The sequence below is a fragment of the Mycobacterium sp. E787 genome, from assembly GCF_001668725.1.
GTDB lineage: Bacteria > Actinomycetota > Actinomycetes > Mycobacteriales > Mycobacteriaceae > Mycobacterium.
Window position 1 is genome coordinate 113,479 of the sequence record NZ_LZKL01000016.1, and the last position, 110,614, is coordinate 224,092.

The 110,614-nt window shown below is 67.6% G+C and carries 121 protein-coding genes, 1 pseudogene and 1 riboswitch (2 of these 123 running past the window's edge); of the genes and pseudogenes, 60 read left to right on the forward strand and 62 right to left on the reverse strand.

Translation table 11 applies throughout. The features are described 5' to 3' along the window. Both A5705_RS02690 and A5705_RS02695 read right to left on the reverse strand, forming a co-directional pair. Positions 1-232, reverse strand: the 5' portion of a protein-coding gene (locus tag A5705_RS02690) for a hypothetical protein (protein ID WP_082956255.1). 107 nt of this gene lie to the left of the window's left edge; only the first 232 of its 339 coding nucleotides appear in the window; it begins with the start codon at positions 230-232; its stop codon lies off the left edge, out of view. A gap of 29 nt (positions 233-261) precedes the next feature. Then, a complete protein-coding gene (locus tag A5705_RS02695) occupies positions 262-1,494 on the reverse strand; it encodes a condensation domain-containing protein (RefSeq protein ID WP_231982348.1) in 1,233 nt (410 codons plus the stop codon). Positions 1,495-1,642: 148 nt separating this feature from the next. Between A5705_RS02695 and A5705_RS29105 the strand changes: the two genes are divergently transcribed. Further along, positions 1,643-2,011, forward strand: a complete 369-nt coding sequence (locus tag A5705_RS29105; RefSeq protein WP_067874152.1) for a ClpX C4-type zinc finger protein — start codon at positions 1,643-1,645, stop codon at positions 2,009-2,011. A gap of 3 nt (positions 2,012-2,014) precedes the next feature. On the opposite strand, the gene A5705_RS02705 is transcribed toward A5705_RS29105, so the two are convergent. From A5705_RS02705 to A5705_RS26890, 5 genes are all read right to left on the reverse strand, one after another. Beyond that, positions 2,015-2,671 (reverse strand): enoyl-CoA hydratase-related protein, encoded by a 657-nt coding sequence (locus A5705_RS02705; protein WP_067874150.1) that lies wholly within the window; start codon positions 2,669-2,671, stop codon positions 2,015-2,017. After that, positions 2,668-3,300 carry a TetR/AcrR family transcriptional regulator gene (locus tag A5705_RS02710; RefSeq protein WP_067874147.1) on the reverse strand — a complete coding sequence of 211 codons (633 nt, stop codon included), beginning with the start codon at positions 3,298-3,300 and terminating at the stop codon, positions 2,668-2,670. Before A5705_RS02710 ends, A5705_RS02705 begins: the two co-directional genes overlap by 4 nt. Positions 3,301-3,481: 181 nt before the next feature. After that, positions 3,482-4,276 carry a DUF3060 domain-containing protein gene (locus A5705_RS02715; RefSeq protein WP_156763009.1) on the reverse strand — a complete coding sequence of 265 codons (795 nt, stop codon included), beginning with the start codon at positions 4,274-4,276 and terminating at the stop codon, positions 3,482-3,484. A 126-nt stretch (positions 4,277-4,402) separates the two neighbouring features. Then, positions 4,403-5,641 carry a lipase family protein gene (locus tag A5705_RS02720; protein WP_082956257.1) on the reverse strand — a complete coding sequence of 413 codons (1,239 nt, stop codon included), beginning with the start codon at positions 5,639-5,641 and terminating at the stop codon, positions 4,403-4,405. 9 nt (positions 5,642-5,650) lie between these two features. Next, on the reverse strand, positions 5,651-6,592 hold the full coding sequence (locus tag A5705_RS26890; protein ID WP_082956258.1) for a 2-oxo acid dehydrogenase subunit E2: 942 nt from the start codon (positions 6,590-6,592) through the stop codon (positions 5,651-5,653). Positions 6,593-6,810: 218 nt separating this feature from the next. On the opposite strand from A5705_RS26890, the gene A5705_RS02725 reads away from it, so the two are divergent. Further along, on the forward strand, positions 6,811-8,082 hold the full coding sequence (locus A5705_RS02725; RefSeq protein WP_231982349.1) for a hypothetical protein: 1,272 nt from the start codon (positions 6,811-6,813) through the stop codon (positions 8,080-8,082). A gap of 114 nt (positions 8,083-8,196) precedes the next feature. Here A5705_RS02725 and A5705_RS02730 read toward each other — a convergent pair whose 3' ends face one another. Beyond that, positions 8,197-8,541, reverse strand: a complete 345-nt coding sequence (locus A5705_RS02730; RefSeq protein WP_068275153.1) for a helix-turn-helix domain-containing protein — start codon at positions 8,539-8,541, stop codon at positions 8,197-8,199. Continuing rightward, positions 8,484-8,756, reverse strand: coding sequence for a type II toxin-antitoxin system RelE/ParE family toxin (locus tag A5705_RS29110; RefSeq protein WP_156763010.1), 273 nt, complete (start codon positions 8,754-8,756; stop codon positions 8,484-8,486). Before A5705_RS29110 ends, A5705_RS02730 begins: the two co-directional genes overlap by 58 nt. Positions 8,757-9,112: 356 nt before the next feature. Between A5705_RS29110 and A5705_RS02735 the strand changes: the two genes are divergently transcribed. From A5705_RS02735 to A5705_RS02745, 4 genes are read left to right on the forward strand one after another with little or no spacing between them, the layout of a single operon-like run. Continuing rightward, positions 9,113-9,811 (forward strand): crotonase/enoyl-CoA hydratase family protein, encoded by a 699-nt coding sequence (locus A5705_RS02735; RefSeq protein WP_068275156.1) that lies wholly within the window; start codon positions 9,113-9,115, stop codon positions 9,809-9,811. A 7-nt stretch (positions 9,812-9,818) separates the two neighbouring features. Then, the gene (locus tag A5705_RS02740) at positions 9,819-10,409 is read left to right on the forward strand and encodes a TetR/AcrR family transcriptional regulator (protein WP_068275159.1); all 591 of its coding nucleotides are present in this window, start codon (positions 9,819-9,821) and stop codon (positions 10,407-10,409) included. Between the two features lie 43 nt (positions 10,410-10,452). After that, positions 10,453-10,725: a type II toxin-antitoxin system Phd/YefM family antitoxin gene (locus tag A5705_RS26900; RefSeq protein ID WP_082956259.1), complete on the forward strand. Its 273-nt coding sequence runs from the start codon at positions 10,453-10,455 to the stop codon at positions 10,723-10,725. Next, positions 10,725-11,123, forward strand: a complete 399-nt coding sequence (locus tag A5705_RS02745) for a type II toxin-antitoxin system VapC family toxin (protein WP_068275162.1) — start codon at positions 10,725-10,727, stop codon at positions 11,121-11,123. Before A5705_RS26900 ends, A5705_RS02745 begins: the two co-directional genes overlap by 1 nt. Before the next feature lie 303 nt (positions 11,124-11,426). Here the strand turns inward: A5705_RS02745 and A5705_RS02750 are convergent, their stop codons facing one another. Further along, a complete protein-coding gene (locus A5705_RS02750) occupies positions 11,427-12,350 on the reverse strand; it encodes an NADP-dependent oxidoreductase (RefSeq protein WP_068275422.1) in 924 nt (307 codons plus the stop codon). A 151-nt stretch (positions 12,351-12,501) separates the two neighbouring features. On the opposite strand from A5705_RS02750, the gene A5705_RS02755 reads away from it, so the two are divergent. Both A5705_RS02755 and A5705_RS02760 read left to right on the forward strand, forming a co-directional pair. Beyond that, complete coding sequence (locus tag A5705_RS02755; protein ID WP_068275165.1) at positions 12,502-13,257, forward strand: triacylglycerol lipase; 756 nt, start codon at positions 12,502-12,504, stop codon at positions 13,255-13,257. 148 nt (positions 13,258-13,405) lie between these two features. Beyond that, positions 13,406-14,251, forward strand: coding sequence for an SDR family NAD(P)-dependent oxidoreductase (locus tag A5705_RS02760; protein ID WP_068275168.1), 846 nt, complete (start codon positions 13,406-13,408; stop codon positions 14,249-14,251). Here A5705_RS02760 and A5705_RS02765 read toward each other — a convergent pair. Next, on the reverse strand, positions 14,248-15,177 hold the full coding sequence (locus A5705_RS02765; RefSeq protein WP_068275171.1) for an SMP-30/gluconolactonase/LRE family protein: 930 nt from the start codon (positions 15,175-15,177) through the stop codon (positions 14,248-14,250). The genes A5705_RS02760 and A5705_RS02765 overlap by 4 nt on opposite strands. Before the next feature lie 95 nt (positions 15,178-15,272). Here A5705_RS02765 and A5705_RS28375 point away from each other — a divergent pair. Further along, positions 15,273-15,729 (forward strand): annotated as a pseudogene (locus A5705_RS28375) (FIST N-terminal domain-containing protein); the annotation flags it as partial. 142 nt (positions 15,730-15,871) lie between these two features. On the opposite strand, the gene A5705_RS02775 reads toward A5705_RS28375, so the two are convergent. The 3 genes from A5705_RS02775 to A5705_RS27645 all read right to left on the reverse strand — a co-directional run bounded on the left by A5705_RS02775 (position 15,872) and on the right by A5705_RS27645 (position 17,528). Continuing rightward, positions 15,872-16,477, reverse strand: coding sequence for a hypothetical protein (locus A5705_RS02775; protein WP_068275176.1), 606 nt, complete (start codon positions 16,475-16,477; stop codon positions 15,872-15,874). Between the two features lie 56 nt (positions 16,478-16,533). Continuing rightward, the gene (locus A5705_RS02780) at positions 16,534-17,247 is read right to left on the reverse strand and encodes a hypothetical protein (protein WP_068275178.1); all 714 of its coding nucleotides are present in this window, start codon (positions 17,245-17,247) and stop codon (positions 16,534-16,536) included. Positions 17,248-17,390: 143 nt separating this feature from the next. Beyond that, on the reverse strand, positions 17,391-17,528 hold the full coding sequence (locus A5705_RS27645; RefSeq protein ID WP_156763012.1) for a hypothetical protein: 138 nt from the start codon (positions 17,526-17,528) through the stop codon (positions 17,391-17,393). Between the two features lie 604 nt (positions 17,529-18,132). Between A5705_RS27645 and A5705_RS02785 the strand changes: the two genes are divergently transcribed. From A5705_RS02785 to A5705_RS02795, 3 genes are all read left to right on the forward strand, one after another. Then, positions 18,133-18,441, forward strand: a complete 309-nt coding sequence (locus A5705_RS02785) for a hypothetical protein (RefSeq protein WP_156763013.1) — start codon at positions 18,133-18,135, stop codon at positions 18,439-18,441. 48 nt (positions 18,442-18,489) lie between these two features. Further along, positions 18,490-18,870 carry a ribonuclease H-like domain-containing protein gene (locus tag A5705_RS02790; protein ID WP_068275185.1) on the forward strand — a complete coding sequence of 127 codons (381 nt, stop codon included), beginning with the start codon at positions 18,490-18,492 and terminating at the stop codon, positions 18,868-18,870. A 586-nt stretch (positions 18,871-19,456) separates the two neighbouring features. Then, positions 19,457-19,567: riboswitch (SAM riboswitch) on the reverse strand. A 150-nt stretch (positions 19,568-19,717) separates the two neighbouring features. Further along, entirely contained in the window at positions 19,718-19,927 is a 210-nt protein-coding gene (locus tag A5705_RS02795) for a hypothetical protein (protein WP_068275187.1), read from the forward strand. Between the two features lie 14 nt (positions 19,928-19,941). On the opposite strand, the gene A5705_RS02800 is transcribed toward A5705_RS02795, so the two are convergent. Beyond that, positions 19,942-20,277 (reverse strand): HTH domain-containing protein, encoded by a 336-nt coding sequence (locus tag A5705_RS02800; RefSeq protein WP_082956262.1) that lies wholly within the window; start codon positions 20,275-20,277, stop codon positions 19,942-19,944. 615 nt (positions 20,278-20,892) lie between these two features. Here A5705_RS02800 and A5705_RS02805 point away from each other — a divergent pair. Both A5705_RS02805 and A5705_RS02810 read left to right on the forward strand, forming a co-directional pair. Next, on the forward strand, positions 20,893-22,179 hold the full coding sequence (locus A5705_RS02805; RefSeq protein WP_068275195.1) for a DNA cytosine methyltransferase: 1,287 nt from the start codon (positions 20,893-20,895) through the stop codon (positions 22,177-22,179). A 204-nt stretch (positions 22,180-22,383) separates the two neighbouring features. After that, positions 22,384-23,016 (forward strand): hypothetical protein, encoded by a 633-nt coding sequence (locus tag A5705_RS02810; protein WP_197521231.1) that lies wholly within the window; start codon positions 22,384-22,386, stop codon positions 23,014-23,016. Here A5705_RS02810 and A5705_RS26905 read toward each other — a convergent pair. The 3 genes from A5705_RS26905 to A5705_RS02820 form a co-directional block, all read right to left on the reverse strand. Next, positions 22,976-23,437 (reverse strand): very short patch repair endonuclease, encoded by a 462-nt coding sequence (locus tag A5705_RS26905; RefSeq protein ID WP_082956264.1) that lies wholly within the window; start codon positions 23,435-23,437, stop codon positions 22,976-22,978. The two genes, A5705_RS02810 and A5705_RS26905, sit on opposite strands and share 41 nt — an antisense overlap. Positions 23,438-23,521: 84 nt before the next feature. Then, positions 23,522-23,734 carry a KTSC domain-containing protein gene (locus A5705_RS02815; RefSeq protein WP_068275203.1) on the reverse strand — a complete coding sequence of 71 codons (213 nt, stop codon included), beginning with the start codon at positions 23,732-23,734 and terminating at the stop codon, positions 23,522-23,524. A gap of 313 nt (positions 23,735-24,047) precedes the next feature. Beyond that, positions 24,048-24,500: a VOC family protein gene (locus A5705_RS02820; protein WP_068275209.1), complete on the reverse strand. Its 453-nt coding sequence runs from the start codon at positions 24,498-24,500 to the stop codon at positions 24,048-24,050. 86 nt (positions 24,501-24,586) lie between these two features. Between A5705_RS02820 and A5705_RS02825 the strand changes: the two genes are divergently transcribed. Next, positions 24,587-25,840, forward strand: a complete 1,254-nt coding sequence (locus tag A5705_RS02825; protein ID WP_068275212.1) for a cytochrome P450 — start codon at positions 24,587-24,589, stop codon at positions 25,838-25,840. Beyond that, positions 25,841-27,034, forward strand: coding sequence for a S9 family peptidase (locus tag A5705_RS02830; RefSeq protein ID WP_068275217.1), 1,194 nt, complete (start codon positions 25,841-25,843; stop codon positions 27,032-27,034). 1 nt (position 27,035) lies between these two features. On the opposite strand, the gene A5705_RS02835 is transcribed toward A5705_RS02830, so the two are convergent. Next, entirely contained in the window at positions 27,036-28,202 is a 1,167-nt protein-coding gene (locus A5705_RS02835) for a serine/threonine-protein kinase (RefSeq protein ID WP_068275221.1), read from the reverse strand. A gap of 304 nt (positions 28,203-28,506) precedes the next feature. On the opposite strand from A5705_RS02835, the gene A5705_RS02840 reads away from it, so the two are divergent. From A5705_RS02840 to A5705_RS26910, 3 genes are read left to right on the forward strand one after another with little or no spacing between them, the layout of a single operon-like run. Then, positions 28,507-29,211: a hypothetical protein gene (locus A5705_RS02840; protein ID WP_068275224.1), complete on the forward strand. Its 705-nt coding sequence runs from the start codon at positions 28,507-28,509 to the stop codon at positions 29,209-29,211. A gap of 33 nt (positions 29,212-29,244) precedes the next feature. Continuing rightward, a complete protein-coding gene (locus A5705_RS02845) occupies positions 29,245-30,234 on the forward strand; it encodes a DUF4268 domain-containing protein (RefSeq protein ID WP_068275227.1) in 990 nt (329 codons plus the stop codon). Further along, positions 30,224-30,739 carry a hypothetical protein gene (locus tag A5705_RS26910; protein WP_231982351.1) on the forward strand — a complete coding sequence of 172 codons (516 nt, stop codon included), beginning with the start codon at positions 30,224-30,226 and terminating at the stop codon, positions 30,737-30,739. The genes A5705_RS02845 and A5705_RS26910 overlap by 11 nt, the downstream gene beginning before the upstream one ends. Positions 30,740-30,763: 24 nt before the next feature. On the opposite strand, the gene A5705_RS02850 is transcribed toward A5705_RS26910, so the two are convergent. Beyond that, complete coding sequence (locus A5705_RS02850; RefSeq protein ID WP_068275231.1) at positions 30,764-32,161, reverse strand: CehA/McbA family metallohydrolase; 1,398 nt, start codon at positions 32,159-32,161, stop codon at positions 30,764-30,766. 125 nt (positions 32,162-32,286) lie between these two features. On the opposite strand from A5705_RS02850, the gene A5705_RS02855 reads away from it, so the two are divergent. Both A5705_RS02855 and A5705_RS02860 read left to right on the forward strand, forming a co-directional pair. Then, positions 32,287-33,141 carry a phytanoyl-CoA dioxygenase family protein gene (locus A5705_RS02855; protein WP_068275233.1) on the forward strand — a complete coding sequence of 285 codons (855 nt, stop codon included), beginning with the start codon at positions 32,287-32,289 and terminating at the stop codon, positions 33,139-33,141. Next, positions 33,138-34,517: an FAD-binding oxidoreductase gene (locus A5705_RS02860; RefSeq protein WP_068275236.1), complete on the forward strand. Its 1,380-nt coding sequence runs from the start codon at positions 33,138-33,140 to the stop codon at positions 34,515-34,517. The genes A5705_RS02855 and A5705_RS02860 overlap by 4 nt, the downstream gene beginning before the upstream one ends. On the opposite strand, the gene A5705_RS02865 is transcribed toward A5705_RS02860, so the two are convergent. Both A5705_RS02865 and A5705_RS02870 read right to left on the reverse strand, forming a co-directional pair. After that, the gene (locus A5705_RS02865) at positions 34,514-35,971 is read right to left on the reverse strand and encodes a serine/threonine-protein kinase (RefSeq protein WP_068275425.1); all 1,458 of its coding nucleotides are present in this window, start codon (positions 35,969-35,971) and stop codon (positions 34,514-34,516) included. The genes A5705_RS02860 and A5705_RS02865 overlap by 4 nt on opposite strands. 52 nt (positions 35,972-36,023) lie before the next feature. After that, a complete protein-coding gene (locus A5705_RS02870; RefSeq protein WP_068275240.1) occupies positions 36,024-36,668 on the reverse strand; it encodes a TIGR03085 family metal-binding protein in 645 nt (214 codons plus the stop codon). A 34-nt stretch (positions 36,669-36,702) separates the two neighbouring features. Here A5705_RS02870 and A5705_RS02875 point away from each other — a divergent pair, with 34 nt between their 5' ends. Beyond that, entirely contained in the window at positions 36,703-37,977 is a 1,275-nt protein-coding gene (locus A5705_RS02875; RefSeq protein WP_068275245.1) for an alpha/beta hydrolase, read from the forward strand. Here A5705_RS02875 and A5705_RS02880 read toward each other — a convergent pair. Then, positions 37,974-38,567 (reverse strand): TetR/AcrR family transcriptional regulator, encoded by a 594-nt coding sequence (locus A5705_RS02880; protein WP_068275248.1) that lies wholly within the window; start codon positions 38,565-38,567, stop codon positions 37,974-37,976. The two genes, A5705_RS02875 and A5705_RS02880, sit on opposite strands and share 4 nt — an antisense overlap. Positions 38,568-38,633: 66 nt before the next feature. On the opposite strand from A5705_RS02880, the gene A5705_RS02885 reads away from it, so the two are divergent. Then, entirely contained in the window at positions 38,634-39,074 is a 441-nt protein-coding gene (locus tag A5705_RS02885) for a DUF1707 domain-containing protein (protein WP_068275254.1), read from the forward strand. Between the two features lie 48 nt (positions 39,075-39,122). Here A5705_RS02885 and A5705_RS02890 read toward each other — a convergent pair whose 3' ends face one another. The 3 genes from A5705_RS02890 to A5705_RS02900 all read right to left on the reverse strand — a co-directional run bounded on the left by A5705_RS02890 (position 39,123) and on the right by A5705_RS02900 (position 41,328). Beyond that, positions 39,123-39,920 (reverse strand): lysophospholipid acyltransferase family protein, encoded by a 798-nt coding sequence (locus A5705_RS02890; RefSeq protein ID WP_067874067.1) that lies wholly within the window; start codon positions 39,918-39,920, stop codon positions 39,123-39,125. Positions 39,921-39,993: 73 nt separating this feature from the next. Continuing rightward, positions 39,994-40,428, reverse strand: a complete 435-nt coding sequence (locus A5705_RS02895) for a protease inhibitor I42 family protein (RefSeq protein WP_067874464.1) — start codon at positions 40,426-40,428, stop codon at positions 39,994-39,996. Positions 40,429-40,518: 90 nt separating this feature from the next. After that, positions 40,519-41,328 (reverse strand): SDR family oxidoreductase, encoded by an 810-nt coding sequence (locus tag A5705_RS02900; RefSeq protein ID WP_067874064.1) that lies wholly within the window; start codon positions 41,326-41,328, stop codon positions 40,519-40,521. Between the two features lie 85 nt (positions 41,329-41,413). Between A5705_RS02900 and A5705_RS02905 the strand changes: the two genes are divergently transcribed. From A5705_RS02905 to budA, 7 genes are all read left to right on the forward strand, one after another. After that, a complete protein-coding gene (locus A5705_RS02905; protein ID WP_156763014.1) occupies positions 41,414-42,865 on the forward strand; it encodes a thioredoxin family protein in 1,452 nt (483 codons plus the stop codon). A 171-nt stretch (positions 42,866-43,036) separates the two neighbouring features. Next, complete coding sequence (locus A5705_RS02910; protein ID WP_067874058.1) at positions 43,037-44,629, forward strand: Na+/H+ antiporter; 1,593 nt, start codon at positions 43,037-43,039, stop codon at positions 44,627-44,629. A gap of 9 nt (positions 44,630-44,638) precedes the next feature. After that, on the forward strand, positions 44,639-45,796 hold the full coding sequence (locus A5705_RS02915; protein ID WP_068275260.1) for an AAA family ATPase: 1,158 nt from the start codon (positions 44,639-44,641) through the stop codon (positions 45,794-45,796). Between the two features lie 55 nt (positions 45,797-45,851). Then, a complete protein-coding gene (locus A5705_RS02920) occupies positions 45,852-46,499 on the forward strand; it encodes a TetR/AcrR family transcriptional regulator (protein WP_067874054.1) in 648 nt (215 codons plus the stop codon). Then, positions 46,492-48,012: an FAD-dependent monooxygenase gene (locus A5705_RS02925; protein ID WP_067874052.1), complete on the forward strand. Its 1,521-nt coding sequence runs from the start codon at positions 46,492-46,494 to the stop codon at positions 48,010-48,012. The genes A5705_RS02920 and A5705_RS02925 overlap by 8 nt, the downstream gene beginning before the upstream one ends. 26 nt (positions 48,013-48,038) lie before the next feature. Next, entirely contained in the window at positions 48,039-49,730 is a 1,692-nt protein-coding gene (gene alsS / locus A5705_RS02930) for an acetolactate synthase AlsS (protein WP_067874049.1), read from the forward strand. Between the two features lie 10 nt (positions 49,731-49,740). Further along, positions 49,741-50,526, forward strand: a complete 786-nt coding sequence (gene budA / locus A5705_RS02935; RefSeq protein WP_067874046.1) for an acetolactate decarboxylase — start codon at positions 49,741-49,743, stop codon at positions 50,524-50,526. Positions 50,527-50,557: 31 nt separating this feature from the next. Here the strand turns inward: budA and A5705_RS02940 are convergent, their stop codons facing one another. Genes A5705_RS02940 through A5705_RS02950 form a run of 3 tightly spaced genes read right to left on the reverse strand, consistent with a single transcriptional unit; the run spans position 50,558 to position 52,624 of the window. Next, positions 50,558-50,950 carry a hypothetical protein gene (locus A5705_RS02940; protein WP_068275263.1) on the reverse strand — a complete coding sequence of 131 codons (393 nt, stop codon included), beginning with the start codon at positions 50,948-50,950 and terminating at the stop codon, positions 50,558-50,560. Between the two features lie 55 nt (positions 50,951-51,005). Beyond that, positions 51,006-51,677 (reverse strand): maleylpyruvate isomerase family mycothiol-dependent enzyme, encoded by a 672-nt coding sequence (locus A5705_RS02945; RefSeq protein ID WP_067874040.1) that lies wholly within the window; start codon positions 51,675-51,677, stop codon positions 51,006-51,008. Then, positions 51,674-52,624, reverse strand: coding sequence for an LLM class flavin-dependent oxidoreductase (locus A5705_RS02950; protein WP_067874037.1), 951 nt, complete (start codon positions 52,622-52,624; stop codon positions 51,674-51,676). The genes A5705_RS02945 and A5705_RS02950 overlap by 4 nt, the downstream gene beginning before the upstream one ends. A gap of 84 nt (positions 52,625-52,708) precedes the next feature. Here A5705_RS02950 and A5705_RS02955 point away from each other — a divergent pair, with 84 nt between their 5' ends. Both A5705_RS02955 and A5705_RS02960 read left to right on the forward strand, forming a co-directional pair. Next, positions 52,709-53,491, forward strand: a complete 783-nt coding sequence (locus A5705_RS02955) for a helix-turn-helix domain-containing protein (RefSeq protein WP_067874034.1) — start codon at positions 52,709-52,711, stop codon at positions 53,489-53,491. Positions 53,492-53,582: 91 nt separating this feature from the next. Next, positions 53,583-54,698 carry a glycosyltransferase gene (locus A5705_RS02960; protein ID WP_067874030.1) on the forward strand — a complete coding sequence of 372 codons (1,116 nt, stop codon included), beginning with the start codon at positions 53,583-53,585 and terminating at the stop codon, positions 54,696-54,698. 13 nt (positions 54,699-54,711) lie between these two features. Here A5705_RS02960 and A5705_RS02965 read toward each other — a convergent pair whose 3' ends face one another. From A5705_RS02965 to A5705_RS02980, 4 genes are all read right to left on the reverse strand, one after another. Next, on the reverse strand, positions 54,712-55,551 hold the full coding sequence (locus tag A5705_RS02965) for a class I SAM-dependent methyltransferase (RefSeq protein ID WP_068275266.1): 840 nt from the start codon (positions 55,549-55,551) through the stop codon (positions 54,712-54,714). After that, positions 55,548-56,267, reverse strand: a complete 720-nt coding sequence (locus tag A5705_RS02970) for a TetR/AcrR family transcriptional regulator (RefSeq protein ID WP_068275269.1) — start codon at positions 56,265-56,267, stop codon at positions 55,548-55,550. The genes A5705_RS02965 and A5705_RS02970 overlap by 4 nt, the downstream gene beginning before the upstream one ends. After that, positions 56,251-56,667 (reverse strand): hypothetical protein, encoded by a 417-nt coding sequence (locus tag A5705_RS02975; protein ID WP_231964226.1) that lies wholly within the window; start codon positions 56,665-56,667, stop codon positions 56,251-56,253. Before A5705_RS02975 ends, A5705_RS02970 begins: the two co-directional genes overlap by 17 nt. Positions 56,668-56,785: 118 nt before the next feature. Then, positions 56,786-57,115 carry a DUF732 domain-containing protein gene (locus A5705_RS02980; protein ID WP_068275273.1) on the reverse strand — a complete coding sequence of 110 codons (330 nt, stop codon included), beginning with the start codon at positions 57,113-57,115 and terminating at the stop codon, positions 56,786-56,788. A gap of 257 nt (positions 57,116-57,372) precedes the next feature. Between A5705_RS02980 and A5705_RS02985 the strand changes: the two genes are divergently transcribed. Next, positions 57,373-58,221 (forward strand): sulfurtransferase, encoded by an 849-nt coding sequence (locus tag A5705_RS02985; RefSeq protein WP_068275427.1) that lies wholly within the window; start codon positions 57,373-57,375, stop codon positions 58,219-58,221. 19 nt (positions 58,222-58,240) lie between these two features. On the opposite strand, the gene A5705_RS02995 is transcribed toward A5705_RS02985, so the two are convergent. Next, the gene (locus A5705_RS02995; RefSeq protein WP_231982353.1) at positions 58,241-59,143 is read right to left on the reverse strand and encodes a hypothetical protein; all 903 of its coding nucleotides are present in this window, start codon (positions 59,141-59,143) and stop codon (positions 58,241-58,243) included. A gap of 98 nt (positions 59,144-59,241) precedes the next feature. Here A5705_RS02995 and A5705_RS03000 point away from each other — a divergent pair, with 98 nt between their 5' ends. From A5705_RS03000 to A5705_RS03030, 7 genes are all read left to right on the forward strand, one after another. Continuing rightward, a complete protein-coding gene (locus A5705_RS03000; RefSeq protein ID WP_068275276.1) occupies positions 59,242-60,048 on the forward strand; it encodes an alpha/beta hydrolase in 807 nt (268 codons plus the stop codon). Beyond that, entirely contained in the window at positions 60,009-60,827 is an 819-nt protein-coding gene (locus A5705_RS03005; RefSeq protein WP_231982354.1) for an SDR family NAD(P)-dependent oxidoreductase, read from the forward strand. Before A5705_RS03000 ends, A5705_RS03005 begins: the two co-directional genes overlap by 40 nt. Then, positions 60,824-61,711 carry a TIGR03619 family F420-dependent LLM class oxidoreductase gene (locus A5705_RS03010; protein WP_068275279.1) on the forward strand — a complete coding sequence of 296 codons (888 nt, stop codon included), beginning with the start codon at positions 60,824-60,826 and terminating at the stop codon, positions 61,709-61,711. Before A5705_RS03005 ends, A5705_RS03010 begins: the two co-directional genes overlap by 4 nt. Then, on the forward strand, positions 61,708-62,178 hold the full coding sequence (locus A5705_RS03015) for a hypothetical protein (protein ID WP_068275281.1): 471 nt from the start codon (positions 61,708-61,710) through the stop codon (positions 62,176-62,178). The genes A5705_RS03010 and A5705_RS03015 overlap by 4 nt, the downstream gene beginning before the upstream one ends. Continuing rightward, entirely contained in the window at positions 62,178-62,921 is a 744-nt protein-coding gene (locus tag A5705_RS03020; RefSeq protein ID WP_068275283.1) for a hypothetical protein, read from the forward strand. The genes A5705_RS03015 and A5705_RS03020 overlap by 1 nt, the downstream gene beginning before the upstream one ends. A gap of 31 nt (positions 62,922-62,952) precedes the next feature. Then, positions 62,953-63,441, forward strand: a complete 489-nt coding sequence (locus tag A5705_RS03025) for a lipoprotein LpqH (RefSeq protein ID WP_067874003.1) — start codon at positions 62,953-62,955, stop codon at positions 63,439-63,441. 167 nt (positions 63,442-63,608) lie between these two features. Continuing rightward, complete coding sequence (locus A5705_RS03030; RefSeq protein WP_068275285.1) at positions 63,609-64,598, forward strand: alpha/beta fold hydrolase; 990 nt, start codon at positions 63,609-63,611, stop codon at positions 64,596-64,598. A gap of 9 nt (positions 64,599-64,607) precedes the next feature. Here the strand turns inward: A5705_RS03030 and A5705_RS03035 are convergent, their stop codons facing one another. After that, positions 64,608-65,804: a cytochrome P450 gene (locus tag A5705_RS03035; protein WP_067873997.1), complete on the reverse strand. Its 1,197-nt coding sequence runs from the start codon at positions 65,802-65,804 to the stop codon at positions 64,608-64,610. 8 nt (positions 65,805-65,812) lie between these two features. Next, positions 65,813-66,451 (reverse strand): TetR/AcrR family transcriptional regulator, encoded by a 639-nt coding sequence (locus A5705_RS03040; protein ID WP_068275288.1) that lies wholly within the window; start codon positions 66,449-66,451, stop codon positions 65,813-65,815. Between the two features lie 166 nt (positions 66,452-66,617). Here A5705_RS03040 and A5705_RS03045 point away from each other — a divergent pair, with 166 nt between their 5' ends. Beyond that, on the forward strand, positions 66,618-67,403 hold the full coding sequence (locus A5705_RS03045; RefSeq protein WP_068275291.1) for a spirocyclase AveC family protein: 786 nt from the start codon (positions 66,618-66,620) through the stop codon (positions 67,401-67,403). A gap of 70 nt (positions 67,404-67,473) precedes the next feature. Here A5705_RS03045 and A5705_RS03050 read toward each other — a convergent pair whose 3' ends face one another. Continuing rightward, on the reverse strand, positions 67,474-68,667 hold the full coding sequence (locus tag A5705_RS03050; protein WP_068275295.1) for a cytochrome P450: 1,194 nt from the start codon (positions 68,665-68,667) through the stop codon (positions 67,474-67,476). Beyond that, entirely contained in the window at positions 68,664-69,656 is a 993-nt protein-coding gene (locus A5705_RS03055) for an LLM class flavin-dependent oxidoreductase (protein ID WP_068275298.1), read from the reverse strand. The genes A5705_RS03050 and A5705_RS03055 overlap by 4 nt, the downstream gene beginning before the upstream one ends. Before the next feature lie 199 nt (positions 69,657-69,855). On the opposite strand from A5705_RS03055, the gene A5705_RS03060 reads away from it, so the two are divergent. After that, complete coding sequence (locus A5705_RS03060; protein ID WP_369829590.1) at positions 69,856-71,046, forward strand: MalY/PatB family protein; 1,191 nt, start codon at positions 69,856-69,858, stop codon at positions 71,044-71,046. A 52-nt stretch (positions 71,047-71,098) separates the two neighbouring features. Here the strand turns inward: A5705_RS03060 and A5705_RS03065 are convergent, their stop codons facing one another. After that, on the reverse strand, positions 71,099-71,833 hold the full coding sequence (locus A5705_RS03065; protein ID WP_068275304.1) for a DUF2652 domain-containing protein: 735 nt from the start codon (positions 71,831-71,833) through the stop codon (positions 71,099-71,101). A 109-nt stretch (positions 71,834-71,942) separates the two neighbouring features. Here A5705_RS03065 and A5705_RS03070 point away from each other — a divergent pair, with 109 nt between their 5' ends. Further along, a complete protein-coding gene (locus tag A5705_RS03070) occupies positions 71,943-72,848 on the forward strand; it encodes a haloalkane dehalogenase (protein WP_067873975.1) in 906 nt (301 codons plus the stop codon). Between the two features lie 20 nt (positions 72,849-72,868). Here A5705_RS03070 and A5705_RS26915 read toward each other — a convergent pair whose 3' ends face one another. Then, positions 72,869-73,006: a hypothetical protein gene (locus tag A5705_RS26915; protein ID WP_369803289.1), complete on the reverse strand. Its 138-nt coding sequence runs from the start codon at positions 73,004-73,006 to the stop codon at positions 72,869-72,871. A gap of 10 nt (positions 73,007-73,016) precedes the next feature. On the opposite strand from A5705_RS26915, the gene A5705_RS03075 reads away from it, so the two are divergent. Beyond that, the gene (locus A5705_RS03075; protein ID WP_067873972.1) at positions 73,017-73,463 is read left to right on the forward strand and encodes a hypothetical protein; all 447 of its coding nucleotides are present in this window, start codon (positions 73,017-73,019) and stop codon (positions 73,461-73,463) included. Between the two features lie 10 nt (positions 73,464-73,473). Here the strand turns inward: A5705_RS03075 and A5705_RS03080 are convergent, their stop codons facing one another. Continuing rightward, positions 73,474-74,220, reverse strand: coding sequence for a 3'(2'),5'-bisphosphate nucleotidase CysQ (locus tag A5705_RS03080; protein ID WP_068275431.1), 747 nt, complete (start codon positions 74,218-74,220; stop codon positions 73,474-73,476). Between the two features lie 121 nt (positions 74,221-74,341). Here A5705_RS03080 and A5705_RS03085 point away from each other — a divergent pair, with 121 nt between their 5' ends. Then, positions 74,342-74,959, forward strand: coding sequence for a hypothetical protein (locus tag A5705_RS03085; RefSeq protein WP_369803288.1), 618 nt, complete (start codon positions 74,342-74,344; stop codon positions 74,957-74,959). 124 nt (positions 74,960-75,083) lie between these two features. Here A5705_RS03085 and A5705_RS03090 read toward each other — a convergent pair whose 3' ends face one another. Continuing rightward, on the reverse strand, positions 75,084-76,259 hold the full coding sequence (locus A5705_RS03090) for a thiolase family protein (protein ID WP_067873966.1): 1,176 nt from the start codon (positions 76,257-76,259) through the stop codon (positions 75,084-75,086). A 99-nt stretch (positions 76,260-76,358) separates the two neighbouring features. Between A5705_RS03090 and A5705_RS03095 the strand changes: the two genes are divergently transcribed. Further along, positions 76,359-76,742: a hypothetical protein gene (locus A5705_RS03095; protein WP_068275307.1), complete on the forward strand. Its 384-nt coding sequence runs from the start codon at positions 76,359-76,361 to the stop codon at positions 76,740-76,742. A 203-nt stretch (positions 76,743-76,945) separates the two neighbouring features. Here A5705_RS03095 and A5705_RS03100 read toward each other — a convergent pair whose 3' ends face one another. The 3 genes from A5705_RS03100 to A5705_RS03110 all read right to left on the reverse strand — a co-directional run bounded on the left by A5705_RS03100 (position 76,946) and on the right by A5705_RS03110 (position 78,498). Then, positions 76,946-77,278, reverse strand: a complete 333-nt coding sequence (locus A5705_RS03100; RefSeq protein WP_067873960.1) for a hypothetical protein — start codon at positions 77,276-77,278, stop codon at positions 76,946-76,948. Between the two features lie 109 nt (positions 77,279-77,387). Beyond that, positions 77,388-77,975: a TIGR03086 family metal-binding protein gene (locus tag A5705_RS03105; RefSeq protein WP_067873957.1), complete on the reverse strand. Its 588-nt coding sequence runs from the start codon at positions 77,973-77,975 to the stop codon at positions 77,388-77,390. A gap of 13 nt (positions 77,976-77,988) precedes the next feature. Next, a complete protein-coding gene (locus tag A5705_RS03110; protein ID WP_156738241.1) occupies positions 77,989-78,498 on the reverse strand; it encodes a hypothetical protein in 510 nt (169 codons plus the stop codon). A 104-nt stretch (positions 78,499-78,602) separates the two neighbouring features. Between A5705_RS03110 and A5705_RS03115 the strand changes: the two genes are divergently transcribed. After that, positions 78,603-79,490, forward strand: coding sequence for a DMT family transporter (locus A5705_RS03115; protein ID WP_067873954.1), 888 nt, complete (start codon positions 78,603-78,605; stop codon positions 79,488-79,490). Here the strand turns inward: A5705_RS03115 and A5705_RS03120 are convergent. After that, positions 79,461-79,820 carry a VOC family protein gene (locus A5705_RS03120; protein WP_082956274.1) on the reverse strand — a complete coding sequence of 120 codons (360 nt, stop codon included), beginning with the start codon at positions 79,818-79,820 and terminating at the stop codon, positions 79,461-79,463. The two genes, A5705_RS03115 and A5705_RS03120, sit on opposite strands and share 30 nt — an antisense overlap. A gap of 247 nt (positions 79,821-80,067) precedes the next feature. Here A5705_RS03120 and A5705_RS03125 point away from each other — a divergent pair, with 247 nt between their 5' ends. The 4 genes from A5705_RS03125 to A5705_RS03140 all read left to right on the forward strand — a co-directional run bounded on the left by A5705_RS03125 (position 80,068) and on the right by A5705_RS03140 (position 85,560). Then, a complete protein-coding gene (locus A5705_RS03125) occupies positions 80,068-81,399 on the forward strand; it encodes a magnesium transporter MgtE N-terminal domain-containing protein (RefSeq protein WP_067873951.1) in 1,332 nt (443 codons plus the stop codon). Beyond that, positions 81,396-83,042, forward strand: a complete 1,647-nt coding sequence (locus A5705_RS03130) for an Nramp family divalent metal transporter (RefSeq protein ID WP_068275310.1) — start codon at positions 81,396-81,398, stop codon at positions 83,040-83,042. The genes A5705_RS03125 and A5705_RS03130 overlap by 4 nt, the downstream gene beginning before the upstream one ends. Before the next feature lie 197 nt (positions 83,043-83,239). Next, positions 83,240-84,547 (forward strand): PP2C family protein-serine/threonine phosphatase, encoded by a 1,308-nt coding sequence (locus A5705_RS03135; RefSeq protein WP_082956267.1) that lies wholly within the window; start codon positions 83,240-83,242, stop codon positions 84,545-84,547. After that, positions 84,544-85,560, forward strand: coding sequence for a B12-binding domain-containing protein (locus A5705_RS03140; RefSeq protein ID WP_369829589.1), 1,017 nt, complete (start codon positions 84,544-84,546; stop codon positions 85,558-85,560). Before A5705_RS03135 ends, A5705_RS03140 begins: the two co-directional genes overlap by 4 nt. 9 nt (positions 85,561-85,569) lie before the next feature. Here the strand turns inward: A5705_RS03140 and A5705_RS03145 are convergent, their stop codons facing one another. Beyond that, a complete protein-coding gene (locus A5705_RS03145; protein ID WP_068275315.1) occupies positions 85,570-86,871 on the reverse strand; it encodes an MFS transporter in 1,302 nt (433 codons plus the stop codon). A gap of 96 nt (positions 86,872-86,967) precedes the next feature. Between A5705_RS03145 and A5705_RS03150 the strand changes: the two genes are divergently transcribed. After that, a complete protein-coding gene (locus A5705_RS03150) occupies positions 86,968-87,687 on the forward strand; it encodes a GntR family transcriptional regulator (RefSeq protein ID WP_068275318.1) in 720 nt (239 codons plus the stop codon). Between the two features lie 27 nt (positions 87,688-87,714). Here the strand turns inward: A5705_RS03150 and A5705_RS03155 are convergent, their stop codons facing one another. Both A5705_RS03155 and htpG read right to left on the reverse strand, forming a co-directional pair. Next, positions 87,715-87,948: a hypothetical protein gene (locus tag A5705_RS03155; RefSeq protein WP_067873940.1), complete on the reverse strand. Its 234-nt coding sequence runs from the start codon at positions 87,946-87,948 to the stop codon at positions 87,715-87,717. Between the two features lie 89 nt (positions 87,949-88,037). Beyond that, positions 88,038-89,981 carry a molecular chaperone HtpG gene (gene htpG, locus A5705_RS03160; RefSeq protein ID WP_068275321.1) on the reverse strand — a complete coding sequence of 648 codons (1,944 nt, stop codon included), beginning with the start codon at positions 89,979-89,981 and terminating at the stop codon, positions 88,038-88,040. 92 nt (positions 89,982-90,073) lie between these two features. On the opposite strand from htpG, the gene A5705_RS03165 reads away from it, so the two are divergent. Further along, positions 90,074-90,706, forward strand: coding sequence for a TIGR03085 family metal-binding protein (locus tag A5705_RS03165; protein ID WP_068275324.1), 633 nt, complete (start codon positions 90,074-90,076; stop codon positions 90,704-90,706). A gap of 8 nt (positions 90,707-90,714) precedes the next feature. Here the strand turns inward: A5705_RS03165 and A5705_RS03170 are convergent, their stop codons facing one another. The 3 genes from A5705_RS03170 to A5705_RS03180 all read right to left on the reverse strand — a co-directional run bounded on the left by A5705_RS03170 (position 90,715) and on the right by A5705_RS03180 (position 93,902). Beyond that, on the reverse strand, positions 90,715-92,265 hold the full coding sequence (locus A5705_RS03170) for a class I adenylate-forming enzyme family protein (RefSeq protein WP_068275327.1): 1,551 nt from the start codon (positions 92,263-92,265) through the stop codon (positions 90,715-90,717). Continuing rightward, entirely contained in the window at positions 92,262-93,056 is a 795-nt protein-coding gene (locus A5705_RS03175) for a thioesterase family protein (protein ID WP_068275440.1), read from the reverse strand. Before A5705_RS03175 ends, A5705_RS03170 begins: the two co-directional genes overlap by 4 nt. Positions 93,057-93,188: 132 nt before the next feature. Beyond that, positions 93,189-93,902 (reverse strand): VIT family protein, encoded by a 714-nt coding sequence (locus A5705_RS03180; RefSeq protein ID WP_067874432.1) that lies wholly within the window; start codon positions 93,900-93,902, stop codon positions 93,189-93,191. Positions 93,903-94,111: 209 nt separating this feature from the next. Here A5705_RS03180 and A5705_RS26920 point away from each other — a divergent pair, with 209 nt between their 5' ends. Continuing rightward, a complete protein-coding gene (locus tag A5705_RS26920) occupies positions 94,112-94,732 on the forward strand; it encodes a chitin-binding protein (RefSeq protein WP_082956269.1) in 621 nt (206 codons plus the stop codon). Positions 94,733-94,798: 66 nt separating this feature from the next. Here the strand turns inward: A5705_RS26920 and A5705_RS03190 are convergent, their stop codons facing one another. After that, entirely contained in the window at positions 94,799-95,719 is a 921-nt protein-coding gene (locus tag A5705_RS03190; protein ID WP_067873927.1) for a TIGR03619 family F420-dependent LLM class oxidoreductase, read from the reverse strand. Between the two features lie 65 nt (positions 95,720-95,784). On the opposite strand from A5705_RS03190, the gene A5705_RS03195 reads away from it, so the two are divergent. Continuing rightward, positions 95,785-96,105, forward strand: coding sequence for a helix-turn-helix transcriptional regulator (locus tag A5705_RS03195; protein WP_067873924.1), 321 nt, complete (start codon positions 95,785-95,787; stop codon positions 96,103-96,105). Beyond that, on the forward strand, positions 96,053-96,592 hold the full coding sequence (locus tag A5705_RS03200) for a hypothetical protein (RefSeq protein WP_068275331.1): 540 nt from the start codon (positions 96,053-96,055) through the stop codon (positions 96,590-96,592). The genes A5705_RS03195 and A5705_RS03200 overlap by 53 nt, the downstream gene beginning before the upstream one ends. On the opposite strand, the gene A5705_RS03205 is transcribed toward A5705_RS03200, so the two are convergent. Together A5705_RS03205 and A5705_RS03210 are read right to left on the reverse strand one after the other, a co-directional pair. Continuing rightward, complete coding sequence (locus tag A5705_RS03205; RefSeq protein WP_068275334.1) at positions 96,589-97,224, reverse strand: class I SAM-dependent methyltransferase; 636 nt, start codon at positions 97,222-97,224, stop codon at positions 96,589-96,591. The genes A5705_RS03200 and A5705_RS03205 overlap by 4 nt on opposite strands. Continuing rightward, the gene (locus tag A5705_RS03210; RefSeq protein WP_068275344.1) at positions 97,221-98,153 is read right to left on the reverse strand and encodes an SAM-dependent methyltransferase; all 933 of its coding nucleotides are present in this window, start codon (positions 98,151-98,153) and stop codon (positions 97,221-97,223) included. Before A5705_RS03210 ends, A5705_RS03205 begins: the two co-directional genes overlap by 4 nt. A gap of 846 nt (positions 98,154-98,999) precedes the next feature. Here A5705_RS03210 and A5705_RS03215 point away from each other — a divergent pair. Next, positions 99,000-100,007 carry a YihY/virulence factor BrkB family protein gene (locus tag A5705_RS03215; RefSeq protein WP_068275347.1) on the forward strand — a complete coding sequence of 336 codons (1,008 nt, stop codon included), beginning with the start codon at positions 99,000-99,002 and terminating at the stop codon, positions 100,005-100,007. Here the strand turns inward: A5705_RS03215 and A5705_RS03220 are convergent. From A5705_RS03220 to A5705_RS03240, 5 genes are read right to left on the reverse strand one after another with little or no spacing between them, the layout of a single operon-like run. After that, positions 100,004-100,219, reverse strand: coding sequence for a DUF3072 domain-containing protein (locus A5705_RS03220; RefSeq protein ID WP_067873911.1), 216 nt, complete (start codon positions 100,217-100,219; stop codon positions 100,004-100,006). The genes A5705_RS03215 and A5705_RS03220 overlap by 4 nt on opposite strands. Positions 100,220-100,263: 44 nt before the next feature. Next, positions 100,264-101,340, reverse strand: a complete 1,077-nt coding sequence (locus tag A5705_RS03225) for a PDR/VanB family oxidoreductase (protein ID WP_068275353.1) — start codon at positions 101,338-101,340, stop codon at positions 100,264-100,266. After that, complete coding sequence (locus A5705_RS03230; protein WP_068275356.1) at positions 101,337-102,254, reverse strand: alpha/beta fold hydrolase; 918 nt, start codon at positions 102,252-102,254, stop codon at positions 101,337-101,339. The genes A5705_RS03225 and A5705_RS03230 overlap by 4 nt, the downstream gene beginning before the upstream one ends. A 9-nt stretch (positions 102,255-102,263) precedes the next feature. Then, positions 102,264-103,172, reverse strand: coding sequence for a metal-dependent hydrolase (locus tag A5705_RS03235; protein ID WP_068275443.1), 909 nt, complete (start codon positions 103,170-103,172; stop codon positions 102,264-102,266). A 25-nt stretch (positions 103,173-103,197) separates the two neighbouring features. After that, complete coding sequence (locus A5705_RS03240) at positions 103,198-106,443, reverse strand: thioester reductase domain-containing protein (RefSeq protein WP_068275359.1); 3,246 nt, start codon at positions 106,441-106,443, stop codon at positions 103,198-103,200. A gap of 581 nt (positions 106,444-107,024) precedes the next feature. Between A5705_RS03240 and A5705_RS03245 the strand changes: the two genes are divergently transcribed. Further along, a complete protein-coding gene (locus tag A5705_RS03245; protein ID WP_067873899.1) occupies positions 107,025-107,318 on the forward strand; it encodes a hypothetical protein in 294 nt (97 codons plus the stop codon). A 10-nt stretch (positions 107,319-107,328) separates the two neighbouring features. Here the strand turns inward: A5705_RS03245 and A5705_RS03250 are convergent, their stop codons facing one another. Then, on the reverse strand, positions 107,329-108,324 hold the full coding sequence (locus A5705_RS03250; RefSeq protein WP_068275361.1) for a diacylglycerol kinase family protein: 996 nt from the start codon (positions 108,322-108,324) through the stop codon (positions 107,329-107,331). A gap of 131 nt (positions 108,325-108,455) precedes the next feature. Between A5705_RS03250 and A5705_RS03255 the strand changes: the two genes are divergently transcribed. Together A5705_RS03255 and A5705_RS03260 are read left to right on the forward strand one after the other, a co-directional pair. Further along, positions 108,456-109,325 carry an oxidoreductase gene (locus A5705_RS03255; RefSeq protein WP_068275364.1) on the forward strand — a complete coding sequence of 290 codons (870 nt, stop codon included), beginning with the start codon at positions 108,456-108,458 and terminating at the stop codon, positions 109,323-109,325. A 134-nt stretch (positions 109,326-109,459) separates the two neighbouring features. Continuing rightward, complete coding sequence (locus tag A5705_RS03260; RefSeq protein ID WP_067873891.1) at positions 109,460-110,377, forward strand: DMT family transporter; 918 nt, start codon at positions 109,460-109,462, stop codon at positions 110,375-110,377. Positions 110,378-110,399: 22 nt separating this feature from the next. Here the strand turns inward: A5705_RS03260 and A5705_RS03265 are convergent, their stop codons facing one another. After that, on the reverse strand, positions 110,400-110,614 hold the end of the coding sequence (locus A5705_RS03265; RefSeq protein WP_067873888.1) for a PAS domain S-box protein. Its footprint extends 1,198 nt past the window's final position; 215 of the gene's 1,413 nt are visible here — the last part of the coding sequence; its start codon lies off the right edge, out of view — the gene reads right to left on this strand; its stop codon occupies positions 110,400-110,402.

Genomic DNA, 110,614 nt, shown 5'->3' on the forward strand with positions numbered 1-110,614 from the left:
GCACCCAGTTGTGCTGTTGATCGGCGCGGAAGCGGAGCGCGGCCCGATGGGCCGCACGGAGTTCGGCGCGCCGGCGCCCGTCTCGCACGATGGCCCGCACGAGGAAAAAGAGGCCCACAAGCGCCGCCGCCCCGGCGATCCACCAGATCAACTTGACGATGATCCAGATGATCAGCGCCAGCCCCAACAACCCACCCAGCCCGCCGGCCGAGCTCGCATTGGCCTTACTCATGCCAAGAAGGTAACCGGCCCCACCGACATTTACGGCTCGTCGACGGCGGCCGCCAGGGCGTCGCCGACGCTCTTCAAGAAGGTGGCCGGCACGCTGTAGCCACAAGTCACCATCCGCAGCCCACCCTCGTAGGTGGTGATCCCGGTGACGTACTCGCCGTCGATCTGGCCTTGCACGAGCGGCCCCCACACCGCCGTGGGCCGCAGCGGTCCGGCGCCGTCGAGGTTCTGCACACCTAGGTTGCTGACGAGCATGTCGAACGGGCACACCCGGCTGAAGAGGTCCTCGGCGTGGCCGGTTTCGGCGTCGACCGTGATCGCCTGCTGCACGGCGAGCGACGCCGTGCGGATCCCCCGCGCCGAGCGGGCCACCGCGAGGTGCGCGGTGATCTCGCGGGCCTGCTCCCAGAACGGCGCGCCGTCCCACGGCGCCAATCCCGTCCAGGTCGACTGGATGTAGAGCCCACAGTCCTGTCCGGCGCCGATCAGCGCGCGGAAGTTGATGGGGTTGAGCACGCGCACGAAGTCTTCGCCGCGCTCGAAGGACCGCACCCGGCACATGGCGACCACCATCGCCGAGTGCACCGTGGTGCGCTCGGCGCGGCAACGCTGAACCAACCGCTCGGTGTCGGCGGCCGCCATTTCCGTCGTGTGCACATTGGTCAGGGCGCCGTCGAAGGGCCGGATGGTGGTGGGCGTCCGCATCCTCGGGTCGTCGGGCAGCTCGGCGGGATCGAACGGCTCGGCGTCCCCCAGCGTGTGCGCGGTCAACTGCTCTTGTGAGTGCGGCACAGGCAGATTCGACAGCGTCTCGCCGTTGAGCGCGGCGAGCACGTCGCTGAGAACGAGCACCGAGGAAATCCCGTCCGCGAGGGTGTGGTCGAAGCTCAGCAACAACGCACTGCTCGACGGCCCCTGCAGCAGTGAGGCCCGCATCAGCGGCGCCCGCGAACGGTCGAAGGTTCGGCTGAGCTCCTCGGCCGCGACCGCGTCCCAGGACAATTCCGCGCTGCGGTGCACGGTCAACTCGATGCGCGCGACCGCCGGCGCGCGATAAAAACCGAGGCGGGTGCCCGGGCGGTCCTCGACGTGCACCGACAGCAAGGGGTGGCGGCGCTGGACGGCGGCCAGCGCAGGCCTGAGCCGGGCGGCGGTGAGCACTTCGTCGAACTCGGCCACCAACAAGAAGTGCGTCGGGTGGCGCTCGCTGTAGCGGTAGAAAAGTCGTTCTGCGGCGCCGAGGGGGCGAACGCTTTCGATCACCAAGTCTCCAAACGTCGTTGGGTCACTGCGACACCCTGCAGACGGGTCCCGGCGACGCTCGGTTCAGGCCGGAGAAGACAACGGGGGTTGTCGTGCCGATCCTGACGACGTACGGTTGTCAGGGAAAGCCTGACACCAAGGAATCGCGATGAGCCCTACCGCCGACAAGACCGCGCAAGTGTGGTGTTCGTTCTGCGGCAAATCCAACACCGAGGTCGACAAGCTGGTCGCCGGCCCGGGCGTGCAGATCTGCAACGAATGCATCGATTTGTCCCAGGCCATCATCGACGAGTATCGCGACAAGCCGAACGAGCTTCGCATGCCGATCTGGGAATCGTGGAGCGACGAGCAGATGCTCGACCACATCCCCCGCATCGCCGTGGTGGCCCGGCGGGTGGAGGCCGACCTGCGCGACTGGGTACGCGAACTTCGCCGGCGCGGCATCACCTGGGCGAAAATCGGCCACACCCTGGGCATTACGCGCCAGTCCGCGTGGGAGCGATTCTCCGGCGAATAGCTCTCAGGTGTTGGTCAGCGCCCGCGCCGCGGCGCGGAACATGGTCTGCTTGATCGCGCCGAGCGTGCCGGGATCCTTGCTCCCCAACGGGCGCAACGAATCAGCGGCCGCGGCGGTCACCTCGCCCTCCGCCGCGGTGGCGTCGACGATGCCGAACTCTGTCGCCTCGAGGCCGCCGAACCGCCGCCCGGTCGTCATCGACGCCACCGCTGCACGGGGGGTCAGCTTGGCCTGGATCAGCGCGGCCATGCCGTCGGTGAACGGGATGCGGATGTCGACCTCGGGGAAGCAGAAGTAGCCGCGGTCGGCGCGCATCACCCGCACGTCGTGGGCCATGGCCAGCATGGCCCCGGCGCCGAACGCGTGTCCGGTGACGGCGGCGGCGGTCGGGATCGGGAAGGTCAGCACGCGCGCCAGCAGGGCCTGCACGCGGGCGACGTAGGGCTGTCCCTGCTCGGCATGGGCGGCGAGCCAGTCCAGGTCCAGGCCGTTCGTGTAGAACTTGCCGCCCGCGGTGGTGACCAGACCCTGCGCGCCGGCCGTTTTGACGTCGTCGAGGTGGGCGTTGACGGCGTCGAGAAAGCCTGGCGAGAACCGGTTTTCGTCGTCGCCGAGGTCGACGACGGCGATCTTGTCGTCCCAGGTCAGTGTCGGTGTCATTTCGTGTTCCCTTCTCTGGTTCTGCGCCGTGGCGGGGGCGGGCCGACGGCCAGGACAGCGCGGACGGCGGCTTGGAGGCGGTTTTGGGCGTCGTGGTCGTGGATTCGGTTGCGTTGCAACAGAATCGCGGTCGGCAGATCGACGATGCACATGGTGATGACGTCGACGGCCGCCGCGTCCTTGCGGTCCCACAGGGCGCGGGCCAGTCGGATCATGGTCTCGACGAGCAGCCGGTCCAGGTCATGCATTTGGGTGGCGATCTCGGGCGGCGTTTCGGCGCCCAGGAGCTCGTCGCGGCGCACCGTCAGCAACAACTGCGACGAATGCGGATGCTCTTCGGCGAACACCGCGGGCGCCTCGGCCGCGGCCACCACCGCGGCAACGGCGTCGCCCTGGGGTGCGGCGTCGATCAATTCACCTTGCGCACTGAGGAATCGGTGCCCGGCACGCAGCCAGGCGCGGCCAACCAGGCCCGCGCGGGACCCGAACGTGTGATAGACCGCGCCGTTGGACACGCCGATCGCGTCGCTGATCGCGCGGATCGTGACGGCATTCGGCCCCGACTGCACGGCGATCCGCTCGACGGCATCCAGGATCTGGTCCTGGTCGTACAGGCGGGGGCGCGGCATGCCGACACTATAACAGAGCGATCGCTCTGTTATGTGGTAGCGCATCCGCCACCACGTTCGCGGGCCACCTCATCCCCGCAACCACCCGTCCCGGGGGCATGTGGTGGTCGCCGAACTCGGTAGCACATCCGCCACCACGTTCGCCGTTATCGAGCCGGGGGCCCCAGAGCGGCTCCCCGATTCAGCCCTGCTGAATGTTGTTGTCGTAGCCCGAATCGGTGATCTTCGGTGTGCCCGAGTGGTAGGTGACATTGTTGGAGTATCCGGAGACGGTGATGCTGTCGACGCTGTCGACGGTGACCTTGTTGTTGTAGCTGGAGATCGCGAGGCTGGCGCAGTGGCCGGTGACGCTGAATTCGATGCCGTAGCTCGACAGCTTCAGGCTGCCGTTGTTGCAGGCGTGGTCGATGACCGTGTTGCTGTAGCCGGTGGACTCGAGGGTGTCGGCGCTGTCGACGGTGACGTTGTTGTAGTAGCCGCCCGCCGTGACGCTCGCGCAGTGGCCGGTCACCACGTATTTGCTGTTGTAGCCGGCCAGGATGAGCCTGCCGTCGTTGCAGGCGACCTGCCTGGTCTCGCCGGTGCCGCTCAGTCGCAGCTCGCCGCCCTGGGGTACGGCGGTGGGACCGCTCGACGTCGTCTTGGCGCCGCCGCCCCGGGAGATCGAGGTGCTTGAACCCGACCTGACGAAGACCATCACCAGGCTGACGACGGCCGGCACCACCACCGCCAGCAGGATGAGGACGAGGAACCAGGGGTAGGGCTTTCTGCGCCGCGGTGGCGTGCCGAAGCCGTACGGCGCGCCGCCCGTGTATGTCGGACCGCTCGTGTACGTCCCACCGCCCGTGTACGGCGGGGGATTCTCGGTATACGTCGCGCCCCCGGTGTACGGGGGCGTGCTCGGCGGGGTCCGCGTGACGTCGGCAAGCTCTTGTTCCAGCTCGCGGATCCGCTTTTCGGGATCGTCGTCCTTCATTTGCCACATGGTTCCACATCCGCAGCCCGCCGCACAGCCCTCAATTTGCGGGGGATCGGCGGGCGGCGAGCAAGGCAATTTGCTTTGGCGCATCGCATTTTTGGCACGCCTGGCCGAGACGAGCCCCTACGGCAGCGGTAACGGCGGGATTGGGTTGCCCAGCAGGATCGACGAACAGTTCTGCGGCGCAGGCACATTGGCGAAGCGCTGCTTGATCCAGGCGATCGAGTTCGGCAGCCACAGCGCGAGGCTCAAGATGTGGCTGAGCGCGGCGTACTCCTCGTAGTGGACCGCCACGCCCGCCGCGCAGTAGTCGCGGGCGAGCGTGCGCACGTCGCCGGCGATCATCACGCCGTCGCCGGCGCCGATGCCCGGCTTGTTGCCCGCCGTGCCCTCGCGCTCCCCGCCGGCGCCCTGGCCGATGAACAGCGGGATCTTCGGCGTGCCGCCGGTGCCCATGATCAGCTTGTTGACCGTCTCGACGTAGATCGGGATGCTCTCGGGGGTCGGGTACTCGGGCTTGGCCAGCTGCTGCCACGTCAGGCCCGCGTACCTCAGGCCGAGGACGTCGACGATCGACGTATTCTGCAGCTCCTTGCAGATCTCGATGCCGCGGTCACTGAGATACGGCGTGAAATCGATTGCGAACGCGCGCGCGATCCCGACGAGGGCCATCGCCATGACGCCGGCCCACATCTGGCTGCCCTCGACGTAGTGCAGGTTGTGCGCCGGGTGGACGAGCACGCCGCCGATCGCCGCGCCGATCAGGTGCTGGTAGACGTCGGGTGCGTACGTCTTCGCGTATTCGGCGGCCCACTCGGTGGCGATCGCACCGCCGGAATATCCCAGCATTGCGACCTTGGCGTCGCTGTCGATGGTCGACGAGTTGAACGCGGCCCGGATCGAGTCGAGCGTGTTGATTCCGTACTCGGGACCCGCGGCGAAGTCCGCCGCCTGACCCTCGGTGTCGGGGACGATGACCGTGTACCCCTCGGCGAGGAACGGGCCGAAGACGCCCAGCTCGACGTTGGGGACGAGTCCTGCCAGCGTGGGTCGTCCGCCCGCGATCGCATACGACGGCTCGTCGTTCTGGTTGAGCGAGTCGTAGGCGGACTGATACGAGATCACCTTCGTCTTGTGTCCCAACCCCCGCGGCCGGATGACCGACGTGACATTGACGGTCGGGGTGTTCCTCTGGCCGGTCGACCGGTAGAGCAGCTGCGTGGTCTCGAGCAGCGTCGGCAAACCCACGATGTGGTACGGAACGTGGCGCGACTTCAGCACCGTTCCCGCCGTGATGTCCGGCAGCGGCTTGTCGCCGGTGTAGGAGTAGAACGGGTCATCCTTCGGATGCGGCGGGATCATGGCCTCCCCTTAAGCGTGGCGCTGCGCCTTCGACCGGCTCGGCGCGGTCGCCGGCCTCTTGCCGTTGGACCGCACGGTGGCGGGCTGCCGCTTGCGTGGCGGGATGGTCCTGGGCACCGGGTCGAAGGCGGCGGGGTCGGCCAGGTACGCGCGGAAGATGCCGGCCATCGTCGCCGCCTGGTAGCCGTCGACGAACCGGTGGTCCAGGCCGATCGACAGCGGCAGCACCGGGCGCACGACGGGTTGGCCGCCCAACGCCAACACCTTGTCCCTCACCGCGCCGATCATGATCCCGAGCGGCACATGGCAGAACGTGGGCCAGGGGGCGGCGGCCGTGTCGAGGCCGTAGGTGCCCACATTGCTCACGAGTATCGAGCCGTACGGGCGGGCTTCCAGCCCGAGGAAGGGAATGGGCAACTGCAGGCTTTCGGTGATAAAGCCCATCGCATCCATCACCGGGCGAAGGAGCAGCGGCGGCAGCCCCTTGACCATCGCCTTGCCCTTCTTGAACTGCGGATCCTCGTCGTGGCGAATGCGTGCGACGTGATCGGCGAGTTCCTTGGCGATCGCCCAGGGCGGTTTCTCGTTGATGCGGCGCACCACGGTGCCGGAGAGATCGGTGCCGGCGGCTGCGGCTCCGGATATCAGGTCCGTCCGCAGCGATACCACGAAGAAGCAGTCGACGGTCGGGGACGGCAGGAAGCCGCCCAGCACCACCCGGCCGTTAAGGCCCGGCAGCGCTTCGATGACCTTGCCGGCGGCCCGACCGACGAGGTCCATGGGGGTGACGTGCTGGCCCGTCGCCTCCCGGACCTGGCGCAGGTACTCGAGCAGCCGCGCCGCTTCGATATCCATCGTCGCCCAAATGATCGGGTCTTTCCGCGGCCGCCAGGTGGCCATGGCGACCTTCCGCCAGACGGAGAACGGGATGACGGATGGAGTGGTCCACATGATCGGAACTTCCTCTTCGAAGCAGGTACCCGAGTCTTCGCCCGGAGTCGGAATGCGGACAGAGCACAAGGTCCCCACGTCCCCGGGTGAATTCCTGCCCAACAGGCGGCGAAGCGGAAGGTTCGGCCGGAAACACGGGTGTAACGTCCGGACTCGACAGACCACCTGCTCACTCTTGGCCTGCTCGCCTGCAAGCCAACGGATTCATAGGGGATGCCGTGAGCACATCCGAGATGGCCGACGAGGTCGTCGTCTCGCGCCACGACGAGGGGTTGCTGCTCGGCGGTGACCCCGCCGCCGTCGAGTCCTACCTGGCGCGGCTGCGGGCGACCGCAGGGCAGGCGATGCGCGTCGCCGGGATCGACGGCTCCGCGCTCACGAGCGGGCTCGCCGGGCTGGCGGCGCTGCTGGCCGACTCCGGCAAGTACGTGCAGCTGCATCGCGACGGCCTCGAAGCGTTGAAGGATGGCAACCTGGTTCCCCTCAGCGACGGCATCTTTCGGTTGACGACGGGCGCCGAGGTGCTCGCGCCCCTGCAGTGGCGACCGGCGGGGCTCGGCCCGGAGGCGATGCTGTCGGCGCAGATGATCGCGGTGCAGATGGCGTTGACGTCCGCGGTGGCCCAGGTGGAGGACGCCGTGCGGCGCGTGGAGGACAAGGTCGAGTCGGTGCTCGAAGTCGCCCGCGCCCAGCGCGCCGGCGACGTGCTGGGCAATAACCTGACGCTGTCGCGGATGGTCGAGTCGCTGGAGAAGTACGGGTCGCTGCCCGAGGCGTACTGGGATTCGGTCGCGGCGCTGGGGCCTGCGCTGAATGTCACCGTCGAGCAACTGCGCAACCATGTCCGGCGCATCCTGGCGTCGTTCGATCACACCGTGGGCGTGCAGCACCGCGCCGACAAGCTGCGAAACGCGATCAACGACAACCGGCTTGGCGACACGCTGAGCCTGCTGGTAATCGCGGAAGAAGCGCTGCACAAGTGGCAGCGACTGCACCTCGCGCGCATCGAGTCGACGCAACCCGAGGAGCTGCTCCGCGCGATCGACGAAGCCCGCGAGCTCGTCGACCATCATCTCCGCGAGGACATCGACATCTACGGCAGCGCGAAGGAAGTGCTCGACCGGTTCGGGAAGCCTTCGGTTCTCGACGGCTTCCGATTCTGGGCGGTGCGGGAGCTGGCCAAACAACGCTGCGCTCTGCGCGACGAACTCGACCGTTTCGCCGAGGCCCGCCACCACCAGGTAGAGACCTGGGAGGACTTCCACATTCCGAGCGTGTTCGACGCGGCCTTCGCCACTATCGGTGCTGTCGGAGCCACCACCGGCCATGCGCTGGTTGCCGTGGGCCGCGGGCTCGTCTGGGTGGGCGGTCAGCTGGCGGGGCCGTTCCGGGACAAAGGCGCCGACGAGGGGCCGAATGTCAAGGGCGGCAAGGACTCTGAATGCCAGGCGGGCAACGCCGGGCTCGAGGAAGCCGCGTCACTGCCGTAGGCCCACATCGGGCCGCGTCGGTCACCTCCGTCCCACCAGTCACGCGGCGAAACCACTATGCGAAGTGTCCGCCTAACAGCGACTTTCAGCGACAAGCTGGTTAGTGCCGTCAGTTCAGCGCCGACTGAGCGCTTTGCGCTTGCTCGACGTAGCCCTGGTTGAGCGATCCGCGGGGCCGCCTTTGACCTTCTTTGCCGCGCGCACCGGTCGAACATCGAATGTCAGGCCGACTGGTGCGAGCATGTTGACGAGGGCATCGAGGCTGAACTTGGTGATCTTTCCGTTCAGGAGATCCGAAACTCGGGGCTGGGTCACGCGCAGACGCGCGGCGGCTTCCGTCTGCGTCCAACCTTCTTCCCTGATCCGCCGCTCGATGGCGATCATGAGGAGGCCGCGCGCGGTCAGGTTGGCGGCCTCCTCTGGGGTCTCAGCGAGGTCGTAGAACACGCTGTCAGCCATTCTCTTGCCTCCCGGTAGCGCTTCTTGGCCAGATCGATATCGGTCTTCGGTGTCCTCTGCGACTTCTTCGTGAAGACGTGAAGGACGCAGATCGTGCCGTGGAACTTCGCGACATACATAAGCCGCGCAATGCCGTCGGCGTCCTGCACTCGTATCTCGTACGCACCGGGGCCTACGGCGCTTACCGGTTTGTAGTTGTTGGGCATCAGCCCCATCTGCAGTCGAAGCTACTGCTGGCCGGACTCATACCGAATGGCCGGACGTTGCTCGCGGACGTCGTCGCGACTTGCGCCAAGCCATCTAATCGGCTTCCGAACAATGCCCACTTTATATCAGAACCAATATAGATGCCAGACGCGGAAACTCGCCCGGCACCTGACGTCGACGGCCATGACCGCATCTAAGCGCCGGACACCGACACGTAACCACGACTACGGCAGCCCGCCCGCGGCGCGGGCCGGAGGCTGCCGTGTCGGCCCAGGACGACAGACCTCGGGCTGAAATCGGCTCTTGCTTTTCGTAACGTTGTTTCGTAACGTCGATACAAATCAATGCGGCCCGAAGGAGCATCATGAGTGGACCGGTCACCTATCGTCGCGACGAGTCCATTGCGCTGATCACGATGGACGACGGGAAGGTCAACGCGCTGGGGCCGACCATGCTGCAGGCGCTCAACGAGGCGCTCGACAACGCCGATCGCGACGACGTCGGCGCGGTGGTCATCGCCGGCAACCACCGGGTGTTCAGCGGCGGCTTCGACCTGAAGGTCTTCAAAGCCGGCGAGCCACAAGCGGCGATCGACATGCTCAGGGCCGGGTTCGAGCTGTCCTACCGGCTGCTGTCCTACCCGAAGCCGGTCGTCATGGCGTGCACGGGCCCGGCCATCGCGATGGGAGCATTCCTGGTGTGCAGCGGCGATCACCGAATCGCCGCACCGGGATACAACATTCAGGCCAACGAGGTCGCCATCGGGATGGTCCTCCCCTACGCGGCCCTGGCGATCATGAAGCTGCGCCTCACGCCGTCGGCGTATCAGCAGTCGGCCGGGCTGTCCAAGGTGTTCTTCGGCGAGACCGCCCTGGCCGCGGGATTCATCGACGAGATCGACCTGCCGGAGCGGGTGCTCGGCCGCGCCCAGGAGGCCGCCCTCGAATTCACCAAGCTCGATCCCGCCGCGCATGCGGCCAGCAAGCTGCGCGCCCGCGCCGATGCCCTCAAGGAGCTGCGCGCCGGAATAGACCGCGTGCCAGCCGAACTCGGGGCCCAGTAGCAGCGGGATGCCGAGGCCCAAACAGCGCACCCCGGAGCTTCGCGACCAACTGCTGAAGGTCGCGGTCTCCACGTTGAACGAGGAGGGCCTGTCGGGGTTGACCACCCGGCGCGTGGCCGAGCAGGCCGGCACCTCGGTGCCCGCGGTGTACGAGTTGTTCCAGGACAAGCGCGGGCTGCTGCGCGCGGTGTTCTTCGAGGGATTCGCGATGCTCTCCGGCCGGCTGCTTGCCGTGCCCGAGACCGACGACGCGGTCGCCGACGTGCAGCGACTCATTCCGGTGTTTCGCCGGTTCTGTCTGGATTACCCGGCGCTGGCCCGGGTGATGTTCTCGCGGCCGTTCCAGGATTTCGACCCCGGACCCGAGGAACTCGCGGCGTCGCCGTCAATGCGAGAGATCTTCGTCGGGCGGATCAAGCGGTGCACCGATGCCGGGCTGCTCACCGGCGACCCGCTCGATATCGCACACGTATTGCTTGCTCTGGCACAGGGTTTGGCGGTGCAGGAGGGCGGCCGCTGGCTGGGCGACTCGAAGGCGTCGGTGAACCGGCGCTGGGATGTCGGGGTGACCGGGATTCTGAGGGGCTTTGCAGGCTGAAGCCTCGGCCCTCGTACTACAAATACGTAGTACAATGGCTGGCATGTCCGAAGTGCCGGTGCGTGAGCTGAACCAAAATACTGCCGGGGTGCTCGCACGGGTAAAGCGCGGAGAGCAAATCGACATCACCGAGCGCGGCGTCGTCGTGGCCCGCCTGGTCCCGGCGCAGGAAAATCCCCTAGCCGAAATGATCAGCGCGGGAAGGCTTCATCCCGCCACCCTCAGTGGACCGGCGCCACGTCTATCCGGACCGGTGAGGACTGACCATGAGGCCGGCCAACTGCTGCGCGATCTGCGAGACGACGAGCGGTATTGATGCTGTATCTCGACACATCGGCCCTGATGAAACTCATACGGCGGGAACCTGAAAGCGATGCCCTCGCTGACTGGCTTGACGCGCATACACCGGCGCCGTGGGTGTCGTCGACGCTGATCGAGGTTGAGCTCCCGCGCGCCCTGCGCCGGGTGGATCCGTTGCTGCTCGCCGATGTTCCCGCGATCGTGGCTCGAGTGGCACGCTACGAAGTCGACGAGGTGGTCCGAGCCGCGGCCGCGGCGTATCCAGACATGACGTTGCGGTCGCTTGACGCGATCCATCTCGCGACCGGGGACGCGGTGTTCGGCACCCAGTTGAGCGCGTTCGTCACCTACGACGAACGCCTCCTCACCGCCGCGGCGGCAGCCGGCCTGCCGACCGCTGCTCCGGGCCGCTGAAAGTCTGAAGTCCGAACCTTGCGGTGATTGACCTAGGTCGAGACCGGGGAGATCGGCCCGATCGCGGGCCGCAACGCGCTGCACTGATTTACCGCGTCGATGGCGCTGTTCACCGACGACGCGACATGAGCCGCGGCCTGGGCGTGGGCATCCAAAAGACGGCCAACAGAAGGGTTCAGGTACATCGGCCGTGCGGACGCACACAGTGCCGGATGACAGAGCGTCCGCGCTAGGATCCATGCGACCGAAACCTGGTGTGCCACAGCGAGCCACCGAGCACGCAACGGCTCGCGATCGGCAGCGCTACGGCCGCAGGACGATTTTGCCCCGGGTGTGGCGCCGTTCCAGGGTGCGGTAGGCGCGCTGAACGTCTTCGAGCGGAACAACTTCGGCGATCGGCACTTCCAATTCGCCGGCCGCGATCAGTGCGGCGAGCTCGGCCAGCACGGCGGCGTCGGCGGCATCCTGATTGCCGACGAACATGACCCCGAATCGCTCCAGCGCCGGAAAGTCGATGAGCGTGTCAATGCGCTGCGGTGCGATGCCCAGCTCGGTCACGGCTAAGTCGACGTAGCCGCCACCAAAGAAGTCCAACAGGGCGTCCACTCGGCCGTCAGGTGCCGCCGCCCGCAGCCTGTCCGCGAGACCATCGCCGTAATTGACGGGGATCGCGCCGTGCGCAGCCAGCCACTCATCGTTGGACGGGCCGGCGATGCCGAGCACGGTCGCGCCGGTGCGTTGGGCCAGCTGCACGGCTATCGTGCCCACCCCGCCGGCGGCGTTGGCAATGGCGACGGTGTCACCGGGCGCCAACGCGACCGAGCGGACCGCGGCGTATGCCGTGGTGCCGGCCACGAACAGGCCCCCCGCGGCTTCCCATGACACCGCCGGCGGCTTGGACGTGAGCTGACCGGCGGGCACCACCACGAATTCGGCCTGGCTGGCTCGGTCGTTCGTGAAACCCAGCACCTCGTCGCCCACGGAGAAGGCAGCGACGCCGGTGCCGACCTCGGCGACGACACCGGCGAGATCACTGCCCTGCCCGGACGGAAATGTCGCCGGGAAGATCTGCTCCATTGCACCCTGGCGAATCATCGCCTCGCCCGGGTTGATGCCGGCTGCCTTCACCTCGACCAGCACTTCACCGGCACCAGGTTGCGGGCGGGGAACCTCGCGTACATCGAGGACGTCTATACCGCCATAGCGATCGAATCGCACCGCTTTCATGCGCTGTCCGCCCTCCGCTTTTTGGGTGTTGCGCGGCACCGGTGATGATCCAGGTTGTGAGTGGGATGCTAGTCGTGACGCGCCAGTCACCGCGTGCAGTAAGGAGACACCGATGTCCGCTGCTTTTGATCGAGCGGCCGAAGCCGCTGGCGTGCCCGATGCCGTCGGCGCGACTGCTCCGGGCAACCTGCTGCGCGCCGGAGAACTGCGGGCCATTTCCGAATACCTGGTGGCGCAGCTGTCCCGTGAAGTAATTGCCCGCTGGCCCCACGGCGACGGACACCCCGTGCTGGTGATTCCCGGGTTTCTGGCCGGTGCGCGATCAACACAGTTCCTGCGCAGCGTCCTGCGCCAGCTGGGATATCACGCTCACGACTGGCGACTCGGTGTCAACCTGGGGTACCGGCCCACCATGAACGACCAGCTGCCGGCGCGTCTTCACCAGCTAAAGTCGCGCCACGGGCGGCGGGTCAGCATCATCGGCTGGAGCGCCGGCGGCATCTATGCCCGCGAGTTGGCCCGCGCATTCCCCGAGGATGTGCGGTCGGTGATCACCTTGGGTTCCCCATTCCGCGGCGACCACCGTACTAACCACGCCTGGCGCATGTGGCGGCTGCTCAACCGCGGCCCGAGCGCCACCGCGGTCGTCTCGGAAGCCGGCCGCATCAGGCGCGAGCAGCCGTTGACCGTGCCGACCACCTGCATCTACAGCAAATCCGACGGCGTCGTGGCCTGGCAATGCTGCACCAGCCTGCCCGCGCCGCGCACCGAAAACATCGAAGTCCATGGCAGCCACTGCGGATACGGGCACAGCCTCGAAACCCTCTACGTGATCGCCGACCGCCTCGCGCAACCTGAAGGCCACTGGCAACCGATGCAGCGTTCCGCCGATCAGGAGCCGCGGTAAGCCACGAGGTGGTCCGGCCCGTCCGACGCTTGCATCCAACAAGTTCCGGTAATTGACACCGGTCGAGGCTGTCTCAATACTCCACCAGTACGACCGTCGGCCAGCACCGGTCCGAGGCTGACTGGTTGGGGCGCAAGGGAGGTCGGTCGTGATCGATTTGGGACTATCCGGCAAGCGCGCCGTGGTGTCGGGTGCGGGCTACATCCCGGAGCGCGCGGGCCATGGCTGGTTCACGTCGCTGGCCCTCGCCGAGGCGGGCGCGATGGTGGCCTGTATCGACATCGACGAGCAGCGCGCGCATCGCATCGTCGACGAGATCGCCGGCCGGGGAGGCAAGGCCGTCCCGATCGTCGCCGACATGACCGACCCCGTGCAGGTCGGTCGGGCGATCGACGACGCCGTCGCGGCGCTGGGCGGGGTCGACGTGTGCGTCGACATCATCGGCGGTGCCACCTGGTCGAAGGTCGAGGAGACCAGCACCCAGTTGTGGGACGCGGCGATCCACTACAACCTGACCCAGGTGTTCTACCTGTTCCAAGCCGTCGGGAGGTACATGATCGCGCAGCGCAGCGGTGGGTCGCTGGTGGCGATCGCCTCCGTCGACGGCATCGCGGCGGCGACCTACCACGCCGCCTACGGCGCCGCCAAGGCCGGCGTCATCTCGCTCGTCAAGACCTTCGCCGACGAACTGGGACGGTACGGCATCCGCGCCAACGCCGTCGCGCCCGGCAACGTGGGCACCGGCAACGAGGACCAGCCGCCAAACGAGTACGCCGTCAACGGAATCAATCCACTGGCGGCGCCCCGCGCGCATGACATCGCCAACGCCGCGTTGTTCCTGTCCTCCGAGCTGGCCGCCCGAATCACCGGTCAGACGCTCGTCGTCGACGGCGGTGCCACCATTCGGCAACTATGGGACCTGTCCGCATCGAGGATCCCGTCCAACCCGGACGACGCTCTGCCCGACTTCATGCGGCCCGGGCCGTCGGGCTAGCGCTGGTGGATGAGCGGCAGGCCCGGCACCGAGCTCCTGCCCTTGAGCACGTACGGCGTCGCGATTGAGCCGATGTAAATGTCGCGCATGTGGTGGCCGCCCCAGGCGATGCTGGTCGGGCCGCTCAACAGCGTGCCGTCGGGGTCTTCGATCACGGTTGTCGCCCGCCCGTCCGGGCTGATCGCCACGATCCTGTTGGCGAGAACCAGTGTCACCCAGAGGTTTCCCTCGGCGTCGAACGCACAGCCGTCGGCCATCCCCCACCGGCGGCTTGTTTCTGGGTCAGCCATCAACCGGGCCTGGTCGGGACCGAACTCGTCGGGGCGCCGGCCGCCCAGCGGCGGCCCGAATCGCTCTGCCGGGCCGAGTGTTTCGCCGCGGATCGGGAACCGCACCACGTCAGCGGCTACCGTGCGGACCACATACAGGTAGTCCTCGTTACGATCCAACGCCATGCAGTTCGGGAAGTTCACGTCATCGGCGACCACATGCGCCGATCGGCGATCCGGTGCGACCCGGAAGAGAAACCCATCGGCGGTGCCGCGGGCGATGGTGTCGAGGAGGTCGTCGGCCATCGTGCTCACCGAACACCACAGCGCCCCAACGGAATCCACCAGAACAAAGTTCAACCATCGGAGCGGACGCCCATCAAGGTGTCCGCTTAATATCACTTCGATCGCGCCGGTCTGCGGGTCGAGGTCCTGCAGCACACCCAGGCCCCAGTTGGCGATCAGGAAGTGGCCGTTGCGATCGATCGCGATCCCGTTCGGCTCGCCGTCCGCGTGACCCATACGCCGAACGGTGTTCTCATCGATGATTTCTGCGACAGCCGAGGCCTTGTCGGAGGCGAACACCCGGCCGTCGCTCGCCACCAGGACGTGTTCGGGGCGATCCACGCCTCGGCCGATGGCATGCAGACCGGTCACCCCAATGTCTGTCTTCCCCTTTCCCGTCATCGACGCCTCTCGTGGACTTATCGGAGTCCGAGGTCAGGCTAGCCGAGGCGGCGCATCATGGAAGGGTGCGCATTGCAGTCGGGGTTTCCACTGCGCCCGACGAGAGGAAGGCCTCGGCGGAGGCCGCCAGCGCACGCGCGCGACGAGCTCGCCGGTGAGGCGCCGTCGCTGGCCGTGATATTCGGATCCCGAGCACACACCGACAAGGCCGTGGCGGTCCTCGACGCCGTGCAGCGGACGGTCGAGGCGCCGGCCTTGATTGGTTGCGTCGCCCGGGCGATCGTCGCCGGCCGCCAAGAGGTGGAGGACGAGCCCGCTGTAGCGGTGTGACTGGCGTCCGGCCTGTTCGCCGAGACGTTCCGGATGAACCTGATCCCCAGCGGCTCGGGTGGGCTGCTCGCGGGTTACCGATTCGACCAGGCCGCGTACGATCTGCACCTGCTGCTACCGGACCCGTACACATTCCCCTCGAAGCCGCTCATCGCGCATCTCAACACCGTGCTGCTGGGACAGGCCGCCGTTGTGGACGGCCTACTGTTGACGGTCTGCGGACGATACGGCTACCCACGATGCTCCTTCCAGCTGCTAGCCTCCCATGCACAACGAGGGTGGGCCTTGTTTGGAGAGGCCCACCCTCGCGCTTGATGAGGCGCTGCGCTGAGAACTATTCGAGTGCTCGCCCAGGATCCTCCCAAGACTCCACGTCGATAACCGTCGGGTCGTCGGGTTCGGGCGCGTGCAGGGCCTTGACGTCGGCGACCGCCTGCTCCACGCTGTCCAGCTCTTTGAGCAGCGGCTCGGCGTTTTCCTTCCAGTAGGGATCGCGGCTCAGGAATTCCCCGATAAGTCGCACCGTCTGCGCGGCCAGGTTCAGGTCCTGTTGGCCTTTCAGGATTGACGAATAGGGATCCAGGGCCCGCTCCCGTGCCGTACGCTCACGCCGTAACGTGTTCTCCCGGGTCTTCAGCTCGCGGTCCATCAGGCCCAGATTCCTCGCCGCCCGGGACTTGGCGTCGGCGGCCATCCGCTTCTTCACGCCCGCCCACACCTCGCGGTCCTCGACCAACTCCCAGGCCTTCTCGATTTTCTGCTCGGTGGTCAGGCTCTTCGCGGCCAGCGTGTCGCGGGCCCAGATGTGCACCCGCTGCACGGTGTTCTGCCCCACCCCGAACTGCGCCGCCAGCTCGGCGCGTTTGACCGGCTTGCCTTCGGTGACCAGCGCCGTCACCGCCGCCTTCAGCTCGTCGGTGACTTTGCGGGACCGGCTCATCGTGTCAGTGGGAAAAGGGCGCGGTTTCCCGCGCCCCTTCCCTTTCGCTGGGGCCATTAGCCGTTCTCGCCCGAGTTGAGCGCCGTCTGCGCCGCCTTGCTGGGCACCGCCAACGGGACCTCTTTCCTGGCCTCACCCAGGAACTTGGCCGCCTGGGCGGTCAGCTCGGCCCGAATCGCGGGCTGGCGGTTAACCACCATGTCCAGCTGGGCCTGGTAGCGCTTGGCTGCCTTGACGTACTTCGTCCCGGCCGGAGCGCAGTAGTACTTCAAGACCAAACCGTGGTTTGAGCTAGCAAAACGCACCTGAGTCTTCTTGGACTCCTTGCGGCGCACCACCGGGTTGAAAAACGGTCGCATGGTGGTTGCCTCGCACAACACCAGCTTCTCTTCCTCCAACCCGCGCTGCACGTAGCCGCTGACCGAGCCGGTCGTGTAGCCCCACAGGTCCTGCATCAGGATCAGCGCGGCGGTCTGCTCGTTGATGTCGCGGCTATCGAACTGCGGCCCGTTGGGCATCAGCTCGCCGTACAACTCGGCCATCGAGAACGCCTTGGAGGTCTCGATCTCCTCCTCGGTGTCCACCTGGTGATTGGCGACGACCGCCGTGAACACCGCTTCCTTGGCGGCCTGCGCATAGGGCTGCAGGATGCCCTGGATGCGCGTGCACCAGCCCACATTGATCAGGGCCTGGTCACAGATTTCCTTGACTTGCTCGTCGTCGGCCCCCAGCTCTTCGGCGGTGGGTTGGACGAATTCCGGAGTCGACAAAATAGCCTCCTTCAAGTTCCCCGCTCAGGTAATCCGCACTGTGGGCGGCCTGACGTAGGATCAGACCAGCCTGCCAGCGGATTTAGCTGGCGTCAACCTGACAGGTGACCAGGTATTACCTGAAGGTCGACGGCCCTTGGAGATCATCGGTACAGCCCGTCGTGGTCCTTGGTCACCAGCCAATCGCGCCCCCCGGCCACCGGATCAACCTGAGGAGCGAAGTGGTCGATCAGCATCACCCGGGCACTTTCCTCGTCGGGCCCGGAGGTTTTGGTGGCCAACCCGGCGCGGACTGTATGCGCCTGCGTCCAGTGACTGGATGTGGTCGGCGGACGGTGAGCGCGTTGACGACCGCAACATCACACTGGTTCGAGGACGCTATGCAGTGGGCTCACTACACGCGGATGCTGCAATCATGCGGCTATCACCCCGTCGACGAGCTGCTGATTGGGGCGATCATCGGAACGAACCAGGTGAGAATCGTGCCGGAAATCCCAGCGGAACTTGTGCTGGCTTAGCACTACCTTGCCGAGCCAGTCGGCTCTACGTACTCACGGCGCCGCGGCAAGGCGAAGCGTTCAGTGCTGGAACGTTACGACCACGAGAATGCATTTCGCGTAAAGGTCGCGCATGGGGACTCTTGAATCGTCGGTAGCCCTGGCGACCCACGGCCGCTAGTCACACCGATAGGACAGGCCGAGTGTTGGTCCTGCCCCTACAAGACTCCGTGTGCCGAAAAGACGAGAGAAGATCCTTCTTCGGCAATCACGGTCGGCAGGTTGGACATTCGGCAGTGGCTTACATTGCGCTCGATGGGCATCACCACGACATTAAGATCTGGCCGAGGTAAGCATCGAGGACGCAACGTTTTTCGCCGCTTACGCTGTGGAACTCACCCACCATAGCCCCGACCAGATCCGCAAACGTCTTGCCGCCGCAGTCGAACGTGCCGCAATGATTCGCGACGGGATCGAGTTCTGGCCTTCTGCTGACAGCCTGCTCAAGATTCCGACGGCAAGCGTGGAGATCGACGTGGACGTCGAGTCGGACCAGAACAACCGCGTCTATATGTGGGGAGCTCGTGTTCGTAGAGGCACCGACGACGCCACGGCCGTCTACAGTCCCGACTTCACCGTTTGGGAGCCGCTGGACCCGAAATCGGAATACGCGCTCGCCGAGCGGTTCTCGCAATAGCTACGCGAGCAGCGGGCTATCGCTGAAGCACGCGGTGCGACACTTCGGGTGTTCCACTGGTCGCACCCGGAGTGGTCGAATCTGAAGCGCAACCTCGGCTCAGATGCCGTGCGCGACCTGATCGGCGAACATGAACGAGGCGAAGAGGAAGACGCAGACGAAGGTGTGTTCATCGACCTTGAGAAGGTGTTTAAGGAACACTTCACCGCCTTGCATGGAACCAGCATCAAGAACGTTGCGCCGTTGTTCGAGTTCCACTGGCGTGTCGAGGACGCGGGGGGTGCAATCTCGCAGACTTACCTGTCGGCAATGCAAACCTCGGTCGACCCCTCCGAAGTGATCGCAAAGGCGTGGCTGCTGTCGTACAACGAGGACGACACCATCGCCATGGCCAGGATTCGCGACGGAATGCGCGGGTGGCCAACCTGATTCATGGGATGCCGTTGGCAGTCGGTGGACTATACGTGCGGGCGAGATGTCAGGTGTCCTCAACGACATTCCGCCGGCTCGGTTTGTGATCGAATCAGCTGCCTCTGCGGGGTCGATGATTCTAAGTCTCGCCGCCATGTCGTGGGCGGAATAAGCCGTTTGAGACTTGGTGGCGTCGTGCATTCTCAGCAGCTTCCGGGAGGCGGCCGCGCATGTCGTAACCTATAGCGTCGAACCAGTTGCAGCCGATGCATGCCGCCTGCGCGATCCACTGCACCGCGTCGAGAACCACGCCGGGATGTCTGGCGGCCCAGGCCGCTGGATCGTTGCCGTGGACCGATTCGTATGCGTAGCGAAGGACTCCGCGCTGGTCCCAAAGCCGGGGCGACATTCACGCCGGTCGACAACCCTTAAAGCTGATCCAAGAAGTTACCAAGCGCGGCGGAAAAAGGCCGTCCCAGTATGCTTCCCAAGCGCCTCCTCCACCGCCTGGACGAGTTGAGTGTATTAATCGTTGTCCCGAATAGCCGTTGTTGTGCTTCGCGGAGCGGTCATAGCAGGTCCCGTCGTGGGGCCTCCGCAAGAGGAGGCGCTCTTACCAGCGCGGGTAGCGCCAGCCGCTTCGTCATCCGAGCCACCCACGAGCTTGGGGTTGGCGTGTAATCCAGTCGGAGTTTGACGACGACATCTCATAAAGCAGAAGCAGGATAACGCTCCGATCCGGCCTCGACTCGCTGTCCTAAAGAGCTCATCGGAGAGATGCGCCTAGTGCCCGCGCGTCGCCAAACTCAAGCGGGGTGCAGAGATTCAGTGTTTGTCAGGTCGATGACAAGCTACATTCCCGGATGTGGGGTATCTCAGCGACCTCGACAAGCCCAACCTCACTGAGCAGCAGTTGTATGAGTACCTGCGCTACGAGGAAGATCTGCCGGTCACCCGACGCTCAATCAAGTACGCCGTGATGCGCCGCGAGATCGTTCCCAGGAGAATCGGTCGGAGCAACTATTTTTCCAAACCTGACGGACTCGACTGGGTTGCATCGCGGAAGCGGCGATAGGAGAAAGCAATTCGTCAGTCCAGGTCGTCGCCGCCCTTGCTCCCGACGCGACCTTCAAACATTGCCGTAAGCAGGTCCGCTACGGTCAGCGGCTCCTCCGGTTGTGCTTTCGCGAAATACAACCGCCGGACGCCGTTGTCCATATCGCGCAACTGGTATTCCGTCACCAGGGCTGCCTTCTTCAGCCGCTGAATCGATGACCGGATCGTCGACTCTGAGACGCCAAGATGCTGCGCCAGGTCACGAACCGATGCCAGCGACACTTCCCTCGGGTCCGATCCATCTGGCAGTTCGCTGTGTTTTGGCCAGTTCAGGTCCAACGCCTCAAGCACTCGGTAGTCGATATTCATTGATCCTCCTTAGCGGTGGTGAGGCGCACGGCGGCGCACAATGAACGGCCGTTACGGCTTACGCTCAGCTCCGCTCGCTCCCCGGCTACCGAGCAGCGGTTCATGCATAATCGGCGAACCCAGAACGAGGTCCGGTTTGGACGATCTCACCTCGGCGTCGCATGAATAGGTGGCTGCAGTTCGTGCACCGATACCAACGCGCAAACTCAACAATGCGCTCGCCCATGCCAACTAAGCGCAGATCTCCCTGGCACGCCGGGCACTGCGCGAGCAAGCGTTCAGCATGCTCGTCATCGCGCCACAGCTTTCCACACTCGGGACAGTCGAACCGCACGCCCGACCGCCACACTCGCTTCTTCGCCCCTTTGGGGTCCATTGCTCATACCACTCCTGTCCGGCTCCATAAAGGCACGCTAACAGCGGATTGACCTCACTCTACTGGCCGTTAAGGCCGCACGTCACGGTCGAGTTAGGGGGATGACCTGGTGCGTCGCCGATGAAGCCGAGCCTGTCAGAGCCGCGAGCCGCAAACCTGTTGCAATGAGCAAGAGAGCATGGCGGCGGGAGCGGCGAGTCTATCGGAGTCTGTCAGCGGTCCCGTCTATCATCCGCAAGATGCTTGCTAAGCACGCTGAACGGCCCCTCGTAGTCGATCTATTCGCCGGTGCCGGTGGTTTATCCCTTGGCCTCGAACAGGCGGGTTACGACATAGCCGCCGCCGTTGAATTGGATCCGGTCCACGCCGCCGTGCATGAGTACAACTTCCCGTACAGCTCTACCTTCTGCCGGGATGTAGGCACCGTGACCGCTCAAGAGATTAGGTCCAAGTCGGCTCTCGACTGTTCAGAGCTGCATGCGGTTGTCGGAGGTGCCCCATGCCAGGGGTTCTCTCTCATAGGCAAGCGGGCGCTGGACGACCCGCGCAACCAACTGGTAATGGAGTTTGCGCGCCTCGTTCTAGAGCTGCAGCCGCGCTACTTCGTCCTCGAAAACGTTGCTGGCCTGACCGTTGGCAACCATCGGAAGTTTCTTGACGAGGTCGTCGACCTTTTCGACGACGCCGGATACCGGGTTCTCACGCCGTATCGCGTGCTCCAAGCTGCGGAATTTGGAGTACCCCAGTCGCGGCGTCGCCTGTTTCTGATTGGCGCTAGGAGCGATGTCGACCTGCCGTCGTACCCAACTCCTACGCATACCGCTGGCAGCATGCGCGGAGTGGCGCAGCAGGGATTTCTGCCGCTATCGCCCACGGTGTGGGATGCTATCGGCGACTTGCCGGACGCCGACGAGTTTGACGAGCTCATCAACGGAGACTCAGTCATCGCCAAGTTCGGCAAGCCTTCGGCTTACGCCGCCCCTCTGCGCGGGATTGAGCGGGAACCGACCGACTTCTCACATCTCCGCGTCTTTGACGAGAAGCTGCTGACTTCGTCGATGCGCACAGAGCACACGGCACTATCACAGACACGCTTTGCAAAGACCAAACCCGGCACTGTGGAGCCGGTGAGCCGTTTTCTGCGCCTGCACCCTGAAGGCATCTCCAATACACTTCGGGCCGGCACGTCCTCGGACCGAGGTGCGTACACATCGCCGCGACCGATCCATCCCACCTTGCCAAGGGTGATCACGGTGCGTGAGGCCGCACGATTGCACGGATACCCTGACTGGTTCAGGTTCCACATGACGAAGTGGCATGGGTTCCGGCAGATTGGGAACAGCGTTCCTCCCCCATTGGCGCGGGCTGTAGCGGCGAGCTTGCTCGACGCCGACAAGGTGGTCCGAACAGTGGGAAGAATCCTCGACGAAGATCGCGATGAGAAACTGCTCTCCTACAACGCGGGCAAGGCCGAGCGCCATTTCGGCATAGAGGACCGGGTAATCCCGCAGCGAGATCGAAAGTGAACTGTCCCGATGCCTAGAAGGACGCCCCGAGAGTCGGGCACCTACGTCAGGATCATCTCGCACATCTTTGGCAACAGATATGTCGAGGGTGACGCTGAAGTCTCCTTCCCACGCCAGGACATACCCGACGCAGCGGATGCCCTCGGACTGGACCGACCGGCGAACTACGGGGACGTAATCTACACATTCAGGTACCGAGGCTCTATGCCGAACGCCATCGACGCGAAGGCGCCAGCGGGCAAGCAGTGGATCATCCGTGGAGATGGGCGCGGGCGGTATAAATTCTGCGCCGTCTCCGAAACGGTAGTGATCCCATCGCCGACTTTGGTGGTCACCAAGGTGCCCGATGCAACGCCGGAAATTATCCGCGCCAACGCTCTTGGAGACGAGCAGGCGGTTCTCGCACTCGTGCGATACAACCGGCTGATCGACACATTTCTCGGTCTGACCGCGTACTCGCTACAGAATCACCTTCGGACAACGGTGCCCTCGATGGGACAGGTGGAAGTCGACGAGATATATCTCGCGGTGGATACGCACGGCGTGCAGTACGTGCTCCCCGTCCAGGCTAAGGGCGGAAATGACGTGATCGGCCTCACCCAGATCGAGCAGGATGTCGAGGTTTGCAAGAACAAGTTCCCCGATTTGGTTGGTCGGCCCATCGCGGCGCAGTTCATGGGATCGGTGATCGCGCTATTCGAGTTGGCAGTCCAGAATGAAGAGCTGGTGGTGGTGAGGGAAGCGCACTACGAACTGGTGCAGTACGACGACATCACACCCGAGGACAGAGAACTGTTCAGGATTCAGGCGCAGCTTCCGCCGGTCGATTCGTCGTAGTATTCGACGCACGGACGACCTCCACGATCTGGGCTGCTACGTCGCCGGGGGGATCGTGCGCCCAGAATCTCAGCACTCGCCAGCCGAGATCTTCTAGACGGCTTGTTGTTTCGGCGTCCCTTGCCGAGTTAGCTTCGATCTTCGGGTTCCAGTAATCACGGTTTGACTTGGAAGGCACGTAGTGAAGCGGGCAGCCGTGCCAAAAACAACCGTCGACGAATACGGCTACCCGAGCTTTGGGGAACACGATGTCGGCAGTCCGCCGAAGCCCGACGACAGGCCGAACGTTCACGCGGTAGCGGAGTCCGGCGGCGAAGAGCAGCCGACGCACGGCTAACTCTGGTCGGGTGTCTCTGGAGCGGTTCCCTTGCATGACATTGCGTGCCCTGTCCGAAGTCGCCCAGGAGTGGCCCCTACTCATCCATCCATGGGAGCACACCTCGACGCATTCATGACGCTTCACGTTGCGCCTCGCCGCTCCCTACCGGCTTGGCCAGCGGCTAGATCATTTGGTTCTACGAGTGACAAACGAGTCGACTATGTGCTTGTGCAGGAACTTGCCGTGCGAGTCCGCCGACATGAGCTGGCGATACAACAGTTCGGGAACGTTGTCGTATTCGTAAATCCATCCGTTCCGAAACTCCACCTCAAGAATATGGCGGTGCTTGTCATAACCGATGCTGTGGATGATCTGGGACTCCACGACCTCACGACGCATGAGATGCCAACCTGCTCATTGACCTACCTTAGGGCGGCGGTCGTAGGCTATTCGCTGCAGCGGATCGCCACCCGGAGTGGTTAATCTCAGAACCTTGCCCGGTGTCGCCGGGACAAGGGCTCAGCGAGCCGGCGCCACACCCATAGGATCAGCGATGAAAGTAACGGCTGTGTCCAGGGAGCCGGTGAGTATGCAGCATGGTGAAGAGAAAGTCGCCTGTGAAGTGGGGCGGGCGGGGCTCGAACCCGAGGCCACCGGATTATGAGCCCTTTGCCAGCGGCCTGACTTTCTCCCGCCTCGAAGCAAATCCACCTTAAGGCCGAGGCGGCAATGCCGACAACCACCCATCCGAAAGCAACTCCAATAACTGCCCATCCGGATCCCGAATCATCGCCATCGCTTCCGTCACCGTCCCGTCGACCACCGCTCCCCCGAACTCCTTGACCTTCTCCAACGCGCCGGCGAGATCGGACACCGAAAACGAGATGTGCGTCAGCCCAATCTGATCCATGACGCGTTCCGATCCGACGTGAACTTGACGCTTCGAGTAGTCCATGAGTTCGAGGACAAAGCCGTCGCGCACTAGATAGGTCGCATGTACCCCGAGCGGCTCGGGAAGCTGCACCAGCTTGGCGGTGGGGCCGTCGGGTGGGTCAAGCTCCCACCAGAACTGAAATCCGAGCACGATCTCGTAGAACCGCCGCGACCGCTCGCGATCGGAGACACATAATCCGACATGGTTGAACGTCGTCCGGTGACTGCTCATCGCGGCCTTTCTCAACGAACCCACGGCGTAATATTGCAAAGATAGTGTAGAAAGCCGAGCTCCCGTCGCGGTGGAGGACTTTCCAGATGACAACGCGTCCCGACGTCACCGACGACGCCCTGGTCGACTTCGACCACCACTCCGACGACTTCAACCTCAACGAACTGGCCATCAACGCCGACCTGAGGCAACGCTGTCCGGTGGCGTGGAACGAGCACTACGACGGCTTCTGGTTCCTCAGCAGCTACGCCGCGGTAAGCCAGGCGGCAAGAGACGGCGACACGTTCGCCCACAAATACGAACCCGACGCCGAAGACGGCGTCGACTACCAGGGCGAGATGGGCGTCCCGCGCCCCGAAGGCCAGCCGGCCCTGGGCATCGGCGAGATCGACGGCCCCTACCACCTGGCCCTACGCCACGCGCTGGCTCCATTCCTCTCCCCTGGAGCCGTGCAAAAGCTGAAGCCGTTCATGGAAGAACAGGCCCACGAGTTCCTCGACCAGAAAATCGAAGACGGTTACATGGACCTGGTGCTCGACTACGCCAGCCCGGTGCCGGCGATCCTGACCATGAAGCTGATGGGTCTGCCGTACGACAACTGGCACCTCTACGCCCACCTCTTCCACTCCGTCATGGCCGTCCCGCAGGACAGCCCGGAGTACCTCGAAGCCATCGCCAAGGTCCCGGAAATGATGCAAGGCGTCCTCGACTACGCGGCCACCAGGCGAGCGAACCCGAAAGACGACCTGACCAGCTTCCTGCTCCAATTCGAATTCGACGGCCACCGCCTCACCGACGAACAGCTGCTCAACATCCTCTGGAACCTCATCGGCGGCGGCGTCGACACCACCACCTCGCAGACCGCGCTGACGCTCCAACACCTGGGCACCCACCCGCAACTGCGCCAACAACTCATCGACCACCCCGAGCTCTACCGCACCGCCACCGACGAATTTCTGCGCTACTTCTCGGTCAACCAAACCCTGAGCCGCACCGTCACGAAAGACGTCGAGCTCAACGGCCAACGCCTCCGCAAGAACGACAGAGTCGTCATCAGCTGGCTCTCCGCCAACCACGACGAAAACGAATTCGAAAAACCCGACGAGATCATCCTGGACCGAACACCCAACCGCCACCTCGCCTTTGGGCTCGGGCCGCACCGCTGCATCGGCTCGCACCTCGCGCGGCTGATGTCCGAGGTGATGGTCAAGGCGGTGCTCGACCGCATCCCCGACTACCAAGTCGACGTCGACAACGTCCACCAATACCTCGGCAACCCGAGCATGACGGGGCTGGGCAAGCTGCCGGTCACCTTCACCCCGGGAACCAAGCGGGGCTAGATGCCCGACAGCCGCAGAACCGCCAACCCCTTGGCACAAGCACTAGGACCGTTCACCCGAACCGGCGGCTTCTACGCCCGCGCCTGGGGCACCTATTTGGATCGCCAGCCCGACGAGCTACCGGTGGCCCGCCCCACCATCGCACTGGCGGCGCAGGCGTTCCGCGACGAAATCCTGCTGGCCGGCTTCAGCCTGCTACGCCACGCACCCGACGCCGATACGCTGGGCCGGATCAACGAGGAAGTCCTTGCGGCACAAGACTTCTACGAAGACAAGGGCTGGCTCGACAACCCCGAAGGGTTCTTTGCCCCGCCGCCACCGCTGACCGACGTCACGGTCAAGCGCGTCAGCAGCATGGGACGCAACTACGAGCGGCTGTCCTTCGACAGCGAGTACGAGCCACATGAAGGCGAACCGGGCCGCGAGCGGTGGTTGAGCTACAGCGGCAACAACCGGGAATACGCCCTGATGTTCCGGCACCGCCGGCCGCGGCCCTGGCTGATCTGTATCCACGGTGCGGAGATGGGCCGGGCGGCGCTCGACCCGATGCTGTTCAACGCCTGGCACCTCTACCGCGACCTCGACCTGAACGTCGTGCTTCCCGTCCTTCCCATGCACGGCCCCCGAGCCCGCGGCGCACCGAAGTTCCCCAGCGAGGACGTGCTCGACGACGTCCACGGCGCCGCGCAGTCGGTCTGGGACATCGGGCGACTCATCACCTGGATCCGTGGAGAGCGGCCGGACGCCAGGATCGGGCTCAACGGCATCTCCCTCGGCGGTCTGATCTCGTCGCTGGTCGCCAGCCTCGACGACGGCCTCACCTGCGCGATCCTCGGCGTGCCGGCCGTCGACCTGGTGAACCTGGTCGGCCGCCACGCCGGCCTCAGCGGCCACGCCGCCCTGCGCCACACGATGAACTCGGCCAAGCCCCTCGGCCGGATGATCTCGCCGCTGGCGCTGACCCCGCGCGTGCCGCAAGAGGGACGCTTCATCTACGCCGGCCTCGCCGACCGGCTGGTACACCCGCGCGACCAAGTCACCCGGCTCTGGGAACACTGGGGCAAACCCGAAATCCAGTGGTACCCGGGCGGTCACACCGGATTCTTCCGCTCGCGGCCGGTGCAGCGCTTCATCGACGACGCGCTGGTGCAGTCCGGGCTCGTCGACCCGTCCCGGATACGACGCGGACGGTAGCTCAGTCGCCCCCTGGGCCTTTGTGTTTCTTGCCCGGGGGACCCGGGTGCGGCGGCGAGGGTGGCGGCAAGGGCTCCACGATGCTGCTGGGCGTCGCGGTCAAGGTCGTCGTCGGTGACGGCAACGGCGTCGTGGTATCGGCCGGCATCGGTGGCGATGACGAGAACGACGCGTCGAGCACGAACAGCATCAGCGCGAGAACGAAGACGGCGATAATCGCCGCGATCCACAGTTTGCGCCGGGGACCGTCCGGATCCAGGCGCGCGCCGGCGGGCGTATAGGCCGGGACAGGCGCCGTCATCACCCGGGTCGGCGGGCGGACGGGGGCGGGCACGACGGGAGCGCCGACCATCGCGGCCCGCATCGCGTCGGCCTGGTCGAACCGCCATGCCGGGTCGCGCGCCATCGCGCGTTCGATCGTGTCAATTAAGCCCGGCGGCAGACCGGGGCGCAGCGCGGCAAGCGGCGGCGGTGACTCGTACAGGATCGCGTGCGCCAGCGGGCCCAAATCCTCCTGCGGGAACGGCCGCCGACCGGATAGCGCCTCATAACCCACCACGCCGACGGAATACAGGTCGTCGGCCACCGTGGCCGGCTTGGCCGTCAGCCGCTCGGGACTCATATAGGCCATGCTGCCGACGACCTCGCCGGTCCGGGTATAGGCGGCACCGGCCGTCCTGGCGATGCCAAAATCGGCGAGCTTGGGTTCGCCCGTGGCGGTGAACAAGACGTTGCCCGGCTTGACGTCGCGGTGCAGGATGCCGACGTTGTGCGCCTCGGCTAGAGCATCGAGGACGCCACAGAGGACGACCTGCACGAACCGCCACGGCAGCGGCCCGCGCGCGATGTGGTCGGCCAGCGACACTCCCGGCAGCCGCTCCATGACGATGAACGGCAGCCCGCCGTGCTCGCCGACGTCGTGCACCACGACGACGTGTCGTCCGGTGAGCTGCGCGGCCGCCCGCGCCTCCGCCTCGAACCGCGGACGGCTCTCCGCCCGGGCCGTCAACCCCGGATCGAGCAGCTTGATCGCCACCGGGCGGCTCAGCTTCAGGTCCCAGCCGTCACGCACCTCGGCCATCGCCCCGCGGCCGAGGACGCCGCGCAGTTCGTCGCGGCCGCCCACGATCACAGCGGCAGCGGGTGGCTGAGTTCCTTGGAGCTCCATGTCCCGCCTGTCGGAAAGGGTGGCCCCCTGCGGGGTCGGGATAACCAAAGGCCAGGGAATCGAAACGTAGCTGCAGCGACTCCGACAAGTCGATCGCGACCAAGACCATTGATCAGGGTCGCGTGTCGCGCGCTCACATAACGCCAACGGCTCGTCGCCATGGACCGGCCACAGGCCGCGCGCTCTCGTCGCCCTTGCGTTCGGAATCCGATCCGCAAATTTTCGAGATTGCCGCCGGCTCGTTGCGCCATACTCACGAGGGGTGCTGTACAAATTCTGCAGCGATTCCCCAGGGGGATGGATAATGTCCGAGATGGCCCTGCGCTTATGCGAACCGTTGGCCCAGCACGCGGAAGCGATTGCGGGTTGCGCCGACCGGCAGACGGTGCGCTATGTCGCTTCGACTTGGCGCTCGTGGCTTGATCTTGCCGACGTAGATGATGATGTCACCAACAATGTCTTCTCGGCGATTGGGACGGGGACCGTCACGCGTCGGCAGATCCGAAACCTAGCCAAAGACGCCGATTCGGCAGATCGGCGGCTGGCGCTGCTGATAACGGCGCTCGTGTGGGGACGCGGCACCGCGAATGGAAGGATGCGCGACCCCATAATTCGGGCGCTGACGCATCGGGACCGCGATCAGGTACTCGAGCACACGGCCGACCTGGCCAAGCGTGGTGCCGCAGCCGACGCATACGCTGCCTGGACGCTGCCTGGTCTGCGAGCCCCGTTCTTTACCAAATGGCTATGGGCTGCAAGCTCCTTCAAACCCCAGTTGTGTTGCCTCGTCCAAGATAAACGGGTATGGAACAGCCTCCGATCGCTCAACTGGGACAGCCTGCAAGCGTCGGGGCGACGCGACTGGCCTTCGCGCTATGCCGCCTATGTCGCTGATGTCCACGAATGTGCGCACCAGCTCGGGAATCGCGTCAGCGCCGAAGACATCGAGTGCACGCTGTTTCGGATCAACGGCAACCTCAACGAGCTGCGACCGGCGGCTCTGACCTGAACTAACTCAGCTCGGTTAACTAGGGGAACTTCTGTGACAAGCGCGAACCTCGGTCGACTCACTACCGTCCCGCCTCGCACCGTGTGGGTGCACGAGGCGCACGACTTCACACCTTGGCTTCTGCAAAACGTCGACGTCCTCAGCGACCTGCTCGGCATGGAACTTGAGCTGAAAGTCGCAGAACATCCAGTCGGCGACTTCTCACTGGACCTTCTGGGACACGACCTCTCTGATGAGAGCGTGGTCATCGTCGAAAACCAGCTGGCACAGTCGGACCACGTCCACCTCGGTCAGATCCTTACCTACGCGGCAGGAACAAATCCCACGACGATCGTCTGGATTACCACCGGCTTTCGGCCCGAACACCGAGCGGCGCTGGACTGGCTAAACGAACATACTGACCCCGGCACACGCTTCTTCGGCGTCGAGATCGAAGTCGTACAGATCGGGGACTCCGTCCCAGCACCAAACTTCAAGCTCGTCGCCGAGCCCAACGACTGGGAGAAGCACGTCAAAGCTGCCACGGCGGCCGGCACGATCACGGAGCGGTCAAGGCTCTATTGGGACTTTTGGGAGCAATTCCGCGTTCGAGTGGTCAACGAGCACCCTGACTGGACGAGGCGAAAGACATCAACGCGCGACTCTTGGTACGACCTCGCCACGGGCACAAGCGGGGTTGTTTACTCGAGTGCCTTCACACGCAGCGGTCTTGCCGTTCAGTTGTACTTCAACGACGCCGATCCAGCGGTCAACAGGGCTCGCTTCGAGTCACTGCTCGCAAAGAAAGGTCCGTTTGAACAGGATCTAAGGGAGCAGGCGGTCTGGGATGAGATGACCGATCGAAAGGCCGCCCGCGTCTACATCACCTCGCCGTTCGACGATGTTGCTAACGTCGAACGCTGGCCCGCAATGATCGACTGGCTGCTGGATCGGCATGCACGCCTTCGGCAAGCGGTCCAAGCGGTCGGGGGGCTGGGGTCACTTCCCACTAGCCGGGCTGGATCAGCACTTGTTGAGCCCTAACGACCCATATAGAGAGCGCATCGCCAGGACCGCGGAACTCGTTGGTCGTCTCCACGAGATCATCGCCGAGCTAGAAGAACTCCATCCGGGGCGCAAGTTTCCGTTAGATGGTCATTTGGTGGGATCGCTGGCTGAGGCCGCGGCCGAGGCCATGTTCGACATCACGCTTAAGCCTCCATCCACGCCAGGCCATGACGCCGTTGTGAACGCAGATCGACAGCCTGTGGAGATCAAGGGCACCTATGGCAACAGCGGAGTTGCGTTGCGAATGACGTCGCATGCGGCCGCCGTCTCGCTCATCGTCCTGCGGTTGTCTCGGCAGTCTGGTGAAGATCACGAAGTGGTGTACAACGGTCCGCTGATATTGGCGGCCACAGCCGCAGGCCCACCCGGATCTAACGGTCAGGCACGCATTGGGCTCAATCGACTGCGCTCGCTGAATGCCCAAGTCCCCGAGGATGATCGAGTGCCAGTGCGCCTTTCCAATGGCGACACTACGGTCTGACGATCCGGCCCGGAAAGACCTTGCTCAGGCCAGCCACACCGGATTCGTCAGCGCGACCATCGCGCCGAGCGGGCGGCGCGGCGCCTCTCGTATCTCCAGGCGCGCGAAGCGTGCCGACGCGGCGTCGACTTCCCACCGCAGCATGGTCCGCGCCGGCCCGCGCACCGTCGCCCGGCCGACGCAACCCTCCGCGGTGACCAGGGCGGCGGTCGTCCCGGCGGCCCCGGTGATCATCGCGGTGACGGTCACCGGCGCCTCGGGCGGCACCCGCAGCGTCTCACCGGGACCGGCTCCCCGACCCGCACACGATGCGGTGAATTCGACTGTGACAGAACGTGATCGCGCGATATACGAACGGCCACGGCGCAACCCGTCGACCAACGCGGGCGTCGACAGCTCCCGCGCGTACACGACCGTCTGCGGCGAACCCACCGGCTGGTCATGCGCGTGGGAGTCACTGCCCCCGACCGCCACGACGCGCCGGCCCTGACACAGCAGACGCTGCCACATGCGCAGCGACACCTCGTCGTCGAGGTTCCACCGGCCGTTCCACACCTCGAGCCCATCGACATGGTCAAAACCGAACTCCCACAACGACCCCGGCACCGGCGCGGCGGGATGGGCGGCAAAAACCAGCCCGCCGGCCGAGCGGACCTCCGAGGCGAAGCGCGGGAACACCCCGTCGCGTGGCGCGTATCGCCAATCGACCCAGCCACCCGGCGGCAGCCCGACGGCGAGCCAGTGCCCGTGCCTGGTGGTGACCTCCTCGCCGGGAATCACCAACAACCCGCCGGCGCGGCACGCCGGCCACACCCGGTTGGCCGAGTTGGTGTTGTGGTCGGTGGAGACGATGAAGTCCAGCCCGCTTTCGTGCGCGGCCGCCACCAGTTCAACCGGATGGCGCTGGCCGTCGGAGTGCACGGTGTGCAGGTGCAGGTCGCCGCGGTACCAGCCGGCTCGGCCGGCGGGCGGCGCCGGATACGCGACGAACGGGCCGCTGTCCGGGCCGGGCTGCCCGCGTTCCAGGGTGACGTGCGCCTCCCAGGCCATTCCCCACGGGCTCAGCACCACCGGACCGAGGGCCACCGCCCACAGGCCCGGCTCGATGCGCCCCGCCAGGTAACCCGGGGTGGCGTGGCCGGCGGAGATCTCAAAGCCGTCGCGGGCGCCGCCCGACCATCCCCGGAATCCGGCCGCATTGCCCAGGTCGTGACCCGCCGGCCCAAACATGCCCAGATCCAACACGTTTCGGATCGGCCCGCCCACCGCGAAGCGGTCATGCGACGTGGTGACCCGGATTCGCTGCACGCCCAACGGGACCTCGAACGGCAGGTAGGCCCACTGGTCGATCCCGAACCGGAACCGGCCCGAAAACGACAGCTGGATCGCCTGTGCGTCGCGCTGCTCGGTCGCGATGCTCACGGCCTTCCTCCCCTATCGGTACAGGCCCAGGATCCCGCACGAAGGAGTAACCACCCGTTACTGCGACACGAACTCCCGCCGTCGGGCCACTGTCATTTGGATGCTGAGTTACTTAGGGTCTGCGTATGAGCATCGACGACGAGCCCGTCACGACGCTGGACGACCTCAAAACCGATCTGGCGGGCCGGTACAAATGGACACCGAGCGGCGGCGCGTCCGTCGACCCCGCGATCGTCGACGCGGACATGGCGGCCCTCGACCGCGACGGCTACGTCATCTGGGAGAACCTGCTCGGCGCCGACGAGTGCCAACAGATCCGCGACACCGTCGGCCCGATGCTCGCCCACACCGGACGCAACTCCTTCGAGGGACGGCGCACCCAACGCATCTACAGCGTGCTGAGCAGGGCCCGCGTGTGCGACCGGCTCGTCGATCACCCGCGGGTGCTCGCGGTGCTCGACCGCCTCCTGATGCCCAACTACCTGCTTTCGGCGTTGCAGGCCATCAACATTCAGCCCGGGGAGTCCGCGCAGCTGGCCCATCACGACGACGGCTTCTACCCGATCCCGCGGCCGCGGGCTCCCCTGGCCGCCGCGACGATCTGGGCGATCGACGACTTCACCGCCGACAACGGCGCCACCGTGCTATTCCCTGGCAGTCACCACTGGGGCGCGCGCCGGCCCGGGCCCGACGACCGCGCGCTGCCCGTCGTCATGCCCGCCGGCTCGTGCGTCTTCTTCGTCGGAACCCTGTGGCACGGCGGCGGCGCCAACACGACCGCCCACGCGCGGCTGGCCGTCACGGGCCAGTACTGCCAACCGTGGCTGCGGCCGATGGAGTCATACACTCTGTCGATGCCACGCGACGTCGCCCGCACGGTCTCCGCCGACATCCAGCGCATGATCGGCTACAGCATCCACCCGCCGTTCGTCGGCAACGTCGACGGCCTGCACCCGCTGCGCCTGCTGGAGCAGCCGTGAGCGACGTGGCAGAACGGTTCGCGAGCATCGTCGGCGAGCACAACTTCCTGACCGGCGACGCGATCCCCGAGGACTATTGGCACGACGAGGTGCTGACGACGCCGCCGCAGAAGCCGGCCTACGTCGCCAAACCGGCCACCGTGGAAGAGGTTTCGCGGCTGCTCAAAGCCGCCAGCGAAAACAAGATCCCGGTGACCGCCCGCGGCTCCGGCAGCGGCCTATCGGGCGCGGCGATCCCGCGCGCCGACGGGCTGCTGATCTCCTTCGAGCGGATGAACGCGATCCTCGAGGTCGACACCACCAACCAGGTCGCCGTCGTCCAGCCCGGCGTGACGCTGACCGAGCTGGACGCCGCGACCGTCGACTCCGGGCTGAGCTACATGGTGCACCCGGGCGAGCTGTCGTCGAGCGTCGGCGGCAACGTCGGCACCAACGCCGGCGGCATGCGCGCGGTCAAGTACGGCATCGCCCGCCACAACGTGCTCGGGCTGCAGGCGGTGCTGCCGACCGGCGAGATCATCCGCACCGGCGGCAAGATCGCCAAGGTGTCCACCGGCTACGACCTGACCCAGCTCATCGTCGGCTCCGAGGGCACCCTGGCCCTGGCCACCGAGGTCATCGTCAAGCTGCACCCGCGCCTCGGCCACGCCGCGACCGTGCTCGCCCCGTTCGCCGACTTCGACCAGGTCATGGAGGCGGTGCCCCAGGTCCTGGCCAGCGGCCTGGCGCCCTACATCCTCGAATACATCGACAACATGACGATGGCCGCGCTCGTCCACACCCAGAACCTCGAACTCGGCGTCCCCGACGACGTCCGCGACAGCTGCCAGGCGTATCTCGTTGTGGCGCTTGAGAATCGCACCGCCGACCGGCTGGACGAGGACGTCGAGCGGGCCGGCGAGCTGGTGGTCGAGCTGGGCGCCGTCGACGCCTATGTGCTGGAAGGGATCTCGGCGCGCAAGCTGATCGAGGCGCGGGAGAAGGCGTTCTGGACGGCCAAGGCGATCGGCGCCGACGACATCATCGACACCGTGGTGCCGCGCTCGGCGATGCCGAAGTTCCTCGCCGGCGCGCGGAGCCTGGCAGCCGAAGCCGGTGGCGCCGCGGCGGGCTGCGGACACGCGGGCGACGGCAACGTGCACCTGGCCATCATCTGCAAAGACCCGGCGAAAAAGAAGCAGCTGATGACCGACATCCTGGCGCTGGCAATGGAGTTGGGCGGCGCGATCTCGGGCGAACACGGCCTGGGCCGCGCCAAGACCCCGTACTTCCTGCAGCTGGAAGACCCGGTCAAGGTCGACCTGATGCGCCGCATCAAGCAGAGCTTCGACCCGGCGGGCATCCTCAACCCCGACGTGCTGTTCGGCCAGCGCTAAGTGGCCGAAGCGTATTCCAGCACCGGCTCCGACGAGTCGACGTGGCCGTTGCTGATGATCCGCAGCCGGTCCGGGCGCACCTCGTAACGAACCCCGTTGTCCGGATTGGTCACATCGAAACCGTCCGACGAGCGCACCGCGTCGGTCAGCTCGATGTGGGCGCCGTCGCGGATGCGCTCGCCGCGGTAGTAGAAACTGCCGGGCGCGCTCTGGCACACCACCGCGAGCGACTGGGCGGTCCGCACCACTGCGGCGGGCGGGTTGCCCGGGTCGCATCGCGCGGTATGCCCGACGAAGCCCAGACCGTCGGCGCCCTGGACGGGCTGCGACAGCGACGGCGTCTTCGTCGTCGACGGCGCCGGGGGCGCCCCCGATGCTTCCTCATGGGGTGAACCGCCGTGGTTGCCGAACAGGATCACGAACGTCGCGATGACCGCCGCGACCACCAGCAAAATCGCCGCCGCCCCGGCGACGACGATCGGCGCCCGGCGAACAGCCGGACTCGACGGGCGTTGCGGCGCCGGCGCGGGAGGCGGATACGGGCTGTAACCGGTGTCGTCGGGGTTGGGGAAGACCGCCGAGAACGGCCGGGTGCGCGACGGCGGTTCGGGTGGCGCCGACGGCGTCTGCCCGAAGGCCGCCCTGGCCAGTTCACCCGCGGACGAGAACCGCGCGGCGGGATCCTTGGCCATGCCCCGGGCGATGACGCCGTCGAACGCCTTGTCGATCCCCCGGCGCATGATGCTCGGCCGGGGCGGCGGCGAGAACAGGTGCGCGCTGATCAGCGGCGGGATTTCGGCGGCCTCGAACGGCGGTTGACCGGTGAGGCATTCGTAGAGCACGCACGCCAGCGAGTAGACGTCGGTCTGCGGGCCCACCCAGGTGCCGTTGAATCGCTCGGGCGCCATGTAGGCGCACGACCCGATCAGCGGCCCGCCCGCCGTCAAGCTGGGATCCCCGCCGGCGTAGGCGATGCCGAAGTCGACCAGGTACGCGAACCCGTCGTCGGTGAGCAGCACATTCTCCGGCTTCACGTCGCGGTGCACCAGCCCGTCGGCATGCGCCGCGTCCAGCGCGGACGCCACCTGGGCCGTGATCGACGCCGCCTGCGCGGGTTCGAGCGCGCCGCGTTCGCGCAGCAGGTCTTTCAGGCTGCGGCCATCGACCAGGCGCATGTCGATGAAGAGCACGCCGTCGATTTCGCCGAAGTCGTGCACCGGGATGACGTGCGGTTCCTGCAGCCGCGCCGCCAGCCGCGATTCTCGCCGGAAGCGCTCCTGGAAACCCGCGTCCGCCGCCATCTCGGGACGCAACAGCTTCAGCGCGACCATCCGGCCCTTCCGCGTGTCGAAGGCCCGGTACACCTCGCCCATTCCGCCCGCACCGATCAGCGATCGCAGCTCGTAGGGCCCGAACCGGGTGCCCAGGCGCGGGCGACGGTACGTCGAAAACACGTTGACCAGGGTTCCCACATCGAGCGCGCAGATAACCCCCGACGCGGCCGCCTCACATGCCGAAGTGCGCGCGCCTCATTGCGTCGACGGCCTCGGCCGGACCGCTCACCTCGACTTTCGCCGCGCCCCGGCGCCCAAAGAGATAGAGGAGGACTTCGCCCGGCGGACCGCTGACAAGGGCCATCGGCGCACCCGGCCGCACCGCCACCCGTTCGTCGGTCCCGGCCCACTCCACCTCGAGCCCGCACCCGCGCAGCCGCCGGCTCAGAAAGCGGCCGCCGCGGCGCACGTTTCGCCACAACCCGGCGTCCATGGCCGGCGTCAGGCCGCGAACGCCGAGCCCGTTGGCCCTGCGGAGGTCTTCGTGGTGGACGAAGCACTCGTTGAGGTTTGCCATGTCGCGCACCCATCCGATGCGGAAGAACCCGACGGGCGGACCGGACCGGATCCGCGCTACCAGCCCCGCAAAGTCCGAGCGCCCGGCCAACCGAGCCCGGCGCCGCTCGGCGAACCGTTCGAAGGGCCCGGGCAGCACGAGGCACGGCCCCCCGAGGAGATCATGTTCGCGCTGCACGAGGTGGGCGGCGAGATCGTGCGCGGTCCAGCCGTCGAGCAGCGTCGGGACGGCAGGGCCGAGCTCCCCGAAACAATCGCAGAGCTCGACGCGCTCCTGGGCATCGAGCGGGACGTCACCCACGAAGCCGGAGTTTACGAGCGGTTATGGTGGCCGCATGCAGAAGGCTCGACTCATGGACAATCTCCGGCAGATCGCGTCGCTGGTGGTCACGGCGGTAACGGCGCTGTCCACCCTCAACGCCTATCGACCGCTGGCGCGCACCGGTTACCTGTCGCTGTTCTCGTGGATGTTCGGCCTGGTTGTCACAGAACTGCCGCTGCAGACGATGGCCAGCCAGCTCGGCGGGCTTGCGTTGACGTCCCGCCGCCTGACCCGGCCGGTGCGGGCGCTCGCGTGGGTCACGGCGGCGGTCTCGGCGGCGGGCCTGCTGAATTTCAGCCGTGCCGGCCACCAGGCCAACGTGCCGCTCAACAAGGCGCTGGACGACGGGCTGGGGCCCGCCCGCCGCACCGACTCGGAGGGCCTGTGGCGCCGCCCGACCGGCGCCGGCAGCGCCAAGGCGCCCGGCCTGCTGCGGATGATGCGGATCTACCGCGACTACGCTCACGACTCCAACATCAGCTACGGCGAATTCGGCAGCGCCAACCACCTGGACATCTGGCGGCGCCCCGACCTCGACCCACATGGCAAGGCGCCGGTGCTCTTCCAAATCCCCGGCGGCGCCTGGACGACGGGAAACAAACGCGGACAGGCCCATCCGTTGATGAGCCACCTCGCCGAGCGCGGCTGGATCTGCGTGGCGATCAACTACCGGCACAGTCCGCGCAACACCTGGCCCGCCCACATCGTCGACGTGAAACGGGCCCTCGCCTGGGTCAAGGCCAACATCGCCGATTACGGCGGCGACCCGAACTTCATCGCCATCACCGGCGGTTCGGCCGGCGGCCACCTGTCGGCGCTGGCGGCGCTGACGCCCAACGACCCGCAATTTCAGCCGGGTTTCGAGGACGCCGACACGAGTGTGCAAGCGGCCGTGCCGTTTTACGGGATCTACGACTTCACCCGGCTCGACGACTCGCTGCACGCGATGATGCCCGGCCTGCTGATCAAATCGATCATCAAGCAGCGGCCCTCGACGCACCTGCAGACGTTCGCCGACGCGTCGCCGATCCATCAGGTCAACGCCGACGCCCCACCGTTTTTCGTGCTGCACGGCAAGAACGACTCGCTGGCCTTCGTCGAGCAGGCGCGCGCCTTCACCACCAGGCTGCGCGAAGTCAGCAACCAACCCGTGGTCTACGCCGAATTGCCTTACACCCAGCACGCTTTCGACATCTTCGGCTCGGCCCGCGCCGCGCACGCCGCGGTCGCCGTCGAGCAGTTCCTCGCCGAGGTCTACACGGCGCAGCTGAAGGCCAACGCGGCCTAACTGAGCACCCGCTCCACCACCCCCGCGATCATCGCCTCCGGGTCCTGCTCGATCCCGACCGCGGCCAGCTCGCCGCCGATGGCAAGCGACGCGACGCCGTGCACCAGCGACCACAGCGGCGCGGCAACCGCCCGCGGATCCCGACCGTCGGCGAGCCCCGCGATCGCGTCGAGCAGGTCGCCGAACGCTCGATCAGCGGCCACCCCCAGGCCCGGATGGTCGGCCTTGGAGATCTCCGACCCGAACATCACCCGGTAGTGGTCCGGATGCGCGACGGCCCAGCGCACGTAGGCGCGGCCCAGTTCGACCACCCGGGCCCTCGGGTCGGACGCGCCGTCCGCGGCCGCGACCAGCGCAGCGTGCAGATCGTCGAATCCCTGTTCGGCGACGGTGGCCAACAGCTCGGCCTTGTCGGCGAAGTGGCGGTACGGGGCCGCGGCGCTGACGCCGGCGCGGCGCGCGGCCTCGGTCAGGGTGAAGCCCTTCGGCCCCTTCTCGGCCACCAGCGACAGCGCGGCGCTGGTCAGCGCCCGTTTGAGGTCGCCGTGGTGGTAGCTGCCCCGCCGCGACGCGGCCGTCTTCCGTGACATGTTGACGACATTAACATCGTGGTCTATGTTAATGCTATTCACATCAGTCGGAAGGAGAAAGTGACCATGACCGTCACGACCGTCCGCGTCGGCAACCGAGACCGGCAGACGACCGCCGATCGCCTGGGACAGGCGCTCGCACAGGGCTATCTGGAGTTGGACGACTACGAGCGGCGCGTGCAAAGGGTGTTCCAGACGCACACAGCCGGGGAGCTCACGGACGTGGTCGCCGACCTGCCGCTCGATCGCATCCGGCGCGCCGATCCCCGCCGCCACGCCGCCAAGGCCGCCGCCGCCCGACTCGGGGTGCGCATCCACCTCGGCGCGTACCTCGCGATGACGGCCATCGTGCTCGCCGTCTGGGCGGCGGTCGCGGTCACGAGCGGCGCGACGTACTTCTGGCCGATCTGGCCCATCCTCGGCGCGGCGATCGGCCTCGTCAGCCACGCCTTGGCCGTCCGGCCGGTCACGAAAACCGCTACACGCCAGGGAGCTTCAACCGCGTGATGCCCGGGCCGCTGTCGGCGCGCGTCGCCGGGCGGATGTGCAACCGGCCTAGCCCAGGATCGGGAAGCGGCGCTTGCGCGCCAGCTCGTCGAGGCACTTCTGCATCAGGCCGCGCACGAGGGCGTCGAGGTGTTCGACGTCGGGGGCCTCACCGAATTCGGCGGTGATGTGGATCGGCTTCAACACCTCGGTGACGATCTTGGTGGGCAGTGGCACGTTGACCGGCGCGAGCACGCTCAGGCCGAACGGCCACCCGAAAGTGATTGGCAGGATGTCGGTTCGGAAGAACTTGCGCTCGAACTTGGTGAGCCGAAGCAGCCGCGACAGCCACGTGCCGCGGCTCAGGTACAGCTGGCCCTCCTGCCCGCCGATGGAGACCGCCGGCACGATCGGCACCCCGGCCTCGATGGCCGTGGTCACGTAGCCGGTGCGACCGCCGAAGTTGATGACGTTCTCGCGCATGCTGGGCCGGTAGACGTCGAAATCCCCGCCGGGGAAGACCAAGACGACGGCGCCGGAGGCCAAGGCCTTGGCCGCGTTGTCGCGGGTCGCCCGGATCACGCCCGTGCGGTTGAGGAATTCGCCCGCGGGTCCGGCGAATATGGTGTCGAACCCCAGCGCAAAAAGCGGGCGCTCGTAGCCGAATTTGTCGTAATAGTCGACGGCGAACACCGACAGGTCGAACGAAGTGAAGCCGCCGGAATGGTTTGACACCACCAACGACGCGCCGGGCGGGATGTTGTCCAGGCCGCGGACCTCGGACCGGAAATAGCGCTTGACGATCGGCCGGGTCAGCGCGACGACGTGCTCGGTCAGGCCGCGATCCCATTTGTCGATGTCGCTCATTCACCGAGTTTCATCCGCACAAATAGCGGTCAATAGGGTATTTGGTCAGCTAGAGCTTGCGACGAACGCCTGGCTACTGCACCGTCACCCTCGCCGTGTACGTGCACGCGGGTTGGGTGTTCTTGCCGACGAAGCTCGTGTACGAGGTGGTGATCGTCGTCGTCCCCGGTTTCAGCGCCGCGAACGTCCACACCTCCGTGCCGGGCGCCCCCAGCGCGTCGGAGGTGGGTTGCACGAACTCGTGGCTGGTTTGCTTGATGACCGTCGAATCCCCGATCTTGGTGTCGATCGCCCACCGGTACGGGGTGGAATAGTTGGAGCCCAGCTTCACCGTGAGCGTGTTGCCGACGGCCAGCGTGACGTTCTGCGTGATGGCGCTCTGCTTCAGCACGTCACCCATGGGGACCTCGAGCGTCTTGCTGTTCGGCGGGTTCCTGGATCCGAAGTGACAGCCCACGGCCATCGACGCCATGAGCACGGCGACCGCCAGGAGCAGCCTGGTCTTCACGAACATTCCCCCTTCGATGCGCCTTCCAACGCCTCCGCACCCTAATATCCCAGCTTCGGCGTTGTCGCGAAGGTGCGCTGGTAGCGGGGGTCAGTGCGACCGTCTGCGGGGGCCGCGCGGCAGATATGCGCGGATGGCGTCGCGGTAGGGCAGTTGACCCGCGGCCAGCTGTTCGCGGAGGTATTGCTCGAAGGTGATGGTTCCGGCGGCGTTTTCCGGGACCAGCAAGGCCCCGGCGCGGATGCCGCCAAACACCTTGCCGGGCAATCGGATCGGGACGACGGGTCGGCGCTTACCGACAATCGCCAGGTAGCCGGCGGCCAGGTCGTCGAGCCCACGCGCCCGCGGGCCGCCGAAGTCCGGGGCGCGCCCGACCGGCTCGCCGAGCGCCAGGTGGGCCAACCGCGCGCCGACGTCGCGCACGTCGACCGGTTGGAACCTCAGGCCCGACGGCAGCGCCATGACCGGCGGTTTCGCGAGCATGCGCAGCACGAAGGCGATCAGGTCGTGGAACTGCGTCGCGCGCAGCACGGTCCAGGGCAGGCCCGACGCGGCGATCGTGCGCTCGTTGGCGAGCATCGTGCGATACAGGGCGAACGGGACACGGTCGATCCCGACGATGGAGACGTAAACCAGGTGCGGCGATCCCGCCTGTTCGGCGGCCGCGACCAGGTGCTCGGTGGGATAGACGCAGTGCACGATCGTGTCGACACCGTTCATCGCCACGTCGAGCCCTGCACCGGTTCGCACGTCGCCGACGACATGTTCGACGTCGGCGCCCTGGTGCGGCCGCCGCCCGCGGCTCAGGACCCGCACGTCTTTGCCCGCGGCGGTCAACTGTTCGACGACGACGCGGCCCACGGTGCCGGTGCCGCCGGTTACCAATACTCGATTCGCCATGGCCTAGGAACCGGGCAGGCGCGCCGGATGTGACAGCAGATCGCTCACCCTGCCAGCCTGCCACGCCGGTGCCTACGATTCGCAAGTGACGTTATTGGCGGCGCGACTGGTCCTGGCGGGAATGTTCACGGTCGCCGCGCTGGCGAAGCTGTCAGATCGCGGTGGCGCGCGGCGGGCGGTGACGGCGTTCGGGGTGCCAAGCGCGGCTGCGGGATTCGCGGGAACGGCGCTGGTCGCCGCCGAGTTCGGCGTCGCGGCGCTCCTGCTGACAGCGCCGCGGACGGGCGCGGTGGCCGCCTTGATCGCGCTCGCCGCATTCAGCGCGGCCGCGCTGGTGAGCCTCTGTCGCGGGCGGCGCCTGGAGTGCCACTGCTTCGGGCGGTTGTCGTCCGGACCGCTGGGGTGGTCCACACTGGCCCGCAATGGATGCTTCGCGGCGCCGGCCGCATTGATGGCTCTCGACGGTCACTTCGCTTGGCTCACAACGACTTTCGCGGTGGTCATGCTCGGGCTGTGGCTCGGCCCCGCGTCGCGCCGGCGGTCTACCGCCACCGGCTTGGCGCTGCCGGGCCGGGACGGCCGGATCCGGACGCTCGAGAGCCTGCAGGACGACCACCGGCCGCTCGTCCTCGTCTTCAGCCAACCCGGCTGCGGCGCGTGCGAGGCGTTGCTGCCCGAGCTGGCCGGCTGGCAACGCGACCTGGCCGGGCGCGTCACCGTCGCACTGATCAACGGCGGTCCCGCCGGCAACCGCGTGCCGACGGAGCTCGTCGACGAGTCGCGGGCGGCGTTTGCCGCCTACGGCATCACCGCCACGCCCAGCGCGGTGCTCATCGACGGCGGCCGCCGGGTGGACACGGCGCGCGGCGCCGACGCCATCGGCGAGCTCGTCCATCGCGCGGCGCAGGCTTCCGGTCGGACCGGGCTGACCCGCCGCGGACTGCTCCGGGGAGCATCGGTGGGCTTGCTTCCCGCCGTCGCGGCCACCGCGGCCGCCTGCGACGGGGGTGGCAAGAACAGCCTGCCGAGCAACATCGACGCCTTCGAGGTCGACGGCGCCTGGTTGTGCAACCAGACCTTCGCGCTCTGCACGACGGCGCCCTGTGTGCCGTCGCCGACCGACCCCGGCATCTCGGTGTGCGACTGCGTCGTCGTCAACGGCTACTCGGTCGGATTCCGCAATTGCAACGACCGGGCACAGTCGGGCAGCAAGGTGCGGTCGGCCTTCTCGACGGTCAACGTCAACGCGAATTTCGGTGTGCTGACCTGCCCGTCGGGGGTGCCGTGGGCCAACTGCCTCGACGTCGAGTGCGAGATCGATCCCAACAACCCGGCGGTGGCCAAGTGCCAATGCCTGACGGTGACGACCGGCGAGTCGCGGACCTTCGCAGGCGGCTGCCAAACCGCCACCTGCACGTCGACCATCTGGTCGGCCGCCACGCCGGACCTGCCGGCCACCGCCCAGTACCGCAAAGGCATGAGCCAGATCGGTCAGCCAGTTAACTTTCCGAAAACCTGTCCGGCGCCGCATCCCTAGGCCGGCGTTTCGGGCCCCGCGGCGCACGGGTCGGTCCGACCCCCGGCCCGACTCGCGAACTCGATAGCGCATGCGCAACCGCTTTCGAGATCCGCCTGGCACCCCGCGCACAGAGCTTGAGGCCCTGACCCACGCGCCGCGCAAACCGCGCGGGTCCGGCAGGATGGGCTGGTGTTTGGCCTCGTCCTGATCGTCGCGCTCGTCTCCACCGTCATCGTGGGGACGGTCATTGGCCGGCGCTACCGCGTGGGCCCGCCGGTGCTGCTCATCCTGCTCGGCGCGCTGCTGGGCCTGATCCCCCACTTCGCGCACATCAAGATCGACGGCGAGCTCGTGCTGCTGCTGTTCCTGCCCGCGATCCTGTACTGGGAGGGGCTGAACACCAGCTTCCGCGAGATCCGGGCGAACGCCCGCATCATCGTGTTCCTCAGCGTCGCCCTGGTGATCGCCACCGCGGCGGCCGTGTCGTGGACGGCACGATCGCTGGGCATGGACCCGCACGCGGCGGGCGTGCTCGGCGCCGTGCTCTCCCCGACCGACGCCGCCGCCGTGGCCGGCCTGGCGAAAAAGCTGCCGCGCCGGACGCTTACGGTGCTCAAGGCGGAGAGCCTCATCAACGACGGCACCGCCCTGGTGCTGTACGCCGTCAGCGTCCACATCGCGGTCGGCGGGTCCGCGATCAGCCCGCTGCAGGTAAGCGGCCGGTTCGTCCTTTCCTACCTCGGCGGCATCGCCGCCGGGCTGCTGGTCGGCGGGGCGGCGACGCTGATCCGCAAACGACTCGACGCCCCGCAAGAGGAAGGCGCCCTGAGCCTGCTCACGCCGTTCGCGGCGTTCCTGCTGGCCCAGGCATTCGACTGCAGCGGCGTGGTCGCGGTGTTGGTCTCGGCCCTGGTGCTCGCCTACGCGGGCCCGCTGGTGATCCGGGCGCGGTCCCGCCTGGAGGCCTACGCCTTCTGGGACATCGCGACGTTCCTGCTCAACGGCTCGCTGTGGGTGTTCGTCGGGGTGCAGATCCCCGGCGCGGTGCGCGGGATTTCCAACGTCGACGGCGGACTTCGCCACGCCGCCTACCTCGCCCTGGCCATCACGGGCGTCGTGATCGCCTCCCGGATCGTGTGGGGCGAAGCGACCACCGCGCTGCTTCGCCTCGTCGACCGCCGGGCGGTGCAGCGTGAGCGCCGCGTCAACTGGCGTCAACGTTTCGTCACCGCATGGTCGGGGTTCCGCGGGGCCGTGTCGCTCGCGGCGGCGGTGGCCGTGCCGACGACCACGCTCAGCGGCGCGCCGTTCCCGGACCGCAGCCTGCTGATCTTCATCGTGGTCTTCGTCATCCTGGTGACCGTCCTGGTGCAGGGCACCACGCTGCCGGCCGTGGTCCGCTGGGCCAAGATGCCCGACGACGTCGCCTACGTCCGGGAACTGGAACTGGCCCGAACCCGCGGCGTCGAAGCCGCCCTCGCCGCGCTGCCCACCGTCGCCGACGAGGTCGGCATCGGCGACGACCTGCGGCGCCGGTTGCAGAAGGAATACGAGGAGAAGGCCGCGCTCGCCCAGGCCACCGAGGACGGTTCGGCGAACAGCCGCCTGCTCAAGGGCAAGGAAAAGGTCCGGCGGGTGCGGCTCGGCGTGCTCGAACACAAGCGTCGCGAAATCACCGATCTGCGAAACCAAAACCTCATCGACGACATCGTGCTGCGCGAGTTGCAAAACGAGATGGACCTCGAGGAAGTGCAACTGCTCGACGCCGCCGACGACCGCTAGGGCGCCCTGATGTTGCAGACGGTCGCCGTCCGCGGGTACCGCTCGCTGCGCGAGGTGATCGTGCCGCTGGCCGGGCTGTCCATCGTCACCGGGGCCAACGGCGCCGGGAAGTCGTCGCTCTACCGCGCGCTGCGGCTGCTGGCCGACTGCGGGCGCGGCGAGGTGATCGGCTCGCTGGCCCGCGAGGGCGGGCTGCAGTCGGTGCTGTGGGCCGGCCCGGAACAGCTGGCCGGCGCCCGGCGCACCGGCAAGGCCCAGGCGACCGTGCGCACCCGGCCCATATCCCTCGAATTGGGCTTCGCCGCAGACGATTTCGGCTATCTCGTCGACCTCGGCATCCCGCAGATGGCGGGCATCAAATCCGCCTTCGCCCGCGATCCCGAGATCAAGCGCGAAGCGGTGTTCGCCGGCCCCGTGCTGCGGAACGCCACGACGCTGGTGCGCCGGACCCGGGATTTCGCCGAGGTGAGCGCCGAATCGGGCCGCGGCTTCGACGAGCTGAGCCGATCCCTGCCGTCGTATCGCAGCGTGCTGGCCGAGTACGCCCATCCGCACGCGCTGCCCGAATTGGCCGCCGTGCGTGAGCGATTGCGCGGGTGGCGCTTCTACGACGGCTTCCGAGTCGACCCGGGATCGCCCGCGCGGCACCCGCAGGTGGGCACGCGCACCCCGGTGCTTTCCGACGACGGCCATGACCTGGCCGCCGCGATCCAGACCATCATCGAGGCCGGCTTCGACGACCTGAGCCGCATCGTGGCCGATGCCTTCGACGGCGCCACCGTCTCGGTCGCCGTCAACGACGGGGTGTTCGATCTTCAGCTCAAACAGCGCGGCATGCTGCGCCCGCTGCGGGCCGCCGAATTATCCGATGGCACATTGCGATTCCTGCTCTGGGCCGCCGCGCTGCTCAGCCCACAGGCCCCGTCGCTGATGGTGCTCAACGAGCCCGAAACCTCCCTGCACCCCGACCTGGTGCGACCACTCGGCTCACTGATCCGCGCCGCCGCCGGCCAGACGCAGGTCGTCGTGATCACGCATTCCCGCGCGCTGTCCGAGGCCGCCGGCGAGAAGGCCGTCGAGATCGAGCTCTACAAGGAGTGGGGCGAGACGCGCATCGCCGGCCAGGACCTGCTGACGACGCCGCGCTGGGACTGGGGCAAGCGCTAGAACTTGCCCGTCAGGCAATCTTGCCCGCCGTGCAAGTTTCGCGTACGTTGGGCGCATGCCCGACCAACCGACCGGACTGCGCGAGCGCAAGAAGGCCGACACCCGGCGCGCGCTCAGCGACGCCGCGCTGAACCTCGCGTTCGAGCGCGGGCTGGAAAACGTCACGCGCGACGAAATCGCCAGCCTGGCCGGGGTGTCGCTGCGCACCTTCAACAACTACTTCAGCGGCAAGTACGAGGCGCTGGCCTACCGGCAGACCGAACGGATGCGCCGCGGCATCGCGGCGCTTCGGCAACGCCCCGCCGACGAACCGCTGTGGACGGCACTCAGGCACGCGGCGCTACAACCCCTGGAAGAGGATTTCGACGACTTCTACGGTGCCGAGAATCAAGTGCCGAGCCGCCGGGAGCTTGTCGAAGTCCGCAAGCTGCTGATGAACTCGCAGGTGCGTAACGCCTTGCCGCAGCAACTTTTTGACGAGCTGATCGAGGTCATCGCCGAACGCACCGGCACCGACCCCGAACACGACCTGTACCCGCGACTGGTGGTGGCCGTCGTGCGCGCGATCGGCGACGCGGCGGCCGAGGCCTACGTGCGCGCGGCTCCGCCGGTGGCCATCACCGACCTGGTCCGCGACGGCTTCGCCGCAGTCAGCGCCGGCCTGCCCGAGCCCACCAAACCCGAGGAGCCACAGCATGACTGAACACGCCGACATCGTCATCGCCGGCGCCGGCCCCAACGGACTGATGCTGGCCTGCGAGCTGGCAATGAGCGGCATCCGGCCCGTAGTGCTGGATCCATTGCCCGGGCCCAGCCCCGAGCCCAAGGCCAACGGCCTCATCGGACACGTGGTTCGGATGCTCGACATGCGCGGCCTGTATCAGGTGTTCACCGGCGACCCCAACCCGCCCCAGCCCGTCCACGGGTGGATCTTCGCGGCCATGACGCTGAACTTCTTTGGCATGCCGGACAACCCGATGTACGCGCTGGCGATCCAGCAGCCCCGCGTGGTGCGGCTGCTGGAGAAGCGGGCGCGCGATCTCGGGGTCGACGTGCGCTGGGGGCACGAATTCACCGGCCTGCGTCAGGGACCGAAGTCCGTTGAGCTGACGGTGTCCTCGCCGGAGGATGAGTACCGCATCGCCGCCGGGTATCTGGTGGGCGCCGACGGCGGCCGCAGCCTGGTCCGCAAGACCGTCGGCATCGACTTCCCCGGCTACACATCGCAGACCGTCGGCCGGCTCGCCCACGTGCACATCCCCGACGGGCTCCGCCGCGCCGACGGCGGCCTCGACGTCCCCGGATTCGGCCGGATCGCGTTCGGCCACAACCGGTTCGACAACGGAGGCGTGATCTTCGCCGAGTTCGAACCCGGCCGCTCGCTGTTCGGCACCATCGAGTTCTCGCCCCCCGTCGAGGACACGCCGATGAGCCTGGACGAACTGCGCGCCAGCGCGCGCCGCATCCTCGGCGTCGACCTCCCCCTCGAGGAACCGAAAGGCCCCGGGCCGCATGCCCTTCGCCGCATCAACGGCCAGAACACCCGCCACGCGGAGCGCTACCGCGACGGCAGGGTGCTGCTGCTCGGCGACGCCGCCCACGTGCACAGCGCGATGGGCGGGCCAGGCCTGAACCTCGGCCTGCAGGACGCGGTGAACCTGGGCTGGAAGCTCGCGGCCCACCTCAACGGCTGGGCGCCCGCCGGATTGCTCGACACCTACGAGTCCGAACGCCACCCCGTCGGCGAGCGCGTCATGATGCACTCGCTGTCGCAGACCGCCCTCATGGCGCCCGGGCCTGAAGTCGCCGCGCTACGAACGCTGATAGGCGAGCTCTTCGCGATCCCCGACGTCGCCCGGCACATGGCCCGCCTGCTGGCCGGCACCGACGTGCGCTACGACGTCGCCGACGACCACCCGCTGTCGGGCTGGCCGGTGCCCGAGCTGACCCTCGAGGACGGCCGGCGTGTCGAGGAACTGCTGCGCGACGCCCGACCGGTCCTGCTCGATCTCGGCGGCGGCGTGGGCGCCACGTCGCGCGGGTGGGCCGATCGCGTCGACGTCGTCGAGGCGACCGCCGCCGACCGCCCCGCCGCGGCGCTGCTGATCCGGCCCGACGGCTACGTCGCCTGGGCGGCCGACGCGTTCGGGACGGCCGAGCAAGACGGTCTGCGGGACGCCCTGCGCCGCTGGTTCGGGCACGAGTCGAGCGGATAGCCGAGCCAGCGACCAGACTGGGCGGCATGGCCCCCACGAATCCCGGTGCACCGGCGCGCAGCGCGCAGAAGATCGTCGACGTCCTGTCCGCGCAGGGAGTCGAGTACATCTTCGGCGTGCCCGGAGCCAAGATCGACGCCGTCTACGACGCCCTGGTCGACGGCGGCCCAACACTGGTGGTTTGCCGACACGAACAAAACGCGGCGTTCATGGCCGCTGCGGTCGGCCGGCTCACCGGCAACCCGGGGGTCGTGCTGGTGACGTCCGGTCCCGGCACCGCCAACCTGGCGACCGGCCTGCTCACCGCGACCACCGAACAGGATCCGGTGGTCGCGCTGTGCGGGGCGGTGCGCCGCGAGGACCGGCTCAAGCGCACCCACCAGTCGATGGATGCCGCCGCGATGCTGCGCACGGTCACCAAGTTCACCGGCGAGATCAACGACCCCGACAACGCCGTCGAGGCCACCATCGGCGCGTTTCGCGCCGCCGCCAGCGAGCCGCGGGGGGCCGCCGCCGTCGTCCTGCCCGCCGACGTGCTGGCCGCCCCCACATCGGAGGGCATCACGGCCCGTCTCCCGATCCCGCCGCTGGGGGCCGCCCCGGCGCAGGCCGTCGCCCGGGCGGCCGAGCTGATCCGCGCCGCGCAGCGCCCGGCGCTGCTGGTCGGGATCCGCGGCGCCGACCCGGACAGCTGCGCGGCGCTGCGCGAACTGGTCGCCGCGACCGGGCTGCCCGTCGTTGAAACCTTTCAGGCCGCGGGGGTGATCTCCCGCGCCCTAGAGGGTAACTTCCTCGGCCGCGTGGGCCTGTTCCGCAATCAGCCCGGCGACGTCATCCTCGACCACGCCGACGTGCTCGTCACCATCGGCTACGACTCCGTCGAATACGACCCGGTGCAATGGAACAACGACCCCAGGCTGCGAGGGCGCACCATCATCCACATCGACTCGGTGCCCGCCGACATCGACAACCACTATCAGCCGGCGCTGGAACTGCTCGGCAACGTCGCGACCACCCTCACCGACCTGACCGGCAAGCTGGCCGGCCTCAGGCTCACCGCCGAATACCGCGGCCAGATCGACACCCAGCGAAAAGCCTTGGCCGACATCGACAACGCCGCACGCGACGACGTTCCGAGCGGGCCCGGACTCAATCCCGTCGCGGTCGTGCTGCGCCTGCGCGAGGAACTCGACGACAACGCCACGATCGCGTGCGACATCGGCTCGGTGTACATCTACATGGCGCGCCACTTCCGCGTCTACGAACCCAGGCGGCTGCTGTTTTCCAACGGCCAACAGACCCTCGGCGTGGCCCTGCCGTGGGCGATGGCCGCCTGCCTGGTGCGGCCCGGCACCCCCGTCGTGTCGGTGTCCGGCGACGGCGGATTCCTGTTCTCCGCACAGGAACTCTCGACCGCGGCCCATCTGGGGCTGACATTCACCCACATCATCTTCCGGGACAACACCTACGACATGGTCGGCTTCCAGGAGGTCCTGAAATACCGGCGCAAGTCCGGCGTGCAACTCGCCGACTACGACATCGTCAGCTACGCGGCGGCTTTCGGCGCCCGCGGTTACCGGGTGAAAACTTTGGAAGAGTTCGGCGCCACCCTGCGCGGGGCGCTGGCCGAGGAGGGCCCCTCCCTGATCGACGTCCCGGTGGACTACAGCCGCAACACCGACCTCGCCGCGCACCTGCACGACGACCCCTTCGAGTGAGACGGGAAAGATGAGCAACGCATACGATCGATTCCGCCATTGGGCCACCAGCATTCTCGGTCACCACCATGACGACGAGGTGTACCAGTTCTCCACGATCAGCGCCCTGCTCGACGGCGTCTACGACGGCGACGCCACCGTCGCCGACATCCTGCGCCACGGCGACTTCGGCCTGGGCACGTTCAACCACCTCGACGGCGAGATGGTCGTCCTCGACGGCGTCTGCTACCGGCTGCGCGCCGACGGCACCGCCACCCGGGCCGCGCCGGCCGACCGCACCCCGTTCGCTGCGGTCACGCGGTTCCACGGCGACTTCGAGATCCCGGTTCAAGCGCGCACCGGGCGCGCCGAGCTGACCGAGGCGATCGATCGCCAAATCCAAAGCCCGAACCTGATTTACGCGATCAAGATCACCGGGCGCTTCGCCGAACTGCACACCCGGACGGTGATGGAGCAGAAACGGCCCTATCCCCCGTTGACCGAGGCGACCGAAGAGCAGGCCGAGACCGTGTTCACCGACGTGTCGGGCACGGTGGTCGGGTTCCGCACCCCCGACTTCGAACAGGGCATCTCCGTGGCGGGGTACCACCTGCATTTCCTCAATGACGATCGCACCGCCGGCGGGCATGTCCTCGACTTCGGCCTCGAGCGCGGAACGGTCGCGGTCAGTGGCGCCTCGCAATTGCACCTGAGCCTGCCCACCTCCGGGGCCTTCCTCGGTGCGCAGCTGTCCGGTGACGACCTCGCCGAGCGGATCGGCAAGGCGGAGGGGCCCAAGGGTGGGGATTCGAGTTGACGAACCGCGGTCGGTCGGGACAAAGTGTCCGCTACATGACCGGCTGGTTGAAATCGATCCGAAACCTCTTCGGCTTGTCGGGATCAGCGCGCACCTGAACAGTCATGCCGGGCTGTGCGGCGGCCAACTCTTCGGGTTCGAATTGTCTATACACGCTTTTGATGTACGGTTCGCTGCCGGGGATATGCACTTCCAGTTCGACCGTGCCCCATACCTGGCGGAGGCCCGAAGCCGCTTTGAGTGATAACACCTGCGCAGATCCTCTGAGCGTCGCCCGTTCATCTGGCGGCTCGGCGGGAGACATGCGGTTCCAAACCCAGCCGGTCAGGAAAGGGATTGCCAACGCCGCGACAACACATGCGACCGCGATTGCGATGGTCCGGGGATCGCTGGGCAGGCGACCGGCCAGGTGCACCTGGTTCATCGGCGCATGCTAACACCGACCTCGCCACGCCGATCCCGAACGGACCCGCGGCCCGTCAGCGGAAGATGTTGACACTCTCGGGGAGTCGCAACAACGCAGCATCCCCCCGGCCCGTCGCGACGAGCAGAAAATCGTGCGCCGCAATGCCGGTCTGACGCGTGAAGTCCTCAGCCGACAGGTCCAACAGCCGCGCGATCGCCGGTTCCGCGGCGGCGGCCGCGTCCCGCAGCAATGCGCCGAGCACGAAGTCGAGGCTGGCGTACAGGCCCGGCCCGGTATCGGACGGCAGGCCGAGTGCGGCACGAACGTCGTCGCCGTGCACGTACGCGTCGTTCAGCAGCGCGTGCACGCCCTGGCCCACAGTGAGCCCGGGCACCGGGCTGGGTGACGCCCACACCGCGTCGTCGAACACCGTCGCAAGCCGCGCCACCGCTTCACTGGCGGCATGCAGCCGCGCCGCGAGCGAGCCAGGGGCCTCGCCACGCAGGGCGGCGGCCTGGTCGTCGGGTGTTCGGGTGCCGATCGCGCCGCTGACGGTGTCGACCGCCTGCCCCACCAGGTGGCCGGCGATATCGCGCACCTGCCACCCGTTACAGCGGGTTGCACGGGTCCAGTCCAAAACATCCAGCGCGCCAAGGATTTCAGCGAAAGAACGATATTCGTCGAGTAGGCCGCTGACGGTCCGCTCGCGCACCGGTCCCGGCCGCTGGATGGGCGGGGTGCTCATCGCAACGCCTCCCCGACGGCGCGCAGCCGGTGCAGCTGCTCGACGAACCCGTCCGGGCCCAGCACGCCGACCCGGCAGACCAGGTGCCTGGCGCCGGCGTCGAGGTAGCTCGCCAGCCGGGCTGTGACGGCCTCGGGTGTCCCCGCCGCATACGTCTGTATCTGCTCGACGGCCTCGATGCCGAAACCGTATGTCCGGGTGGCGAAATGATCCAGCGCCGCCCGGCCACCGTCGGCGTCCTCGGTGACCAGCACGGTGACGAACAGCGCCGGCGTCACCTCATCGGCGATGCGACCGGCGCGCGTGGCCGAGGCGCGCACCTCGGCCAGGCCCGACCGATAGCCCTGTGGCGTTGGCGGATACGGCAGCCACCCGTCGTAGAGACGGCCGGCGCGGGCGCGGGCGCCTGGGGTGTCCGCGGCCAGCCACACCGGCGGGCCGGATTCACCGAACGGCGTGATGCCGGCCGGGATATCGTCGAGATGCAGCACGGCGCCATGAAACGAACTGGGTTCCTTGGCATTCCACAGTTGTCGCCACAATGCCACGGTGTCGTCGAGGCGAGCGAACCGCCGGGGCCACGGCACCTCCGAGGCGGCATACTCCACCTCGGACAGGCCCGGAAAGCCCGCACCGGCCGCCACCGCCAGCCGCCCGCCCGACAGCCGGTCGATGGAGGCCAGGACGTGCGCGGTCTGCACCGGCCGGCGCAGCACCGGCTGCAGGGCGGCGGTACCCAGCGTGATCCGATCGGTGACGGCGGCCGCCGCCGACAGGAACGTCAGCGCTTCGATGCGGGGCCTTACCAGCGAGTCGTTCGCCCACAGCGAGTCGAAACCCAGATCCTCGACGACGCGCGCGAAGTCGAGGAGCCGGCGTAGATCGGCGCCGGCCCAGGGCTCGGCAGCCAGGGGCGGCATGACGCCGAGGCGGAGTGGCTCTTCCATGAGGCGATGGTGGCGCCGACGGTGATGCGCGGCAATTCCCGGCAAGGAATAGCGCCCAGCGTCGCGAACGGGTTGACTGGTCGCATGTCGGTTTCGGTGCAGGGCGACTTCGGCACCGCGTTGCGTGAATGGCGTAATCGGCGACGGCTCAGCCAGATCGACCTCGCCAACGATGCCGGCACCACCCAACGGCACCTCAGCTTCTTGGAGCAGGGACGCTCGGCGCCGGGGCGCGACATCGTCAGCCGGCTCGCCGACTCGTTGGGCCTGACGCTGCGGCAACGCAACGCGCTGCTGTCGGCGGCGGGCTTCGCGCCCGCGCACCCCGAGTCTCCGCCGGACGCGCCGCTGCTGCGGCCCGTGCGCGAGGCGCTCCAGCATGTCCTCGACGGCCACCTGCCGTATCCGGCGATGGTCATGGACGGCTTCGGCGAACTGGTCGCCGCCAACGGCGCGTTCGGGCTGTTGACCGACGGGGTGGCGGGATGGCTGCTGGAGGCGCCGGTCAACGCGCTGCGGGTCGCGCTGCACCCCGACGGCATGGCCGCGCGCATCGTGAACCTCGACGACTGGCGGCGCCACATCCTGCACGGCCTGCGCGAGCGTGGCCCGCACCCCCGCATCGAGGCGCTGATCGAAGAACTCGAGGGCTACGGCGTGCCGGCGCCGGGCGGCCGGCCGATCGAATCGCTGGGCTTCGCGGTGCCGCTGCACCTGCGTTCCGCCGACGGTGACGTGCGGCTCGTCGCGACGATCTCGACGTTCGTCACCGCCCTGGATGTCACCGTGTCCGAGCTCCGCCTCGAGGCTTTCCTGCCCGCCGACCGGGAGACCGCCGCGATTCTCGCCCGCCGTCACGCAGGTTGAGGCGCCGCAGGGTTGACGAATTCACGGACTGTTCAGGCACACGTCGGTTCCACATCGATGACTGCACACGCGCGCCGCGTGTCCTCACGGTATGCGCGTTGTACAGGTCGCCAACTTTTACGGCCCCCGCTCCGGCGGCCTGCGCACCGCGGTGGACCGGCTCGGCGCGGAATACTGCGCCACCGGGCACGAGGTGTTCCTGATCGTCCCCGGCCGAAGTCCCGAACGCACGCAACTGCCCACGGGCGTGGTGCGAATCACGATGCCCGCCCGGTTGATTCCGTTCACCGGCGGCTACCGCGCCGTCATGCCGGGGCCCGTCAAGGCGCTCTTGAAAGCGCTGCGGCCCGACGCGCTGGAGGTTTCCGACCGGCTCACGCTGCGGTCCCTGGGGCCCTGGGGCCGCGACTACGGCGCCAAGACGGTGATGATCTCCCACGAACGGCTGGATCGCCTTGTGGGACAGATACTTCCGCGGCGCAGCGCGGAGAGGTTCGCGGACTTCGCCAATCGGCGCACGGCCGCCAACTACGACACCGTGGTGTGCACGACGGCGTTCGCGCGCGAGGAGTTCGACCGCATCGGCGCGACGAACACCGTCACCGTCCCGTTGGGCGTGGATCTGCAGACCTTTCACCCGCGCCGGCACTCGTACCTGGTGCGCCGGCGCTGGGCCGCCCCGCAGCAGATCCTCTTGGTGCACTGCGGCCGGCTCTCGGTGGAAAAGCGCGTCGACCGCAGCATCGACGCGCTCGGCGCGCTGTGCCACGCCGGTGTCGACGCCCGGCTGGTGGTCGTCGGCGAGGGTCCGCTGCGGGCCCGGCTGGAAAGGCAGGCCTCCCGGCTGCCCATCGACTTCACCGGGTTCATCAACGACCGGCACACCGTCGCGGGCCTGCTGGCCACCGCCGACGTGACACTGGCGCCGGGGCCGCACGAGACCTTCGGGCTGGCGGCGCTCGAATCGCTGGCCTGCGGGACGCCCGCGGTGGTGTCGCGCACGTCGGCGCTCACCGAGATCGTCACGCCGGACAGCGGCGCCCTGGCCGACAACGACCCGTTCGCCATCGCGTGGGCGGTCGGCGCGATCGTCGGCCGGCCCGAACACCACCGCCGCAGCTCCGCCCGGCGCCGCGCGGAGAACTTCACCTGGGAGCGGGCCGCCGCCGGCATGCTGGCGTCGCTGGACACGAAGCAAACCGCCTAGCACTCAGGCGAACTCAGAACCCGTAGCAGACGACGACGGTACCGATAAGCCGTGACCAGTACACGCTGGCGGCCGCCATGCGGGCCGTCGCGCGCATCGTGCACGGAAGCCCCGCGACCTCAGGTGCCCGCGTGAGGAAGATCTCGTCGACGAGAGTGAGTCCATCGACCCAGCGCTCGGGTTGTCGTGGGTCATTGAAACCAGGATTGACGACGTCGCCCGCGATGACGGACATGCCCGGAGCGTGCTTCACCGCCCAAATGGCATAGCGGGTATATAGATTGAACGCCACCTCCCCGCTCGGGAAGTGACCGACGAGCCGGTCCAGCAGCGAAACGAATCCGTCCTGCGTGAGGAAGGCGATCAGGCCGTCGCCGACGATCACGGCAGGCCGCGAATTGGGGACGTCGTCGAGCCAGTGCGGGTCGGTAAGGTCCGCGCCGATGCTGTGGGCGTTCGCGTGTTGGGGAACGACGCGAGAGCGCAGCGCAATGACCTCGGGGAAATCGATGTCGTACCACGCCACGGTGGGCGGCGGGTCAATGCGAAAGATCCGGGTGTCCAGGCCGGCGCCTAGATCCAGCACCACCGCGTCCGGATGGTCGGAGATGAAACGACGCACCAGATCGTCAAGTGTTTTGGCCCGCACCGAGATGTCAAAGACCCGCGATCGGGGGTCGAGGAATTTGGTTGTGAGCGCGGGAAACCGGGCAAGGTCGTAGCCGACCTTGGTGAGGATCTCGTCGGCCATGGTGTCGCCGAGGAACGGGCGCGGTAAGCGGCTGTCGAGGGCCCTACCGCCCAACGTGAGAAACAGACTCTCCTGCGCGGGCTTGAAGTCCGGAAGTCTCATGGCTTGTCTTCCTCCCAGATTCGCGGCAGCGCCGCGACCAACGCCTCGACCTGCGCGCGCGTGAGTGCCGTGACGCTCCCGTCCGGCAGGCCGAGGACACGGTCGATGGCGAGCCCGTGCAGCCTGAATCGCGCTGTCAGGCGGTCGATTGCCGCCTCGCGCGCGGACTCGTCGCCGGCCTGTAACACCTCGATGACGTTCGAGTTCGTGCGTGCCGCGAGGCCGTAGATCATGTCGGCGACACCCTCGGGGTCAAACGTGTCGAAGACGCCTTCGGCAACGCCCTCGGATATCAGCCGCGTCAGCAACGGAAGGACCATCGCTTGCTCGACCGCGAGGATTCGCGCGTAGAGATGCGCATTGTCCGAGCGCAGCAGGGACACCATCGCCGCCAACTGCTCCGGTCCGCCCACTTTCAGGTTCGCGTCAAAACCGGCCCGCAGGCTCGCGTTGAGCCGGGCCAGCGCGTCGCCCTGGCAGGCGGCGACGGCGTCCTCCACGGCGGCGAACGCCTCGCTCGCGCTCCGCTCGGCCAACGCGGTGATCAGGGCCTCTTTGGACGGAAACCAGTGGTAGAACGCGCCTTTCGACACGCCCGCGTCGGCGATGAGGTCGTTGAGGCTGACGTTGTCGTAACCGTCGCGCACGAACAACGAGGCCGCCCGGTCGAGCAGCTCCGCTCGCCGGATGTCGGGATGCTTAACTACCCGCGGCATGCGGGCGATCGTCGGTCGGACGTTCCGGCTTCCAGCCGACGTAGGTCAGGTAAAGGCCGGCCGAGGCCAGGCAGGCGAACAGCACCCAGATCACCGCCGACGCGCCCGAGCTGTAGATGGCGTTGCCGGCCGCGTCGTATGCCCGCGGAACGGTCAGCAGGAGCAGGCCGCGGACCAGAAAAAACCAGCCGATCACCGAGACGATGATCGCCGGAGGGCTGCGCCAATACTGGTGAAACGCGATGATGAAAAGGCCGCCTGCCAAAAGAATGGCACCATACAGCCACGACCACATCGGGTTGGCCTTGAATTCGCTGAACAGTTCCGCCATGTACTGCCCGCGCACCGCCACCGTGGTCGGGACGATGGTGAGGAACGGCCCCATCACCCGGGCGAACATGCGGGTGCGGATTTGGGATTGCGCAGGTGCGCTCATTGCTCTACCTCCGTGGTCGCCCACGAAGTATAACCGACCGGCGGTCGGTATAACAGACCACCGGTCGGTAGAAGCCTGGGCGCTACCCGCCGCTGGGCTTGGTGGGGCTGTGCTTGCCCGGGCAGTAATCCGCGGTGGCGGCGCCGATGAACGTCTCGGCTTGCGCCTGGGTCAGCTTGTGCGAACCCGTCAGCTGGTCGATCTCGTCCTTCTGCGTGTAGCCGGCTTCGAGGTCCTGGCACATCACGCGCGCCATGTTGACCGCCTGGGCGGGCGAACCGAGGTTGATGCCGTGCGATGACAGGTAGTCGGCGAAATCCTGGTCCGTCTGGTCGGCGTGCGCGACGGCCGCCGGCACCCACATGACAGCCAGCAGAGCGCCGAAGGCGCACGCGGAAAGTTTCTTTTTCATTTCCCCATCACTTTCGAAGCTTCGACGCTCAATGTAGCGAATCGTCGCGCGCGAGCGGTCGGCGGTCAATAGCCCGACGGCGCTACCACCACGCGCAAGCCAAAGTTCAATCCGCCGTTCAGTTTTAGTTCTGAGCGAGTTTAATTCCGAGCGTGCGGCCGCCCCGGTTTGCCAAACAAGAGTTCACCTCGAGTTCCGATAGCGTTCACCTCGCGAAGGGTGGCTAGGCTCGCGGTGAACGCGAGGAGGTGGAGCCCGTGCCGGCGCGCGACGAGGTGCTGATCACGGCGGCCGAGCTGGCCCGCCTGATAGAGGCCGGCGACCCGCCGGCGATACTCGACGTGCGTTGGCGGCTCGACGATCCCGACGGCCGTGCGGCCTACCTGCAGGGCCACCTGCCTGGCGCGGTCTATGTGTCGCTGGAAGACCAACTCAGCGACCACAGCGTCGAAGGGCGCGGGCGGCACCCGCTGCCGTCCGGGCGCGACGTGGAGGCCGCCGCGCGCCAATGGGGCATCCAGCAGGACGGTTTGGTCGTGGTGTACGACGACTGGAATCGCGCGGGATCCGCCCGGGCCTGGTGGGTGCTGACCGCGGCCGGCATTCCGAACGTGCGCATCCTGGACGGCGGCCTGTCGGCGTGGCGCTCGGCCGGACGGGGCCTGGAGACGGGCCCGGTCCACCCGGCGCCCGGGAATGTGACTGCCCCGCACGGGGATCTGTATGCCGGTGGTCGGCCGACGCTGACGGCGGAGCAGACCGGCGACGTGACGCTGCTCGACGCGCGCGCACCCGAACGCTTCCGCGGCGACGTCGAGCCGCTGGACCCCGTCGCCGGTCACATCCCGGGCGCCACGAACCTACCGAGCGGCGCCGTTTTGTCGGAGGACGGAACGTTCGTCGGCGAGCACGCCCTCGGCCAATTGCTCTCCGACCGAGGCATCGACGCAGACGGCCGGGTGGGCGTCTATTGCGGCTCGGGCGTCACGGCGGCCGTCACGATCGCTGCGCTCGCCGCGACGGGCCGAGCGGCCGCGCTGTACCCGGGGTCGTGGTCGGAGTGGTGTTCGGATCCGACCCGACCGGTGGGTCAGGGCCCCGAATAGGCCGCGGCCCCAGGCCAATTCAGCTGTCCGCCCAGCTCCGCAGAAAGGCCGCCGCCACGCGGGCGGCGTTCTCCGCCGCGATCTGCTTGTAGAAAAAGAACTCGAACGGGAAGCCCGGCAGGCGCAGCGGGTCGCCGGCGCCATCCGAGATGCCGCGGATGCCGAGGAATGGGACCCCGTGGGCGTCGGCGACCGCCTGCGCCGCGGCCGTCTCCATGTCGGTCGCGTCAAACGCCGGGTTCGCGATCGGCGTGATGTTCAGGTTGCTGATCAGAGCCCTCCGCAGCCAGGGCCCGACCGCCCGAAAGAAGTTGCCGGTGTAGAACAATGAGCGATCCGGGGCCCTGCGGGGTTGACATCCGAACACGCCGCCGCCGTTCGGGATGCACGGGAACGCCTGGCCGCTGTTGTTGTCGGAGCTGGACCCGTCGCCACCCACCACCAGCCGCGGCCGGCGCTTCAGGTCGATCAGCGTGACGCGGGGGGCTTTCTGGCGCAGGTGGTTAACGCTCTCCAGGTCGACGCTCAGCCCCCGCACCGCGGCCAGCATGCCCGGGTCGACCGGGTGAAACGTTGCGCCACCGTCCCCCGACCAGCGGCCCGGTACGGCGACGTCGCCGATGCTGACGCGCGCGCCGCCGCCGGCGACGCCGGAGAACAGCACCGCGCCAATGGAGATCGACGACGCGTGGGTGAAGCGAGCGAGGGCGGTTTGGGCGGTCTCGGTCGCGTTGACCAAGCCGATCCCGGTCATCGCCACGATCACCTTCTTGCCGCCGATCGTGCCGAGGTAAAAGTGCCGACGGTCAAACCGCACCACCGGGTGGCGGTCCAAAACGGTGCGGGAAAGCACCGCGTCAGCTTCGGCCGGGAATGCCGACAAGACCAGGGTGCGTCGTTCCGCCGGTTCTTCGTCGGTCACAAATGCTTGATTTTGGCGCATCGGACGCCGCCGAATATCCAATACGGTTCTTTTTGTTCAGCGCTTTCGTGCCCGTTATTCGCGCTAGTCTCAGCGACGTGCTCGAAGTGATCGAAAAAGGGCCCGCGGGTGATTCCGGGAAAACGCCGCTGGTCTTCGTCCACGGCGCTTGGCACGGCGCCTGGTGCTGGGACGAGCATTTCCTGGATTTTTTCGCCGCGAAAGGCCACCGATCGCTGGCGGTGAGCCTGCGCGGGCATGGCAAGAGCCCGGCGCCAGGCAGCATGCGGTTGTGCTCGATGGCCGACTTCGTCGACGACGTCGCCTCCGTCGCTGACGGCCTGCCCCGGCGGCCCGTGGTGATCGGGCATTCGATGGGCGGTTTCGTGGTACAGAAGTACCTGGAGTCGCACGGCGCGCCGGCCGCGGTGTTGCTCGCCTCGGTACCTCCGAGCGGCATCGCCGGATTCTTTCTGCACCGGTTCCAGCGGCACCCCTGGTTGACCGCGCGGAGCCTGGCCATGGGTAAGTCATTGCGCAGCGTTGGCGGCACGCCGGAATTGACGCGTGAGACGTTCCTGTCCGCGGCGATTCCGCCCGCCGACGTGGCGCGCTACACCGGGCTGCTCGACGAGGAATACGTGTCGAAATTCGTCCTCGACATGCTGTTGCTCGACCTGCCCAAGCCCCACCTCGTCACCGCGCCGGTGCTGGTCCTGGGCGCCGGCGACGACATCGTCTTCACCAAGCGCGAGGTCCGCGCGACCGCGTTCGCCTACCGCACCGAGGCGGAATTCTCCCCGGGAATGGCCCACGACATGATGCTCGAACCCGGGTGGGCCGCCGTGGCCGCAAGGATCCACGAGTGGATCGAAACCTGCTGTCCCACAACGTTGCCGCGATGACCGGCCGGCTCGACGGCAAGGCCGCGATCATCACCGGGGCGAGCACCGGGCTGGGCCCGGTGATGGGCTCGCTGTTCGTCGCCGAGGGCGCCCGGGTGCTGCTGGCCGCGCGGCGCGAAGAGCTGGTCCGCGATGCGGCTGCGGCGGCCGGCCCCGGAGCCATCGCGATGCGCGCGGACGTGACCGACGAGGGTGACGTCGCGGCGATGGTCGCAAGGGCCGTCGACGAGTTCGGCCACGTCGACATCCTGTGCAACAACGCCGCCGCGCCCGGACAGGACCGCTGGATCTGGGAACAGACGCTGGACAACTGGAACGCCACCTTCGCCATCGACGTCACCGCGGCCATGCTGTGCACCCGCGAAGTGCTCAACCAGTCGATGCTGCAACGCCGCCGCGGGGTCATCCTCAACTTCTCCTCGACCGCCGGGTACTCCGGCATCGTCCGCAAGACCCACTACGTCACCGCCAAGGCGTCGCTGCGGGCGTTCACCAAAGCGGTTGCGCTCGAGGTCGGCCAGTACGGAATCCGGTGCAATTGCATCGTGCCCGGCGCCATCGACACCGAGCTGTTTCGCAATTGGGTGCAACGCACCGCCGACGAGCAGGGCGTCGACTTCGCGACCGTGCGCGCCAGATCGGTCAAAGGCGTGCCGTTGCAGGACATTTCGACGCCCGAAGACGTTGCCAACCTGGCGTTGTTCCTGGCCGGCGACGAGAGCCGCACCATCACCGGGCAATCGATACCCGTGGATGCCGGCGGGTACATGCAGGGATGAGCACCGGCACGCCGAAACTATCGGTCGCCACGCCCGTGGTGACGATGTTCCCGCGCGCCAGCGCCGAGTGGGAGAAACAGGCCTCCATCGAGGATCTGGCCCAGATCGCCGAGGCCGCGGACCGCCTCGGCTACTACCACCTGACCTGCAGCGAGCACATCGCGCTGCCCGCCGCCGAACAACACCGCCGCGGCGCCCGCTACTGGGATCCGCTGGCCACCTTCGGCTTCCTCGCGGCGCGCACGCGACGGATCCGGTTGGCCACCAACGTGCTGGTGCTCGGGTATCACCATCCGCTCGAGATCGCCAAGCGCTACGGCACCCTCGACAAGGTCAGCAACGGCAGGCTCATCCTCGGCGTCGGCGTCGGCAGCCTCAAAGAGGAGTTCGAGCTCCTCGGCGCCCCCTTCGACGACCGCGGAGCGCGCGGCGACGACGCGCTGCGGGCGCTGCGCGCCTCGCTGTCGGTTCCCGAACCCTCCTACCACGGTGAGTTCTATTCCTTCGGCGGCATGGTCGTCGACCCGTGCGCCGTCCAGGAACGGGTTCCGATCTGGATCGGCGGGCGCACGCTGCGATCGCTGCGCCGCGCCGCCACCCTGGCCGCCGACGGCTGGGCCCCCTTCGCGGTGAGCCTGCAGCAGGCCCGAGAGTGGTTGCGCCGCTTCGAGCTTGGACCGGGCTTCGAGGTCGTGTTGCCGCCGCCGGCGCCCCTGAATCCGATCAACGAGCCGGAACGAACCCGCGACACGATCGCCGAGGTCGCGGCGCACGGCGCCACCATCGTCAGCGCGATTTTCACCCACACTTCGCTGCAGCATTACCTGGAGAATCTGCATGCGCTGGCCGAGTTGCACCCGTCCGCTTTGAGAGGGCTCCCATGACATCTGCGATCCGGTTACTCGTCATCGTCGCGACGGGTTGCCTCGCGGCGTGCGCGTCGCCACCACAGGCGTCTGCGCCCAGCGCGACGAAGCCACCGCCGGCGACCGTTGCGCCCGTCACCGCCACCACGACCACGCCAACCTGCGTCGGGCTGTCGATATGCCCGCCGCCCCCGCCGGACGCTGAAGGCAATCCGGGGTGTTACTACTCCGACGGCTGGCGCGATGCGCCGGGCGGCGGGATCGAGGTGTGGTACTTCCATGAGCCGCAGAACATTTCGAAGCCGGACAAGGTCACGGCCGTGGTGCGCAAAAAGGACGGCACCGACGAGTCGCAGGACGCCAACATCGACGCGGGCCAACAGGTGCACCGCTTCGAGTTCGCGGCCATCGACAAGTCCGCGGTTCAAGAGGTGTTGCTGACCACGAGCGGCGGCCGCTGCTACGTGGCCGGGCCAGGTGCGTGATGCGGGTCAAGGCAGGCTTTTTCAGCCTCACGGCGCCCGCCCCGGCCGGCGACGACGGCAGCTACCTGCGGTGGCACCTGCTGGATCACATGCCCGAGCAGTACCAACTGCCCGGGATCGTGTACGGATTGCGGTGGATCGCCGACGGCGACTACCTCGATCGCCGCCTCGCGGCCGACGGGCCGTTGGGTCAGGTCGGCAATGCGGTGCACTACCTGGTCACTGACCCCGTCGAGCAGACCTTCGACGACTTCGTCGCCCTCGGCCGCGCCCTGCGGGAAAACGGCCGCTTCCCGGTCACCCGGCCATCGCTGCAAGTCGCCGGATTACGCCTGCTGCAGTGGCACGCCGCGCCACACGCGCTCGTCTCCGCCGAGGTGGTGCCGTTTCGGCCGCACCGCGGGATCGTGCTGATCGTCGAGCAACCCGGTGCGGGCCGCCCGGACCAGTGGCTGCGGTGGCTGCACGCCGAGCACTACCCGGCGCTGCTCGCCACGCCCGGCGCGGCGGGCGCCTGGACTTTCGGTTCGAGCGCCGGTTGGAGCCACCTGCCCGCCGGATGGACGACGGACCACCAATACATCACCGTCGTTTACCTCGACGGCGACCCGCTCACCACCTGCGATGCGCTGAGGCCCCTCATCGAGGAAAGGTGGCGGTCCGCTGCGGTTCGTCCTGTATTCGCCGGACCGCTACGCACCATGGTCAGTTGGGAAGCGTGGCCGCGCGAGCGGGCCCTATAGTCCTTCGTGACGACCTACCGAAGGAAGTGAGATGACCAATCGACGGCTCGTTCTCGCCGCCGCCGGGCTCGCCTTGTTGGGCGCCAGCCTGCCGGCCTGCTCGAGCAAGGGTGGTCAGCCTTCCGCCACGAGTTCGAGCGCGGCTCCGCCGACGACAACCATCATGATGGACGGCAACAAGCACACCATGACCGCCGGCGTCGAGTGCACCAACTCCGCGGCGGTGCCGCCGGCCGAGTCGGGCGATCTCACCACCCACATCAGCGTGCACGACGATTCGGCGTCGATAACCCTGTCCCTGTCGGACGAGAAGCCACCCAGCGTCGACGGTTTCTCTCTTTCGCTCAAGACGGGATCCGGCCAGTATCAGCTGCCCTGGCAGGCGCCCCAGTCCGCGACCCAGGTGCAAGCGAACAAGGACGGGAAGAGTTACACGATCACCGGGACGGGCCAGGGCGCGTCGCCGAATCAGGGTGACGTCCACCAGGTGACGTTCGGGCTGCACGTCACCTGCCCGTAGACCCCAAACTCGTTGCCGGCGTAGTTATCTGCGCGTCCGCCACCCGCGTCACTCCGAGGAAGTGCCCACCCTTTTCCGGAAAGCGTTATCGCATGCGATACCGCTTTCGCAAGACGCTCCAAAGGTCGCGGTTGTCGAACGACGATGCCCTCTGACATGCTGGCAGCTTGGACATCTTCGCGGAGTGGCAGGACGGCGGGACGGAACTTCGGTGGCGGTCGACCACCGCCGCCAACGAAGGGCAGGAAGTCACCGTGTTCAGCCGCCGTTGCGGCACACCCGGGGCGCCCGCGCTGGTGCTGGTGCACGGCTTCCCGACGTCGAGCATCGACTATTTCGGGCTGACTCGCGAACTCGCCAATGACTTCGACATGTTCGTGCTGGACTTTCCCGGCTACGGATTGTCCGACAAGCCGCCGGCCCCCCACGTGTATTCGCTGTACGACGACGCGCGGCTGCTGGTCTACGCGATCACCCAGGTGTGGAAGCTGACCGAATTCCGGATGCTCACCCACGACCGCGGCAGCAGCGTCGGCATGATCGCGCTGGAAATGTTGGCGGCCCAGGACGAGCCCGTTCTGCCCGCCGACCTCATCCTCACGAACGCCAACATCTATCTCCCGCTGTCGAATCTCACCGTGTTCCAGAGCGCCCTGCTCGACCCCGCGACCGGGCGAGACACCGCGGCGGCCACCACGCCGGAGATGCTCGCTGCGGGCCTGGGCGCGAGCACCTTCATACCGCGGCGAACACTGGACGACCCGGAGATCGCCGCGCTGGCGAAGTGCTTCGCCCACAACGACGGAATCCGCGTCCTGCCGGACACGATCCAGTACCTCAAGGAGCGCGCCGCGGACGAAACCAGTTGGCTGGAGGGGATTTCCAAGCTCCACGTCAACACCACCGTGGTGTGGGGCCTGCACGACAACGTCTCCCCGGTGCGCGTCCCCAACTACGTGTGGCAGACGTATCTCAAGACCAAGCCCGGCACAAACCGTTACTGGCTGGTGCCCGGCGCGGATCACTATCTGCAGTGCGACGCCCCCGGGCAGCTCGCCCAGATCGTTCGCCTAACGGCTCAGGGCGGCGACATCCCGCTTCAGACGCTCGGAAACCAGCCCGACGGCGCCGTTCTGGTGGACGAAAGCGCCTCATAGGCCGCGGCTTCACCCGGTGACGACGGGTAGGCGCGCCCACCCGCGCACGCTTGCGGTGTGCGCCCGTTCGGCGTTGGCGTAGTCGACTTCCCAATCGGGCCACCGTTTGAGGACCTCGTCCAGCGCCACCCGGGCCTCCATCCGGGCCAGCGCCGAGCCGAGGCAGAAGTGCAGGCCCTGCCCGAAGCTGAGGTGGCCGCCCTCGCGGTGGATGTCGAAGCGGTCGGGATCGGCGAATCGGCTTTCGTCCCGATTGGCGGAACCGTTGAGCAGCAACATGAACGAGCCTTCCGGGACGACGCGGCCGTAGTGCTCGGCGTCGCGGGCGACGTAGCGGGCTTGCACCGGCGACGGGGGTTCGTAGCGCAGCGTCTCCTCGACCGCGCCGGGGATCAGCGACGGATCGGCGCCGAGTTCGCGGCGCTGGTCCGGGTGGTCCGACAGCAGCTGTCCCATGAAACCGATGAGCCGGGCAGTGGTTTCGTTGCCGGCGCCGGCGATCATGGCGGTGTAGGCCAGCACCTCGGTGCGGGAGAGGGGGCGACGCGTGCCGTCGGGCTCCTCGATCTCCGCGCGCAGCAGATCGGTCATCAGGTCGTCGGACGGGTGACTGGCGCGCCACTCGATGTACTCGGCGAACATCGCGATGGTGTCCGCGAACAGATTCGGGTTGACCTCGCCTGGCTTGCGTCCCTCGGCCATCTCGATGAAGGCCCCGTTGCGATCCCGGATGTTCGCCTGGTCCTCCTCGGGAATGCCCAACAGGTAGCCGATGGTCCGCATCGGCATCATCGCCCCGAGGTCCGCGATGAAGTCGAACCCGCCGGCGCCGATCAACGGGTCGAGTTCGCGGACGCAGAATCCGCGCACCATCGACTCGACGGCCAGCATGCGCCGCGGCGTGAAGACACGGGACAGCAGGCGGCGGTGCAGATCGTGCAGCGGCGGATCCTCGAACAGCAGGATGCCCGGCGGCACTTCGATGTTGTTGAACAAGATGTCGGCGGTGGTCCCGCGGCCGGATCGGTAAGTCTCCCAGTTCGGCAGTTCGCGCGCCACGTCCTGGTACCGGCTCAGCGCGTAGAAGTTGAACTTTTCGTTGTAGTACAGCGGCGCCTCTTCGCGCATGCGCTTCCACACCGGGTACGGGTCGTCGTCGATCTCGACGTCGTATGGGTCGTAGTACAGCTCGGCTGAACGTAACATCTGGCCTCTCAATCGTTTCGGTGCAGGAAGCCGTGCAGGATCGCCTGGACAAGCTCCTCCACGATGACCTCCCGCGACGGCTGCTCGGTCCCGAAGTAGGTGGAACGCAGCGCGGCCATGCCGGCGATCATCGCCACGGTGGAGTGCGCCGGCAGGTCCGGATGGTCCGACCGCAGGCCCCGCAGGTGCATGCCCTCGGCGCTGATCCGGCCGAGCACCGTCAGCGCCCGCCTGACGTCGGCGATGCCGGCGTCGGTCATCTCCTCCTCGGTCAGGGCCTCCGATGCCATCAGCGTCAGGAGCAGCCCCTGGTGTTCGACGAACACGTCGTAGAGCTGCCCAACGAAATGCCCGGCGAGCTCCTCCTCCTTGGTCTCCTCGGGGATGACCGAATGCCACGTCTGGCCGAATTCGTCGACGAAGCTGGTGAAGGGCAGGACGAGGGCCTCGCGGAACAGCGCCGCCTTCGAGCCGAAGTGGCGGAACAGCAGGTGTTCGGTGACGCCCGCGGCCTGGGCGATTTCGCGTGTGGTGGTGCTGCGGTAGTCCTGGCGCGAGAAGAGATCCCGCGCGGCCTCGAGCAGCAGCTTGCGCGGTGCGCCGCGGGGCCGGCGCGTGGCCGCCGTCGTTGCGGGTCGCTTGGCCATGACTTTTAAGATAGCATGCACTATCTTGAAGCGCTGCGGGAGAGGACGCGGACGTGGGCGCAGTCGTCATGCTTGGCACGCTGTTCGGGCTGATCGTTTTGATCTTCGGCCTGGTGCTGCGGTTCGATCCCGAGGCGCGCCGCTCCCCCGGACGCGAGGGCGATCGATGAGCGCCGGGATGACGCCGCTGATGCAGGCGGCCAGTGGCTTCGCCCTCGTCGGCGGGATCACCTTCACCGCGATCGGTGTGTACCTGAGCATTCGCCAGCGCCGGATACACCCACTGCTGCTTCTGTGCATCTCGGCGATTTCGTTCTCGTGGATCGAGGCGCCCTACGACTGGGCGATGTACGCCCAGTTCCCGCCCGCCATTCCGCGAATGCCGTCGTGGTGGCCGCTGAACGTCACGTGGGGTGGGCTGCCGTCGTTCGTTCCCATCGGCTACATCTCCTACTTCGTGTTTCCGGCGGTGACCGGCGCGGCGCTAGGAAGATGGGTCAGCGCGAAATTCCAGTGGCGCAGGCCGATAACGCTGCTGATCGTCGGCCTTGTCGTCGGCTTCTGCTGGGCACTGTTCTTCAACGGGTTCCTGGGAGCCAAGCTCGGCGTCTTCTATTACGGCCGTGTGATTCCGGGGCTGGCGATGCGCGAGGGAACAATTCACCAGTACCCGCTCTACGATTCGCTCGCGATGGGCATACAGATGATGGTGTTCACCTACCTCCTCGGTCGCACCGATGCGCAGGGACGCAACGTCATCGAAATGTGGGCCGATAAAAGGTCGTCGAGTCGTCTCGGAGCGTCTGTTTTGTCCATCGTCACCGTTGTCGTGATCGGAAACCTGCTCTACGGGGCGGTTTTCGCGCCCCACCTGGTGACGAAGCTGGGCGGCTGGGTGACCGCGGGGCCGGTGTGCCAGCTCTTCCCGGGCGTACCCAACCAACCCCGATAGGCGCCGAGCGTCGAGTTGTTGCGCGAATTCGGCCGCTTTTCGCGCCACAACTCCACGTTGGGTGCACAAATCAAATAAACACCGGCAGCTTTGACCAGCCCCGCACGCTGGAGGTGTGCGCCTTCGTGGCGTTGGCGTAGTCGACTTCCCATTCCGGCCAGCGCTTGATGACTTCCTCGAGCGCCACCCGCGCCTGCATGCGCGCCAACGCCGAGCCCATGCAGAAGTGCAGCCCGTGACCGAAACTCAGATGGGTGGCGCCGCGGCGGATGTCGAACTCCTCGGCGCCGGGGAACCGGCGTTCGTCGCGGTTGGCGGATCCGTTGATCAGCAACATGATCGAGCCCTCGGGGACCGTCGTGCCGTGCAACTCGACGTCGCGGGCGACGTAGCGCGCCTGCACCGGCGAGGGCGCTTCGAAGCGCAAGACCTCCTCGATGGCCATGGGAATCAGCGACGGGTCGGCGACGATCTGCCGGCGCTGATCGGGGTGCTCGGCCAGGAGCTGGCCGATGAAACCGATGAGGCGCGTGGTCGTTTCGTTGCCGGCGCCGGCGATCATGCTGGTGTACAGCAGCACCTCGGACCGCGTCAGCCGCCGGGTCCCGTCGTCGTCCTCGACCTCGGCGTTGATCAACTGCGTCATCAAGTCGTCGGAGGGGTGGTCCACCCGCCAATCGATGTAGTTCGCGAACATCTCGTGGCTGTGCTCCAGGAAGTCCTGCGGAACCGCCCGGAACGTGCCCTTTTTCAGTGTGAGCTGGCTGCCGCCCTTGTCGCGGATGGATTCCTGATCGGCCTCGGGGATGCCCAGCAGGTAGCCGATCGTGCGCATCGGGACCATCGCGCCCAGGTTCTCGACGAAGTCGAACCGGCCCGAGCCCACCAACGGGTCGAGCGCGCGCACGCAGAACGCCCGCGTCAGCGGCTCGATCGCCTCCATCCGCCGCGGCGTGAAAACCTTGGAGAGCACGTGGCGATGGACGTCGTGAATCGGCGGGTCCTCGAAGAGGATGACCCCGGGCGGCAGATCGATGCCACTCATGATGATGTCCATCGTGGTGCCGCGACCCGACCGGAAGACGTCGAAGTTCATCAGCTCGCGGGAGACGTCGTCGTAGCGGCTCAGCGCGTAAAAGTTGTACTTGTCGTTGCGATACAGCGGCGCCTCGTCGCGCAGCCTCTTCCAAATCGGGTACGGATCGTCGTCGATGTCGAAATCAAACGGGTCGTAATAGACCTCGGCGGTGCTTGCTCCAGTCATAGCGGCGTCTTTCTCTCCGACAGAGCCTCCGGAACCACGACCTCCCCCACCCGCTTGAGATACGGCCACGCGATTTCCGGCGGCAGCCCGCCGCACAGCGGCGACAGGTTGAGTATCTGGCCGGCGCGGACCCGCGAAATCGCTTCCGGCACCGAGATGATCACGTGCGATGCCGGCGCGGCGCGCAGCTCCTCGACGGTATCCACGTGCGAGAAGCCGGCCGTCGTCTCGTCCCCGGGATTCCACGCGGCATACGTTCGCACGTCGTGCAGCAGATGCTGGCCAAGCTCGTCCCACGCCTGGTCCACGTCGTCGGCGACGAACACGACCGACGGGGTGTCGCGGCTGGGAAACATCGTCGGGCCGGGCTCATGACCGTGCTCGCGGCAGGCCTCCTCGTAGGCCTCCCGCATGCCGGGTGCGTTGGCGTTGCCCAGCATGCCCAGGCCGTACCTGCCGGCCCGGCGGGCCGCCGCCACGCTGCCGCCGCCCCACATCAGCCCCGGGCCGCCGGCGGTCTCCGGGCGCGGCGTCACCATGATCCGTCGCCCGTCCCGGCTGACCGTTTTCTCGGAAAGCAGCGAGCGCAGCAGCTCGAGCTTCTCGTCGGCGAGCCGCCCGCGACCCTTCAGCGCCACGCCGAAGTGCTCGAACTCCTCGGGCCGGTATCCCAGCGCCAGGATGTACGACGCCCGCCCCCTGCTGATGATGTCGAGCACCGCCATGTCCTCGGCGAGGCGCACGGGGTCGTAGAACGGCAGGATCAGGATCAGGCTCAGCGCCAACCGCTGGGTTCGCGACGCCACGGACGACGCCAGCAAAAGCGGCGACGGCAGATAGCCGTCCTCGGACCCGTGGTGCTCACAGAACACCGCGGCCAGGCCGCCATGATCCTCGGCCCACGCACACATTTCGGGCACGGCGGCGTACAGCGCCACGCGCGGCGCTCCCCAAGCCGGGGCGCGCATGTCGAAGCGCAGTGTGAACACGCCCAACTCCTAGACGACCTAATATTTGTCCACGTACGCTACGGTGCCGCCGAGAGCCGCGTCAACGCCTGGGCAAACACGTGCCGCGGCAAAGTCGTCGGGATATCCAGCGTCGAACCCGAGCGTAAACACCCCTGACGATTCCAAGCACGCATTCGCCACCTAGTCTGCCGGGGTGGGCTTTAACCCGCTCGAGGAAATGACGCTGTCCCAACTGCGGCTGCGCACCAGCATGAAGTGGCGTGCGCACCCCGACGACGTGTTGCCGCTGTGGGTGGCCGAGATGGACGTCAACCTGGCGCCGACGGTGGCCGGCGCGCTGCGCCACGCGATCGACATCGGCGACACCGGATACCCTTGCGGCACCGCGTTTGCCGAGGCCGTCAGCGAATTCGCCTCGCGGCGTTGGAAATGGCACGACCTGGAGGTCGCCCGCACCGCGATCGTTCCCGACGTCATGCTCGGCGTGGTCGAAATGCTGCGCCTGGTCACCGACCGCGGCGATGCCGTCGTCGTCAACCCACCGGTATACGCGCCGTTCTACGCTTTCGTCTCGCACGACGGCCGGCGGGTGATCGAGGCACCGCTCAGCGCCGACGGCCGAATCGACTTGGCCTCCCTGGAAGACGCCTTCGCGCACGCCGGCGCTTCGGGCGGCAAGGTCGCCTACCTGTTGTGCAGCCCGCACAACCCGACCGGGTCGGTGCACACCGCCGAGGAGCTGCGCCAGGTCGCCGAACTCACCCGCCGCTTCGATGTCCGGGTGGTGTCGGACGAAATCCACGCGCCGGTGATCTTGTCGGGAGCACGGTTCGTCCCCTACCTGACCGTGCCCGGCGCGGAGAACGCCCTGGCCCTGACGTCGGCCTCGAAGGCGTGGAATCTCTCCGGCCTGAAGGCGGCCCTGGCCATCGCGGGTCCGGAGGCGGCCGCGGACCTGCGCCGCATGCCGGAGGAGGTCAGCCATGGTCCGAGCCACTTCGGCGTCATCGCCCACGCGGAGGCCTTCCGCAGCGGCGGCGACTGGCTCGACGCGCTGCTGGCCGGGTTGGACGAGAACCGGACGCTGCTGGGCGACCTGGTCGCCGAACACCTCCCGGGCGTGAAATACCAATGGCCGCAGGGCACTTACCTCGCCTGGCTGGATTGCCGAGACCTCGGCTTCACTGAGGAGACCGCCGACGGGCTGGCGGTGGTCGCCGATCTGGCCGGGCCGGCGCGCTGGTTCCTCGACCACGCGCGCGTCGCGCTCAGCTCCGGCCACGTCTTCGGGACCGGCGGAGCCGGATACGTGCGGCTCAACTTCGCGACCTCGAAAGCCATTCTGGCCGAGGCGCTATCGCGCATGGGCCGGGCGCTTGAGGCCGCCGGGCATCGAAATCGACGCTAGCGTACGGCGCACTCGCAGTTCTTCGCGCGACCGTCGGTTTCGACGAAACAGGTTATGCGGGAACATCCTCGGCGCGGTCCAGGTTGCGGAAGCCTTCCGCGGGCTTCTTGATGCCCAACAGGAAAGGCAGCGCGCCGAACTCGAGCTTCGCCGTCGCCCCGAACCGGCCGAGACGGCTGCGCCGGGGCGGCGTCGGCAAAACACCCGGCACCTCCGACGTGGCAAGGTCGATGTAATGCGTCGACGTATCCCCGATGCCCTCGAAGTGGTGGACCAGCGGCTTGCACAACCCGCGCATCGGGTCTTCGAGGCACGCGGCGACCGGATCGGTCATCAACACGTACTCGAGCACTGGCACCGAGTTTTTCAGCATCCGATGCACGAGGATGACGTCGACGCCGGCGAGTTCGACGTGCCGCTTCACCCGTTGCTCCGCCACCTCCCCCTCGTGCACGACGAACTTCAGCGAAAGGTTGTCCAGCTGCGAACAGCTGGCGCACTCGCAGGCAATGTCCGCCTTGAACCGCTCGCGCTGCGCCAGGAACGCCCCGCGCATCCGTGACAGCCGGTCGCACACGAGCACTTTGGCGTTGCCGTCCGGCGCCCAGAAGAACGCCGCGTCGCCCTCCAGCTTGGCCAGTTTCAAACCTTTGCCGGCATCGATCACCGCCTCCAGCAGTCCGGCCACCGTCAGCTGCGCGTGCGCCAGGTGGGTGCGGTTCCAATTCATGTAATGCGTGTACCCGCCGATGTCGGCGATGAGCAGGACCGCGCGCCGGATGGCCATGATGTGGGCAGTTTAGTGGTTGCCAGTCGGCGTCTCAATGAATCTTGCACTGGACGAAATCGCCTCGCCGCGAGAGGCTTGCAAAGGTCTCACCCCGGAGGAGCCGAATATGGATGTGCTGCGAACCCCAGACTCCCGATTCGAAAACCTGGAGGGCTATCCGTTCGTAGCGAATTACGTCGACGTGGCCGCGAGCGACACCCGGCCGCTGCGCATGCACTTCCTCGATGAGGGACCGGCCGACGGGCCGCCGATCGTGCTGCTGCACGGCGAGCCCACCTGGAGCTACCTGTACCGCACGATGATTCCGCCGCTGGCCGACGCCGGGAACCGCGTGCTGGCGCCCGACCTCATCGGCTTCGGTCGCTCCGACAAGCCCGGCCGGATCGAGGATTACACCTACCAGCGGCACGTCGAGTGGGCGACCGCCTGGTTCGAGCGCCTCAACCTCAAGGACGTCACGCTGTTCGTGCAGGACTGGGGTGCGCTCATCGGTCTGCGCATCGCCGCCGAGCAGGGTGACCGGATCGCGCGGCTGGTGGTGGCCAACGGCTTCCTGCCCACGGCGGAGCGGCCGACGCCGCCCGCCTTTTACGCCTGGCGCGCCTTCGCCCGCTACTCCCCCGTGCTTCCCGCCGGGCGCATCGTCGCCGCGGGGACCGTCCGCCACGTGGCGTCCAAAGTGCGGGCGGGCTACGACGCCCCCTTTCCCGACAAGACCTACCAGGCGGGCGCCCGCGCGTTCCCTCAGCTGGTGCCCACGTCGCCGCATGATCCGGCGATCCCGGCCAACCGGGCCGCGTGGAAGGCCCTGAGCCGCTGGGAGAAGCCCTGCCTGGCGATCTTCGGCGCGCGCGACCCCATCCTCGGGCGAGCGGACCGTCCCCTGATCGCCCACATCCCCGGCGCAGCGGGCCAGCCCCACGCGCGCATCAACGCCAGCCACTTCATCCAGGAAGACGCCGGGCCGGAACTGGCCGACCGCGTCCTGTCCTGGCAGCAGGCCCTGCGCTGAGCGTCCTTACCGGGTGCTGATCAGTCGCGAGACGCCGCGCCGAGGCGGGGGAACAGCGCCAGCGCGTTGGTGCGCTCGATCGCCGCCCGCGCGCCGGCGTCCAACCCGCGGTAGGTCTCCAGGCCGGCTCCTCTGTTGCCGCGCGCGACCGGATGCAACGATCAGCGAATGGACATGGTGACGATGGGCCTGGTGGGTACGGTCGTGGGCGCGTCGGCCATGGGCATCGCGGGCGTCGCGAGGTCCGCCGCCGACAACTTGCTTCCCGGAATGGTAGAGGGCACCAGGAGCAAGCATCAGATGAAGATGCACCTGCACTCCCAACGCTGTGACGCGATCCAGCGCTGGCGCAGCGGCTTGGCGAACGCGCGGGACGCCTACCGGCATTGGGCGTGCGGTCCCCGCGACGGCGACCCGCCCAACGTCGTCGGCGATGAATGGTTCGAGGGGTTGCGGCCGTACCTGCCGACCACCGGGGAAGCTTCCCTACTCCGCACCGCGCACGAAGTGCATTGCGACAACCCGACTCTGATGCTGCTGTCGCTGGAGATCGGACGGATCGAGAAGGAGTGGACCGAGGAGGCGAAGGGGCGCCGGCGCCGCCTACGCTCCTAGGGTCGGGTGACTACTGCGCGTCCGGCGCCGACGTGACGGCGAGGACCGCTTCGGCGAGCTCGGGACGGCACACCACGAGATCGGGCAGTTTGGGGTCCGGCTGGTTATAGGCCAACGCCGATCCGTCGATGCGGGAGGTGTGCAGGCCGGCGGCCCGGGCCACCGCGACGGGGGCGGCCGAGTCCCATTCGAACTGGCCGCCCGCGTGCACGTACACGTCGGACAGGCCCTGCACGATCGACGCGACTTTGGCTCCGGCGGAACCCATTTCGACCAGGACGCCGCCGAGCGCGTCGCGAACGGTGAGCGCGATCGCGGGTGGGCGGGTGCGGGAGACGACGATGCGGGGCCGGCCGGGCGCGGCGGGAGGCGCGTCGACGTGCGGGGTCGCCAGGGTGAGGCCCTGCGCCGGCAGCGCCACCGCACCGGCCACGAGCTCACCGGCCTGCCAGAGCGCGACGTGGACCGCCCAGTCGTCGCGCCCGAGCTCGGAGAATTCCCGCGTCCCGTCGAGCGGATCGACGATCCAGACCCGATCCGAACGCAATCGCACCGGGTCGTCGGCGCCCTCCTCGGACAGCACCGCGTCGCCGGGCCGCCCACCGCCGAGCGCCTCCATCAGGAAGTCGTGGGATCGCTTGTCCCCCGCTGCTTTTCGTTCGCCGGCGTCGGCTCCGGCGAACTCCTCCCGGACGGAAAGCAGCAGCCGCCCGGCCTCGGTGGCCAGCCGCGCCGCCAGCGCGTGATCGTCGTTCATCCGCAACTCCACGAATCGGTACTAACCTGAATAAGTTGGTAGTGTTGACCGACTTTACCCCGCCATGATTGGTGGCGCCGTCGACCCCCGGGCCCGACGTTTCTGCCATAATCTGGTGAACGTGAGCGGGGGCAACGTCACATCGTCGAGCCGGTTGCGGTTTCCGGGAGGACACCTGGGGCTGGCCGGCGCCGTCGTGGCCGTGCTGCTGGTCGGCGGGCTGGTCTTCGGCGCGGTGAAGCTGATCGGCGGCGGGCGAAGCGCGTCCCCGCAGCCCACCACCCCACCGGCCCCGCCGACCTACTTCGCCATTCCGGGCTGCTACAACCCGTCGGTCCCGCCCGTCGAGCGCCCGAAAAGGCTCAACGTGCTGGGGTGCGCGAGCGTAGCCGTTGCGCTGCAAGACATGTCGTGGACCTCCTGGGGACCACAGGGCGCCGACGGGACCGGTACCGCCGTCTTCAAGATCTGCGACCCGAACTGTGCGGCCGGGTATCAGCTCACCGACCCCGTCGTCGTGCACGCGTGGAATGCCCAGCCGCCGCGGCCGGACGCGATCTGCCAGGCCGGGCTGAAGATCTTCGCCGACCTGGTGCTGGCGTTCCCCAAGGCGGCCCCGCCACCGACCGCGCAGAAATTGAACACGCAGTACAACGGGATGCCCGCGGTGCATTACGTCAACTATTCGCCCGCCAATAACCGCGACACGCAGTTCATCGGCTACACGTTCTGCAACTGAGCGTGCCAGAGGCTAGAGCCGATGGCGGCGACCCGCTTCGCCCGGCTTCGCCGCCCTCGCGATCGCCGCTAGAGCCGATGGCGGCGACCCGCTTCGCCCGGCTTCGCCGCCCTCGCGATCGCCGCTAGACCTCGATGACGACCGCGCCGCCCTGGCCGCCGCCCGCGCACATCGCCGCCACGCCGATGCCGCCGCCGCGGCGGGCCAGCTCGTAAGTCAGGGTCGTGACCATGCGCGCGCCCGAGGCCGCGATGGGGTGGCCGAGGCTGCAGCCGCTGCCGGAGAAATTCACCTTCTCCTCGTCGATGCCGTACTCCCGGCATGCCGCGATCGGCACAGAGGCGAACGCCTCGTTGATCTCCCACAGCGCCACGTCGTCGACCGACAGCCCCGCCCGCTGCAGTACCTTCGCGATCACCTTGACGGCGCCGAGGCCGGTGTCCCTGGGCGGCACGCCCACGGCGGCCCATGCCCTGACCGTGCCCATCACGTCGAGCTTCTCGGCGACGGCGTAGTCGCGGTCGACGAGCGCGACCGCCGCGGCGGCGTCGTTGGTGCCGCTGCTGTTGCCCGCCGTGATGGAGAATCCCTCGATCTCGGGATGCAGCACCTTGAGCCCGGCGAGCTTCTCGACGGTGGTGTCCCGGCGGGGATGCTCGTCGACCGAGAACTCGGTGACCGAACCGTCGGCCTGGGTGATCTTCAGCGGGACGATCTCGTCGAGGAACTTTCCCTCATCCATCGCGGCGATGGCACGCTGATGCGACCGGGCGGCCCAGGCGTCCATCTCCTCGCGGGTGATGCCGACCGCCTGCGCGGTGTTCCACCCCACGGTGATCGACATGTCGCGGGTGGGCGCGTCGGGCGCCTCCACGTGCGTGGGCGGTAGCCATCGCTCCTCGAACTTGAGCTCGGGGCCAGGAATCCGCTGATTCATCAATGGGGTCATCGAAAGGGACTGCACGCCGCCGGCGATGAGCACCCGCTCCATCCCGGAGCCGATCTGCGCCGCGGCGTTGCCGATGGCGGTGAGGCTGCCCGCGCAGTGCCGGTTCACCGCTTGGCCCGGAATGTCCTCCAGACCCGTCGCGGCGGCGGCATACCGCGCCAAATCCCCTCCACCGTAATGCGATTCGGCGAAGATGATGTCGTCGATGGCAGACGGGTCGATGCCCGCCCTGCGCACCACCTCGGGAAGCACCGTGGTGATCAGCGTCTCGGGCGGCGTGTTGACGAGCGCCCCCTTGAAGGAGCGGCCAATCGCCGTCCTGGTGGCTCCGACGATAACGGGTGTGGCCATGTTTTACCTCGAACTGTTGGGTGCCAAGTTTACGAGAATCGCCTCAAGTGTAACGCCACGGTGCGCCCGGTATCCGGCCGGTGCCGCTAGGCTCCCGCAATGACCACCACACCCCTCGTGAAACCCGATACGACCGCATATCGAGTTGCGGCGATGCTGATGGGCATCGGCACCGTCCACTTCCTGGCGCCCAAACCGTTCGACACGATCGTTCCCGCCGAGCTGCCCGGCGACGCGCGGCTCTACACCTACGCATCCGGAGTCGCCGAGATAGTCACCGGCGCGCTCTTGGTGCCGCGGCGCACCCGACGGCAGGCCGCGCTCGCGGCCGCCCTGCTGTTCGTCGGTGTATTCCCGGCCAACGTCAACATGTGCCGGTTGTGGTGGGGCAAACCCTGGCCGATGCGCGTCGCCGCGCTGGCCCGGCTGCCGCTGCAGATCCCGATGATCACCACCGCGCTCAAGATCAGGCGCAACAGCTGAGTTTTCACATCCGCCACATCAGCCTCGGCTGTCGGAGGGGTGCTTCTTTTGTCCGCCTCAGAGCGACAAATCCCGTCATACGGCGCGACGGCCGCACATTGTCGCTCTGAAGCGGACCGACTGTGTGCCCGCGGATCCGGGGACTGCAGTGGCGGATGTGACCACCACGACGCAAAAACGCGCCAACAAGGTTGGTGCGCAGGTCAAACCGCCGTATTGCTCGACGAGCTTGCCGAATCAAGCTTCCTCCACTGAGAGCCCAGGTACGCGGCCACCAGAAGTGCGATTGCGCCCCCGACAACGCTTTTCACGAAGTCCGGGCCCCGCGACGGATAGATCCCGGTGCGCACCAGGTGAACCCGCCCGAGGACCTCGAGCAGGACGAAGACGATGCCGAGTAGGCCACCGGTTCTGTTCTTCGGCAGTAACGACAGGCCGGCGGCAACGTAGCAGGCCCCAACGGCCGAAGTACGGAAAGACGGTTTCAGCGGCTTGGACAGCAACCCCAGCCAATTGCCGGTGATGCCGACCCACACCTCGGACAGTCCCGCGAAGATGCAATACGCGGCGGCGATCCGTATTCCGGTCCGCCTTGGGGGTGTCGCGCATGTTGTTGTCCCGCCTCGGTCCATAGAACTCCCGCAGTTAGCCGCCGTCATCGACCGAGCGTCCGAGATAGGCCATCAACCGGGCCGTCGGTGTGGAACCCTCGGGCGCAATCTGCGCCGGCCCGAAGCCACCGGGCCGGCGCAACAGGTCCTGCGGCACCGACTCCACCAGCCCGCGGCACAGCGCCAGCAGGTCCCCGGGCAGCTCGACGAGCCGGCCCAGCGAGCGGTGCACGTCCCAGCTGTGCAACGCCAAGTCGGAGACGGGATAGGTCAGCGCCCGGTGCAACGGAACCTCACCCTGCGGCGACTTTCGCGCCGCGTCAAAATCGGTGCCGGGCAGCGCCTCTCGCAGCCGGGCAGCCAGCTCGCGCAGCCGTGCCGCCGGGTCGTCGGACGCCCAGTCGGCGGGCTGGGAGGGACGGTCCCAGACCTCGCCGTCCTCAACGAGCGTCACGATCTTCGCCGCGCTGCCGGTGGCGTGGCCGACCAGGTCACGCACGCTCCAGCCCTCGAGGTTGGACGGCTTGTCCCAGCTCTCCGACGGAATCTCTTCCACCGCGTCGATGAGCAGGTGCATAGCCTCGGCTGCCGAAGTGCCGATCCGCGCGGGCGTGTCGTTCATGAGTGCCAGGCAATCATCCCGCGGCCGCTTGGCTTTTCGGCGTACCGGCGCGGTGCAGCCACACGAAGTCGTTCTGTCCCGCGGCGCCCGCCAGGAAAGGCCTGACCAGCAACGGATAAGCCTTCATCGCGTCCTTGCGCGGAATCACCTCGGGCCGTTCCAGCGCGTACTGGCCACCGTTCCAGGTGAGTGTGCAGTGGCCGGCGGCCAGCACATTCTCCAACCAGTCAACGCGGGGGTAGGCGGCCGCGAGCACGAAACCATCACCGAGCGGATAGGCGCTCAGCGGCGTCACGTAGGCTCGGCCACTGCGCCGACCGACGTGGTGCAATGCGCTGAGGTTGAAATAGAGCATTCCCGGCCGGGTTCCGGCGACCTTGCGCAGATAGGGATTCAGCCGCTTGGTGGCGCGGCGCGTCCGATCGCTGATCCGCCTCACGTGCATCAGCATGCCCCAGCCGAGCAAAAGCAGATAGGCGGCCACCACGGCGCCGACGACGACAGCGGGCACCATCACCAGCATCTGCGGAAGTTTTCGGCGGGCCACGAACACCGACTTTTCGCGGCACACCGCCAACGGTCTAGGGTCGCAAGTCCCTAGGTCGATCGATCAGACGGGAGGTCCTCGTGGGCAGGACGGGTGTCGCGGCACTGCTCGCGATCGGGGCGGCGTTCATGATCGGCATCGGCGACGTCCTCGAACAGCGCTCCGCCCAGCAGGTCACCGACAAGCCGGTCGGCACCTTTGCCCTGTTCCGCCGGCTGCTGCGCGATCGGCGATGGTGGGCGGGCAGCCTGGTGGCCGCCGCGGGATTCGGTCTGCAGGCCGCGGCCCTGGGCCTCGGTTCCGTGGTTCTCGTGCAAGCACTGTCGGTGACCTCGTTGCTGTTCGCCTTGCTCATCAGCGCCAGGGTCAACCACCGCAGAATCACGCGCTGGCAAGCGATTTGGGCCACGCTGCTCGTCGCCGCCGTCGCGGTCGTGGTGACCGTCGGCAACCCGCAGGCCGGAAACCCGCGGGGCTCGGCTGAGACATGGACCGTCGTGGGCCTGGTCATGGGCCCGGCGCTGATCCTCTGTGTGATCGGCGCCCGCATGTCCTCGCCTTCGGTCAGCGCGCTGTTGCTGGGGCTGATGTCCGGCTCGCTGTGGGGTGTGTTCTCGGTGTTGACCAAGGGCGTCGTCGACCAGCTCGACCGCGGCATTCCCGCGTTGCTGCGCACGCCCGAGCTGTACGTGTGGGCGGTGCTGGCCATCGCCGCCACGGCCTGGGAGCAGTCGGCGTTCCGGGCCGGACCGCTGACCGCGTCGCTGCCCGCGGTGACCGTCGCCGAGCCCGTCGTGGGATCGGTGCTCGGCGTGGTCGTGCTGGGCGAGACGCTGAACACCAACGCGGGCAGCCTGATCGCACTCGGGTTATCCGTGGCCGTCATGGCCGCCGCGACGGTCGCGCTGGCGCACAGCCAGGCCGCCGGGGCGCCGCGGTCAGCTCAGCCGCGAACCGACGCGGAGTAGCGTGCCGTCCGGGTCGACATACGCGAATTCCCTTAAGCCATAGGGCGTGTCTTCCGGGTCGGTGAGGCGGCCGGTGAGGTTTTCCAGCGCGGCCCATTCCGCGTGGAGCGCGTCGGCGTCGCGGACGTAGAGGTAGACCATGGCGTCCGTGCTCAGCGGATCGTGCTCGGCCCATTCGGTGAGGTGAATCGACACGGCCCCACGGTCGGCGAACCCGTAGCGCTCCGGGCCCTCGTAGGCGCGGGCTTCGAATCCCAGTCTGCGGTAGCGGTCGAGTGCGACATCCAGATCCCGGACGGGAACGATCGGCGACACCGAGTCGAAATCGATTTCGCGCACACCACAGTGTGTCAGGTCTTGCCGCACATCGGATTCGCAGGGCCGCGCGATGCTGTCGTATCCCCGTGGCCACCCGGCGTTTACCTGTTCGCTGTGGTCATCCGCCGCGACGGGGGCGTATGCTCTGGCGGCCGAGCCGGTCATGTCACCATACTTGCGCCATCACCGAACCTGGTTGTAAGCCGCACCCGCACGTGGCATTCTGCGGGCGACTATCGCACAGCGTTGAGGAGGACAAGTGAGCACATCGCAGACCGCGGAGCCCCGCGGCGCGCTGCCGGTAATCCATCTCTCCGAGCTGCTGCGCGCGCCGGTCCTGGCCCGCTCCGGTGAGGCCGTGGGCCGCGTCGAGGACGTGATCGTGCGGCTGCGGGACGCCGACGACTATCCGCCCGTGACCGGGATCGTCGCCGGGGTCGGCGGGCGGCGGGTGTTCGTCGGCAGCAAGTCCATCGACGAGTTCGCGCCGGGGCGAATCGTGCTGACAAAGAACAAGGTTGACCTCCGCGGCTTCGAGCGTCGCGACGGCGAGGTGCTGTTGCGCGCCGACGTGTTGGGCCACCGGCTGATCGATGTGGCCGCCGTCGATCTGGTGCGTGCCTACGATGTCGAGCTGGAAGACACCGGCTCCGGGTGGGTGCTCGCGCGCCTGGACACCCGGCGCCCGCCGCGGCTGTTCGGCTTGATCAAGCAGTCCGGCGGGCATGCCGCCCGGGACTGGAAGGCGTTCGAACCGCTGATCGGCCACGCCCGCTCCGATGCCGTGCGGCGTCTGTCGGACCGGTTCGGCGAGTTCAAGGCCGCCGAGATCGCCGACCTCCTCGAGGAAGCCGATAAGGCCGAGGGCGGCGAAATCCTCGACCGCGTGCACAGCGACCCGGAGTTGGAAGCCGACGTGTTCGAGGAGCTGGACCCCGAAAAGGCCAGCCGCCTCCTTGACGGCATGCCCGACGACGAGGTCGCGGCGCTGCTGGGCCGGATGCGCGCCGACGACGCCGCCGACGCGATCGCCGACCTGCGCCAGTCGCGACGCCGGCGCGTGCTCGACTTGATGCCGGCCCCACAGCGCACCAAGGTGATCACGCTGATGGGGTTCAACCCCGAGAGCGCCGGCGGCCTGATGAACGTCGACTTCGTCTCGTGTGCCGCCAATGCCACCGCCGGCTCGGCGCTGGCGCTCATCGGGGCCGCCCGCGCGGTTCAGCCGGAGGCGTTGGTCAAGGTGCACATTCTCGACGCGGCCAAGCGCCTCGAGGGCGTGGTGTCGGTGATCACCCTGCTGCAGGCCGAACCCAGTGAAAGCGTTGGGGCGCTGATGGATTCGGATCCGGTGTGCGTCAGCGCCGACGCGGACCTTACCGACATCGCGCTGTTGATGGCAGACTTCAACCTCTACTCCATCCCCGTCGTCGACGAGCAGGACCGCGTGCTCGGGGTGGTCACCGTCGACGACGTCCTGGAAGAGACCATTCCCGAGGACTGGCGCCGGCGTGAACCCGCACCCCGCCCGTTCCGCGAAATCACCCAACCCGATGGCCACGGGCCCGTTTCCGGGGGTGAGACAACGTGACCCCGAGCGCCGACAAGACCGCCGAACCCGTGGCCGCGCACAGCGCGGTGCTCGACTCCGCGCACCTCGGTGACATCGAGGGCGCGTTCGGGCGCATCAAACTCAGCGAGGTCGACCATCCGCGGACGTGGAAGACGCGGCTGCTGACGCTGCTGGCGATCGTCGGTCCCGGCATTATCGTGATGGTCGGGGACAACGACGCAGGCGGGATAGCCACCTACGCCCAGGCCGGCCAGAACTACGGCTACTCGCTGCTGTGGGTGCTGCTGCTGCTCATCCCGGTGCTCATCGTCAACCAGGAAATGGTGGTCCGACTCGGCGCGGTCACCGGTGTCGGGCACGCCCGGTTGATCAACGAACGCTTCGGCCGCGGCTGGGGCTGGTTTTCCGTCGGCGACCTGTTCCTGCTCAACTTCCTGACCATCGTCACCGAGTTCATCGGCATCAGCCTGGCCGCCGATTACATCGGCATCTCCAAATATGTCGTGGTGCCTATCGCGGCGGTGGCGTTGGTCGCGATCATGGCCAGCGGCAGCTTCCGGCGCTGGGAGCGCGCGATGTTCGTCTTCATCGCCATCACCCTGTTGCAGATCCCGATGCTGCTGATGTCGCACCCGCAGTGGGCGCACGCGGCGAAGTCCTTTGTGGTTCCCAGCATCTCGGGTGGCGTGAGCTCGGATGCGGTGCTGTTGATCATCGCCATCGTCGGCACGACCGTGGCGCCCTGGCAGCTGTTCTTCCAACAGTCCAACATCGTCGACAAACGCATCACCCCGCGGTTCATGGCCTACGAACGCGCCGACACCGTCATCGGGGCCTTCGTCGTGATCGTCGGCGCGGCGGCGCTGCTGATGACCGGCGACTGGGCCGCCCGCTCCACCGACACGGTGGGTAATTTCACCGACGCCGGCGCCGTCGCCCACCTGCTCGGCCAGCACAGCGCGACCCTGGGGGCCTTCTTCGCCATCGTGCTCATGGACGCGTCGATCATCGGCGCGGCCGCGGTGACACTCGCCACCAGCTACGCCTTCGGCGACGTGTTCGGCCTCAAGCACTCGCTGCACCGCGGGTTTGCCGACGCCAAACAGTTCTACCTGTCCTACACCGCGATGGTGGTGCTGGCCGCGGCCATCGTGCTCATCCCCGGCGCCCCACTCGGGTTGATCACCACGGCGGTGCAGGCCCTCGCCGGGCTGCTGTTGCCCAGCGCCAGCGTGTTCTTGCTGCTGTTGTGCAACGACCGGGAAGTGTTGGGGCCGTGGGTGAATCGGCCCTGGCTGAACTGGGTCGCCGGGCTCATCGTGGGCACCCTGCTGCTGCTGTCGGGGATCCTGATGGCCACCACCCTGTTTCCCCACATCGACGTCGTCGCCGTCGCCGGCTACCTGGCGCTGGCGCTGATCGCGCTCGCGGCGGCCGCGGTCCCGACGCTGCGCTGGATGGCCCGCCGGCAGCCCGCGCCGCCGGCACCGAAAGAGCCGGCGCGTCCCGTCGACCGCGACACCTGGCGGATGCCACCACTGACCCTGCTCGAGCCGGTCACCTGGTCCCCCGGCACCCGGCTCGGCATGATCGCCCTGCGCAGTTACCTGGTCGTCGGCGCGCTATTGCTCGTGGTCAAGGCCGTCCAGCTCAGCCACTAGCACGCGAGCCGAGTGGCGCCACCGGCGCCGGTATGCGTAGATTGGCTATCAGGTTGAGTTCGCAGCCTCAGATGCGCCACCGGAAGTTCCCGCGGGTTTCCTCCCGAACGCGGCATCGTTCCCATTCCCCGCCGCCGTGCGACCCCCTCGCAACGACGCAAACGATCGACGCCCGTCAGGGCGGGAAATGTGGTGCAATGCGCGTGCAACAAGCCCCTGCCGGCAAGGCGATCACCGACGTCAGCCCGTCACAAGCCCTGTCGGTTCGCGACGGTGACCAGCTGGTCGAGAAGGTTGCCCATGGGCTCGCCGGATCGCTCAACCTGCGCCGCACGGCCCTGCGACTGCTGACGATGATCCGCCCGCAACTCGCCGACTGGTCCGTGGTTATCTTGCCGGACGCCCAGACCGGGGGCCTGTTGCTCGTCGGTGGCGACGACGCCGGGTTCCATGCCCTCGTCTCCCAGCGCTCCGTCGACCCACAAGGGCTGGGCCGCGTCTTGCGGACCGGGCGGGCCGAGCTCGTCCACGTCGCCCTCGGCGCCGACGCCGAGGGCAGCCTGGCGACCATGATCCCGCACCCGCGGCTGGTGCAAGAGGCCGCGACGTTGCGGCCCGCCGACGTGCTCGGTGTCGGGCTCACCGCGCGGGGCACGACGTTCGGCGCACTCGTCATGGTGCGGGGCGGCGGGCGATGCCCCTTCGAGGACGAGCTCGCCGTCATCCGGCGCGTCGCGGAACGGGCCGCGCTGGCGTTGGATACCGCGCGCCTGTACGAGGAACGCGCCAGGGTCGCCGCGGTGTTGCAGGACAGCCTGCGTCCGCCCGCCCTGCCCCGGATCGATGGTGTTCGCCTGGCGGCCCGCTACCGCCCGGCGGCCGAACAGCTCGACATCGGCGGCGACTTCTACGACGCGCACGGCGATGACGGGGACTGGCTGCTGTGCCTGGGTGACGTGTGCGGCAAGGGCGTCGAGGCGGCGGCCCTGAACGGACGGGCCCGCCAAAGCGTCCGCACCGCAGCGCATTTCGACCGCCGTCCCGAGGCGGTCCTGGGCGCGTTGAACGCCGTGTTGTGCGACGAAGCCACCGCGCAATTCGTCACGGTGGTGTGCGCCCGGATGCGGCGCGCCGCCGACGGTGGCCTGCGGGTGGATCTCGCTTCGGCCGGCCACCCGAAGCCGATCGTGCTGCGCGCCGACGGCCGGGTGGAACAGGTCGACGTGGGCGGCACCGCGGCGGGCATGGTGGCGCGGCTCGCGTACGAACCGGTGACCATCCGGTTGGACCGCGACGACACGATGCTGATGTTCACCGACGGCATCGACGAGGCGTTCGGCGCCGACGGGCAGTACGGCGTCGATCGGCTGATCGACCTGCTGCCCCCGTACGCCGGCGCGGGCCCGGAAGTGCTGTGCGAAGTCGTCGAGCAGCAGGTCCTCGAACACCTCGACGGCCGCGCCCACGACGACATGGCACTGCTCGCCGTGACATGCGGCAGTTGAGCCTCCCGGCCGATCCGCTGCGGGATTACGACCGCGCGCTCGGCAGGGGCGATGCCACCGCCATCACCGAGCTGGTGCACGACATGCTGGCCGCCGGGGTTGACCCGGTGTCGGTGCTCACCGACGTCATCGCCGCCGCCCAGCGCGAGGTCGGCAGCCGCTGGCAGCGCGGCGAATGGACGGTGGCACAAGAGCACGCCGCGACCGCGATGGCTGTCTCGGCGACCTCCGTCGTCGAGGAGCACGTGCAACGCGTTCCCGTCACGAAGGGCAGCGTCGTCGTCGCCTGCGCGGAACGCGAATGGCACGCACTGCCCGCGATGATCATCCACTGCGCGCTGCGGGCTTCGGGCTGGGACACCACCCTGCTGGGAGCGTCGACAAACCCGCTTCGGCTCAATCAGCACCTTCAAGACTTCGGGCCCGATGCCGTCGCGGTCAGCTGCTCGGTGCTCGGGTCGCTGCCAACCTGCCGCCGGTTCATCGAGGCGAGCACAGCGGTCGGCGTGCCGATCCTGGTGGGCGGTCCCGCCTTTGGCGACGACGACGTGCGCGCCCGCGCCCTGGGCGCCACCGCGTGGGCGCCGGACGCGCCGGGTGCCATCGCCGCGATAGGGCGCTTGCCGGCCGTCGTGGAACCGGCCGCGCCGTTGCCCGACGCCGCGGCCGCCGAACAAGCCGCACTCGAGGAGGATCACCGCCACCTGGTCGCCCTGTTGAGCGAGCGATGGTCACTCGTCGCCGCGGTGACCACGCCCGAGGCCGACGTCATGCACAGCGTCATGGACATCGCCGACGACGCCTTGCACCAGATCCTGCACGCCGTCTCGGCGGCCCTGCTGACCGGCGATCACCGTCCAATCCCGGAGACCGCAGCCTGGATCGCCGACCTCGTCCGCAGCCGCAACGGCGACGACATGATGCTCAGCGAACTGGCCGGCGTGTTGGGCGTCGTGCTGCGCGAGTACCCACACGCCAGCCGGCTGATCGCCGAGCACTTTGCCGCAGGCTAGCCGCGAAACCTATTGGGGCAGCGCCTCACCCCGGGTCTCGGGAGCCAGCGGGATGACGAACAGCCCGATGACGAAGGCCACGGCCGTCAGCGCTACGGGCAACCCCAGGGTATGGGTGCGCAGGACCGCCGCGCCGAGCAGGAAGTTCACGCCCGCGCCGACGAAGCGGCCGAACGAGGTGCAGAACGCGAACGCCGTTGCGCGGACGCGCGTCTCGAACTGCTCGGGTAACCACAGGCTGAAGATGGCGAAGTTGCCGCCGAAGAAGCCGAGCACGAACAGCCACGCGATGAACGGCGCCAGACCGTTGGGCAGATAGAACGCCCAGCCGAAGCTGCCGGCGATCGAAATCGCCATTCCGGCAAAGTAAATCGCGAGGGTCTTTCGGCGCCCGATGCGCTCGGACAGCACCGGCACGACAAGACACCCCAGGATGGTGCCGATGGACAACAGGCCCGTGGCCCAGGACGCGGTTCTGGTTGCGTCGCCCTTGCCGAAGCCCGCGTGCTGCGCCAACTGAATCACGGCCGTCGGTTCGTAGACCGCGCCCGCCCACAGGCCCACGATCGCAATCGTCAGCAGCGCGCAGGCCACCCAGGTGCGGCGCCGGTAGCGCGGACCGAGGATCTCGCGCAACGGCTTCACCCGGACCGCGGGATCGGCCTCGAGCTTCTCCCACTTCTCGGTCTCCTGCACCCGGGTCAAGATCAGGATCGCGACGACGATCGGCACCGCACCCGTCAGAAACATTGCGCGCCAGCCGAATTGCACGCCGACGGTGTAATTCAGGGCCGCCGCCAGAAAGAATCCGGCGTAGTAACCGGTCTGCAGATAGCCCGCGCCCATCTTGCGCCGGTCCTCGGGCCATGCCTCGGCCACGTAGGTGCCCGCCAGCGCCCACTCGCCGCCGATGCCGACACCCGCGATGAAGCGGAAGATCGCCAACTGCCACACGTTTTGCGCCGCGGCGGAAAGCCCGGTGAAGATCGCGAATGTGAAGATGGTCGCGGCCAGCACCTTGGTCCGGCCGAAGCGGTCGGCGATCGGCCCCCAGATGAACGACAGGCCCCAGCCGACCAGGAACAGCGCGAACAGGATCGATCCCGCAAGACCGACATTCGTCGAGGTCGCCGCAAAACCCGAACGCGGCAGCAGTTCGGTCAGTGCCGGGGCGAGCACGAGCGCGTAGATGAACGAATCCATCCCGTCGAGCGTCCAACCCGTCCACGCGCCCCAGAATCCGGCGATCTGAGAGCGATTGAGCGGTGTGCGGCGTCGGGCGACACCGGCCCGTTCCGTTGTCGAAGTCATTCGGCGCCTCCGTTGGTACGGTCAACCGACCGCCGGGATTCGAGCAGGCGCGCGGGCTTTGCGGCCGCTGCGCGTCACATTGTATATAATATAGTGATGAGCGTAACAGGTCCGTCCGCCCCGGACAAAGCCCTCGGCGCACTCCCCGCGGCGCTTTCGATCGCCGAGCGGGGCAGCACCCCGCGGCTGATCGCCAACGCGCTGCGCGCCGCGATCGTCGACGGCACCCTCGCCCCCGGCGCGCCGCTTCGCCAAGACGCCATCGCCCGGCATTTCTCGGTCAGCGCCATCCCGGTGCGCGAAGCCCTGCGCCAACTCGAAAGCGAAGGCTGGGCCAGGGTCGAGATGAACAAGGGTGCCACCGTGGCACCGCTGTCGGCCGATGAGGCGCGCGAAGTCTATGAGATGCGCGCCGCGCTCGAGAGTCTCGCCATCGGACTGGCGATACCGGCCCACACGCCGGCCTCGCTGCGCCGAGCCGAAACATTGTGCGAGGCGGCCTCCGCCGAAACCGAGCCGTCACTGTACGTCGCGCGCAACGAGGCCTTTCACACGAGCCTCTACGAACCCGCCGACCGACCGCAACTTCTCGCGATGATCGCGCTGCTCCACGAGCGCGGCGAACGCTACCTCCGGCTCAAGTTCGGTCTGCCGTCCTACAAGGGACAGTCCGACCGGGAACACGCGGCGCTGCTCAGCGCGGTGCGCCGGCGCGACGTCGCGAACGCGCAAGCGCTGGTGAGCAGGCATCTACTCGACACCGGGGAACTGCTTTACCGCGTCCTGTCCGAGGACGCGAACGGGTTTGGGAAATAGACGATTTGATGCGGGCCCGCCGGCCGCCTAGCGCGGATCACGCGGGCGCGCCACCGACGCCGGTCGGCGGCTCGGAACGGCGGTGAACCCCTCGGTGTCGTCGAAGAACGCCCACTGCCCGTCGTCGTCGACCTCCATCCGCCAGCCCAGCTCGGAACTGGCGATGGAGCCGCTGAACCACGCGTGCGCGTCCTCCGCGTTGTCAAAGTTCCTTGTCGCCACGATCTCGCCATGTGGGTCGACAATTCGAAACGTGGCCATGGAATGTGATTATCCCGCGTACCGCGTTTTCAATCACGTGTGTGTTTGCTGTGACCATGGTGAACATTGAGTAACCGGACGCGCTCCGCTCACATGGTGCGAGCCAGCCGGTCCGCCAGCAGCTCGGCGAACCGCGCCGGATCCTCGAGCGCGCCGCCTTCCGCGAGAAGCGCCGTGCCGTAGAGCAGCTCGGCGGTCTCCGCGGCCAGGGTGCGGGCCGCGTCGTCGTCCGCGTTCTTGTGGGCGTCCCGCAGGCCGGTGACGAGCGGATGATTCGGGTTGAGTTCGAGGATGCGCTTGCCGATCGGCACGTCCTGCCCGGACGCCCGGTAGAGGCGCGCGAGCGCCGGCGTGATCCCGAAAGCGTCGGTGATCAGGCAGGCCGGCGACTCGGTCAGGCGCGTCGACAGGCGCACTTCCTTGACATGGTCGCTCAACGTCTCGGTCAGCCAGGCCAGCAGGTCGGCGAACTCCTTCTGCTGCTCCTCGCGCTCGGCGCCGCTCTGCTCCTCCTCGGAGTCGAGGTCGACCTCGCCCTTGGCCACCGACTGCAGCGGTTTGCCGTCGAACTCGGTCACGGTGCCGACCCACACCTCGTCGACGGGGTCGGTGAGCAGCAGGACCTCATACCCCTTGGCCTTGAAGGCCTCGAGGTGCGGCGACTTGAGCAGCTGCTGCCGGGTCTCGCCGGTGGCATAAAAGATCTGCTGCTGCCCGTCCTTCATCCGCTCGACGTACTCGGCCAGTGTGGTCGGTTCCTCCTCGCTGTGCGTCGAGGCGAACGACGCCACGCGCAGCAGGGCGTCCTGGTTGTCGAAGTCCGACAGCAGCCCTTCCTTGAGGACTCTGCCGAACTGGGTCCAGAAGGTGCGGTAGTCGTCCGGCCGCTCGGACTGCAGGTCTTTGATGGTGGACAGGACCTTCTTGGTCAGCCGGCGACGGATCGCCTTGATCTGCCGGTCCTGCTGCAGGATTTCGCGAGACACGTTGAGCGACAAGTCCTGCGCGTCGACGACGCCCTTGACGAAGCGCAGGTACTCGGGCATCAATTCTTCGCAGTCGCCCATGATGAACACCCGCTTGACGTACAGCTGAACCCCGGTTTTGGCGTCGCGGTTGAACAAGTCGAACGGGGCGTGGGAGGGGATGAACAGCAGGGCCTGGTACTCGAACGTGCCCTCGGCCTTCATCGCGATCACCTCGAGCGGGTCGTCCCAGGCGTGCGCGATGTGCTTGTAGAACTCCTTGTACTCCTCCTCGGAGACCTCGTCTTTGGGCCGGGCCCACAGGGCCTGCATCGAGTTGAGCGTCTCGGTCTCGACGGTGACGGTCTCCTCGCCGCCCTCCTCAGTTGCCGGCGTGCGTTTCTCGACCTCCATCCGGATGGGCCAGGCGATGAAGTCGGAGTACCTCTTGACCAGATTGCGGATCTTCCACTCCGCGGTGTAGTCGTGCAGTTCGTCCTCGGCGTCCTCGGGCTTGAGGTGCAAGGTCACCGACGTTCCCTGGGGGGCGTGCTCGACGGATTCGATGGTGTAGGTGCCCTGGCCGCTGGACTCCCACCGGGTGGCTTCGCTCTCGCCGGCCTTGCGGGTCAGCAGCTCGACCTTGTCGGCGACCATGAAGCTCGAGTAGAAGCCGATGCCGAACTGGCCGATGAGCTCCTCCGAGGCCCCGGCGTCCTTGGCGTTCTTGGCCTCCCTGAGCTGCTGGCGCAGCTCGGCGGTGCCGGACTTGGCCAGCGTGCCGATCAGGTCCACAACCTCGTCGCGGGTCATCCCGATGCCGTTGTCGCGAACGGTCAGGGTGCGCGCGTTCTTGTCGACGTCGATCTCGATGTGCAGATCTGAGGTGTCGACATCGAGGTCCTTGTTGCGGAAAGCTTCCAGTCGCAGCTTGTCCAGCGCGTCGGAGGCGTTCGAGATCAACTCCCGCAGGAACGAGTCCTTGTTGGAGTAGACGGAGTGAACCATCAGATCCAGGAGCTGGCGAGCCTCTGCCTGAAACTCCAACTGCTCGACGCGTGCGTTCATGGCCTTCCCTACATTCGGCGTCCCGACATGACGTTTCAAATTTACCGAGATCCGCGTCGCCCACGCGCAGGGGCTGGCCCTACCCTGAACGCATGACCGTTGCACAACGCGAACGCGCCGCCCTCGTCGACACCCTGCGAGCCGTCGGGCCGGATGCGCCTACGCTGTGCGAAGGTTGGAAGACCCGAGACCTGGCCGCTCACCTGGTGATTCGCGAGTACCGGCCCGACGCCGCTCCGGGCATCCTGATCTCGTTTTTCGCTTCCCACACCGCCAAGCTGCAGGACGAGGTGGCGGGGCAGACGGAGTGGGATGAGCTGGTCGACAAGGTCGCGTCCGGCCCTCCGGTCTACTCCCCGTTCAAGCTGCTCGACCCGGTGGCCAACGTCGCGGAGATGTTCATCCACCACGAGGACGTCCGCCGCGCGCAACCGGACTGGGAGCCGCGGGTGCTCGAACAGGGGCTGTGCAGGGCGCTGCGCCGCACGCTGTCGCTGATGGCACGCATGACGCTGGCCAAGGTGCCCGGCCGGGTCGCCCTGCGCATCCCGGAGGGCAAGACGGTGCTGACCGCGGGGTCCGGCAAATTCGATGGCACGACGGTGGTCGTGACCGGTGCACCCGAGGAGCTGCTGCTGTTCTCCGTTGGCCGGGAGGCGCGGGTGGAGTTCGACGGCGATGCCGCGGCGGTGCAGGCGGTCCGCGACGCGCCGAAGGGGTTGTAGTCAGCGGTTCAGCCGAAGGCCGCGCGCAGGTCTTTCTTGATCACCTTGCCGAATTGGTTGCGCGGCAGCGCGTCGACGATCACCAGTCGCTCGGGGTGTTTGTAGCGGCTCAGTCCTTGCGAACGGCAGTGCTGCACAAGGGAATCCAGCGAGACGCCATCGCCCGATGCGGGCACCACGACGGCGCACACGCGCTCGCCGGTGCGCGGGTCGGGCACCCCGATGACCGCGACGTCGGCGACCGCGGGGTGGGTGGCCAGCGCGTTCTCCACCTCGAGGGCCGAGACGTTCTCGGCGTTGCGGATGATCGCATCCTTGATCCGGCCCGTGACGCGGACGTTGCCGTCCGCGTCGACCATCCCGAGATCACCGGTGCGCAGCCAGCCGTCCGCGTCGAACGCGTCGGCGTCCAGGGCGCCGTCGGCGTAGCCGAGGAAGCATTGGGGTCCCTTGAGCCGGAGCTCGCCCTCCTGCCCCGCGGCCAGCTCGATTTCCCCGTCGCCGACCACTCGAACGCTGACCCCGGGACCCGGCGAGCCAACGGTGTGGTCGAGCACCTCCGGCGCCGCGGTCAGCGAAGGTGAGGTGGCCACCGGGAATTCGGTGAGCCCCCACGCGTTCGCGATGCCGGGCAGGCCGAGGGTTTCGCGGACCTGGCGCCCCAGCTCGGCGGTGATGGGCGCGCCGCCGGCCAGGCCGCCGCGCGCGTAGGGGAACAGCGGCTCGTCCCCGTGGTTCTGCTGGGCCTCGAGGAACGCCACGAAGAACGGTGTCGCCATGCCGAGGAACGTGGGGTTGTGCGCCGCCATGGCCAGCGGCGTGGTGGCCGGGTCGAACACCTCGAACAGCGCCAACCGCATGCCCGTCAACAGTGCGGCGGCCAGCATCACGGCGCCACCGATGTGGGCGATGGGAAAGGCGACGGGATCCACGTCGCTATCCGTGATTCCGATCTTGTTCACCAAGCCCACCGCGGGGGCCATCACCGACGCGTCGGTGTGGCGGATCCCTTTGGGCGACGAGGTGGTCCCCGACGAGTAGTAGATCCATCGAGCGTCCCCTGTGGGGTCCGGCGGCGGCCGCAAGGAATCGGCATCGGCGCGGGGCAGCCGAATCTCACCGGTCGCCGGCGGGGTGGCCAGATCGACGGTGATGACCTCGAAGCTCCGCCCCGCAGACAGCGACCGCGCCAGCCCACCGTAATCGAATTCGTGCCAAAACTCCGGCACCACAAGGAATTCCGACGAGAGCTGCGCGGTGATGAAGCCGACCTCGTGCTCGCGCAGGATCGGAATGATCGGGTTTTGCACCGCGCCAAGGCGCGCCAGCGCCGCCATCACGATGGTGGCCTCGAGCGTGGTCGGCAGCTGCCATGACACGACGGTTCCCGCGCCGATCCCCCGGCCGGCGAACGCGGCGGCCGTCGCGCACGCTGCGTCGTGGAACTGGCGCGCCGTCAAGCTGCGTCCATGGTCGTCGGCGAGCAGCGCCCGGTTCGACCCCCGCCGCGCCGCGTCGGCGATCAGACCCCAGTAGCCGGCGTCGCTGCCGACCGTCATCCGGCCGGCGGCTCGGCGATCGGACGGAACCCGGAGTGCGCGATCGCGACGGACACGGCACTGCCGATCGGGCCCGTCCGGTCGACCAGCACGGCCGCGCCGCTGGCTACGCCGTCGTGGCTGTGGTGGGTGAGCGAGGCCAGCCCGATGTATGGCCCGTCCGGCAGCCGGGTCAGCGTGAGGGTGTAGTCGACGTTGATGAACTGCAAACCGTTCGTGCCCCAATTGGCGAGCGACGCCGTGATGTCGGCGCCCATCGCCGCGCGGGTGAAGGCGCCGAGCGGTTCGCCGTCGATGAGCGGGCGCGTCTCCTGCAGCCAGGTGTATTTGGGTCCGCGGCGGTCCGCCCAGTCGCGGTCGGGGTTCTGAATTCCGGTGCCCCAACCGTAAGTCCGCATGAACAGCGACGGTTGCGCGCCGTCGTCGATGGGCAGCGGGGGCATCTGGACCGGCGGGGACCACACGTCCCCCTCGGGCTGCGGGCCGCGCCGCAGGAACAGCGCACTCCCCCGCGCGACGGGGACACCGCCCTGGGTGAGAACGGCCTCGACGAGCCGCAATCGCCGGCGATCGTGGCGCACCTGCGTGTGCACTTCGATCGGTTCGAGGGCGACCGGTGCGGGAAGGTCGACGGTCAGGCGCGCGGGCTGGAATGCGGGGTCGTCGACGGCGCGTTCGGCCGCCCGGCCCAAGAGGCCGCCCACCACGTGGCCGCTGAGTGACGGACCCCAGCCGCCGCGCGCGATTTCGGTTGGCACGAAACGGTTTTCGTCGCGCAGGAAGTATGGCATCGGCGCGGCCGGATCAACGTCGTTCGGCAGGGTCTTCGTTTCGGTCAATGCACGACTCTTTCGGGTCAGAACGGCAACGGTAAATATTACAGTTCCCGTTCCAGTCCCGACGCCCGGCGTCGACCGGGCCGGTCAGGCGATCGCGGCCCCCACCACGTGGCCGATCACATACGTGACCGCCAGGGCGAGCCCGCCGCCGATGACGTTGCGGAGCACGGCCCGGCCCGGCGGCGCACCGCCCAGTCCCGCCGACACCGCGCCGGTGAGCACCAGGGCCAGGAGCACGGCGACGACCGTGGCCGGGATCCGCCAGGCCGCCGGGGGCGCCAGGATCACGATCAACGGCAGCAAGGCGCCCACCGTGAACGACAGGGCCGAGGACAGCGCCGCCTGCCAGGGGTTGGTCAGGTCCTCGGGATCGATACCGAGCTCGATCTCGGCGTGCGCGAGGAACGGATTGTGGTCGGTGAGCTCCTCGGCCACGGTGCGCGCGGTCGCCGCCGACAGGCCCTTGCCTTCGTACAGCGTGGCCAGCTCGTCCAACTCCGCCGCCGGATCGTCGCGCAACTCCTGAAGTTCCTTGGTCAACAGCGCCTGCTCGGTGTCCCGCTGGGTGCTGACGGAGACGTATTCACCGAGCGCCATCGACACGGCCCCGGCGGCCAGCCCGGCGATTCCGGCGGTCAGGATGGGGCCGCGGTCCACCGTCGCCGCCGCGACGCCCACGACGATGCCCGCGGTGGACACGATGCCGTCGTTGGCGCCCAGGACTCCGGCGCGCAGCCAATTCAGCTTCGACGAGACCGATCCCACGTGGGGTTCGGCCGGGTGGGAGGTAGCCGACACGACCGCCACGATATACGTCAAAACCGCTTCCTACCAGCAAATATAGGCTAGCCAAAGCGAGCGCAGGCTTGCCTTATTCGGCGTTTTTCGGCGCCGCCGCGTCCCCAAAAGTTGCACATGGGGTCGTCACAGCGGATCCATAGACGCGCTATCTAGCGTGTGGATTGTTGGGGGGTTCTAGGAACTCACTTCTAGACAGGTGAAGGACTATGAAATTAAAGCAATTCATCGCGGGGGGAACGATCGCCGGCGCTCTGGGTGCCGCCGCGTTGGGCATGGGTGCCGGTTCGGCGTTCGCCGCTCCGGGTCCGCAGCCGCCGGCCCCGGGTAACCACGGCGCCCCGGCGCCCGCGGACCACCGCCCGGCCGGACCGAACGATCCGGGCGGCCCGGGTGGGCCTCCGGGCGGCCCGGGCGGGCCCGGCAATCCTGGTGGGCCTCCGGGCGGACCCGGTCACCCCGGCGGTCCCGGTGGACCCCCGCCCGACCATCCCGGCGGCCCCGGTGGGCCCGGCGGTCCGGGCGGACCGCCGCCCGACCGTCCGGGCGACGACCATCCCGGCGGCCCCGGCGGTCCCGGTGGGCCCGGCGGACCGTGGCATGGCGATCCGCAGCGCGGCTACTTCCACGGTGCCCCGTGGGGCGACGGACCCGGACCTTGGGGATACGGTCCGCCGCCGCGGCCGGCCTGGGACAGGCCCCTTCCGCCCCCGGGCGGGCCATGGGGTTACGGCCCGATCAACTACTACGGGTACAACGAGACGCCCGTTTGGGATCCCGGATTCAACCAGTGGGGCTTCTGGTTCTTCGGGGTCTGGATCCCGCTGTAACAAGCCAATCCACGCGGTACCCGCCTTGCCGTCCGGTGAGGCGGGTATCCGCGGGGTCCGTTAGGGTCAAGCCACTTCGGGCTTGATCTCCTCGATCACCCAGTCGGCGTAGTCGAGGTATTCGTCGATCCCGCGCACGGCGGGGACGGGCACCGCGCTGAAGGTAACCCCTTGCTCGGCAAGCTGATTCAGGGTGTCGATGAGCTCTTGGGCGCTCCTGCCGGGGCGTGCGTGCGGATCCTTGACCACGCGGTGGCCCTCACCGACGCGGTTGGTACCCAGCCCGTGCATGATTTCGAAAGGCCGCCCGTCGTAGCCGGGTTGGCTTTTGAGGAATTGGACACGTTCGGCGATCTTGTCCGGTGGGGTCAAAAACGGCCACCAGCCCGAGGCGAATCGCGCCGCGCGCTTGAGGGCGGCATCGGCGTCGCCTCCGACCCAGACCGGAAGGTGGGGTTTCTGAACGGGTTTGGGTTCGAATGCCATGTCGCGGAAGGAGACGTATCTGCCCTCGAAACGGGGCGATTCGCTGGTCCACAGTTCGATGATCGCCGCGAGATATTCGTCGGCGATGCGGCCGCGCTCGTGGAACGGTACCCCGAGGAAGTCGAATTCGCGTTCCAGCCAACCGATTCCGAAGGTGACCATCATGCGCCCGCTGCTCATCCAGTCGGCGGTCGCCAGCGCTTTGGCGACCACGATCGGATGCTGCAGCGGCAGCACCGTGACGCACGAATTCAGCCGGATCTTCTCGGTGGCTCCCGCGATGTAGGCCTGCGCGACGGTGGAATGGAGGTAATGCGGACCGGACAGCTCGACGTGGTCGGTGGGGATGACGAAATGCTCGGGGATCGCGATCATGTCGTAGCCCATCGCCTCGGCGCGCTTGACCATTCGGGTTTGGTCAGCGCCCGTGACGTCGGCTTCCCACGGCTGGGTGATTGCCTTGAGGCGCAGCATGTGCGGTAGGGGGAAGGCGAATTTCACTCCCGCATTCTGGCCGTCCCAGTGGGCACCGGCAATAGTATAGCATTTCTGCTATATTACTGGACATGACGTCCTACGGTGGCGACCTGGTCCGTGAGGCGCGCCGGCGCGCGGGTCTCACACAGGCCGAATTGGCGATCCGCGCTGCTACAACGCAGTCGGCCGTCGCCCGCTGGGAGTCCGGCCGCACCGCCATCAGTCTCGATGACGTTCGTAGATTGGTGCGCTTGTGCGGCTTCGACCTAGAGCTGATGCTGGTGCCGCGCGACGACAGCGATACGGCGCAGGCGACTCGGCTTGCGGACCTGAGCGGCCAGGAGCGCATGGATCGACATGCCCGGGTGGCGCGGCAGCTCGCTGCACTGCGGCAGGCCGGAGGGGACTGACATCGAACTCGACCTACCCCGCATCCTCGAGATTCTGCGCCGGCACAAGGTCGCTTACGTTCTCATCGGCGGCCTCGCCGCGGTCTACCACGGGTCGCCTTTTCCGACAGAGGATGCCGACATCACCCCCGAATTGGGCCGGCGAAACCTCGACAGACTCGCTGCCGCGCTGCGTGAGCTCAACGCACGGATCCGTACCGACTCCGAACCAAGCGGCCTGCCGTTCTCCTGTGACGGCGAAACGTTGGCCGCCGCTGAAACCTGGAACCTCACCACCGACGCCGGTGATCTCGATGTAAGCTTCAAGCCTTCTGGCACAGGCGGATACCGCGACCTGCGCCGCGACGCGGCCCAGGTCGAGCTCTATGGAGTCAGCGTGCGCATCGCCTCACTCAGCGACGTGATCCGGTCGAAGCAGGCAGCCAACCGACCAAAGGACCAGCGAACGTTGCCGACCCTTCGGGAGATCCTCGCCCGACGAGGCTAACTCTTGGTGCCGACGGTGATCAGGTCGGACACGATTCGGGCCCAGACCGGCCGCGGAATGCGGTGCTGATCGGTGACGGCGAACCCGGCGCCTTCGAACAAGCTCCGCATCTCGGCCGGCGACGCGTTGTGCTGCGGTTTCCACCGATTGGTCGCGGGCGCCTGCAGGAGCGGTTGCCGGGTGCTCAGGGCCGAGACCGCCACCAGGCCGCCGGGCGCCAGCACCCGGTGGAATTCCCGCAGGGCCGCCGGCTGGTCGAAGAAGTGAAACGCCGAGGTCGTGACGACGGCGTCGAGCGCCCCGTCGTCGAACGGCAGCTGCTCGGCCGGGCCGCGCATCCACTGCACCCGATCGGACCTGGCGCGGGCCTGGGCGAGCATGCCGTCGGACATGTCGACGCCGTAGATCTCGTCGGGATGCAGTTCGCGCTCGATCCGGTCGCTGAGAATACCGGTGCCGCAGGCGATGTCAGCGATCTTGCGGGCGTTGTGGGAGCGCAGTTGCGCGATCACCTCGTCGTGGGGCGGCCGGTAGACCCACTGCTGCAAGAACGGGAGATCGTAGGCCGGGGCGAGGAAGCTCCACATCCGGGTGACCGCGTCGTTGAGACCGCGGCGCTGCGCTGCCGTCATCCGCCCAGTATGGAGGTGTAGTAAATCGCGTCGGCCACCGACACCGGGTCGTTGGTCTGGGGGATGGCTGCAAGGCCGCCCTCGGCCAGCAGCTGACTCATCGGGGTGCCGACCGTGCGCCATCCCAGGCCCTGCAGGTAGGCCTCCACATCGTTGCGCTCACCCTCAAAACCCAGGTCGGCGAACTCGAGATCGAGGCCGTGCTCCCGCCACTTGACGGCGGCCCTGCGCATCATCTCTTGCGCTCGCCCGCGGTCGGGGTCCGGCAGGTCGGGCACGGCCTCGCAGGCCAGCCGACTGCCGTCGGCGCTGAGCCCGGTGATGTTGTCCAGCAAGCGGTCTTGCGCTTCCGGCGGCAGATAACCGAACAGGCCCTCGGCGATCCAGGCGGTGCGCCGCTGCGGGTCGAAACCCGCCTCGCACAGGGCGTTCGGCCAGTCCTGCCGCAAATCGATTGCAACGGTGCGCAAGTCGGCTCGCGGGGCGGCGCCCAGATCGGCCATGGTCGCCGCCTTGAACTCGACGACCTCTGGCTGGTCGATTTCGAACAGGGTCAGGTCGGTCGGCCAGGCCAAGCGGTAGGCGCGCGCGTCGAGGCCCGACGCCAGGATCACGGCCTGCCGGATTCCGGCGTCGATCGCGCCCTGGAAGAACGAGTCGAAGAAGCGGGTGCGCGCGGTCATCGCGTCGGGCATGTGCCCGAGCTTCCAGCCGGACTCATGGTCGTCGACGTCGGCGGCGTCGAGGTCTCCGCTGACCCAACGCGTGAAGAAGTCCACGCCGACCGCGCGAACGAGCGGTTCGGCGAACCGGTCCTCGATCAACGGGTTGTCGGCCTTGGTGGCGATCGCCCGGGCCGCCGCGACCATCGTGGCCGTCACGCCCACGCTGGTGGCCAAGTCCCAGGTGTCGTTGTCTGTGCGTGGCATGCGCCTGCTCTCTGGTGTCGAATCCAAGCTTTACTTAGCCAGTATAACGACTGCTGGAGACGCGGTTGCGCGGCTTCCCGCCGGCGCAACAGTGTGCGCTGACGGCTTTGGGTGTGCGACAGGGCGGGATTTGCGCGGTTTTCCACCCAGTGCTCACACGCAAAGCCCGGGGCGCACACCCGCCCGTCGACTAGTGGCGGCCGGGTCCGCCCGGTCCGCCGGGACCACCGGGCCCCGCAGGGCCGCCCGGCCCGCCGGGTCCCCCCGGTCCACCCGGCCCGCCGGGGCCACCGGGGCCGCCGGGTCCATTTGCGGCGGGAAGCACGAACACGCACTGATTCAAGGCGGCGCTCCAAGCCCAGCCGGGGGCGCACGGAGGCGGATCGTCAGCCCGGCTGACCGCCGGCGCGGCGATGGCGATCGTCGGCAATCCGGCCAGTGCGAGCGCGAATACCGTTAGACCGCAACGTGTTCGAAGACGCCCTGATGCGTGCGACCTCGCCTGGTCCGGACCCGTTGCCATGGCGTCGGTCATGTCGATCCTCCTCGTGCCGTATGCCTCGATGCCCGCTCAGTACTGATTAAATCGCTGCGAGGGTTCGTCTATCGGCTTTTTTATGAATTTGCGGTGGCGCCGCGACGCCTTGAGCGACTCGCGAGCAAGCGGCGCGACCGAGGCTATGCCGCCGAGCGGCCGTCGGCCATCGGTATCAGTTGCACGCGCGCCCAACACGGTGAGGGGTCTAGACGAGCGAATCGAGCCGGTGGGTTGGCGATTCGCGAATCCGGGTATGCCTGGTCATCCCATCGATTGGGTGTCGGCTTTGAGATATGAAGTGAGCACCGATGGTCGGCTGGCTGGACAGGTTGCAGCGACGGAACCGCGCCGTCGGTGTGGTGATCGCCGTCTTCTACAAGTACCTCGACGATCAAGGCGGCTACCTGTCCGCGCTGATCACCTACTACGGTTTCGTGTCGCTGTTTCCGCTGCTGCTCCTGCTGACCACGGGCCTGGGCGTGATCCTCGCCGGGCGCCCCGACCTGCAAGACCAGGTGCTGCACAGCACGTTGAGCCAGTTCCCCGTCATCGGAAGCCAATTGCACCAGCCCGAGGGGCTCAGCGGCGGCACGGTGGCGGTGGTCGTCGGCATCGTGGGGGCACTCTATGGCGGTCTGGGTGTCGGCCAGGCGGTGCAGAACGCGATGGATTCGGTGTGGGCCGTCCCGAGGAACAAGCGCCCCAATCCAATCCGATCGCGCCTGCGCAGCTTGCTGCTGCTGTTGGTCCTCGGGTCGGCCGCCGTCACGGCCACCGTCCTGTCCGCGGCCGGCCAGGCTACGGGCGCCCTGGGCTTTGTCGGGAAGATCGGCGTCACGCTCGCCGCCGTCGCGATCAACGGGCTCATCTGCCTGGTGGCGTTTCGCGTGACCACCGCCCGACCACTCACGTACCGGCAGGTGTGGCCGGGCGCCCTTGCGGCGGCATTGATCTGGCAGGTCCTGCAGCGGTTCGGCGCCGGTTACGTCGCGCACACGGTGAAGTCGGCCAGCGCGACGAACAGCGTTTTCGCGTTGGTGCTGGGGCTGCTGGCCTTCCTCTTCCTGGTGTCGTCCACGCTGGTGCTGTGCGCCGAGATCAACGTTGTCCTCGTCGATCAGCTATACCCACGCGCGTTGCTCACCCCGTTCACTGATGAAGCGGAGCTCACGCAGGCCGACCGCAAGACTTACACCAAGAAGGCAAAAGCCGAGCGCGTCAAGGCCTTTCAACGAGTCAGCGTCAGGTTCCACGATCTCACCCGCAAGGAAGCCGATCCGCAGACTCCGCCCGCGCACAGCCGGCCCGCGGGTTAATCGGCACCGCGACCCGTCTGCTGCTGCAACTCGTCGATCAGCTCCGACGCTTGCGCCTTCGTCAGGTCGTCGGGAACGTCGCGCCCGGCTTCCTGGGCGAGTGTGTTTAGGTAGCTGCGCTGCGGCCCGGTCATCGGCTCGTCACCGGTCACCCAGTCCGACCGGTCCTTCTCGGGGGTTTCCCGCGGCGCCTGTTGCATGTTGTCAGCCATGCCACTGGAATAACCATCGCACACCCGTTCGAAACACGATGGTGTCAGGCGTCGATCACCACGCGACCGCTTTTCGCCCGCGAGACGCAGACGAGCATCTCGTCATCGCCCTCGACCGTGCGGCCGCGGCGATCCACCTCACCGGCCAGCACCTTGACCTTGCATGTCCCGCAGAACCCCTGCTGGCAGGAATACGCGGTCGCGGGGTCGCGGTCGAGCATGACGGCCAGCGCCGACCGATTCGCCGGCACGCTGAGCACAGCCTCCGAGCGCGCGAGCTGCAGCTCGAACGGGATGCCGTCGACCACCGGCGGCGGGCTGAACCGCTCGTAATGCAGTGGCGCGTCGACGTGTTCGTCGCGCGCCCCGCGGACCGCCTCGAGCACGGCCGTCGGCGCGCATACGTAGACGGCCGTCTTCGGGCCCGCCCCGGCCAGCAGCTCGTCGGTGGTCGGGAATCGGCCGCGCTCGTCGTCGGCCCACACGGTGACGCGCTCGGCGTCCACCGCCAGCACCTCGTCGAGCAGCGGCATGTAGTCGCGGCTTCGGCCCGCATAGACTGCGCGCCAATTGATTCCGTGCTGTTGGGCAACCCGGATCATCGGCAGGATGGGCGTCACCCCGATGCCGCCGATGACGAACAACACTTCCTGCTCGTCCGTCACCAGATAGAAGGCGTTGCGGGGCCCTTCGAACGTGAGCGTGTCACCGACGGCGAAGGTGTCGTGCATCTCGATCGAACCGCCGCCCCCGTCGGCGATCCGGCGCACGGCGATGCGGTAGTCGGTGCGCCGCCCGGGCGGTCCGCACAGCGAATACTGCCGCCGGCGACCCGATGGCAGCCGAACGTCGATGTGCGCTCCCGGCGTCCAGGACGGCAGCAATCCGCCGTCGGGATCGGACAGCGTCAGGGCCACCACGTCGGGCGTGAGCAGCTCGCGTTTGGTGACCACCGCGGTGTTGGCCCGCCGCACCGGCTCCACCCGCGAGGGCGTCCAGCGCGACGCCGACGCGAAGGCACCGAACACCGTTCCCACGCCCCACAACGCCGTGTAAAGCCGGTCGCGCTTGCGCCGGCCGTAGAGGTCGGCGGGCCTGGAGCTCCAGATGGCATGTGTCACAAAGAATTCCTCGGTCTGTCGAGTGCGACGATCGAGTCGACCCAGTCGGCGGTGAGCTGGGCGATGACGTCGGGGTGGGAGGCCACCACCCAGTGTCCACCCTCGATCGGGACGATCTTGTTGTCGGGCGGTATGGAGCCGGTGAACCGCTGCAGCGCGGGCGACACGAAGTAGTCCCTCCGGGCCACCAGCACCTGCACCGGGACGCGTGTCTCGGGCAGCTGCGCCGGCGGCGCCAGGATCGGCCCGGGCATGTTGGCGCGGTACAGGTTGAGACCGTTGAGGTAATCGTCGAGCGACCGGGTCGGGGCCGCGCGCAGCGGACCGGCGCCGCGTGGCCGGCCGATGCGTTCAACGGCCCCAAAGACTTTCAGGGTCGCCCGGGACCGGATCGCCAACTCCGGCAGGACCGGGCACAGAAAGAACCAGATATACGCCGAGGCCAAGATCTGTTTGACGACGTCGGCCGCGGCGCGGGGCGTGCGCGGTGACCGCAGAAACCTGCCCGCATAGTTCAGGTGCGGCCCCGAGATCGAGGTGAACGAGGCGATCCTGCCCATCACCGACTCGTCGGTGACCGCCGCCCAGGCCTGAATCGAGCCCCAGTCATGGGCCAAGAGGTGCACGGCGTCCACCCCCAGGCTGTCGATCACCGTGCCGATATCGTCGACCAGTTGGGCGAAGCGATAGCCCGATCGGCTTGCGGGCCTGGCCGATTCACCGATGCCACGGACGTCGTAGGCGACGAAGTTGTATCGGTCACCGAGCTTTTCGGCGACGCCGTCCCACACGTGGTGGTTGTCCGGGTAGCCGTGGATGGCCAGGACCGTTGGGCGCCGCGGGTCGACATCGGTGTAGGCGTGCACCGCCAGCGATACGCCGTCCGACGCGGTCACGGTGGTGAGCTGAGTCATCCACCGGCCTCAGTAAGACGCCCGCGCCGCGGGTGATCGGGCCAGATAATCGACCGCGCGTCCCACCCCGCCCAGCTTGGACGGGTGGAAACTCGGCTTGTAGTACGCGCCGATGACACCCAGGAACTCGAAGGGCCCGGGCACCAGGCCCCGGCGCGCCGCACGGAAGTAGTCCCGCCAGCGCGGTTTGCTTCCCGGCGGCAGGTTCGGGTCCACCGAATACATGAATCGCACCCCGCGGATGAACAGCCACAGCAATGACGGGGTGACCAGCAGCTGGGTGCGCACCTGCCGCCAGTACCCCGCCCGCAGATGCTTCATGGTGTCGAACGCGACCGCCTTGTGTTCGACTTCCTCCGCGCCATGCCAGCGCAGCAGGTCCAGCATCACCGGGTCGGTGCCCATGGCGTCATGTTGCGGGGTGTCGAGGATCCACTCACCCAGGATGGCCGTGTAGTGCTCCAGCGCAGCAACCATCGACACCCGCTCCAGCAACCAGCTCTCCCGTCGACGCCGGCTCCACCCGGGCCGGTCGCCGATCAGCTTGCCGAACAGCCACGCCATCTGGTCGGTGAACGGCGTCACGTCGATGCCGTTGGCCGCGAAGTGCCCGAGCACGCCCGAATGCGCCTGGGAGTGCATGGCCTCCTGGCTGATGAAGCCCTGCACGTCCAGCCGCAGCTGATCGTCCTTGATCAGCGGCAGGGTGTTTTTGAACGCGTCGACGATGAACTCCTCGCCCGCCGGCAGCAGCAGGTGCAGGACGTTGCAGAAGTGGGTGGCGAAGGGTTCGTTGGGCACGTAGTAGAACGGCAGCTTCGCCCAGTCGAATTCGACGTCACGCGCCTGCAGGACGATCCGCTCGTGGTCGAGCGACGCGTCATGCGGACCCGCCGCCTGGTCGTCGACTGTGAACATGGTGGATCCCCCGACGTGTGCGTTGTCAGGCACTGCGTTGCGCCTCTTCCTCAGCCTCGGTGATCAACCGCTCGCGCCGCAAGAACCGGACCAGATTATCGACCGTGTCGGTGAGGGCCGGCTCGCGCAGGTGGACCTTGGCCAGCGCGCGGGCGTGCCGGTACTGGGTGTTGTCGTACCGCTTGTCCCGCATCGCCGCGATCTTGTCCGCCGAGCGGACCAGGAAGTCGACCAGCGGATAGAGTTGATCGCGCGGCGTGCACCGGCGGTTCAGCTGCTCGACGAACGACGGGATGTCGTGGTACTCGAAGCGGTAGCCGTGGCGTTCGGACAAGACCCGGGTGATGTCGGTCAGGTTGTAGTAGTCGTCCGCGGTCATATTGAAAACACCGGACACGGTGTCATCTTTCGGCAGACCCATCAGCGCCACGACGTGATCGGCGATCAGGTCCGCCGGCAACAGGCTGATCTGGTTGAGCGCGTCGACGGCGAGCCCGTGCTCGATCATGAACGCGGTGAGGCGAACCAGGATGTCGTCCTGGCTCCCGAAACCGGCCCTGGTGGGCGAGATCAGCGAAGGCCGATAGATGCGCACATCGAGACCCTGCCGTTGCGCCGCCAGCACCAGCTGCTCGGCGACCCACTTGGTCTGCGAGTAACCGAAGTCCAGCCCGCTCATCCTGGCGTTCGCGTCCCACTCCCCGACCACCGGCTCGGTGCTCCACCCGTAGATGAAGGTGCTGGAGACCAGGTGGAAGGTCTTGCGGTGGTGGGTCATGGCCAGGCGCAACAGTTCTCGCGTGCCCTCCACGTTGGCGGGCCGCAGCGCGTCGTACGTCCGGACGTAGTTGACCAATGCACCGTTGTGGACGACGGCGTCGACGGTGTCGGCCAGTCGCCCGAACTCCGCCTCACCGATTCCCAGGTGCGGCTCGGCGAGGTCGCCGCAGACCACGCGCACCCGCGCGCGGACCTCGTCCTCCAGGGCCGGGGACCAGAGCTGCGCCCGGCGCAGCGACGCGACGATCCGGTCCAGCCCGTGCGCGGAGTCCGTGGCGCGGACCAGCGCGTGGATGGTGTAGGACGTCTGCCCGATCAGGCTGTTCACCAGGAACGGCCCCAGGAACCCGGTCGCGCCGGTCAGCAGGATGTCGGTCGCCGGACCCGACCGCTCCACCGGCAGGGCCGGCAGCGCGAGCCGCGCGTCGGCGCGCATCTGCTCGACCTCCTGCGCCTCGTACTCGGCGGAGATCTGGTCCAGCGCCTGCCGCAGGGCGTCCAGCGGCTGCCCGGACCGATCTCCGAACTGGCGCATCAGCCGGAAGAACTCGGCGACCGTGAGGCGCTGCAGGAGGCGCGTGTTGACCTCCTCGGCCAACTCGCCCGCCCCGTGCTCTTCCAGCAGGGACTGCAGGTCCGCGCGGAGCTCGGCCAGGGCCAGCGAGTCGATGCCCAGATCGGCGAAGGAGCAGTCTTCGTAGCCGGTGAGGTCGTAGCTCTCGATGAGGTGGCGGAACCGGCCGAGGGGGCCCGTGCCGGCGGCCGGCCCTTCGTGGGTTTTGTGGACCCAGGTCGCCAGCACGGGCAGCTTGTCGTCCAGCCACAGCCGGCGGGTTTGCGAGCGCCTGATCTTCCCCGAGGTGGTCTTGGGGATGCTGCGGGGCGGCACGAACACGATGGTGTGCGGATCGATGTGTCCGTGCCGCCGGATCGCGCGCGCCAGGGCCTTGCCGTCCGGGAGGTCGCCGCCGTCGCGCACCTCGGCGACCACGACCAAAGCCTCCTCGTCCTCGCGCTCGACGGAGAAGGCCGCGACGCAGCCGTGCCGGACCTGCGCGGCCGACCGCTCGACGACGGCCTCGATGTCCGACGGGTAGCAGTTGACGCCGCGGACGATGATCAGGTCCTTGCTTCTGCCGCAGACGAACAGTTCGCCCTCGTACAGGAAGCCGAGGTCACCCGTCCGCAGGTAGGCGTGCTCGTCGTCGCCCTTGATCCGCGCCCCGAACATCTCGGCGGTGACGTCCGGACGGTGCCAATAGCCACCGCCCTTGGACGGCCCGGAAAGCCAGATCTCGCCGACGCGGCCCTCACCCAGCGCCCGCCGGGCGTCGGGATCGACGATGCGGACGACGGTCCCGGCGGCGGGCTTGCCGCTGCTCACCAGCGGGGTCTGGTTGTTGTTCTCGGGCACGGCCTTTTCCACCCGCACCACGTTCTGCTGCAGGGCCCGCTTGTTCACGGCCAGGGTCTGGCGCCCCTGCAGGGACACGATCAGCGTGTTCTCGGCCAGGCCGTAGGCGCCGGTGAGCGCGTCGGGCCGCAGGCCGTAGGACGCGAACCGCGCGCGGAAGCGCGTGAAGGTCTTGGCCCGCAGCGGTTCCGCGCCGATGAGCATGGACTCCAGACTGCTCAGATCGATGCCCTCGAGCTCCGATGCGGGCAGCTTGTCCTCACGCAGGCAGTACTCGAGCGCGAAGTTCGGCGCCGGCGTGCGCGTGCCGCGCACATCGCTGATCAGGCGCAGCCACGCCGACGGCCGCTTGAGGAAGTCCTCCGGTGACATGCCGTGGGTGGTCCCGCCCAGCACCACGATGAACAGGTACGGCGAGATCAAACCCATGTCGTGGTGCTGCGGCAGCCAGCTGACCGCCACCTCGCTGTCGGTGAAGGCCGAGGCGTTGGCGATGACGTTGGCGTGGGTCACGACCACGCCCTTGGGATCGCTGGTGGAACCGGACGTGTACTGCAGGAACAGCACCCGCCCGGGCGTGTCGGCCACGGCAGCGCCGCCGTAGTCCCGCGTGGCGTCCGTCGCCACCCAGGGCAACTCGGGGAGCCGCTCGACGTCCGGCCAGGGCAGGCCGCCCTGCCGGTGGCCGAGCAGCTGGCGAAAGGTCTGCTCGAGCTCCTTGGTGGACAGCACGGCCTTGGCCTGCGAATCCCGCGCGATGAAGCTCAGCTTGGCCAGCCCGGCCTCGAACGACATGGGCAGCGGCGGGCTGACCGGCACGGCGATCACCCCGAGGCGTGCGCACGCGTAGAACGCGGCCGCCATCTCCAGCCCCGGCGGGTAGACCAGTAGCGCCCGATCTCCCGGCTTGAGCCCGGCCTCGGTGGACAGGTAGGCCGCCAGCTCACGCGTGCGCTCGGCGAAACTCGCGTAGGTGTAGCGCTCAAGCTCCCGCCCGTCGGCGTCGACGAACCGGAAGAGGGTCTGGTCGGGTCGCCGCGCTTGCCACATCCGCAAGTAGTCGATCAGCGTCTGCATCGAGGAGTCCCTTCGGGGTCGGTGGTCCGTCTTGAGTCGGAATCGGAACAACATGTTCTACTTCGCAATTCGTAATTCCACGGTAAAGGTCGATCAAACTCTAGGAAAGATATTTTGGAGCCGCACATTAATTTCACAGGCTCGCCGAAGGCGGGTAAGTGACGCGGCTCATAGCCCGCCATTTCTCCAAGGCGGGAATACGGCTTTAGGAAATACTGGTATCAGTACCTCAGCATGCACTTACGAGATGAATATCCAGCTCACACGGCTTCGACGGAGATACTGAGATACGGATTTGCGGGCCTACGTAACGAATGGTTACGAGGCCGAAATTAATTCTGCGAGCCGAACCCGGATGATTTCCGGCGCCAAAGCGCGACAGGTAAACACTTCGCTAAGGCGATGCCCCGGCCATTGCGCATCTGGGCCCTGCTTGAGGCAACAATTGTCGGCCCGGAAGAGGCTTTGGGACGCGGGGCCGGCGACCGGCCGCGCCCTCGGGTGGGACTCATCGTCTACGCATATACTGAGATGACTTACTGATCACCGGACCTACTGTTGCCCCGAGAAGGTCGTCCAGGATGAGCCCTCCAGACCCCGCGTACCGCCCCGGCGACGCGCTGACCCCCGCGGTCGCCGCGGCACCCACCGAACCCTTCGCCGTCGGACGAACCCGAAACGTGAAAACCCGTCGCACCGTCGACCTCGCGCCGGCCCAGCACCGGGCCCTCGATATCTGGCAGCGAGAAGCCGCCGACCGGCTCGGCGTTGCCCGTGTCACCGGCCAAGAGGTCCTTGCCACCCTCGTCGACCAACTGCTGAACGACCCGAAGCTGTCCGCGCAGATCGCGCGCACCATTCGGGCGCGACGCTGATCGAAGCGACTTACCGCCCGGTGACCTGGGCGACGCGAATGCGCGGTCCGGCGCGGACGACCAGCCGGGTGATGCCCGGAAAGCGCTCGCCGTCGATGATCGGCGACAGCGGCTCGCCGTCGGCTTCGATGATCATCTCCCGGCCATTGACGTCGCGCACCCGCTCGCCGCGCATCGTTCCGTTGGTGAGCGCCGCGGGAAGCTGCGCAACGATCTTCGAGGGCCGCACCTCGCCGGCTTGAAACTGCAGCACACCGGGCTTGGCGGCCTTCGGGAAGAGCCGGAACGGGCCGCCGATGCGAAGGTCGATGGCGCCGGCGTGCAGCAGGCGGTGCGTCCGCGTCGGCACCTCCTCGCCGTCTATCACGACGCGGGCGCGCGTCGGAGTGAACAGGACCGACGCGTAGTTCGGCGTCTTCACCCGGCTCGGCGCGACCTTGGAGGTCAGGTAGTCACCGAACGAGCGGGCGATCACCCTGGCGACGGCCAGGCGGTCATGATTCGGCGAGTCGTAATACCGTTCGTAGAACCGGTTTCCGACACCGCCGGCGGCCAGACCGAAGCAGAGGCGATGAAACGCCGCGCCGTCCTCGGTCTGACCGTCGAGCTCGAGGGTGTCCAGGCGCATCTCGGCCGGGGGCCGGTCCGCCTCCGCGGCCGCCGCCAGGGCGCCGATGATCCCGTCGGCGCGACCGCGGATACGCGCCTTCCGGGCGACGGCGTTGACGCTGCCACCGTTGCTGGGCACGAACGTCGGCCAGCGGTCCGAGTCGGCGATGCGTTGCTCGATTTCGTTGACCAACCAGTGCAGCGCTCCGTCGCCGCCGTCGCCGACGAGGTGGGTGGTCCGCGGATTGAGCTCCTTCACGGTCCTGCGAAGGTCCTCGACCGAGGCCGTCTCGTGTACCTCACCCCATGGCCCGATGAGCCGGCGCAAGTCGGCGGCGCGATCCGGCGCGGCGCGGTTCTTGCGCGCTTGCGGATTGACGATGACGCCGAGGTACATTCCCCGAACGATACCCGCGGCGCCTGGGTGGGCGAGGTCGCGCCGCTGGGCCGTTCGCTCGTTTTGGTCTGTTACGCAGCGGGTTTGCTCCCTGCGCAAGCCGGCCGTGCTACGCAGATAGGGTTGCTGTCATGCCTGGTTGGACCGCCGCAGACCTGCCCTCGTTCGCCGGACGCACCGCGATCGTCACCGGCGCCAGCGGCGGCCTCGGCGAGGTGACCGCCCGCGAGTTGGCCCGCGTCGGTGCCCACGTCGTCCTCGCGGTGCGCAACACCGACAAGGGACGAGCCGCGGCCGCTCGCATGACCGGCGACGTCGAGGTGCGCCGACTCGACCTGCAGGACCTGACCTCGGTGCGCCGCTTCGCCGACGACACCGGGGAGGTCGACGTCCTGGTCAACAACGCCGGCATCATGGCCACCAAGCACGCGGTCACCGCCGACGGGTTCGAGGGCCAGATCGGCACCAACCACCTCGGGCACTTCGCGTTGACCAACCTGTTGTTGCCCAAACTCACCGACCGGGTAGTGACGGTGTCGTCGCTGCTGCACCACATCGGCTTCATCAGCCTCACGGACCTGAACTGGCAGTCCCGCCGGTATTCGGCCTGGCTGGCGTACGGCCAGTCCAAGCTGGCGAACCTGTTGTTCACCAGCGACCTGCAGCGCCGCCTGCGGGCCGCAGGTTCTTCGCTGCGCGCGCTGGCCGCCCATCCCGGCTGGTCGCACACGAATCTGCAAGGCAACTCCGGCCGCAAGTTGGGCGACGCGGCGGTGCTGGCCGCCGACAGGCTGGTGTCCACCGACGCGGACTTCGGCGCCCGGCAGACGCTGTACGCGGTGTCGGCCGACCTGCCGGGCGACACGTTCATCGGTCCCCGGTTCGGCCTATACGGCCGCACGCAGCCGACCTGGCGTAATTGGCCGGCCAAGCGAGCGACCACCGCCGCCGCCCTGTGGGATCTGTCCGAACGGCTGACCGGTACGAAGTTTCCGCTGTGACCCCGGCATCGTCGGCTCGACGGGCCCGTCTCGCCAGTCGCGGTTAGATTGGATGGATAGCCGGTCGCCGAGGCCGACAGCTAACAGCGCGACGCCACCTTGGCAAACAAGCGCGTAAGCGAGGAGGTCATCCCATGTCTGGAACGGATGTGGCGGCGCTTCTCGCCCTGCTGGCCGCGCTGGCATCCGCGATCGGAAACGTCATTCGGCAGCGGTCCGCGCAGGAGGTCACCGACAAACAGGTCGGCCACCTGACGCTGTTCGGTCTGTTACTGCGCGACAAGCGCTGGTGGCTGGGTGGTTTGGGGGACATTTCCAGCTACTGCCTGCTCGCCGCCGCCCTCGACAAGGGTTCGGTGTTGCTGGTCATGTCGCTGCAGGTGACCGCGCTGCTGTTCGCCTTGCCGATCTATGCACGGTTGACGCGCCATCAGGTGACCCGCGCCGAGTGGCTGTGGGCGCTGCTGCTGGCGGTTGCACTGGCGGTCGTTATCGCCGTCGGGCAGCCGGTGGGCGGTCATGAGCAGGGCTCGCTGCGGGCTTGGCTTGTGGTGGCCGTGGTGATGGGTCCGCCGTTGCTGCTGGGGGTGCTCGGCGCGCGGATCTGGGCGGACCGCCCGGCCGCGGCCCTGTTGCTGGCGGCGGTGGCGGGCTCGCTGTTGGCGGTGTTCTCGGTGCTGATGAAGGGCGTGGTCGACGTCATCGAACACACCCCCGGCCAGCTATGGCACAAACCCGAGCTGTATGCCTGGGTGGCCACCGGGGTGGCCGGGATGATCTTTCATCAGTCGGCCTATCGCGCCGGCGCGCTGACGGCCTCGCTGCCGACGATCATCGTCGCAAAGCCGGTGGTGGCCGGAATCCTCGGTGTTGCGGTGCTCGGCGAGACTCTGCGCGCGGACGGTCCGCAGTGGTTGGTGCTGGCGGTGGCCGCCGCGGTGGTGATCGCCGCGACGGTGGGCCTGGCCCGCGGCGAGGCGGCCACCATGGCCGCCGGCGCCGGGCGCGACCTGAGGATCGCCGACCAGCCGAAGGCGGCGTCGCAAGCCTGACCGGCGGTGCGGTGGGCGCCGTCTAGGGCAACGGAGCCGCCCAGCGCACCCGGGTGCCGCCGCCGGGGCCGTCGCCGACGGTGAGGGTGCCCCCAACCGCTTCGGCGCGTTGGCGCAAGTCGACCAGGCCACCCCCGGTTGCGTTGCCGTGCATGCCTTTTCCGTCGTCCACCACCTCGATGCACAGCATGTCCCCAACATCGACACTGACGGTGAGCTTGGTGGCCCCGGCATGCC

Bases quoted from the DNA above. Each gene is read 5' to 3' on its own strand.
- A5705_RS03200 (WP_068275331.1), top strand. From the start codon at position 96,053: ATGCCCGGGTGGCGCGGCAGCTCGCTGCACTGCGGCAGGCCGGAGGGG.
- A5705_RS03240 (WP_068275359.1), bottom strand. From the start codon at position 106,443: ATGCAGACGCTGATCGACTACTTGCGGATGTGGCAAGCGCGGCGACCC.
- A5705_RS02720 (WP_082956257.1), bottom strand. From the start codon at position 5,641: ATGATCCCGCCGCATCCGAAGGATGACCCGTTCTACTCCTACACCGGC.
- A5705_RS02825 (WP_068275212.1), top strand. From the start codon at position 24,587: ATGACAACGCGTCCCGACGTCACCGACGACGCCCTGGTCGACTTCGAC.
- A5705_RS03045 (WP_068275291.1), top strand. From the start codon at position 66,618: ATGAGCGCCGGGATGACGCCGCTGATGCAGGCGGCCAGTGGCTTCGCC.
- A5705_RS26890 (WP_082956258.1), bottom strand. From the start codon at position 6,592: ATGTGGACCACTCCATCCGTCATCCCGTTCTCCGTCTGGCGGAAGGTC.
- htpG (WP_068275321.1), bottom strand. From the start codon at position 89,981: ATGAACGCACGCGTCGAGCAGTTGGAGTTTCAGGCAGAGGCTCGCCAG.
- A5705_RS02800 (WP_082956262.1), bottom strand. From the start codon at position 20,277: ATGAATATCGACTACCGAGTGCTTGAGGCGTTGGACCTGAACTGGCCA.
- A5705_RS03215 (WP_068275347.1), top strand. From the start codon at position 99,000: ATGGTCGGCTGGCTGGACAGGTTGCAGCGACGGAACCGCGCCGTCGGT.
- budA (WP_067874046.1), top strand. From the start codon at position 49,741: ATGAGCAACGCATACGATCGATTCCGCCATTGGGCCACCAGCATTCTC.
- A5705_RS02815 (WP_068275203.1), bottom strand. From the start codon at position 23,734: ATGCGTCGTGAGGTCGTGGAGTCCCAGATCATCCACAGCATCGGTTAT.
- A5705_RS03090 (WP_067873966.1), bottom strand. From the start codon at position 76,259: ATGGCCACACCCGTTATCGTCGGAGCCACCAGGACGGCGATTGGCCGC.
- A5705_RS02945 (WP_067874040.1), bottom strand. From the start codon at position 51,677: ATGAGCACCCCGCCCATCCAGCGGCCGGGACCGGTGCGCGAGCGGACC.
- A5705_RS03175 (WP_068275440.1), bottom strand. From the start codon at position 93,056: ATGCCATACTTCCTGCGCGACGAAAACCGTTTCGTGCCAACCGAAATC.
- A5705_RS02745 (WP_068275162.1), top strand. From the start codon at position 10,725: ATGCTGTATCTCGACACATCGGCCCTGATGAAACTCATACGGCGGGAA.
- A5705_RS02705 (WP_067874150.1), bottom strand. From the start codon at position 2,671: ATGACACCGACACTGACCTGGGACGACAAGATCGCCGTCGTCGACCTC.
- A5705_RS03080 (WP_068275431.1), bottom strand. From the start codon at position 74,220: ATGAACGACGATCACGCGCTGGCGGCGCGGCTGGCCACCGAGGCCGGG.
- A5705_RS02710 (WP_067874147.1), bottom strand. From the start codon at position 3,300: ATGCCGCGCCCCCGCCTGTACGACCAGGACCAGATCCTGGATGCCGTC.
- A5705_RS02855 (WP_068275233.1), top strand. From the start codon at position 32,287: ATGAGCATCGACGACGAGCCCGTCACGACGCTGGACGACCTCAAAACC.
- A5705_RS26920 (WP_082956269.1), top strand. From the start codon at position 94,112: ATGAAATTAAAGCAATTCATCGCGGGGGGAACGATCGCCGGCGCTCTG.
- A5705_RS03205 (WP_068275334.1), bottom strand. From the start codon at position 97,224: ATGACGGCAGCGCAGCGCCGCGGTCTCAACGACGCGGTCACCCGGATG.
- A5705_RS02970 (WP_068275269.1), bottom strand. From the start codon at position 56,267: ATGCCGCGGGTAGTTAAGCATCCCGACATCCGGCGAGCGGAGCTGCTC.
- A5705_RS03010 (WP_068275279.1), top strand. From the start codon at position 60,824: ATGAGCACCGGCACGCCGAAACTATCGGTCGCCACGCCCGTGGTGACG.
- A5705_RS02830 (WP_068275217.1), top strand. From the start codon at position 25,841: ATGCCCGACAGCCGCAGAACCGCCAACCCCTTGGCACAAGCACTAGGA.
- A5705_RS03040 (WP_068275288.1), bottom strand. From the start codon at position 66,451: ATGGCCAAGCGACCCGCAACGACGGCGGCCACGCGCCGGCCCCGCGGC.
- A5705_RS03250 (WP_068275361.1), bottom strand. From the start codon at position 108,324: ATGTACCTCGGCGTCATCGTCAATCCGCAAGCGCGCAAGAACCGCGCC.
- A5705_RS03065 (WP_068275304.1), bottom strand. From the start codon at position 71,833: ATGGCCATCCGGCGCGCGGTCCTGCTCATCGCCGACATCGGCGGGTAC.
- A5705_RS02750 (WP_068275422.1), bottom strand. From the start codon at position 12,350: ATGAAAGCGGTGCGATTCGATCGCTATGGCGGTATAGACGTCCTCGAT.
- A5705_RS03105 (WP_067873957.1), bottom strand. From the start codon at position 77,975: ATGAACGACACGCCCGCGCGGATCGGCACTTCGGCAGCCGAGGCTATG.
- A5705_RS03195 (WP_067873924.1), top strand. From the start codon at position 95,785: ATGACGTCCTACGGTGGCGACCTGGTCCGTGAGGCGCGCCGGCGCGCG.
- A5705_RS26900 (WP_082956259.1), top strand. From the start codon at position 10,453: ATGTCCGAAGTGCCGGTGCGTGAGCTGAACCAAAATACTGCCGGGGTG.
- A5705_RS03165 (WP_068275324.1), top strand. From the start codon at position 90,074: ATGACCGTTGCACAACGCGAACGCGCCGCCCTCGTCGACACCCTGCGA.
- A5705_RS03150 (WP_068275318.1), top strand. From the start codon at position 86,968: ATGAGCGTAACAGGTCCGTCCGCCCCGGACAAAGCCCTCGGCGCACTC.
- A5705_RS02960 (WP_067874030.1), top strand. From the start codon at position 53,583: ATGCGCGTTGTACAGGTCGCCAACTTTTACGGCCCCCGCTCCGGCGGC.
- A5705_RS03015 (WP_068275281.1), top strand. From the start codon at position 61,708: ATGACATCTGCGATCCGGTTACTCGTCATCGTCGCGACGGGTTGCCTC.
- A5705_RS29105 (WP_067874152.1), top strand. From the start codon at position 1,643: ATGAGCCCTACCGCCGACAAGACCGCGCAAGTGTGGTGTTCGTTCTGC.
- A5705_RS02900 (WP_067874064.1), bottom strand. From the start codon at position 41,328: ATGGCGAATCGAGTATTGGTAACCGGCGGCACCGGCACCGTGGGCCGC.
- A5705_RS03095 (WP_068275307.1), top strand. From the start codon at position 76,359: ATGACCACCACACCCCTCGTGAAACCCGATACGACCGCATATCGAGTT.
- A5705_RS02955 (WP_067874034.1), top strand. From the start codon at position 52,709: ATGTCGGTTTCGGTGCAGGGCGACTTCGGCACCGCGTTGCGTGAATGG.
- A5705_RS03155 (WP_067873940.1), bottom strand. From the start codon at position 87,948: ATGGCCACGTTTCGAATTGTCGACCCACATGGCGAGATCGTGGCGACA.
- A5705_RS03255 (WP_068275364.1), top strand. From the start codon at position 108,456: ATGCCTGGTTGGACCGCCGCAGACCTGCCCTCGTTCGCCGGACGCACC.
- A5705_RS02885 (WP_068275254.1), top strand. From the start codon at position 38,634: ATGACCGTCACGACCGTCCGCGTCGGCAACCGAGACCGGCAGACGACC.
- A5705_RS03145 (WP_068275315.1), bottom strand. From the start codon at position 86,871: ATGACTTCGACAACGGAACGGGCCGGTGTCGCCCGACGCCGCACACCG.
- A5705_RS02820 (WP_068275209.1), bottom strand. From the start codon at position 24,500: ATGAGCAGTCACCGGACGACGTTCAACCATGTCGGATTATGTGTCTCC.
- A5705_RS03060 (WP_369829590.1), top strand. From the start codon at position 69,856: ATGACGCTGTCCCAACTGCGGCTGCGCACCAGCATGAAGTGGCGTGCG.
- A5705_RS02965 (WP_068275266.1), bottom strand. From the start codon at position 55,551: ATGAGACTTCCGGACTTCAAGCCCGCGCAGGAGAGTCTGTTTCTCACG.
- A5705_RS03025 (WP_067874003.1), top strand. From the start codon at position 62,953: ATGACCAATCGACGGCTCGTTCTCGCCGCCGCCGGGCTCGCCTTGTTG.
- A5705_RS02980 (WP_068275273.1), bottom strand. From the start codon at position 57,115: ATGAAAAAGAAACTTTCCGCGTGCGCCTTCGGCGCTCTGCTGGCTGTC.
- A5705_RS29110 (WP_156763010.1), bottom strand. From the start codon at position 8,756: ATGGGGCTGATGCCCAACAACTACAAACCGGTAAGCGCCGTAGGCCCC.
- A5705_RS02805 (WP_068275195.1), top strand. From the start codon at position 20,893: ATGCTTGCTAAGCACGCTGAACGGCCCCTCGTAGTCGATCTATTCGCC.
- A5705_RS02915 (WP_068275260.1), top strand. From the start codon at position 44,639: ATGTTGCAGACGGTCGCCGTCCGCGGGTACCGCTCGCTGCGCGAGGTG.
- A5705_RS02950 (WP_067874037.1), bottom strand. From the start codon at position 52,624: ATGGAAGAGCCACTCCGCCTCGGCGTCATGCCGCCCCTGGCTGCCGAG.
- A5705_RS02890 (WP_067874067.1), bottom strand. From the start codon at position 39,920: ATGAGCGACATCGACAAATGGGATCGCGGCCTGACCGAGCACGTCGTC.
- A5705_RS02740 (WP_068275159.1), top strand. From the start codon at position 9,819: ATGCCGAGGCCCAAACAGCGCACCCCGGAGCTTCGCGACCAACTGCTG.
- A5705_RS02920 (WP_067874054.1), top strand. From the start codon at position 45,852: ATGCCCGACCAACCGACCGGACTGCGCGAGCGCAAGAAGGCCGACACC.
- A5705_RS02775 (WP_068275176.1), bottom strand. From the start codon at position 16,477: ATGAGCCGGTCCCGCAAAGTCACCGACGAGCTGAAGGCGGCGGTGACG.
- A5705_RS03235 (WP_068275443.1), bottom strand. From the start codon at position 103,172: ATGTTCACAGTCGACGACCAGGCGGCGGGTCCGCATGACGCGTCGCTC.
- A5705_RS03135 (WP_082956267.1), top strand. From the start codon at position 83,240: ATGCGCGTGCAACAAGCCCCTGCCGGCAAGGCGATCACCGACGTCAGC.
- A5705_RS03035 (WP_067873997.1), bottom strand. From the start codon at position 65,804: ATGTTACGTTCAGCCGAGCTGTACTACGACCCATACGACGTCGAGATC.
- A5705_RS03170 (WP_068275327.1), bottom strand. From the start codon at position 92,265: ATGACGGTCGGCAGCGACGCCGGCTACTGGGGTCTGATCGCCGACGCG.
- A5705_RS03050 (WP_068275295.1), bottom strand. From the start codon at position 68,667: ATGACTGGAGCAAGCACCGCCGAGGTCTATTACGACCCGTTTGATTTC.
- A5705_RS02810 (WP_197521231.1), top strand. From the start codon at position 22,384: ATGCCGAACGCCATCGACGCGAAGGCGCCAGCGGGCAAGCAGTGGATC.
- A5705_RS02730 (WP_068275153.1), bottom strand. From the start codon at position 8,541: ATGGCTGACAGCGTGTTCTACGACCTCGCTGAGACCCCAGAGGAGGCC.
- A5705_RS03260 (WP_067873891.1), top strand. From the start codon at position 109,460: ATGTCTGGAACGGATGTGGCGGCGCTTCTCGCCCTGCTGGCCGCGCTG.
- A5705_RS02840 (WP_068275224.1), top strand. From the start codon at position 28,507: ATGTCCGAGATGGCCCTGCGCTTATGCGAACCGTTGGCCCAGCACGCG.
- A5705_RS02975 (WP_231964226.1), bottom strand. From the start codon at position 56,667: ATGTTCGCCCGGGTGATGGGGCCGTTCCTCACCATCGTCCCGACCACG.
- A5705_RS02735 (WP_068275156.1), top strand. From the start codon at position 9,113: ATGAGTGGACCGGTCACCTATCGTCGCGACGAGTCCATTGCGCTGATC.
- A5705_RS26905 (WP_082956264.1), bottom strand. From the start codon at position 23,437: ATGAGTAGGGGCCACTCCTGGGCGACTTCGGACAGGGCACGCAATGTC.
- A5705_RS02940 (WP_068275263.1), bottom strand. From the start codon at position 50,950: ATGAACCAGGTGCACCTGGCCGGTCGCCTGCCCAGCGATCCCCGGACC.
- A5705_RS02835 (WP_068275221.1), bottom strand. From the start codon at position 28,202: ATGGAGCTCCAAGGAACTCAGCCACCCGCTGCCGCTGTGATCGTGGGC.
- A5705_RS03070 (WP_067873975.1), top strand. From the start codon at position 71,943: ATGGATGTGCTGCGAACCCCAGACTCCCGATTCGAAAACCTGGAGGGC.
- A5705_RS03210 (WP_068275344.1), bottom strand. From the start codon at position 98,153: ATGCCACGCACAGACAACGACACCTGGGACTTGGCCACCAGCGTGGGC.
- A5705_RS02925 (WP_067874052.1), top strand. From the start codon at position 46,492: ATGACTGAACACGCCGACATCGTCATCGCCGGCGCCGGCCCCAACGGA.
- A5705_RS03110 (WP_156738241.1), bottom strand. From the start codon at position 78,498: ATGCTGGTGATGGTGCCCGCTGTCGTCGTCGGCGCCGTGGTGGCCGCC.
- A5705_RS03245 (WP_067873899.1), top strand. From the start codon at position 107,025: ATGAGCCCTCCAGACCCCGCGTACCGCCCCGGCGACGCGCTGACCCCC.
- A5705_RS03075 (WP_067873972.1), top strand. From the start codon at position 73,017: ATGGACATGGTGACGATGGGCCTGGTGGGTACGGTCGTGGGCGCGTCG.
- A5705_RS03230 (WP_068275356.1), bottom strand. From the start codon at position 102,254: ATGACTCAGCTCACCACCGTGACCGCGTCGGACGGCGTATCGCTGGCG.
- A5705_RS02880 (WP_068275248.1), bottom strand. From the start codon at position 38,567: ATGTCACGGAAGACGGCCGCGTCGCGGCGGGGCAGCTACCACCACGGC.
- A5705_RS03220 (WP_067873911.1), bottom strand. From the start codon at position 100,219: ATGGCTGACAACATGCAACAGGCGCCGCGGGAAACCCCCGAGAAGGAC.
- A5705_RS03020 (WP_068275283.1), top strand. From the start codon at position 62,178: ATGCGGGTCAAGGCAGGCTTTTTCAGCCTCACGGCGCCCGCCCCGGCC.
- alsS (WP_067874049.1), top strand. From the start codon at position 48,039: ATGGCCCCCACGAATCCCGGTGCACCGGCGCGCAGCGCGCAGAAGATC.
- A5705_RS02875 (WP_068275245.1), top strand. From the start codon at position 36,703: ATGCAGAAGGCTCGACTCATGGACAATCTCCGGCAGATCGCGTCGCTG.
- A5705_RS02715 (WP_156763009.1), bottom strand. From the start codon at position 4,276: ATGAAGGACGACGATCCCGAAAAGCGGATCCGCGAGCTGGAACAAGAG.